Raw genomic sequence first — 115343 nt, forward strand, 5'->3', positions numbered from 1 at the left:
CTCGGATCCCAAGGCATCAGTTCAACAGTGGTGGATCCGCGGTGGGTCCTGCCTGTACGCAAGTCCATCATTGCCCTCGCCGCCCGGCACCGTTTAGTGATCTGCATCGAAGACGGCGTCCGCGCGGGCGGCGTCGGCTCCCGGATCCGCCAGGAGATGCGCGCGGCCGGCGTGGACACGGCCCTCAACGAGGTGGGGCTTCCGGTCGAATTCCTCGACCATGGAACCAGGAGCCAGGTTCTCGAGCGGGTAGGGCTCACCGCCCAACAGATAACGCACGACGTCGTCGCGCAGGTCCTGGGGACAAAGGTGCCATTCGCGCGGCCCCTGCCAGGACAGGAACATCCCAGCACAGGCAGTCTTCCCACACTGTGAGCGGGGACTCATCGCGGTTGCCGGGAGGACTCCAACCAGGCGACCTGGTGGTTGCCCGAAACCGGAAATGGGATGGCACCGCCCACTGGGTTGTCCCGGGGAGCTATCTCGGCGAAGACATCCACGGCTGGTGGATCTTCCAAGGGCAGGGTGAGTTCTGTTCCCGGCCGGGGGCGGCCTTCTACACCGCGTCCGACGCGGTGCTCATCGTGCCGCGTTCAGGCGAATATGTTGCCACCTTCTACGACGACAGCTACCCGGGGGATTTTCGGATCTACGTCGACCTCGCCACGGCACACGAGTGGAAGATCATCGAGCCTGGTGTGTCCGAATTCCACGTGATTGACATGGATCTCGATGTCATCCGCTCCGTGCACAGGGACGTCTTCATTGACGACGAGGACGAATTCGACGAGCACCGCGCCTCCATGGCTTATCCCGACGGCGTGGTCGAATCCATACGGCACGAATGTGACGAGTTGTTCCGGGCAGTATCCAAAAAACAGGCACCCTTCGACGGCACAGGTCCAAACAGCACCTGCGCGGAGTGGTTCAGAAAAGGACGGGCATGAGCGGCATTATCCGCACCTACAAGCGCGACGACGAAGCGGTCCTGCATTTCCGCGAGGCTTGGTATGACGAGGAATTCAAGCAGTTCGTCATCAACCACGGGGTCGTAGGACACCAGAGCAGCACTGACGAAACCGACGTCGAGGACGAGTCCGCCGTCGAAGGCCTCATGACGGCCTTTGCCGCGCAATGCGAAGAGGACGGCTATGCGGAGATTCCCGAGACTGAGCAGTTTTGGGTTGTCGCGCAGATCGCGCTCAAGACGAAGGACGGCACCGACCGCGACCGCTACCTTGAACGCAAGGCCAAGGCCGCGCTGACGAGCGAACTGGCCTGGCGGGGCCTGGGCACCGTGGATCGTTCCGATATCAGCGATTCGAAGCTCAACATCTTTTGCCTGTGCCCGGACGTCAACAAGGCCGTCAACGCCATCAAGGTGTGCATCAGGGGAGAAGACCTGGACTTCACCAAGCTGAGCATCGCGGCGGCGCCCCATGCCGAACCAACCGCATTCAAAGTGAAACACTCGCCGAAAACCGGTGCGGGCTTTACCCTCTAAGGACTACATCACCGCTTCGAAGGGACACGCATGGCGCCCAAGAGCAACTGGCCCGGACACACTCCGCTGCCCAAGGGTTTGTCCGCTCCGGCACGCAGGGCACTCGCCCACGAGGGGCTGGAGACCTTGGAACAGCTCGCCGAGTTCGGCGAGGGGCGGGTGGCGGCCTTGCACGGCATGGGCCCCAAGGTCATGGCCCAGTTGCACGACGCGATGGAAGAGGCAGGAATCGCCTTCGGATCCTGAGCGGCGGATTGGCCACCGCGGGCGTTGTAGGGTGAAACCATGACTGAATATCGCCGTCTTGGAAATTCCGGATTGACCGTCTCAGTAGTCGGTTTGGGGTGCAACAATCTCGGCCGGGCCAATACGGCCACGGAATCGCAAGAAGGTACCAACGCAGTAGTGCATGCTGCTTTGGATGCCGGCGTGACCCTATTCGACGTTGCAGACGTCTATGGCCGGGAGCCCGGCCTGAGCGAGACCATGCTGGGCGTCGCCCTGAAAGGTCGCAGGGACGACGCGATCGTGGCCACGAAATTCGGCATGGACATGCACGGCGCCAACGGCAACGATTTCGGTTCCCGGGGATCGCGCCGCTACATCATCCAGGCCGCCGAGGCATCGCTGCGCCGCCTCGGCACCGACTGGATTGACCTGTACCAGTACCACACCCCGGACCCTCTCACCCCCGTTGACGAGACCCTCGCAGCCCTCGATGACCTCGTGACAAGCGGCAAGGTCCGGTACATCGGCCATTCCAACCGAGCGGGCTGGCAGATCGCCGAAGCCGAATACGTCGCCCGGATGCAGGGCGGTGCGCGGTTCATTTCGACGCAAAACCACTACAACCTGCTGGACCGTCGCGCGGAACTTGAAGTGCTGCCGGCCGCCCGGGCGTTCGGTCTCGGTGTCCTGCCGTATTTCCCCTTGGCGAACGGCCTCCTGACGGGAAAATACGCTCCAGGCAGCGCCCCGCAAGGATCGCGCCTCAGCCATACGCGGACCAACATGGTCAACGACGCCGACTGGGTCCAGTTGGGCAGGTTCAGCCAATTCGCCAAGGAGCGGGACCTGAACGAACTGCAGCTGGCCTTCTCCTGGCTGGCCGCCCAGCCCGCAGTCAGCAGCGTTATTGCGGGAGCCACCCGCCCTGAGCAAATCGCAGAAAACGCGAAGGCGGTGCGTTGGGTGCCCACGGCTGAAGAACGGGACGAATTGGATGACATCTTCCCGCGTACGCCCAAGGTCGCCCTCTTCTAAGGAGCGTTCCATGAACGCGGAGCAGGCAGAGGCTTCAGGCCGGCGCGAGTCCGTGAGCTTGCTGGTGGACTGCGACACGGGAATCGACGACGCCCTCGCCCTTGCTTATCTGTGCAGCCAGGCGCATGTGGAGCTCGTAGCCGTGAGCAGTACTCCGGGCAACGTCGGGGCGGAGCAGGTTGCACGCAACAACCTATCCCTGCTCGAGTTGTGTGGCCGCCCCGATGTCCCCGTTGCGATCGGTGCGCTGGCGCCGCTGCGGATTCCGCTGACCACGACCCCGGAAACCCACGGGCCCCAAGGTGTCGGCTACGCCGAGCTGCCGGAACCGCACGGACAGGTGAACAACGCCGACGCCGTCGAACTCTGGGTCGAAGCGGTCCGGTCACGGCCGGGGGAGCTGACCGCCCTGCTGACGGCGCCCCTCACCAACTTCGCCCTTGCCCTGCGGGCCGAGCCTCGGCTGCCGGAGCTGCTGCGCGGCGTCGTGATCATGGGTGGCAGCTACTACTACCAGGGCAACACGACGCCCACCGCCGAGTGGAACACGCACGTTGATCCGCACGCAGCCGCCGAGGTGTTTGCGGCGTTCTCCGGCCTTCCCGAGGAACGCCTTCCCGTGGTGTGCGCGCTGGAGACCACGGAACGGATCGAACTGACACCCGAACACGTAGCCGCACTGGCTTCCGCGGCGGGCTGCGCGGAGCCGGAACTTGTCCTTCCGGAGCAGCCGGAGGGGCGGCGCAGCACTGCCTCCAATGAACTCGTTCGGCACCTCAGCGACATGCTGCGCTTCTATTTCGAGTTCCATCGCCACTACGACCAGGGCTATGTGGCGCACATCCACGACTACTTCGCGGCGTCCGTTGCCGCGGGAACCGCCAGGTACAGCACCCGTACGGCGACAGTGCACGTTGAGACAACGGCCCCCAGGCTTATCGGAACCACCGTGGCGGACTTCCGCGGACTGTGGGGCGAGCCGCCCAACGCCCGCATCGTCTCGGAAAACCACCCAAGCGAAGCCTTCGCCGAACTGGTGCGCTCATTGGGCGGCCTTGCCCGGAGCCTGTCGGACACCTGACGGCGGAACGCTATCCGGCCACCGGCTTCGAAGCGATCCCGGGTGCCAGGAAGCGTTTGCCGTTGACACGCTCGGAAGCGCCCACCCGGTCCAAATAGGGTGTGATCCCGCCCAGGAACATCGGCCAGCCAGCTCCGAGGATGACACAGAGGTCAATGTCTTCAGGCCCTGCCACTTCGCCTTCGGACAACATGAGTCCGATTTCCTCAGCCAGGGCGTCCTGCGTGCGACGCAGGACTTCCCCGGCTGTGGACGGCGTGGTGCCGAAGGACATGAGCGCCAACGTCTCCGCCGGGATGACCGGCTTTCCGTCAGGACCAGGAGCCCACAGTGACTTCACCCCGTTGTCGATCAGCTTCTGCAGGTTCTGAGATACCGCAAAACGTTCGCCGAAGGCAGTGTGCAGCGATTCCTGGACGTGCTGGGCGACCGGAAGGCCCACCATCGCGCTGAGGGTGAACGGACTCATCGGCAGGGCCATGGGGCGCAGCGCCGAATCGGCGACTTCCGCCGGCGTCCCTTCGTCGAACGCGGCAATGACTTCGCCCATGAGCCGCAGCAGGATCCGGTTGACGACGAAGGCGGCCGCGTCCTTGACCAGCACGGCTGTCTTCTTCAATCCCTTGGCGAGCTCGAAGGCGGTGGCCAGCACGCCGTCGTCGGTCTTCGGGGCACGCACGATCTCAAGGAGCGGCATGACAGCAACCGGGTTGAAGAAGTGGAAACCGACCAGGCGTTCCGGGTGCTGCAGATCCTCAGCCATCGCGGTTACGGAGAGCGAGGACGTGTTGGTTGCGAGGATGCATTCGGGGGAGACAATGGCCTCCACTTCAGCGAAGACCTGCTTCTTGACGTTGAGTTCTTCGAACACGGCTTCAATGACGAAGTCGGCGTCGGCGAATGCCTCTTTGGAGACGGAGCCGCTGACCAAGGCCTTGGTCCTGTTCGCGGCGTCGGAACTGATCCGCTTCTTGCCGAGCAGCTTGTCCACCTCCGCATGGACGTAGGCGACTCCCTTGTCCACGCGCTCCTGGTCGATGTCCGTCAGGACCACGGGCACTTTGAGCTGGCGCGCGAACAGCAGGGCGAGCTGGCTCGCCATCAGGCCGGCACCGACGACGCCGATCTTCGTCACCGGACGCGCGAGCTTGCGGTCGGGCGCACCGGCAGGCCGCTTGGAGCGCTTCTGCACGAGGTCCAGGAAGGCGTAGACGGTGGAACGGAACTCGTCCGTCTGCATCAACTCTGCGAGCGTCTCGCATTCCAAGGCCGCGGATTCCGCCTTGCCCATGGTCCGGTTGGCCTCGAGGATATCCAGCACCTTGGCCGGAGCCGGTGATGCGTTTGAGGTTTTGGCTTCCACGAACGCACGACCTGCTGCCACGGCGCCGGCCCAGCGTTCGGCAACGGCGGGATCCTCCGGGTCCACGGAGTTGCTCCGCTCCGGGACGGTCTCGCCCGCGATCACTTTCGCGGCCCAGGCAATGGACTGCTCCACGAAGTCCGCTGGTTCGAAGATCGCGTCGGCGATGCCGAGCTGGAAAGCCTGGGGACCGGTGAGCGTGCGGTTGTTGCTCAGCGGATTCTCGATCATGACCTTGACGGCGTTTTCCGGGCCGATGAGTCGCGGCAGGATGTAGACGCCGCCCCAACCGGGGACGAGCCCGATGAAGGCTTCCGGCAAGGCGAGGGCGCCGGCGCGCGTGGAGACCGTGCGGTACGTGGACTGGAGGGCGATTTCGAGGCCACCACCGAGCGCGAGGCCGTTGATGAAGGCGAAGCTGGGAACACCCAGATCGGCCAGCGTCGCGTAGACGTCGTGGCCCAGTTGCGCCATCCACAGCCCGTGTTCGCGCTCTTCGAGGCGCTTGACCGCCGAGAGATCCGCTCCGGCCACCAGGAAATACGGCTTGCCAGTGACACCGACACCGACGATCTCGCCGCGCGCGCAGCGAACCTTCAGGCCTTCAAGCGCCGTCCCCAGCTCGACAAGGGTATTGGGTCCAAGGGTGGTGGGCTTGGTGTGGTCCAGTCCGTTGTCCAAGGTGATCAGGGCAAACGTTCCGGCGTTGCCGGGGAGTTCGATGTCCTGGACATAGGAATGGGTCACTGTCTCGTCCGGGAACAGTCCGGCCAGTTTCTGGAATTCGGCGGCGCTCATGCTGCGGCTCCCTTGCTCTCGGTGTCGACGGCGGTCTCGGTCTCGCTGTTGTAGCTGCTGTGGCTGTTGTAGTTGGTGTAGTCCACGTGACGCGGGTTCTCCCAGATCACTGTGGCGCCCATTCCCAAGCCAATGCACATCGTGGTGATGCCGTACCGGACTGACGGGTCTTCTTCGAACTGGCGGGCCAGTTGGTTCATGAGCCGCACGCCGGACGAGGCGAGGGGATGCCCGACGGCGATTGCCCCGCCGTAGCGGTTGACGCGCGGGTCGTCGTCGGCGATTCCGAAGTGGTCCAGGAAACTCAGGACCTGAACGGCGAAGGCCTCGTTGATCTCGAAGAGGCCGATGTCCTCGATGCCGAGTCCGGCGTTCTTGAGGGCCTTCTCGGTGGCCGGGACCGGTCCGATGCCCATGACTTCGGGTTCGACGCCTGCGAAGGCATAGGAGACCAGGCGCATCTTCACGGACAAGCCGAGCTCCTCGGCGGCGTCCGCGGAAGCCAGGACTGCCGCCGTCGCGCCGTCGTTCAAGCCGGCGGCGTTGCCCGCGGTGACGCGGCCGTGGGCCCTGAACGGCGTGCGGAGCTCCGCGAGGTCATCTACCGTGGTGCCGGGGCGTGGCGGCTCGTCGATGGTGTTCACTGTCCAGCCTTGTCCGGGCTTCATGGTGGCGACCGGGACCAAGTCGGGCTGGATCTGGCCCTTGCCGTAGGCGGCAGCAAGCTTTGCCTGCGACGCCGCGGCGTAGGTATCCGTCCGCTCCTTGGTGATCGACGGGAAACGGTCGTGCAGGTTCTCGGCGGTGTTGCCCATGTTCAGGGCGGCCGGATCCACGATCCGCTCGGACATGAACCTCGGGTTGGGATCCGCACCGGCGCCCATGGGGTGGTTGCCCATGTGCTCCACACCGCCGGCAATCACGACGTCGTACGCGCCGAAACCGATGCCGCTCGCCGTCGTCGTGACCGCGGTCATTGCTCCGGCACACATGCGGTCGATCGCGAAGCCCGGTACGGTGCGGGGGAGGCCGGCCAGGAGGGCCGCGGTGCGGCCGATGGTCAAGCCTTGGTCGCCGGTCTGCGTCGTGGCGGCGATGGCAACTTCGTCAACGCGTTCGGCGGGCAGTCTAGGGTTGCGGCGCATCAGTTCGCGGATGCACTTGACCACGAGGTCGTCGGCACGTGTGCCCGCGTAGATCCCCTTTTCGCCCGCTTTGCCGAACGGCGTCCGGACACCGTCCACGAAGACGACGTCGCGGACTGCCCGCGGCTTGGCGCTGTTCCCGGTTTGGCTCATGTGTGGCTCCTCGTTGAGACATGGATGCCGGACAGCCCTCACAGGGGAAGCCGGTGTCATTTACGGCCATGTTACTCGCCGGTAACTTAGCGCGCAAGGAGATCAATACCGATCCTCGCTCACATATATCCGTCTCCCGTCGGACCCTCGCTCACATATGACGGGTTTCCGGCGGACCCTCGCTCACATGTGACGGGTTTCCGGCGGCCCCTCGCTCACATCACTAGGGAATCCACTTGGAAAAGTCCCAGATGTGGGGAGCGAGGATGTGGGGAGCGAGCGTCGGGCCGGGAGGGCTTGTTTGTGAGCGAGGGTCGGGCCGGGAGGGCTTGTTTGTGAGGGAGGGTCGGGCCGGGAGGGCTTGTTTGTGAGCGAGGGTCTCAAGGGGAGGCGGGAACCTCCTGCTAGGGGGTCGGGGCCTGTTCCTTGGAAGCCGGGTTCCTTGGCTCTTTGGGTTCCTTGGGCGGCAGTGGTTGCGGATTCAGTGACGCCTCGGCCAGGATCGGCGCCGTGATGGCGATTTGCCACTCGCGGGCGCCGAGCGCGCGCAGCTCCTCCGATACGGACTCCACGGTGATCTCCGACGGCGGGCGCCACAGCACGCGCCTCATGTAATCCGGAGTGAGGAGGTTCTCCACGGGAAGTTTGAGCCCATCGGCCGCCTCTTGAAGCCGGGGCCGGGCAGTCCCCAGGCGCGCCGCGGCTTCGGGATCGCGGTCTGTCCAGACGCGCGGCGGCGGGGGAGCGTTGGTTGGAAGATGCAGCGGTGGAAGGTCTTCGGTGTTCCGCGCGGCGGCAATGCAGCGAAGCCAGCGTGGTGCTTCGCGCTGCGCGGCCCGACCGTGGAAACCTTTGGTGGCCAGGAGCTGCGGAACGGTGGTGGGCATGGCCTTGGCGGCTGCGACCAAGGCGGAATCGGGAATGAGGCGGCTGGGAGCAACATCGCGTTTCCGCGCGAGCTGATCGCGTTCGTACCAAAGCTCGCGCACAGCGGCCAGCTGCCGGCGGTCACGGATCTGGTGCAGTCCGGAGGTCTTTCGCCACGGGTCCACCCGCGGGGCTGGAAGTCCTGCTCCGAGGATGCCGGCGAATTCCTGTTCGGCAAATTCAAGCTTGCCGTCCGCTTCCAGGAGCTCGATGAGTTCTTCCCGCAGTTCGGCGAGCACCTCGACGTCGAGGGCCGCGTACCGCAGCCAGGGTTCGGGGAGGGGCCGGGTGGACCAGTCGGCGGCCGAGTGTTCCTTGGCGAGGCCGAAGCCCAGGAGTTGCTCGATGACGGCTGCCAGGCCTACGCGGGGCAGCCCGGCAAGGCGTGCGGCCAGCTCGGTGTCGAAGAGCTTGTCGGGCCACATGCCAAGCTCGGCCAGGCAGGGAAGATCTTGCGTCGCGGCGTGCAGGATCCACTCGACGCCGCGCAGCGCCTCATTGATGATTTTCAGGTCATCGAAGGGCTCGGGGTCGATCAGCCAGGTGCCTGCTCCGTCGCGCCTGATCTGCACCAGGAAGGCACGTTGCCCGTAGCGGAAGCCGGAGGCGCGTTCGGCGTCGACCCCGGCGGGGCCGGATCCGGCGGCGATGGCAGCGGCGCAACGCTCCAAGCCGGCCATGGTGTCGATGACAAGGGGCACGCCCTCGCGTGGGGCATCCAGATCGATGATCTCGGGTATCCGGCCCTCAAAGCCGTCTACCGTGATGTGTGGTGTGGGATCAGCAGCCGGAGCGCCGGCTGTGGTGGGTTCCAGATTTTCAGGGGTCATGGTGCCTTCAGTTTACCGACTCTGTGCTCGGCCGGTCCGGCCAGGGGCTCCAGCGGACTACAAACGGCCTTCATGTGAGCCGCCGGTTCGGCAGGGGCGTGACGCCGGGAGGCAGGGGAGGGAGGCCAGCGAACGTGCAGACCATGTCGCACCATGCCTCCAGATGTGCCTGGGCATCGGAGGAGCCAGGTGTCCATGAGGCGCGGAGTTCGATGTCGATGGTTTCCGGTCTTTCGGCCAACGTCCCGAAGCTCTCGGACAGGATGCGTGTGGCCGTTCCGCCGGCCGCGCGGTACTGGGCCGAATGGTTCTCCAGGGCGTCCACGAGCCATGTCCAGGCCACCGAACCGAGCATGGCATCGTTGCCCATGTCGGCGTCCAGCTGGGCCCTGATATAGGTGACGATCCGGAATTCCCCGTCCCATACTGCAGAGCCGTCGGGGTCGTGGAGCAAGATGAACCTGCCTGTTGCGAGTTCATCGTCTTCATCATCGGCCGTACCGGGAGTGTTCTCGCTGGAAAATGCCATGGCCGCGGGGCCATGGACAGGGGTCCGGCCGGGACGGGTGGACCGGCTGAAGACCTCTGCTCCCAGGGCCACGGCGTAGGGGGCCAACCGGGAGGGTGCCGGAATTTCCGCGAGCCGCAGCTCGCTCCGGCACTTTGCTTTTCGTAGCGTTCCCAACGCATGCAAGAAATCCGGGGGAACCTGTGCGAGTGCGTTCACCTTCGCAGATTATGTGTCAGGGGCGGCGAAACCTTGAAGCCACGCCGCCCCGTCCCGTTGCCTATGCGGACGCCAGTTCGCGCTTGATTGCGGCAACGAAGGAATCGATGTCCTCTTCCGTGGTATCGAAGGAACACATCCAACGCACCTCGCGGTTCGCTTCGTTCCAGTCGTAGAACTTGAAGGAGGAGCGGAGGCGATCGGCGACGCCGGCGGGGAGTACCGCGAAGACGCCGTTGGACTCCGTGGCCTGCGTAGGCTCCACGCCCTCGATGGAGTCGACCGCCGCACGCAGCCGCGAGGCCATGGCGTTTGCGTGTTCCGCCGAGCGCAGCCACAGCCCGGACTCAAGAAGCGCGATGAACTGGGCCGAAATGAAGCGCATCTTGGAGGCCAGCTGCATGTTCATCTTGCGCAGGAACTTCAGCCCGTGGGCGGCCTCGGGATTCAGGGCGACGACTACTTCGCCGAACAGCAGCCCGTTCTTGGTGCCGCCGAAGGACAAGATGTCGACGCCGGCGTCGCAGGTGAATGTCCGCAAGGGCACGCCAAGGTGGGCGGCGGCATTGGCGAGCCGGGCGCCGTCCATGTGCAGTTTCATGCCCTTGGCATGGATGTGGTCGGCGATCGCCCGGATTTCTTCCGGCGTGTAGCACGTGCCGAGTTCCGTGGTCTGCGTGATGGAGACGGCGAGGGGCTGCGCACGGTGTTCGTCGCCCCAGCCCCAGGCTTCGCGGTCGATCAATTCCGGAGTCAGCTTGCCGTCCGGCGTCGGGACTTGGAGGAGCTTGATGCCGCCGATCCGCTCCGGCGCGCCGTTCTCGTCCATGTTGATGTGGGCGGTCGAGGCGCAGATGACTGCACCCCAGCGTGGCAGCAGCGACTGCAGGGACAACACATTGGCACCAGTGCCGTTGAAGACGGGGAAGCACTCGATGCCTGCGCCGAAGTGCTGCTCCATGACTTCCTGGAGCCGTTCCGTGTACTGGTCCTCCCCGTAAGAGACCTGGTGGCCGCCATTGGCTGCGGCCAGGGCCGCCAGGATTTCAGGGTGGACGCCGGAGTAGTTGTCCGAGGCGAAACCGCGGACGGAGGGATCGTGGAGGCGCCCAACGGCTTCCGTGTCGAGGGCAGCCGGGAATTCTTCTGTAGTGCTCGTCACTTGTTCATTCACGCTTTCAGTCTATTTGGCCAGGAGGAGGCGCTGTCCGTTCAGTTCCGATGCGGGCTGGTCGAAGAGCCCGACGGCGGCCGCCGCCAAGTCCTCGACGTCCGTGTATCCGGGGAATTTCCGCTCGGGGTGTTCCCTCCGCATCGCCGCGTCCAGGAGCGACTTGACCACAAAGACGACGGCTGCGCTGTGCTGCTCCGTGGGTTCGTCCTTGTTTCCTGATTGATCGCGGCGGAAGCCGTCAGCCACGGCCAGGGTCCAGGTTTCCGCGGCAGCCTTGGCCGCCGCGTAGGTGGCGGCCCCGGCGGTAGGTGCGGCGACCGCCGTCGAACTCACCATGGCGAATCGTCCCTTGGGGGAGGACGCGAGATCCTTGTAGAAGATCCTGGAGACGTTTCTCAGGGTGGTGATGGCGCTTTGCTCAAGGGCGGCCCAGTCTTCGTCCGGCTGGTCTTCGATTCCCTTGGCGCCGCGCCACCCTCCCACCAGGTGGATCACGCCGTCGACCCTTTCCGTGCTCGCGTGGATCTCCGAGGCGAGTTCGCGCACGGACTCCAGGCGGGAAAGATCGCACACCAGGGGAGTGACGTCGCTGCCCGCTTCGGCCGCCGCGGCTCCGATGCGGGCCTCGTTCGAGCCGATCGTGAAGACCCGGTGCCCGGCCTGGGCCAAGGCGCGGGCCACAGCGATGCCGGAGGAGTTGCTGCCACCGGTGACGACGACAGTCAGCGGCTCGCCGGTCATGAGGCTTCGGACTGCCCGGTGATACCGGTGGTTGATTCGATGATCGGACGCATTTTCTTCTCCAGTGCTTCGTAGAACATGGACAGGGGGAATTCGTCGTCGAGGACCTGGTCGGTGAGGCCGCGGGGCGGCCCATCGAGCGGCAGTGCCTCTGGGCCCTTCGCCCAGACCGATGCCGGGTGGGGAGTGACCGTACCGGAAATGAGCTTATACGCTGCGAGCCAGTGGGCGGCTTTGGGGCGGTCGATGGAGCGCCAGTACAGTTCTTCGATCCGGGCACCGAGCTCGATGACGACGTCGGCGGCCTCGTCCCAGTCGATGCTGAGCTTGCTGTCGGTCCAGTGCAGGACGTGGTGCTGGTGCATCCAGGCGAAGAGGAGCTGGCCGCCCAGGCCGTCGTAGTTGCGGACCCGGTTGCCAGTGATCGCGAAGCGGAAGATGCGGTCGAAGATGACGGCGTACTGGACGAGCTTCGCGTGGCGCCGCGCGTCGGGGGAAGCGTCCTCATCCTTCTCGATCCGGACGGATTCGCGGAAAGCTGTCAGGTCGCAGCGGAGTTCTTCGAGCGAATAGAGGAAGAACGGCATCCGCTGCTTGATCATGAACGGATCGAAGGGAAGGTCGCCGCGCATGTGGGTGCGGTCATGGATCAGGTCCCACATGACGAACGTCCGCTGCGTGAGTTCCTGGTCGTCCAGCAGCTCGGCGGCGTCTGCGGGCAGCTCAAGGGACGTCGTTGCAGCGGCTGCTTTGAGGACGCGGCGGAAGCGTGCGGCCTCGCGGTCGGCGAAGATGGCGCCCCACGTGAAGGCAGGCGTTTCCCGCACTGCGACGGTCTCGGGAAAGAGCACGGCCGAATTGGTGTCGTACCCGGGGGTGAAGTCCAGGAAACGGATGGGCACGAACAGCTTGTTGGAGTAGTCGCCGGCTTCCAACGCGCCGATGAACTCGGGCCAGATCACCTCGATCAGGACCGCTTCCACAAGACGGCTCGTGCTTCCGTTCTGGGTGTACATGGGGAACACCACGAGGTGCTGGAGCCCGTCTTCGCGGTGTTCCTGCGGCTGGAAGGCCAGCAGCGAGTCGAGGAAGTCCGGGATCCCGAAGCCGCCGCCGGCCCAACGTCCGAAGTCCTCGACCAGGAGTTCAAGATAGGGAGCGTCGTGCGGGAACGCAGGAGCCAGGCTCTTGATGGCCTCCATGATGGTGGATGTGTATGCCCGGGCAGCCTCGTGGTGGAGGGAATCCTGGATGGAACCGTCCTGGCCTTGGAAGGCCTGGAGGGCAGTGGCCGCAGCCTTCAGGGAGATCCAGTCCTGATTGTCCGACGTGATGCGCGGACGGGTGGTGCTAACGGTGGTGGTCATCGTTGACGGTGCCTTTCCTCAAGAATCATTGTTCTGAGGTGAGCGTAACAAGCGGCCAGAGTCGCTAACTCAAAAGTGGCTCGAGCATAAGAAACTCTTGTGCAAGTGGTTCCGGCAGCCCCCGGAAGATCCAGCCCGGGGAGGGCTGGCCGTGGGGGACTGCCGGTGGCTTGGCGTTACTGCCCGGCCGCGGACTCGACAAGCTTGAGCGAAACGGAGTTTATGCAATAGCGCTGGTCAGTAGGTGTGCCGTAGCCCTCACCCTCGAATACGTGTCCCAAGTGCGAATCGCAATTGGCGCAGCGGACCTCCACCCGTTCCATTCCCAAAGTGCGGTCATGCAGGTAACGGACGGTGCCTTCAGCAAGCGGTGCCCAGAAGGACGGCCAGCCGCAATGCGAATCGAATTTCTCGTTGCTGGTGAAAAGCTCTGCGCCACATGCCCGGCACTGGTACACGCCTGCTGTATGGGTGTCCCAATACTCACCCGTGTACGGGCGTTCCGTTCCGGCCTGGCGAAGGACCCTGAACTCCTCCGGGGTAAGCTCCTCGCGCCACTCCGCGTCCGTTTTCTCCACGCATTGCCCGTCCTTCGGGACATCTTGGTGGGGAACCCCGGCCAGGGGGTCTGCGGCCTGGAAGTACTTCTTGTTGTCTGCAGTGCTCATGCTCTCTCAACGCTCACGAGTCGCCGATAAATCCCGAGCCCGCATAGAGATGCAGCACGGGCAACCCCAACTGGTCCTGGGCCTTGTTCGCCCAGTCTGTATGGAAGGTGTCGGCAATCGCATGCGGGCGGGTGACCACTACGGCCTGTGCCGCATTGAGTTCCTTGACCTTGGACACCAAGCCGGCCACGGCACCGCCGTCGACGATTTCACCTGTGACTCCGCCACCCAGCCCATCCAAGGCCGTGAGGGACGCTGACAGGGCCTCTGCAGCCTGGGCCCGCTCCGACTGGGGATCCGGTGCCTCTGCGATCAGATCCCGGAATGCCTTGGCTACTTCAAGCATCGAGAGGTTCTCAAGGAAGTCCACCAGCAAGTGCCGTTCGGTGTTCGCGGGCACCAGCACCACCAAGGGCGAGTCTCCGCCGTCGAGCAGTTTGGCAATATTGACGCGGTCGTCCGGGCCGAGAGGCTCTTCGGTAAGGATGACGATTGGATCACTCATGGCTACAGCGTAGACCTGAGCCGCGCCGGGTGGCATGGTTTGGCGCGGCAATTCTGTTCTTGCCGTCCCGCGGCCTCGCGGGAGGAAACACCGTGGAGGGCGCTGTTCAGAACACGGCCCCGCAACCGGGAGAATGGTCACATGGCATCCATGACCCGAGCTGCGCCAACCGTTGAGAACGGTGCGAAAATGTCCGCCCGCGCCAAATGGGCCGTTGCGGGGATCGTTGCCGGAAGCAGCATTGCCGGCTTGCTGGGCGCAGGGTCATCTGCGCTCGCAGCCTATTTCGCCCGGCGCGTCATTACCCCCTCAGTGCGCGAGGCCGACCAGGAAGTGTTGGCGGTGGTGCGTGGTGACAATGGTCTTCAGGTCATCCTCGCAGCCACCCCGGACACCACCATCGACGGCGTGTTCAGCCTCTACTTCGCGGGCGGGACAGGGTTCGCACGGATTGGGCGGATCGTGTCCTATTCGCCCGCGGAACGGACGGTGCAGCGCGAGGTCGAGGAAGTCTACAGCGGTGATCTGGCAACGGCCCGGCGCGCATGGTGGAGCGGCGCCGTCTACGACTCCCCGGCGGCGCTTGGCCTGGATTCGGAAGACATACAGATCGACGTCGAGGGTGGCAAGGCGCCTGCGTGGCTCATTCCGTCCGGCACGGGGAAGCCCGCGAAGGTGTGGGCGATCATGGTCCACGGCCGCGGTGCCACCCGCCTCGAAGGCTTGCGGGCAGTTCACACTGCGCGCGAACTCGGACTCGACAGCCTGCTGGTTTCCTACCGGAACGACGGCCTTGCGCCGTCTGCCCCCGACGGGCGTTACGGGCTGGGGTCCACCGAATGGCACGACGTCGACGCGGCCATTGAGTACGCGCTCGCCCATGGCGCCCACGAGGTGGTCCTCTTCGGATGGTCGATGGGCGGGGCGATCTGCCTGCAGACGGCCGATCTTTCGCACCACCGCCATGTGATCAGGGCCATGGTCCTGGACGCCCCGGTGATCAACTGGGTCAACGTCCTGGCACACCATGCCCAGATCAACAGGATTCCCTACGCGGTGGGCCGCTATGGACAGTTGATGTTGGGGCACCCGTTGGGCCGGCGCCTCACCGGCCTGGCCGCTCCCGTCGACTTGAAGGCCATGGACTGGGATACCCGCGCCGTTGAACTGCGGACCCCGACGCTGGTGATCCACAGCGTGGATGATGAGTACGTTCCCTACGAACCCTCCGCCAGCCTCGCCGAAAAGAATCCGGAAATGGTCACCTTTGAGCCTTTCGAAGGCGCGCGCCACACGAAGGAGTGGAACGTGGACCCGCAGAAGTGGGAGCGGCTGGTGCGCTCATGGCTCGCTCCGCGCCTCGCGCCCCGCGGCGGGCCTGCGTCGGCCTGAGAGCCTTCGTGCCTGCGCTGCTCCCGGGGCTTGCTAGGAGCTCCCGATCGGCGCAGTCCGGGCGTTCGTGAGCCGGATGAGGTCCGCGGGGTCCAGTTCAATGTCCAAGCCGCGCCGTCCACCGGAAACAAGGACTGTTCCGAAGGCCAGGGCCGATTCGTCAAGGACGGTAGGCGATGCCTGGCGTTGCCCCAGCGGGGAAATACCGCCCAGGACGTAGCCGGTGCGTCGCTCGGCCGTTTTAGGATCGGCCATGGTGGCCTTCTTCGATCCGAGGGCCGCTGCGATTGCTTTGAGGTCCAGGGTGCCACTCACCGGAACGATGCCCACGGCGAGTTTGCCTTCAATGTCCACCATCAAGGTCTTGAACACCCGGTCGGGATCGATACCCAGGACCTCGGCCGCCTCAAGCCCGTAGCTGGCTGCCGAAGGATCATGCGCGTACGGGTGCAGGGTGAACGGAACGCCGGCCGCAGCCAGTACGGCTGTGGCCGGCGTTCCCTGTGAAGCCTGTTTCTTGGCCATTCCCGGTATCCCGGATCAGGACAACAAGCGGTCCGCTGCGGCGACCTTGCGCTTGATCCGCCCCAGCATGGCCGTCATGCCGCGCATGCGCAACGGCGTGATTGCCCGGGTGAGGCCCAGCAGTTCCGGCATGTCATCCGGAACAGCCAGGATCTCTGCGGCAGTCAGCCCATCCAGGCCTTCGTGCAGAACCCCCGCGAACCCGCGCGTGGTGGGCGCCTCCGGCGGTGCCTTGAAGAACAAACGGTAGGCGACGCCGTCGGGGTTCTTTTCCTGCTCTATGGTCAGGAACAGCGGCGACTGGCACTCCACCACTTGCTCCAGGAGTTCAGGGTGGTCCAGCAGCCGTTCCGGCAAGCCCGGGAGCCCGCGCGAGAACTCAAGCAACAGCTGAAGGCGATCGGGCTCGGTCAACGCCTGGAAGTCATCGACAATTTCCGCCAATGCGGCGGGCAAAGTATTGGTACTCATCACTTCCAGCTTACGCAAGTCCGGGCCGCTCTGGCCCCCGTTGCTTCAATATGGCAAAGCCAATATGGCAAGGCACGGAGATTCCGGACTACTTTCCGGCGAATGCGGGTACGGAGCCCCGCTCAGCGCCCTTGACGATCGGGACGCGCACTGCGTTGCCCCACTCCGTCCAGGAACCGTCGTAGTTGCGGACCGTTTCGAAACCAAGCAGGTACTTCAGGGCGAACCAGGTGTGGCTGGAACGCTCGCCGATGCGGCAGTAAGCCACGACGTCGTCGCCTTCAGTGAGGCCGGCTTCCCCGAGATAGAGGGCCTCAAGTTCGGTCCGGTTGCGGTAGGTGCCATCTTCGGCAGCGGCGCGTGCCCACGGGATGGAGGCTGCGGTGGGAATGTGGCCACCGCGCAGGGCGCCCTCTTCGGGGTAGGCGGGCATGTGGGTGCGCTGGCCGGTGTATTCCTCGGGGGATCGGACGTCGATCAGCGGCTTGCCAAAGTGAGCCAAGACGTCATCCTTGAAGGCGCGGATCGGGGCGTCGTTCCGTTCGATCACGGGGTACTCGCCCGGGGCGGGCTGGGGGACGTCGGTGGTGATCTCGCGGCCTTCTGCGATCCATTTGTCGCGGCCGCCGTCCAGGAGGCGGACGTCTTCGTGCCCGAAGAGCGTGAAAACCCAGAGCGCGTAAGCGGCCCACCAGTTGGACTTGTCGCCGTAGATCACCACGGTGGTGTCCCGCGAGATGCCTTTGGCGGCTGCCAGCGCAGCGAACGCTTCACCGTCGACATAATCCCGGGTGACTTCATCGTTCAGGTCCGTGTGCCAGTCGATCTTGACTGCGCCCGGAATGTGGCCGGTCTCGTACAGGAGGACGTCTTCGTCGGATTCGACAACAACCAGCTTGCCGTCGCCGAGCGCGCCGCCTTCAAGGGCTGCGGCGAGCCACTCGGTGGACACCAGACGTTCTGGGTGGGCGTACGCGGCGAACTTTTCGTTCTGTTCAACGGGGTAGGACATTGGCATGGCCTTTCACTGACACTTGCACTGACACCGGGCGGCGCCGGGCGAGAGGACGTGCCCGGCATTGATCCCACATTATCGAGGGCAGGGGACTAAAGCTCCTCCCCGTTCATATGGTGAAATATGGCCTTCATCACGTGTCCGCCCAGGGCACGCCATAGCCGGTATTCTTGCTGGGGACTTACGACACGAAGAACGGACCGCCTTGGTACAGATCGAACAGCTCGCCGCGCGCACGCCGGCGGTCTCAGTGGATGAGATTCTGAAGGGTTTCTACCCTTCGCCACGGTTCGGAGAGGTGTCCTTCAAAAGCTACCGGCCTGATCCGAACCAGCCCAGCCAAGCGGCGGCGGTCAAGGCCCTGGAAGCGTTCGGATCGACGGTGGGAGCCGGTGACGGAGACGGCCTGTTCAAACGCCTCTTCAGCAAGAAGGTCAACGGCAGGGCCGGGATCTACCTCGACGGCGGATTCGGAGTCGGAAAGACCCACCTGCTGGCGTCCCTGTGGCACTCGGCCCCGGGACCGAAAGCCTTTGGAACATTCGTGGAGTACACCAACCTGGTAGGTGCCCTGTCCTTCCGCAAGACCGTGGAAGCCTTGAGCAGCTACAAGCTCGTCTGCATTGACGAATTCGAGCTCGATGATCCGGGCGACACAGTGCTGATGTCCCGCCTCATGCGTGAACTGGCCGACGCCGGCGTGAAGCTCGCTGCCACGTCCAACACTCTGCCCGGGTCACTGGGCGAGGGCCGCTTTGCCGCCGTCGACTTCCAACGGGAGATCCAGGTCCTCGCGGACCAATTCGATGTTGTCAGGATCGACGGGGAAGACTTCAGGCACCGCGGCCTGCCCGCCGCTCCGGCACCCTTGAAGACCGAAGACCTCAAGCGGCAGATGCACGCCGAGTTCGATGGGCAGACCGTGGCGGTGGACGATTTCCGCGGCCTGATCGACCACCTCGCCGGCGTCCACCCCAGCCGCTATCGCAAGCTGATCGCAGGCATCGATGCGGTTGTCTGGCGGGATGTGGAAACCATCACGGAGCAGGCCGTTGCCCTTCGCTTCGTGGTGCTGGCCGACCGTTTGTACGACAAGGACGTCCCGATCCTTGCCAGCGGCGTGCCCTTCGACAAGCTGTTCACCGAGGATATGATGACCGGCGGGTACATGAAGAAGTACTTCCGCGCCGTGTCCCGGTTGACAGCGCTGGCGCGTGAGGGCCAAAACCACGAGCCCTCGTAGGGACCCGGCTGCCCCACAGATTGGGGCAGGCCCTTTCGTGTCGACTGCAAGCCACGCGGGTGAAGACTGACCCTGCTGCCCCACAGATTGGGGCAGGCCCTTTCGTGTCGACTGCGTCGCCACGTAGGGACCCTGCTACCCCACTCTATTTTTGGGGTTCCCTGTCTTTCAGGACCCAACGCACCAGGATTCCGGCGGCAAGTGCCCAGAATGCGGCGCCGATCCCTGCGAAACTGAGGCCAGAGGCTGCGATCAGGAACGTCACGGAGGCTCCGATGCGTTCCTCGGCGATAGCCAGCGCCGAAGCGATGGCGGAAGCCATCGTGCCCAGCAGGGCCAACCCCGCCACGGCCTCCAGGAGCCCGGGCGGTGCCGCCGCCACGACGGTCACCAACGCAGCGGAGAAGGCTGCCAACGCGAGGTAGGCCAGGCCTGAAGTGAAGGCCGCGATCCAGCGCCGGCTCCGGTCTTCACCCGCTTCTTCTCCGGCGGCCAGCGCAGCGCTTAACGCGGCCAGGTTGATCGCATGTCCACCAAAGGGAGCCCCAAGCGCAGTCCCTGCCCCGGTCACCAGCATCGACTGGCGCCACGGGACGGTGTAGCCGAAGGACCTCAGCACAGCCACTCCCGGAATGTTCTGGGAAGCCATGGTGACAATGAACAAGGGCAAGGCGATGCCGGCCACCGCACTGGGCGTGAAGGCCGGGGTGGTCCAATGCAACTCAGGCAACAGCCGGTTCATGGGAATGCCCACGCCGTTGACCACGATGTAGATTCCGATGACGGCGAGGGCCACCAACAGCGCAGCAGGGACCGACCAGCGGGGCGCCAGCTTCATCGTGACCAGCCAGCAGAGGATTACGGGCGCCACCAACAAAGGGGCAGTGCCCAAGGCCTTGAACGGGGCAAGGCACAGGGACAGAAGCACCCCGGCGAGCATCGCCTGCGCGAGGGCCGTGGGAATCTTCGCCATCAGCTTGCCAAGCGCCGGAATGAGTCCCGTGAGGGCGATCAGTACGCCAGCGATGAGGAAGGCGCCGACGGCGGCCGGCCACCCGCCGTCGGGCACTCCGGCTCCCGCGAGCAACGCCGCGCCGGGAGTCGACCACGCAAGCGTGACGGGCAAGCGGGACCGCCAAGACAACCAGAGCACGCCTAGCCCGAAGGTGAGGGTGAGGGCAAGGAGTCCGCTGGCGGCCTGTTCCTGTGTGGCGCCAACGGCCCGGAGACCTGCGAGCACCACCGCGAAAGATGAGGTGAAACCGACCAGAGCGGTCACAACTCCCGCCACAAGCGGACGGGAGAGCTGCCGGGAAGGGGAAGCCGGACGTGACTGTGCGGTGTGGAGAGGTGACGCTGGCATAGTCCCTCACGTTACCGGAGCAGCGGTCCGTCTGCCGAGGCGGTAGCGGTTAAACGCCAAGGGCACCGGCGGCGCCTCGCGGCGGGACCGGTGCCCCGTTGACGTAACTGTATTCGGGAGCTCTGGCCGGCGGAACCGGCTATGGAGCCTCATTGGCGGAGGGAGCTGTCCAGGCCGTAACCCTTTCAGCAAACCGTCGAGGTTGCCCACGAACTCGGAAGCGGCTCTCTGAACCGCATCTAGTCGTCGATAAATCGGCGGTCTATTCGATGCCGTCCTTGATGGCTTCTTCACTGCCACCAACGAGGTCCTGAACTTTGCCCTTCAGACCGTCAAGTAATCCCACGGGCACCTCCCTTCGATCGCGGAGCCAGTTCGCTCCTCCGTTCTCGATCCTAACCCGAGACCTTGGAGGTGCCAAGGGATAATTTGACGGGGATGTCAAACGAATCGTCGAAAAGGTTACAACCGCTGGTTCCCGGAGCCAGAAAGTTGCTGGTGGCGGGGGCTATCCGGATTCATGAGCGAATGCTTCCGGCCGTAGCTGAAGTAGATGACCAGTCCGATGACCAGCCACACCACAAAACGCAGCCAGGTTTCCCAATGGAGCTGGACCATAAGGAAGCCGGACGCCAGCATGCCGAAGGCCGGAACCACAGGCATGAACGGGAGCCGGAAGGTGCGGGGCGCGTTGGGCTTCTTGTAGCGGAAGATGATGACTGACAAGCACACCACCACAAACGCCGCGAGGATGCCGATATTGGTCAGGTCGGCGACGGCCTTGATGGGGAATACCCCGGCGAGCAAAGCCGAGGCGACGCCTGCGATCCACGTGACGCGTTGCGGGGTGCCGTGCTTGTCGGTTCCCGCAAACCAGCCTGGAAGCAGGCCGTCGCGGCTCATCGAGAACCAGACGCGGGTGACGCCCAGGAGGAAGGTCAGCATCACGGTCAGGATGGACAGCACCGCGAACACGGAAATGATGGTGGCGATAACGGGCAGACCGACGCCGGTGAAGGCCGAGGCGAAACCGGCGGTCGGATTGATGTCCTTGTAGTTCTGCATGCCGGTGAGCACCAGCGTCGCCGCAACGTAGAGGAGCATGGCGATGACAAGCGAGAGGACGATTGCCTTCGGCATGTGCTTCTTTCCGTCAGTCGCTTCCTCCGCGGCGGTACTCATCGCGTCGTAGCCGAACACGGCGAAGAAGACCGTGGCAGAGCCGGCAAGGACCGGGCCGAAGCCACTGGGCATGAACGGGTTGTAGTTGTTGGTGTTGATGTAGAAGATGCCCAGGCCGATGATGAACAGGATCAGGACAACCTTGATGGCCACCGCCACGAGTTCGAAGCGGCCAAACGCCTTGGTTCCGCGGCTCAGGATCCAGGTGACCAGCAAGCAGACCAAGATGGCCGGAAGGTTGATGACCCCGCCCTTTCCCTCGTCCACGGTGGAGGTCATCCAGGCGGGCATGTGGATGCCGATCCCGGAGAGGAACGCGTCAAAGTAGCCGGAGATGCCGATTGCGACGACGGCGACGATCGCGATGTACTCCAGCAGCAGGTCCCAGCCGATGAACCAGCCGATGACCTCGCCCAAGGCAACGTACCCATAGGTGTAGGCGGACCCGGCGCGGGGGATCATGCCGGCGAATTCCGCGTAGGAGAGTGCCGCGGCCGCTGACGCAAGGCCCGCGACCAGGAACGAGATCAGCACGGCGGGGCCGACGCCGGGGGTGTCTTTGCTCCCGTGCGCCACGAGGCCGGCCAGAGAGAAGATCCCGACGCCGATGATGCCGCCGACGCCGATGGCTGTCAGTTGCCAGAGGCCCAGGCTTTTGAAGAGTCCGCTGTGCTTGCTTTCCTCCTCGATGTCGTCAATGGGCTTCTTCCTCATGATCGAACGGACGAGTGCTTGTTGATTCACGGTGTGCTCCTGCCTTGTGGCGTGGACGAATGAGTGCCCGAAGAAAAGTATGCGATCTGAATCACATTGGATAAAGTGATTTTTGCTGAGTGGTATTGATCAGTTCTGCTGATCTTTCCGGTAGGCGTTGGCCAAAACGTGTGTATGGGAGGGGCTTGCTTCCCGGTGCTGGCGGGTGAAGTTCGGGGATGACCAGCGGACGCTGTCGGACTCTGCTGGATCATTCTCTTCGCCGAAGTTGCCGGTCCTGTGATTCCGTGGGCCCGGCATTTGTCCATTCGAATGATTGAGCAGAATCCGACATCCGAGCGACGACAATCCCGGGACGGACATGACCCGCCCGGGGCCGAGCGAGCGCTACAGCAAAAGCTGGGCGACACGCCAAATCCCTGTCGACACCTGTATTCAGGTGTCGACAGGGATCTACCGCATCCCCAGGTAATTTGCGCGTCGCGAAATAGTCCGGTTATAGGACAAAACGTGTGTATGGGAGGGGCTTGCTTCCCAGTGTTGGCGGGCGAATTTCGGGATAGCTAAGCTTTGGAAGCTTAGGGTGGATGGTAGCCAGCGGCCAGGTTACGGCCACCGTTTCGGGGTAGACGGCCCGTGTCGGGCGTCTCTGCGGGCACAAAAAAGCAGCTCACGCGGAGCTGCTTGGATGCTGTCACTGCTATCGGCCAGTGGAACTGGCCCGATATCCAGGAAATGGAGCGGACGACGAGATTCGAACTCGCGACATCCACCTTGGCAAGGTGGTGCTCTACCAGCTGAGCTACGTCCGCACATGATGGTCATCCGGCCGGGCCGGACGTTCATCAACAAGCAAGTTGCCTTGCCTTGGTGGGCGATACTGGGATCGAACCAGTGACCTCTTCCGTGTCAGGGAAGCGCGCTACCGCTGCGCCAATCGCCCAAATGCAATCCGGCCTGGACCGGAAACCAAGGTTTTCACCGAGGTGGGTACGGGATTCGAACCCGTGTATACGGCTTTGCAGGCCGCTGCCTCGCCTCTCGGCCAACCCACCGTGTAAGCACGATTCCTGGGGTTCCAAGAAGTCAATGCCGTGACAGTGTCCTGCGAGCGGACGACGAGATTCGAACTCGCGACATCCACCTTGGCAAGGTGGTGCTCTACCAGCTGAGCTACGTCCGCATTGTCTTCTTCGGCGGCCTGCCCGCAGGGGGCATTCCGTCGCTTTCCGACGAGTAAAAACTCTATAGGAGGTTCCGGGAAACTCCAAATCGATCTGTCCGAGTTGTAGGCAATAGCCGCTAGTTCCTTGAATTGGCGCGGTTTTCGTGAGTTACACCGATGTGATTCGTGGGCATTTTCCTGGTTGTTGCCTGATCCGTTGGGCCGTGACGGGCCTGAGTCCCGACGTCGAATGCGACCCGGCGATCGGTGAGTCGCAGGGGGACTTCTCCTGACGTTTTCCCGATTTTTGAATTCCGGCCGGGGTCGGTTAGTCTTCTTGTGCACGGGCGATTGGCGCAGTGGTAGCGCGCTTCGTTCACACCGAAGAGGTCACTGGTTCGAACCCAGTATCGCCCACCAAGAAGAGGTCCTGTGCGAAACATAGTTCATGTTTCGCACAGGACCTCTTGTCGTTGCTCGTGGGTTCTTCGCCCAATCATGCATGGGGCGAAGCCCTTACCACCCGGTTCCTTCCGAGCGACTTGGCTTCGTAGAGGGCAGCATCGGCGGCCGCAATCATCGCGGTGAGGTCGACGGCGTCGAACTCAGTTGCGGTGACCCCGTAACTCACCGTTGGAATGTGGATGTCGTCGACGTTTTTGGCTGTCGCCAAAGAGCGATTGATATCAGCCGCGATGATTTCAGCCCGCTCCTGACTGGCTCCCGGCAAGAGCAAGATGAACTCTTCGCCCCCATACCTTCCCACCAGGTCCGTGGATCGTACAGACTCGGTGCACGCAACCGCGAACGCCTGTAGCGCGGCGTCCCCGGCGGCATGACCGTACTCGTCATTGATCGCTTTGAAGTGGTCCAAGTCGGCCAGGATCAAGGAAGCGACGGAGTTCGTGGTGCGCAGGCGCTCGAGTTCCTTCGTTGCCAGGTCCATGAAAGTTCCGCGATTGAGAAGCCCGGTCAGGTTGTCACGGGCAGCGCGTTCACTGAGCCGGTTGATCAGTTGGTCGTTGCTCAGGGCGGTCATGCTGAAAGACACGGCAACCAGAAGTATCAGCGTGACCAGGCTGGCAATCGACGGGCCAAAATACATGCGGAAGGTCGGCCCGGTTGGACCTTCGACAAGGTACACGGCCAGGCGGCAGAAATAGTACGCGGCAAGGAATCCCGCGGCCAACGCCATCGACTTGTGCACATGGGAGTAGCTGGAATCCAGCAGCCACAGATCGCGCGACGCCAACGCGATGCCCAACGTCATGAATCCCAGATATACCAAGCCCCCGGACCAGGTGTTGTGACCGGGGCTCTCCAATACGGACGCGAGGGCCGTGATTCCACAGGCCGTAGCAAACTGCCATTTTGGCGGCGGCAACATCCTCAAAGACCGGGCGCCGGTCCACACACTCAGCGCTCCAGCCACCAAGAGGACGTTCCCCGAGGGATTTGCCCAGACTTGGTGTGGCGTCCCGTTGAGAAGGAAGGCCAGGTTTCCAGCAAGGAAAAACAAGAGGGCGATGCACCACCACCCGTTGTAGGACGACCGTGTGCGCCTGAACGATGCATAGAACAAGAGGAGCAGGGTGAGAGCGACCACGCCAAGGGCGACTCGCAGTGTTGTTATATCGAGGACCAAGATTCGCTCCCGTAGCCGAGGACGTGACCAATTATGGCATCGGGAGCGAAAGAATCCGGTACGCCATGCATGAAGGCCCTGGTTGCGGGGCGGAGCGGCGATTGCTTTTGTATTTGATCAAAGCGGATTTGTTGCTTTGGCGATTCTTCTGGGCTCAGGGCGAGATCGGCATTGAGGATTTCGAAACCAAGGATGTGTCCGTCTCTGTCCAAATCAACCACAATCTGGCCGTCCCCGCCCGGAAGGTCAATGGGGCCAAGCTGGCGTACTGATGAACCATCTTCGATCGCTCCGAGCAATGAAACATAGCCGGCCCGTGCTTCACGGTCGTAAGAAATTCGCATATTCAGATCACCCCTTGGTCACCGTGATGATGTTTCCTGTCCGGTCGTCTACGATCACCCGAATTCCGTTTGCGCCCGTTCCCTGTGTGAAGACAGCGGTGCCGCGGTTGCCTGCGGTTCTCACACCGTTTTGGATCCGGTTCATTGGCGTGAGCTACAGCTTTCGGAGATGCTTTCAGCATTTTGAGGTTGATTGCCGGGTAACGGCGAAAATGAGTGCTCTGCTCTGAAAGAAATGAGTGGTAGCGATCCGCCGGCGGCGGTCATGACCGTTGGTGGTCAGGTACGGGGGAGGGACTCACCGATCGACGGAGCGTTCTTCCGTCCGCAGCCACTAAGGCTCCGCATCTTCTTGTCAGCGGTGTGTGAAAGAGTTTTCCTATGACAGATCCACTGCTTGCCCATGCCACCGAATACGGCCGGATGTATGCCCGGTCCACGTCCGAGACCTTCTCGGTCCCTTCCATCACCACGGTGATCGGCCAGCAGGCCCACTCCCTGGACGGCTGGTTCGGCTACATGGGTGCCAGCAGCTTGGCGAAGGACCCCGAGCTACCACAACATCTGTCCAGTCCTGCCAAGATGAGGCAGGCCGTCAACAAGGCAGCCAAGGCTGCGGAGGTGTACCGGGACGACGCTGCACGCCGTGGCGACCGCGTGCATAACTACTGCGAGCAAGTGGCTCTCCGCGCCCTCGGACGCGCCCACCGCGTGAAGGAAACGCGCGACGAGCTCGCTTCGAACGGCGAGGAAGCCTTCGCGGCCCGCTTCGACGAATGGTGGGAGTTGTATCGGGTGGAGCCCATTGCGCCTGAGATCACAGTGTGGAACGCAAGCGTTGGCTACGCCGGAACCCTCGACCTCGTCGCCAAAATCAACGGCAGGATCTGCCTGATCGACTACAAGACCAAAGGCACCACTCGCGACGGAACAGTGAAACCCCTCGACGACAAGGTGGTGATGCAGCTGGTTGCGGGCATGAAGGCTGAGGAAAGCCTCGTGGATCCTGTGGCAGGGGAGTGGGAGCCCTGGAAATACGGTGAAAACCCGGTACTGCTTGCGGTGGCTATCGGCGAGACGGAAGTGCGTCCCCAGCGGGCCAACCCGGACGTCCTCAAGCACCATTGGTGGAAGTTCTGCGCCTTGAAGCGGGTGTGGGAAATGTCTGCCGACGTGGCCGCAGCCGGGACGGCGCTGCTCCCTGTAGCTCCGCCGTCGTACCCTGCCGCCGCGGCGCCCGCAGGCTCAACTAAACTGGCCTAGGCCCCTTTTGCGGGGACCGAAGCTTCGCCGATCGTGAGGAAAGACAGCACATGGCCATTTTGAGTATCCGTATCATCGGCGACCCCGTGCTCCGCACGGTTGCTGATCCAGTCACGGAATTCGGGCCTGAGCTCGCCAAACTCGTGTCGGATATGACCGAGACCATGGAAGACGTGGACGGTGCAGGGCTCGCCGCTCCGCAGATCGGCGTCAGCCAGCGGGTCTTCACTTATCGGATCGGCGGCGTGGAAGGCCACATCATCAACCCCGTACTGGAAAACAGCGATGACTTCCAGCCTGACGAAGTAGAAGGCTGCCTCTCCATTCCCGGCCTCGCGTTCCCGGTTCGCCGCCGCCGGACCACCCGCGCCACCGGCGTGGACATGAACGGCAACCCGGTGTCCGTTGAGGCGGAAGGCATGCTCGCCCGCTGCTTCCAGCACGAGACCGACCACCTGGACGGGATCCTTTTCACCGACCGGCTGGAGGGTGAGGACCGCAAAACCGCCCTCCGGGCCATCCGCGCGGCGAACTACCACTCCGTGACTGAACGGACCACCGCCAAGAGGGCCAACACCGTGGGCTCGAGCTTCGGCAGCTTCGGGGCCGCCGAATGAGGGTGCTTTTCGCCGGCACCCCGGCTGTCGCCGTCCCTTCCCTTGACGCCCTGGTCGGGGCGGGATTCGAGATCGTGGCCGTGCTGACCAGGCCGGACGCCCCGACCGGCCGCAAACGGATCCTGACACCGTCGCCCGTCGCGGCACGTGCGGCTGAACTTGGCATCGACATCATCCACGCCTCCAAGGTGGATGCCGGGACCACCGAGCGGATCGCTTCGTATGAGCCGGACGTCGCCGCGATCGTCGCCTATGGGGGCCTTGTCCCCAAGTCGGCGCTCGGAGTGCCGCGCCATGGCTGGATCAACCTCCATTTCTCCCTCCTTCCGGCCTGGCGCGGCGCCGCGCCGGTCCAGCGTTCAGTCATCGCCGGTGACGACATCACCGGAGCCGCTACCTTCCTCCTGGAAGAAGGACTCGACACCGGACCGGTCTTCGGGACGTTGACGGAAACCGTGCGCCCTGAAGATACCGCGGGCGACTTGCTGGAGCGGCTCTCGCGCAGCGGCGCGGTCCTGCTCAGCCAGACACTATCCGCCGTCGAGTCCGGCAACGCGGCCCCCATGCCCCAGCAAGGAGATGTTTCGCTAGCGCCCAAACTGACCCTCGATGACGGCCGGCTCGACTGGACGCAACCGGCCCTCGCCATCAACCGCAGGTCCCGAGGCGTCACGCCCGAACCGGGAGCGTGGACCATGCTCGACGGGCAGCGCGTCAAGCTCGAACCCGTCGGATTGCGCCCGGACATCCGGGACCTTGCACCCGGCCAGGTCCGGGTTGACGGCAAGAACGTCCTGGTCGGAACCGGATCCCATGCAGTCCAGCTCGGGCGGATCCAGCCTGCGGGCAAAAAGATGATGCCGTCGGCCGATTGGGCCCGTGGTTTGGCAACACCAGAAAGCGTGGAATTCGAATGAATGAGTCCGGCCGACGCGGCCCCAATAGCGGTGGGAACAGGGACGGCGGGGGCCACGGCAACCGCGGTCCCCGCGGCGAAAGCAACCGCAACGCCCAAGGCCGCGAACGCAACAGGGGCCCGCAACGCGGTTTCTCCGCCAACGCACCGTCCCAGCGGACGCGGCGCGCGGATCCGGCACGATTGGTGGCGTTCGAAGTCTTGCGCGCGGTCGCTTCGGAAGACGCGTATGCAAACCTCGTGCTGCCCTCACGGATCCGCCACCACCACCTCGACAAGCGCGACGCCGGATTCGCCACCGAGCTGAGCTACGGGGCACTGCGCGGCCAAGGGATGTACGACGCCGTCCTCGCCAAGTGTGTCGACCGGCCGCTCGCCCAACTCGATCCGGCAGTCCTTGATGCGTTGCGCCTTGGTGCCCACCAATTGCTCGCCATGCGCGTTCCTGCCCACGCCGCACTCGACCAGACTGTCGGGCTGGCACGCGCGGTCATCGGAGCCGGCCCGTCGTCGCTCATCAACGCCGTGCTCCGGAAAGTCACCGCCAGGACCCTCCCGGAGTGGCTCGACCACCTGCTGGAAAACGAGACCGACGAAACCAGGATCGCCTCCGTACGCCATGCGCACCCGGAATGGATTGTCCGGGCACTGCGCCAGTCGCTCGTCATGCATGGACGTCCCGCGAGCGAAATCAACGAACTTCTCGAAGCCGACAACGCGGCCCCCGTGGTGAACCTGGTTGCGCTGCCCGGCATCGGCAATCTCGATGAGGCCCTTGAGAACGGGGCCACTCCCGGTGAACTCGTCATCGACTCGGCGCTCTCCAGCGGTGGGGACCTCGGGCGTATGTCCTCCATCCGCGAAGGCACCACGCGCGTCCAGGACGTCGGATCCCAGTTGGTAGCCCGCGCCGTCGCCGGTGTGGACCTCGGACAAGCGGCCAAGGACGGCGAGAAGTGGCTGGACCTGTGCGCCGGACCCGGTGGCAAGGCCGCGCTGCTGGCCGCCCTCGCCCATCAGGAAGGCGCGACCCTCCTGGCCAATGAACCCGCGGAACACCGGGCAAAGCTGGTCAGCCAAGCACTCACCGCGGTTCCGGCGGACGCCTGGAGCGTGCGGGTAGGCGACGGTCGCGACGTCGGCAAGGAACAACCGGAAACTTTCGACCGCGTGCTGGTCGACGTTCCCTGCAGCGGCCTTGGCGCGCTGCGCCGCCGCCCCGAATCACGCTGGCGCCGGACCCCCAAGGACCTTGCCGACCTCGGTCCGTTGCAGCGGGAATTGCTCAACTCGGCCATCGACGCCGTCAAGCCGGGGGGAGTAGTGGCCTACGTGACGTGCTCCCCGCACCCGGCCGAAACCACCGCCGTCGTCAGCGATGTGCTGCGCAAGCGGGACGACCTGGAGCAGATCGACGCCGGCGCGGCCTTGGACGCAATCAGCCTGAACGGCAACCTGGGCGCCGGCCACGAGTTGACCGCCCAATTGTGGCCGCACGTGCATCAAACCGATGCGATGTTCCTGGCGCTCATCCGGAAGAAGCCGTAACCTTCGGCGCCTTTCCCCGGCTGAAAGTCCCGCGTGCCTAAGCTGGAGAGTTGCCAAAACCACTAGACCGCCACCAACACTGAGGGAACTGCCTTGACTGAGTGCTGTATCAACCCGAGCATCCTGTCCGCGGACTTCGTGAACCTGGAAGCCGAGCTGAAGAGAATCAGCAACGCCGATGCCGTCCACGTCGATGTCATGGACAATCATTTTGTCCCGAACCTGACGCTCGGGCTGCCGGTCGTGGAGCGGATCCAGGCTGTGAGCCCGGTCCCGCTCGACGCCCACCTGATGATCGCCGACGCCGACCGCTGGGCGCCGGCCTACGCCGACGCCGGTGTGGCTTCCGTGACCTTCCATGCCGAAGCGGCGATGGCTCCCATCAAGCTCGCCCGTGAGCTCCGGGCCCGCGGTTCGAAGGCAGGGATGGCCCTTCGTCCGGCCACGCCGGTGGAACCATACCTGGACATGCTCAGCGAGCTGGACATGCTCCTCATCATGACCGTGGAACCGGGCTTCGGCGGGCAATCCTTCCTGGACGTCACGCTGCCCAAGATCCGTCGGGCGCGTGCCGCGATCGACGGATCCGGTATCGGCGTCGCAATCCAGGTTGACGGCGGCGTGACGGAGGAGACCATTGTCCGGGCAGCCGAAGCCGGCGCAAATGTGTTCGTTGCCGGCTCCGCCGTTTACGGCCATGAGGACCCTGCTGCCGCTATTGAGCGGCTGCGCGCTGCCGGCCTCGCGGCAATGTGACAAGAATGACGCAATTGCCTACATATTGCTCCGGGAATACATCGGCCATTGCCCCAGTTGTGTCAGAATAGCAACACACATACGTGCTCCGGGGTCGGTGTAATTCCGAACCGGCGGTTATAGTCCGCGACCCGCGAGCCATCGCGTTTCCTTCACCGGAATCACGACGGCGGACGGTTGAACTGGTGGAATTCCAGTACCGACAGTTAAAGTCTGGATGGGAGAAGCACGTACAGTCATGCTTGGGCGCTCCGTGCGCCCGGCATCGCGCTGTCGTACACCCCCGGAGCCATCGCGGCATTCGAGGGAAGGAACGACATGGACTTTCTGCGATGGCTCTTCGAAGCACAGATTCCCGTAGGTGGATCTGTGCTTGTTCTTCGCGAAGTGCTAGGCAATATTTTCGGGCTCGCCAGCGCCCTGGGCGGCATGCGCCGCAAAGTCTGGGCATGGCCCATCGGGATCGCAGGCAACCTGCTCCTGTTGACGGTCTTCCTTGGCAACGTCTTCGGTGCCGCCTCGCCTGCAACCCTCTGGGGCCAGGCCGGACGCCAGATCATGTTCATCAGCGTCGCCGTCTACGGCTGGTACCGCTGGCGCCAAGGCCTACAAACCGGCACCCACGGCCGCGCCATTGTGCCCGGCTGGGCAAGCCCCAAAGTACGGATCGGAATGGTGGCCGCCATGATTGCGGGAACCGCCGCGCTGACTCCCGTCTTCGATTCCATGGGTTCCTACCCGCCCGTGTGGGCAGACGCATGGACCTTCATGGGCTCACTCCTGGCGACGTATGGGATGGCACGCGGCTGGACAGAATTCTGGTTGATCTGGGTTGCCGTCGACATCGTGGGAGTCCCGCTGCTTTTCAGCGCAGGCTACTTTGCCAGCGCCTTCATGTACCTCTTTTACGGATTCTTCACGCTCGCCGGATTCTTCGTCTGGTGGCGCGCAGACCGACGTGAAAGCCGGCCGCTCAGGCCAACTGCCGAGCCGGAACCTGCAGGAGCCCTCTCATGAGCGACGCCATTAACCCGGATTTCTCGGACGCTGAGTCGGCGGCCATGGAGACTGCCCTGCACGTGGCCCTCCGGGGACACCGTGGCGCCAATCCCTTGGTGGGAGCGGTTGTGCTCGGGCCTAACGGAGAGCAGCTCATCACCGGCTACCACCGCGGCGCCGGCACGCCACACGCAGAGGCGGATGCGATCGCGAAGGCGAAGGCAAAGGGCTTGGACCTCGCAGGGACAACCATGGTGGTGACCCTGGAGCCTTGCAACCACATAGGGCGCACGGGACCGTGCACCAAGGCGATCATCGACGCTGGCATATCCCGCGTGGTTTATGCCGTCGATGATCCCCACGATCCGGCCGCGGGAGGTGCCGGCACACTCCGTGCTGCCGGTGTGGACGTGCGGTCCGGGCTGGCCGCCGCCGAGGCCTTGAAGCTGAACCGCGAGTGGTTCAATGCCGTGGAGGCGAGGCGCCCGTTCGTCACGCTTCATATTGCCCAGACCCTGGACAGCAGGATCGCGGCGACCGACGGGACCAGCCAATGGATCTCCAGTCCGGAATCGCTGGCCGACAACCACGGACTGCGCCGCTTGATAGACGCCATTCTGGTGGGTACCGAAACCGTCCTGGTGGACAACCCGCGGCTGACGGCGCGGGAAGAGAACGGCGATGAATCGCAAAGCCAGCCACTCCGGGCCGTCATGGGGCTGCGGGAGGTCCCAGCGGATGCGGCGGTGCGGGGGACTGACGGCAAGTTCATCCACCTGCCAACCCGCGAGCCTTCCGAGGCTTTGGATTTGTTGTTCGCCGAAGGCGTCCGGCACGTCATGGTGGAAGGCGGCTCCCGCATCCTGAGCGCCTTCCTTGCCGCGGGTCTTGTGGATGAATTGATCGTCTATCTTGCGCCCACCCTGTTGGGTGCCGGTACACCTGCCCTGACGGATCTTGGCATCTCCACGCTCGCCGAGGCCCAGCACTGGAACTGGGACGACGCCGGCGGCGGTGCAGTCCATGCACTGGGCCGCGACCTCCGCCTGCATTTGAGGTCCGGACCATCGGACGGAAACAAACCGGCTTGGACAAAGTCACACACCGAACACCATGAACCATTTCCGGGCAAGGACGCCTCGGATACCACCACAGGAGGACACTGATGTTTACCGGAATCGTTGCCGAACAAGGCACGGTCCTGTCCGTCGAGCACGACGGCGAGGCCAGCGCCACGCTGCGCCTCATGGCCCCCAGCACCACTGAGGGGCTTGGCTTGGGGGGCTCCATCGCCGTCAACGGCGTGTGCCTCACCGCAACGGACATCGACGGCCGGGAATTCAGCGTTGACGTCATGGGCGAAACCCTCGTCCGGACCACCATCGGCGAACTGAGCGCGGGTGACACCGTGAACCTCGAGCGTTGCGTCCAGGCGGGCGGCCGCTTGGACGGCCACGTCGTGCAGGGCCACGTCGACGGCGTCGGGCAGCTTCTGGAGCGCGAGTCGCTGGGCAACTGGGACCGCCTCCGCTTCGGCGTGCCGGCCCCGCTGGCACGGTACATCGCCGAAAAGGGCTCGATCGCCGTCGACGGCGTTTCACTCACCGTCACCGCCGTCAGCCCGGCCGAAGAAGAGAACCCCTGGTTTGAAGTGGGGCTCATTCCCACCACGCTGGACGAAACCGGGCTCGGCGCCAAGGCCACGGGCGGGCGTGTCAACCTTGAGGTGGATGTTCTCGCGAAATATACCGAGCGACTGTTGTCCTTCCGCGCTCCAGCGACTTCCGGCGGGGCTGCCCAGTGAGCGCCGCACATAACGGCAGTACCACGGTGGTACGCCAGGGGCTGGACCCCGTTGAGAACGCTGTGCAGGCCATGGCAGCCGGCCGTCCCGTGATTGTTGTAGACAATGAAGACCGCGAAAACGAAGGCGACATCATCTTCGCCGCCGAACACGCGACGCCTGCCCTCATGGGCTGGACCATCCGCTACAGCTCGGGCGTCATTTGCGTTCCCCTCGAAGGGTCGCGGGCCGATGCCCTGGCGCTCCCGCCCATGGTCCTGGTCAATGAAGATGCCAAAGGCACTGCCTACACGGTGTCCTGTGATGCCGCGTTGGGCGTAAGCACCGGTATTTCCGCCACGGACAGGGCCCTGACGGCCCGGATTCTGGCTGATTCGAGCAGCACGCCGTCCTCGATCACCCGGCCCGGGCATATTTTTCCGCTCCGGGCCGTTAAGGGGGGAGTGCGTGAACGTCCGGGACACACGGAAGCGGCAGTTGATCTCTGCCGGCTTGCGGGGCTCGCCCCGGTGGGCGTGATCGCCGAGTTGGTACATGACGATGGTGAAATGATGCGCCTGGACAGCCTCCGGGAGTTCGCTGCCGAGCATGGATGTCCTCTGATTTCGATCGAGGATCTCGTGGCTTATGTTGCAGCGTCGGAGGCTGGGCACCAGGTTGCAATTCCGGCAGGAAACGAGGAGCAGCGATGACCACAGCGACAACGCACGACGGCGGCACGGCCGCGCGCGCAGTGCATCCCGTGAGCGGCGGCCCGATTGTCCAGCTACCCACCGCCTTCGGTGAGTTCGTGGCACAGGCGTGGACCGACCTTGCGACCGGCGCGGAGCACCTGGCGGTGAGTTCGCCCAAGGCGCCGCTCGCAGGCAAGGCCCCGCTGGTGCGCCTGCACTCGGAGTGCCTCACGGGGGACGTTTTCGGTTCGTACCGCTGCGATTGCGGCGAACAGCTGGCCTACGCCCTTGAGCTGATCCGTGAAGAGGGCGGTACCCTGCTCTACCTGCGCGGACAGGAAGGCCGCGGCATCGGCCTGGCAAACAAGATCAAGGCCTACGCACTGCAAGAGGCCGGATTCGACACGGTCGAGGCCAACGAGCAACTCGGGCTGCCGGTGGATGCCCGCTGCTACAAGGCGGCTGCCCAGATCCTTGCCGAAATGGGCCTTCACGAAATCCGCCTCCTGAGCAACAACCCGGACAAGCAGAACCGGCTCGCCGCGGCTGGCGTGAAGGTTGTCGAGATGGTGCCCACCGAGGTTCCGTCCCGTGAAGAAAACCTTCGGTACCTTCAGACCAAGAAGGACCGCATGGACCACCGGCTGACCCTCGGTGACACCGAACCTGCCGGTACCCATGCCGGCACTTTCGACCTCGAACAAGACTGAACTGCACCATGTCGACTGAACTGCACCAACAAGAACGGATTACCACACACCCATGAGCGGACACGGCGCCCCCACCATCGACCTCACCACCCTCAACACGGAGGAAACCCACCAGCTGAAACTCGCCATCGTGGCTGCCAGCTGGCACACCCAGATCATGGATGGGCTCCTCGACGGAGCGCTCCGTGCCGCAAAGGAAGCCGGAATCGCCGAGCCCACCGTGCTGCGCGTCCCGGGATCCTTTGAGCTTCCCGTCGCGGCGGCCAGGCTCGCGCCCCATTTCGACGCCGTCGTCGCCCTCGGCGTCGTCATCCGCGGAGGCACGCCGCACTTTGAGTACGTGTGCCAGGCGGCGACGTCGGGACTCACTGAAGTCAGCGTCCGCACAGGCGTGCCGGTGGGCTTCGGCGTGCTCACGTGCGACACCGAGCAGCAGGGCCTGGACCGCGCCGGACTGGAAGGCTCTTCCGAGGACAAAGGCCACGAAGCCGTGACCGCCGCGCTCGCCACGGCACTGACTCTCAAGCAGTACACCTAGCAAATCGACGAAAAGGGATGTGGGCGGGCCCGCGCACTTTGTGCGTTCGCTCACATCCCTTCCGTCATGCAATGACCCGACAGGCGGTCACCGGCCCTGAGCAAGTAGGCTGTAGGGCGTGAAGAATTTCGAGACGCTGTTCGCAGAACTGAGCGAAAAGGCAGCGACCCGTCCGGCAGGCTCCCGCACCGTCGCCGAATTGGACTCCGGAATCCACGGCATCGGCAAGAAAGTCGTGGAGGAAGCCGCCGAAGTCTGGATGGCTGCAGAGTATGAATCCGATGAAGCCGCGGCAGAGGAAATCTCCCAGTTGCTCTACCACCTGCAGGTCCTGATGCTCGCCAAGGGTCTGGGCCTGGAAGACGTTTACAAGCATCTCTAGCCACGTCCGCTGCGCCCGGACCTGAAGAGGTCTTGGCGCTGCCCCAGCGTGGCCCCCGCGCTCACTGCACGTTCCCTCCGAGAAAAGTCGCCTCTGGGAACAGCGCCGTGAGCACAATGCCTGAAACAATTACCTTCCACCCCAAGAAAGTCCCAAATGCTGCGAGTAGCCGTCCCCAACAAGGGATCTTTGTCCGAAGCCGCCTCCGCGATGTTGTCCGAGGCGGGATACCGCCAGCGCCGCGATACCCGCGAACTGGTCATGGTCGATCCCGACAACGACATTGAGTTCTTCTTCCTCCGCCCCCGCGACATCGCCGTGTATGTCGGTCAGGGAACGCTCGACGTCGGCATCACCGGCCGCGACCTCCTGCTGGATGCGCAGGTCGAAGCGGAAGAGCTGCTTCCCCTCGGCTTCGCCGCGTCCACCTTCCGTTTCGCCGGCCCCGTCGGCGACTTCTCCGGCGTCGAGCAGCTTGAAGGCAAGCGCCTCGCCACGAGCTACGACGGCCTCCTGCGCGATTACCTCGCCGAGCGCGGCGTCAAAGCCAAGGTGGTCCGTCTCGACGGCGCCGTTGAGTCTTCCGTGCGTCTCGGCGTCGCCGACGCGATCGCCGACGTCGTCGAGACCGGCAACACGCTCAAAGCTGCCGGAATGGAGATATTCGGCGAGCCCATCCTCAAGTCCGAAGCCGTCCTGATCCGCCGCACCGGCGAGGGTGGTGCCGCAAACGGCACCGCGAAGGAGATCGAGGTCCTCATCCGCCGCCTGCAGGGCGTGCTCGTGGCCCGTCAGTACGTCCTCATGGACTACGACATCCGCAAGGACCTCGTGGAAGAAGCCGCCACCCTCACCCCGGGCCTCGAATCGCCCACGGTGTCGCCGCTGCGAGACTCGGACTGGGTTGCCGTCCGCTCCATGGTTCCGAAAAAGGAAACCAACCGGATCATGGACGAGCTGTACGACCTCGGCGCCCGCGCCATCCTGGTCAGCAGCATCCACGCCTGCCGCATCTGACACGAGACAATTCCAGGAGTAGCTATGGCTGTAGCAGTACGGGTCATCCCTTGCCTAGATGTCGACGCCGGCCGTGTGGTGAAGGGCATCAACTTCGAGGGTCTTCGCGACGCCGGAGACCCCGTCGAGCTGGCTCATCGCTACGACAACGCCGGGGCGGACGAACTCACGTTCCTCGACGTCACGGCGTCCTCCGGCAACCGGGAAACCACGTTCGACGTCGTTCGCCGCACCGCCGAGGAAGTCTTCATCCCGTTGACCGTCGGCGGTGGCGTCCGCGGCGTGGCCGAAGTGGACAAGCTCCTGCGTTTCGGCGCGGACAAGGCCTCCATCAACACGGCCGCCGTCGCGCGCCCGGACGTCATCGACGAGATCACCCGGCACTTCGGATCTCAGGTGCTGGTCCTGTCGGTCGACGCGCGGCGGACCAGGCCCGGCTCGGAGCCCACGGCTTCCGGCTTCGAGGTGACCACCCACGGTGGACGCCAGGGCACCGGCATCGACGCCATTGCCTGGGCCAAGGAAGCCGCGGACCGCGGTGTGGGGGAGATCCTCCTGAACTCCATTGACGCCGACGGCACCAAGGACGGCTTCGACCTCGAACTCATCCGCCTGGTCCGCGCGGCCGTCCACATCCCGATCATCGCTTCCGGCGGCGCTGGAAAACCGGCGCATTTCCCGCCAGCAGTGGAGGCAGGTGCCGACGCAGTGTTGGCAGCTTCGGTGTTCCACTTCGGCCCGGACGACATGATCGCCCGGGTCAAAACAGCGATCCGTGAAGCAGGCTTCCTGGTCCGCTAACGGGCCCAACCCCGTCCGACCCAACTAACTTGCAGTTGTTGTCGTTTTGAGCCTTCATAACGACAACAACTGCGTGGGCCCACACCGCCAGGGTTCCCTGGCCGAGGGGCCACACCGGCGAGGGCCCCGGCCTGAGCTTGCGAAGGCTGGGAGCCGGTGGGGACTTGCGAGGCGAGGGCGGCGGTGGGGACTAGTTGGGTTAACGGGAGGCGTTGGGGTTGACGCGGGGGAAGCTTAGAGGCCGACTTCGGCTGACTGGAGAAGCGCGACGGCGTCCGGCTGGCCTTCGAAGGTGACCAGCGCGTGATGCGTGCGGCCGTGGGCGTGCATCAGGAGTTCACCGGGCTCACCCACAATGGCGACGGATACGGGAGCGCGCTTGGCAACATGGCGGGGTCCGGTGGGGCGCACCAACACGATCCCGAGATCCACGCCGCGGTAGAGAATGGCAGCGCGCTTGATCAATTCATCCCACAAGGCGTCCGAGTATTCCTCGTCCAGGGCTCGTGGAGCCCAGCGGTCTCCCGCCCGGCGGATGTCTTCCGTGTGCACGAAATATTCAATGAGGTTGGAGGACTCGTCGAGGGCCTTGATCTTCAGGGGAGACAAGGCGGGCGGCCCTGAACGGAAGGTATTCACCAGCTCGGCGTAATCTTCCGTGGTCTTGAGCTTGGAGGCCAGTTTGGCCGTGGCTTTGTCCGAGGCCCGGGCGAGGCTCTTGACGAGCAAGCCGATACCAACAGCCGCTTTGCGCTCCCGCAAGTACAAGTGCGCCGCGAGGTCCCTAGTCAGCCACCCTTCGCAGAGCGTGGGGGAGTCAGGTCCGGCCGCCAGGAGTGTTTCGGCCAGTACTTCGCGGGAGGGATCGACGAAATGCATCACTTGTGAAACTAGCACGAGACGCGCTCTGTTGCGCAGTGGAACCGCCGCTGAATTTCGGCTCCACGCGAGGCACTAGACTTGATCTGATGTCTGAGCAGTCAACACCCCCAGCCACGCCCGCTGCCGCTTTCGCCGCGGAAGCCGCCGTCGTGCCCGCAAGTCCGCTCCCGCACGAGTTGGCCGCCGCGCTGAAGCGCGATTCCGCCGGCCTGGTGGCAGCGATCATCCAGCAATTCGACACCGACGAAGTACTGATGCTCGGCTGGATGGACGACGAGGCGTTGCACCGCACCCTGACCACCGGACGCGTGACGTTCTTCTCCCGCTCCCGCCAGGAATACTGGCGCAAGGGAGACACTTCCGGGCACGTCCAATTCGTGAAATCGGTCGCCCTGGACTGCGACGGCGATACCCTCCTGGTCCGCGTCGACCAAGTAGGCGCCGCCTGCCACACCGGTACACGCACATGCTTCGATGACCGGAGCCTCGCCGCCGTGACAGGCGCGCGGGACTAGCCCACCCCACCCCATCCACTGAGGCAAGCACACAAGAAGAGGCGGAGAACACAAACCATGCAGGACCTTGGAATCATCAGCCCGGGCCTGGAGGAGTTCCGCGAACTCGCCGCACACAGCCGGGTCATCCCGGTGCGGCTCAGGGTACTGGCCGACGCCGAAACTCCCATCGGGCTCTACCGCAAGCTGGCCCAAGGCCAGCCCGGCACCTTCCTCCTGGAATCGGCAGCCGTCGGCGGAGCATGGTCACGCTATTCCTTCATTGGCTCCCGTTCGCGTGCCACCCTGACCAGCAAGGACGGCCAGGCCCATTGGATCGGCGAGCCTCCCGTTGGCGTGCCGGTAGACGGCAGCCCCGTCGACGCCCTCCGCGACACCATTGCGGCCCTGCAAACCGACCGCTTCCCGGACCTTCCTCCCTTCACCTCCGGCCTTGTAGGCTTCCTCGGATGGGAAACCGTCCGGCACTGGGAGAAGCTGACCAGCCCCCCGGAGGATGATCTCCACCTGCCGGAACTCGCCCTGAACCTCGTGACGGACATGGCTGTCCACGACAACATGGACGGCACCGTCCTATTGATTGCCAACGCCATCAATTTCGACAACAGTTCCGAACGCGTCGACGAAGCCTGGCACGACGCCGTCGCCCGGGTGAAGCGACTGCTGGATCAGATCAGCACGCCCGTGAAGCAGCCCGTATCGGTGTTGCAGTCTGAAGCACTCGACTTCGCGTCCAGTGTCCAGGAGCGCTGGAACGAGCAGGAGTACCTAGACGCGATCGATCGCGGCAAGGAAGCGATCGTCGACGGCGAGGTCTTCCAGGTGGTCATTTCGCGGCGCTTCGAAATGGAGTGTGCGGCGGACCCGCTGGATGTCTACCGCGTGCTGCGCAACACGAACCCGAGCCCGTACATGTACCTCTTCAGCCTCGAAGACCCCGACGGCCGCGAATACACGATTGTCGGTTCCTCTCCCGAGGCCCTCGTGACGGTCACGGGCAATGAGGTCATCACCCACCCGATTGCCGGATCGCGGCCGCGCGGCAAGACCGTTGAAGCCGACAAGGCGCTGGCCACCGAGTTGCTCGCGGACCAGAAGGAACGCGCCGAGCACCTCATGCTCGTGGATTTGTCCCGCAACGACCTCTCCAAGGTCTGCGTGGCAGGAACCGTGGACGTCACGCAGTTCATGGAGGTGGAACGCTTCAGCCACATCATGCACCTCGTGTCCACAGTGGTTGGAGAGTTGGCGCCCGGGGCGAAGGCATACGACGTGCTCAAGGCGACCTTCCCTGCAGGCACGCTGTCCGGTGCCCCCAAGCCGCGCGCGCTGCGCCTCCTGGACGAACTCGAGCCGCACCGGCGTGGCATCTACGGCGGTGTGGTGGGTTACCTGGACTTCGCAGGAGATATGGACATGGCGATCGCCATCCGTTCGGCACTGTTGCGTGAGGGCCGGGCCTACGTCCAGGCCGGCGGCGGCATCGTGGCCGATTCCCATAAACCTTCCGAAGCGCTCGAGACTGTCAACAAGGCGGCCGCCCCCTTGCGTGCCGTGCACACCGCAGGATCGCTTCACAACATTTCCCCGGACGCGGTTTCCGCGGAGACGGTCGACGACGGGACCCCCACCCCGTGAGCGCTGCCCACCCCCAGACGGCCACCAGAAAGCCTCCCGTGTGGGCACGGAAGGGCAACGTTGTGCTAGCCATGGCAATTTTTGCCCTCGCCGTTTTCGGGACCACGACACAGACCTGGATCAACGTCCGGCTCGATCCCGCTGCCGCGGCGAATGCCGATCTCCACGTTCAAGGGAGCAAGGCGGCAACGGCGGTGACCGCACTCGCGCTCGTCGCCCTTGCCGGGGGACTGGCATCATCCATTGCGGGCAAGGTTTCGCGCTGGATCATCGCAACGATCATCGTGCTTGCCTCGGCAGGCATCATCATTGCCGCGGTGACGGTCCTGGCGGACCCCCTCGGTGCGGCGCAAGGAACCATTGCGGCGACCACCGGCATTTCGGGTGGTCAGGCAGCTGCGTCGTCCACCGTGTTTCCGGTACTCGCCGTCGTGGCTGCAGGCTTGCTGGCTTTGTGCGGTGCCCTGCTGCCGCTCGCGGGCCGGCACTGGAAGGCGCGCACCAAGTACGACGTCGCCAGCCGGGCGGCCCTCGCGGGGTCCGGTCCCGTCGATGAGATCGATAGCTGGGACAGCCTCTCGCGCGGAGAAGACCCCACGTAGGACCCGACTGTCCGGACGTCGGACGATGTCCCGGGTGCGGTCAATAAATGGCAGAATGTAAGCAGTATTCATCCTGAGGAGATTTTCACATGAGCAAAACCACAGTGTCCGCGAGCAAGGCCCCTGTGACCGCTGCGAGCCACAGCGACGCCATCGGCCACGGCAACAGCCCGGCCGCGTGGACCTGCGTGATTGTCATGCTGGTAGGGGCCTTGGTGTCCTCCATCGCCTTTGTTATCGCCAGCACCCCCATTTTCATCGCCGGCATCGTCGTCATGTTCGCCGGCCTGATTGCCGGCTGGGCCATGCGCAAGGCGGGCTACGGCGTCGACGGCAGCAAGCTGAAGAACGCCGGCCACTGACTGTGACCGTTCTTGATGACATCATCGTCGGCGTCAGGGAGGACATGGAGGCTCGGCGCCGCCTTGTTGGCCTTGACGAGCTGAAAGAGCGCGCTGCGGCCACAGCGCCAGCGCTGGACGCGTGGGCCGCCTTGGGCGGTCCGTCGGCCAGCCGCGACGAACTGAAGGTCATCGCGGAAATCAAGCGCCGCAGCCCCTCCAAAGGCGATCTCGCGAGCATCGTCGACCCTGCGGCACTTGCGGTGCAGTACGCCGACGGCGGCGCCTCCGTGATCAGCGTCCTCACCGAACAGCGGCGCTTCAACGGGTCCCTGGCGGACCTCGACGCGGTGCGTGCCGCCGTCGACATTCCGTTGCTGCGCAAGGACTTCACGGTTGACGAGTACCAGATCTGGGAAGCCCGTGCCCATGGCGCGGACCTGATCCTGCTGATCGTCGCGGCGCTTTCCGATGCACAGCTGCGGGAATTCAGCGCGTTGAGCCACGAGCTCGGCATGAACGTCCTGGTGGAAACCCACACTCCCGAGGAAATCGAGCGTGCGGCCGCAGCCCAGGCACGGATCATCGGAGTGAACGTCCGCAACCTCAAGACGCTCGACGTCGACCGCTCCTTGTTCGCCTCGCTCGCCGGAAGCATTCCGGCGGGGGCGGTTGTGGTGGCCGAGTCCGGCGTGCGGAACGCCGACGACGTCGCGCATTATGCCGGGAACGGTGCCCACGCAATCCTTGTGGGCGAAGCCCTTGTGAGCGACTCCACCCCGCGTGAGCGGATCAGTGAATTCAAGGCGGCCGGAGCTGCCGCCATCGCCGTCAGGACCTGAGACAGGCCTGAATCCACGGCGTGGACCGGGACAGCAGCAGACAACGCGGCTGCTTGCTGTCCTGTGGCTCCTGGAAAACCCAACTACCAACTGAACAGGACGGTGAGACTGATGGTGGACGCATCAACAGCCAACTCGGAAGAGAATGTGGCCGGCGCATTCCTACAGGGCGGAGCTTCGCTCCGCAACGCCCCGGGGCCGTACTTCGGCTCATACGGCGGACGCTGGATGCCCGAGTCCCTCATTGCCGCCCTGGACGAAGTCGAGGACACGTTCGAGAAGGCCAAAGCCGATCCTGAGTTCCTTGCCCAGTTGAAGGACCTCAACAAGAACTACTCGGGCCGTCCGTCGCTGCTCACAGAAGCCAAGCGTTTCTCCCAGCACGCCGGCGGGGCGCGCATCTTCCTCAAGCGCGAAGACCTGAACCACACCGGATCCCATAAGATCAACAACGTCCTCGGCCAGGCTTTGCTCGCGAAGCGCATGGGCAAGACCCGTGTCATCGCCGAGACCGGCGCCGGCCAGCACGGAGTTGCCAGCGCCACCGCTGCAGCCTTGCTCGGCCTTGAATGCGTTGTCTACATGGGCGCAGAGGATTGCCGCCGCCAAGCACTCAACGTGGCCCGCATGCAACTCCTGGGCGCCACCGTGGTTCCCGTGACCAACGGATCACAGACGCTCAAGGACGCCATCAACGACGCCCTCCGCGACTGGGTTTCCAATGTGGACAACACCCACTACCTGCTGGGCACCGCGGCAGGGGCGCACCCGTTCCCGGCGATGGTGCGTTTCTTCCACGAGGTCATCGGGGAGGAAGCCCGCGCCCAGATCCTGGAGCAGACCGGCAAACTTCCGGACGCCGTCTGTGCCTGCATCGGCGGCGGTTCCAATGCCATCGGCATCTTCCACAGCTTCCTGGATGACCCCTCCGTGAAGATCTACGGCTTTGAAGCCGGCGGCGACGGCGTCGAAACCGGACGCCATGCGGCCGCGATCACCCTCGGACGTCCCGGCGTGCTGCACGGTGCACGGTCATACCTCATGCAAGACGAAGACGGCCAGACCATCGAGTCCCACTCGATTTCCGCAGGCCTGGATTACCCGAGCGTCGGTCCGGAGCACTCCTACCTCGCGGACATCGGCCGCGTCACATACGAGCCCATCACGGACACCGAGGCCATGGACGCGTTCCGCCTGCTCTGCCGGACCGAAGGCATCATCCCCGCCATCGAGTCCTCGCACGCCCTCGCCGGTGCCATCAAGGTGGGCAAACAGCTCACTGAAGGCAAGGAAAACCCGGCCGACACGATCATCATCGTGAACCTTTCCGGGCGCGGCGACAAGGACGTGGAAACGGCCGCGGCATGGTTCGACATGCTGGATGAAAACGGCAACGTCAAGGGCACCACCCTCTCCACGCGCAAGCCCAAGGGACCGTCCGAACGCAGCAACCTTGAGATCAGCACTGAAGAAGCAAGCGAGGACCAGAACTGATGACTGAACAGATGAGCAGTAAGTCCGCAGCAGCGATCGACCGGGCGAAGGCGCAAGGCCGGGCTGCGTTGATCGGCTACCTGCCAGCAGGCTACCCGGACGTTCAGTCAAGCATCGACGCCGGCATTGCCATGGCCCGCAACGGTGCGGACCTCATTGAAATCGGCATCCCGTATTCGGACCCCGTCATGGACGGCGCTGTCATCCAGGCTGCAACCACAGAGGCAATCGCCAACGGGTTCCGCGTCGCCAGCGTCTTCGACGTCGTAGCGGGCATCACTGCAGCCACCGACGCCGCCGTGCTGGTCATGACCTACTGGAACCCCGTCATGCGCATGGGCGTCGACGAGTTCTCACGCAGGCTGGCCGAGGCCGGAGGAGCCGGACTCATCACGCCGGACCTCATTCCGGACGAGGCAGCCGAATGGTTTGCCGCATCCGACAAATACGGACTAGACCGGGTGTTCCTCGTGGCGCCCTCGTCTACGCCGGAACGTTTGGCCATGACCGTGGAGGCGAGCCGCGGCTTCGTCTACGCTGTATCCATCATGGGCGTCACGGGAGCCCGCCAGTCCGTCAGCAGCGCCGCGGAAAAAGTTGTGGCAGACACCCATGCGGCTGGCGCCGAGCGGGTGTGCGTCGGGCTCGGCGTCTCCACCGCGGACCATGTCCGCGAGATTGCGGCATACGCCGACGGCGTGATCGTCGGTACCGCCTTAGTTGCGGCCATCCGCGACGGCGGCGTTGACGCCGTCGCGCAACTCACCAAGAACCTCAGTGCCGGCCTCGGCCGGGACACAGCGCAAGCCCACAACACAGCGCAGGCCTAGAAAAGGAAACGCGTAGACAATGCAGAGTCTCCTCCACGTCGCGGCAATGGCTCCCATGAGCATTCCGAGCCCCTCATGGTCCGGATTTGATATTCCGCTTCCGTGGGGGACTCTCCGCATCCATGCGTACGCCCTGTGCATCCTTCTGGGCATCATCGTGGGCTTGTGGCTCACCGCCGTGCGCTGGAAGCGTCGCGGCACACCCGAAGGCAGCCTGTGGGACATCGCTATCTGGGCTATCCCCTTCGGCATTGTGGGCGGCCGTCTCTACCACGTGATCTCCTCACCGGACGCGTACTTCGGCCCGGGCTTCAACGGCACCGGCGACCTCTCCCTGATCCCGCAGATCTGGCGGGGTGGCCTGGGCATCTGGGGTGCCGTGGTTCTCGGCGTTATCGGTGCGTGGCTCGGCTGCCGCCGCTCCGGCGTCAAGCTCACGGCCTTCCTCGACGCTGCAGCCCCCGGGCTCTTGCTGGCACAAGCGATCGGACGTTGGGGAAACTGGTTCAACCAGGAACTCTTCGGTGGCCCCACCACGTTGCCATGGGGCCTCCAAATAGACCCCAACAGCCCCAATTTTCCGGCCGGCATGCCTAGTGACACGCTGTTCCACCCGACGTTCCTCTACGAATCCCTCTGGAACATCATCGGCGTCGTGGTCCTCCTTGTCCTGGACCGCCGCTTCCATTTCCGCCGAGGCAGACTCTTCTGGCTATACGCCATCTACTACACACTTGGTCGGGTCTGGATCGAAGCGTTGCGTATTGACGATGCCGAACAGATCAACCTCTTCGGCATCACTACACGTCTCAATGTATGGACCAGCATCTTCGTCTTCGTCGCGGCGCTCATCATTTTCATCGCACTGAGCCTGCGCGGCAGGCCCGAGCCGGACACGGCGTACCTTCCCGGCAAGGAACCCGCTGCGGTGACCGCCGAAGCGGATGAGTCCGCCACCGATGTCTCAAGTGCCGGGGACGATGAGACGACTGCTGCCGGTGAGACGAACAGCACAATTGTGACCGGTGCGAAGGGCCATGATACGGACGGATCTGTCTCAGATACCGGTGCTCATGGTAATCTCCGGAATAACCAAAGCGATCTGGGCCATACTGCTGAGCCTACGGAAACGGCCGAGGAGTCACATGCCGGCGTCACGTCGGATTCCGGCTCCGCGTCCACCGAAACCACCGCCAGCAGCGCCCCCGGATCCGGGCCGGAAGCTGGCAGCACCAAGTAGCCAGCGCTACGGCACAGGGGAACCGGGCTACCGCCCAGAGGCCCCCGGCCACAGCGTCGTGGCACCCTTGGCAGTCGCCCGGCAGCACACAGAGGCTCCGCGGTCAAGCTTGGGTCAGGGACATGCGTAACTGTTCGTTGCGTCTTGCCCGCTGACCTACAATTTCAAGTAACTAGCGCTTTGTTATGCCCGTCACACGGCAGGCAAGGTGGGGCCAACGTTGTCCCTTCCATTCGCACGATCTCGAGGAAGGACGTCTTCAATGACCCGTCTTCATAACCCAAGCTGGTCCGAATCAGTCGAACCGCAGGGGGCCATCTCGCCCTTCAAGCGTTTCGCTGCGCTCCCGGAAGCCCAGGGACTCTACAACCCTGAGCAGGAGAAGGACGCTTGTGGCCTGGCCATTATTGCCACGCTGCGTGGTGAACCCGGCTATGACATCGTGGAAGCGGCCCTGACTGCCCTGCGCAATCTTGAGCACCGGGGCGCCGTTGGCGCCGACGAAGGCACGGGCGACGGTGCCGGGCTCCTCATGCAGGTCCCGGACGAGTTCTTCCGGGCCATCACTGAGTTCGAGCTCCCCGCACCCGGCCAGTACGTGGTTGGTACCGCCTTCCTGCCGGCTGAAACCCGCGAGGCAGAGACCGCAAAGGCCGGCATCGAGGCGCTTGCAGCCGATGAGGGCCTGACGGTTCTTGGCTGGCGTGAAGTGCCGGTCGTCGGGGACCTGGTCGGTGCCATGGCCCGAGCCTGCATGCCCTACTTCGCCCAGCCCTTCCTCGCTTCCGCCACGGGCGAAGTGCTCGACAGGAATGAACTCGACTCCCGGGCCTGGCGTGTCCGCAAGCGCGCGCAGAACAAGTTCGGCGTCTACTTCCCGTCGCTGTCCTCGCGCACCATCGTGTACAAGGGCATGTTGACAACCGCCCAGCTGGAGCCGTTCTACCCGGATCTCTCGGACAAGCGCTTCAAGACCAAGCTGGCCATCGTGCACTCGCGCTTCTCGACGAACACCTTCCCGTCGTGGCCGCTTGCCCAGCCCTTCCGCACCATCGCCCACAACGGTGAAATCAACACCGTGAAGGGCAACCGGAACTGGATGCGGGCGCGCCAGTCCCAGCTCGCGAACCCGCTGCTGGGCGATTCCCCGGAGGAGCTGTACCCCATCTGCACCCCGGGTGCATCGGACTCCGCTTCATTCGACGAGGTTGCCGAGCTGCTCTGGCTTTCCGGGCGGCCCATCACGCACTCGATCATGATGATGATCCCCGAGGCGTGGGAAAACCACGCCACGATGGATCCGGCCCGCCGCGCTTTCTACGAGTACCACTCGCTGCTCATGGAACCGTGGGACGGTCCGGCAGCAGTGTCCTTCACCGACGGCAACCTTGTTGGTGCGACCCTTGACCGCAATGGCTTGCGCCCCGGCCGTTACTGGATCACCGAGGATGGCCTGATCGTCTTCGCCTCCGAGGTCGGCGTGATAGATGTCGAGGCCGCCAAGGTGGTCAAGAAGGGCCGTGTTTCGCCGGGCAAGATGTTCCTGGTGGACACCGAAGCCGGTCGCATCATCGACGACGCCGAGGTCAAGGCCGAGGTGGCCGCGGCCAACCCGTGGGCTGAATGGGTCAAGGACAACTTGATCGACCTCAACGACCTTCCGGAGCGCGAACACGTTCTGCACACGGCTGCGTCCGTGAACATCCGCCAGCGGACTTTCGGGTACACCACCGAGGAATTGAAGATCCTCCTTGGGCCGATGGCCCGCACCGGGGCCGAACCTCTCGGCGCCATGGGCTCCGACACTCCGGTTGCCGTGCTGTCCAAGCGTCCGCGTTTGCTGTTCGACTACTTCGTGCAGTCTTTCGCCCAGGTCACCAACCCGCCCCTGGACGCGATCCGCGAAGAGCTTGTCACCTCGCTGAAGTGTGCCATCGGTCCCAACGGCAACCTTCTCGACGTCGGGCAGGTGCGCCAGCCGCAGATCTCCCTGCCGTTCCCGGTGATCAACAACGATCAACTCGCTAAGATCGCCAACATCGAGAACGCCGACGGCGACAAAGTCGCCATGAAGGTCCGCGGACTGTACCGCCCGGAGGGCGGCGAAGCGGCCCTGCGGAGCCGCCTGACCGAAATCTGCGAGCAGGTTTCCGGCGCGATCAACCGTGGTGTGCAGTACATCGTGCTGTCCGACCGCGACTCCAACGCGCAGTGGGCTCCGATCCCGTCCCTGCTGCTTGTCAGCGCGGTACACCACCACTTGCTCCGCAGCGCCAACCGCACCAAGACCGCCCTGGTGGTCGAGGCCGGCGACGTCCGCGAAACGCACCACGTGGCTGTGCTGGTGGGCTTCGGCGCTTCCGCCGTGAACCCGTACCTGGCAATGGAATCCGTGGAGCAGCTCATCAGCACTGGCGAAGTCGTTGGTGTGACTGCCGAAGACGGCGTCTACAACCTCATCAAGGGCCTCGGCAAGGGTGTCCTGAAGATCATGTCCAAGATGGGCATTTCCACGGTGGCCTCCTACACCGGCGCCCAGACTTTCGAAGCCCTGGGCCTGTCCCAGGACCTCGTGGACGAATTCTTCTCCGGCACCCACTCGCAGTTGGGTGGCGTCGGCCTGGACGTCATCGCCGCCGAAGTTTCCGCGCGCCACCAGATGGCGTACCCGGAAGGCGGCATCGAGCTGCCGCACCGTCCGTTGCTCGGTGGCGGCGAATACCAGTGGCGCCGCGATGGCGAACCCCACTTGTTCAATCCGGAGACCGTCTTCCGCCTGCAGCACGCCACGCGCGAACGCCGCTACGACATCTTCAAGTCCTACACCAAGGGAATTGACGACCAGTCCGAGAACCTCATGACCCTGCGCGGGCTCTTGAAGTTCAAGGACACCCTGCGCCCCGCAGTGCCGCTTGAGGAAGTCGAACCGGTTTCCAGCATCGTGAAGCGGTTCTCCACCGGAGCGATGAGCTACGGCTCGATCTCCAAGGAAGCCCACGAAACGCTCGCAATCGCCATGAACCGGCTGGGCGCCAAGTCCAACACCGGCGAAGGCGGCGAAGACGTGGACCGCCTGCTGGACCCGGAGCGCCGCTCCGCGATCAAGCAAATTGCCTCCGGCCGTTTCGGCGTGACCAGCCTGTACCTGACCAACGCCGAAGATATCCAGATCAAGATGGCCCAGGGCGCCAAGCCCGGTGAAGGTGGCCAGCTGATGGCGCAGAAGGTCTACCCCTGGGTAGCCCGGACCCGCCACTCAACCCCCGGCGTCGGGCTCATTTCCCCGCCTCCCCACCACGACATCTACTCGATCGAGGACCTCGCGCAGCTCATCTACGACGCCAAGCGGGCCAACCCCTCGGCGCGAGTGCACGTGAAGCTTGTGTCCGAAGTCGGGATCGGCACGGTGGCGTCCGGCGTCACCAAGGCGAAGGCCGACGTCGTGCTTGTTTCAGGGCACGACGGCGGAACCGGCGCCTCGCCGCTGAACTCGCTCAAGCATGCGGGTGTCCCGTGGGAGCTCGGCCTCGCTGAGACCCAGCAGACGCTCATGCTCAACGGGCTCCGCGACCGCGTCGTGGTCCAGGTGGACGGCCAGCTTAAGACGGGCCGCGACGTCGTCATCGCTGCGCTGCTGGGTGCCGAGGAGTACGGTTTCGCGACCGCGCCCCTCGTGGTTTCCGGCTGCATCATGATGCGCGTCTGCCACCTCGATACCTGCCCGGTCGGCGTCGCAACCCAGAACCCGGAGCTTCGTTCGCGCTTCACAGGCAAGCCCGAATTCGTGGTCAACTTCTTCGAATTCCTTGCCGAGGAAGTCCGCGAGCTGCTTGCCGAACTCGGTTTCCGCAGCCTCGAAGAAGCCATCGGCCACGCCGAGGTCCTTGACACCCGCGAAGCGGTCGACCACTGGAAGGCCGACGGACTGGACCTGGACCCGATCCTGCACGGACTCGAGTTCGACGACGACGTTCCCTTGCGGAACCTCACCGGCCAGAACCACGAGCTCGACAAGCACTTCGACCAGCGCCTCATCGGCATGGCCGCCGAGGCCTTGAGCGACCGCACGCCGGTGAAGATCGCCGTCGACGTCATCAACACGGACCGTTCCGTGGGCACCATGCTGGGGCACGTCGTGACCAAGACGTTCGGCATCGATGTCCTCGCCACCGACACTATCGACATCACGCTGAAGGGCACCGCCGGGCAGTCGCTGGGCGCCTTCCTTCCGGCGGGCATCACCCTGCGCATGTTCGGTGACTCCAACGACTACGTCGGCAAGGGCCTCTCCGGTGGACGGATCATCGTCCGGCCGGACCGCACCAACGTTTTCCAGGCGGAACGCAACGTCATCGCCGGCAACGTGATCGGTTACGGGGCTACGAGCGGCGAAATGTTCCTTCGTGGCCAGGTGGGCGAACGCTTCCTGGTGCGCAACTCGGGGGCCACCGCCGTCGTCGAAGGCATCGGTGACCATGGCTGCGAGTACATGACCGGCGGCCAGACGCTCATCATCGGCCGCACCGGACGCAACTTCGGTGCCGGCATGTCCGGTGGTACCGCGTACGTGCTGGACCTCCAGCCTGCCCGCGTGAACAAGCAGGCCTTGGATTCCGGCGAACTGCAGCTGCGTGAGCTCGACGACGAGGACCGCACCATCGTCCACGGCCTCCTGGTCAAGCATGTGGAAGAAACCGAATCCGTCCTCGCAGGCCGCTTGCTCGAAAACTTCGATGACACAGCCGCCCGCATCACCAAAGTTCTGCCGCGCGACTACGCCGCAGTCCTGCAAACCCGTCTCGACGCCATCGAAGAGGGCCTTGATCCCGATGGCGAAGAAGTATGGTCCCGAATCCTGGAGGTAACCGGTGGCTGATCCACGCGGATTTCTGAAAGTCCGGCAGCGCGAGACGCAGCCACGCCGTCCCGTTCCCGTCCGCATCATGGACTGGAAAGAAGTCTACGAAGCCCAGGACAAGGGTGTGCTCAAGAGCCAGGCCGGCCGCTGCATGGACTGCGGCGTGCCGTTCTGCCACCAAGGCTGCCCGCTGGGGAACCTCATCCCGGAGTGGAACGACCTTACCTGGCGCGGAAAGGGCGAGGAAGCGATTGAGCGCTTGCACGCGACCAACAACTTCCCGGAGTTCACGGGCCGCTTGTGTCCCGCGCCGTGTGAAGCATCCTGCGTCCTGGGCATCAACCAGCCCGCTGTGACCATCAAGCAGGTTGAAGTTTCGATCATCGACGACGCCTTCGAAAACGGCTGGGTACAACCCCTTCCGCCGACGCGTCTCTCCGGGAAGACGGTCGCCGTCGTCGGCTCCGGCCCCGCGGGGCTTGCAGTCGCACAGCAGCTGACGCGCGTCGGACACACCGTGGCCGTCTACGAGCGCGACGACAAGATCGGGGGACTGCTGCGCTATGGCATCCCCGACTTCAAGATGGAGAAGGAACAGGTCGACCGCCGCGTCGAGCAAATGAAGGCCGAGGGCACGCGGTTCCGCACGGGTGTCGCGGTCGGAAGCGACGTGACCTGGGAGCAGTTGCGCCGCCGGTACGACTCCGTGGTGATCGCCACCGGTGCTACCGTTCCGCGCGACCTTCCCATCCCGGGCCGCGAGCTTGAAGGCATCCACTTCGCCATGGACTACCTGGTGCCCGCCAACCGCGTGGTTGCCGGTGAAACCGTGGAGGGCCAGATCGATGCCAAGGGCAAGCACGTGATCATCCTCGGCGGCGGCGACACCGGCGCCGACTGCCTCGGCACGGCACACCGCCACGGCGCCGCCTCGGTCACCACCCTCGCGATCGGCAAGCAGCCGCCGCTCGAGCGCGCCTCGCACCAGCCGTGGCCGACGTTCCCCACGCTCTTCGAGGTTGCCAGCGCACACGAAGAGGGCGGCGAACGCACCTACCTTGCCTCGACCGTTGAATTTGTCGGCGAAAACGGCAAGCTCACTGGCGTCAAGGTCGCCGAGACCGAGTTCGTGGACGGCAAGCGCCTGCCGAAGGCCGGTACAGAGCGCGTGATTCCGGCCGATCTGGTCTTCCTGTCGCTCGGCTTCACGGGCGCGGAACCTGCCGGTATCACCGAACAGGTCAGCGCAGAATTCGACGGCCGCGGCAACGTGGCCCGAGATGGGTACTACATGACCAACACCGAGGGCGTTTTCGTGGCAGGCGATGCAGGCCGCGGGCAGTCCTTGATTGTCTGGGCGATCGCCGAAGGCCGCGCCTGCGCTGCCGCCGTCGACAAGTACCTCATGGGCAGCACCATTCTCCCCGCGCCGGTGGCTCCCACCGACCGGGCTATATCGGTCCTCTAAGGACCGGCGCACGACGCTTTCCCAACTCCAACTGCAGCACACTACTAGGGTAGGTATATGAGACGCGCAAAAATCGTGGCAACGTTCGGACCGGCAATTTCCAGCTTTGACAACACCCTCGCGGTGCTGGAGGCCGGCGTCGACGTCGCCCGCATGAACATGAGCCACGGCGACTACTCAGTACACGACAACACGTACGAGAACGTCCGCAAGGCTTCCGCCCAGCTCCACAAGCCCGTTGCCATCATGGCCGACTTGCAGGGCCCGAAGATCCGCCTGGGTCGATTTGTCGACGGCCCCCACGAGCTCGCCGTCGGTGACACTTTCACCATCACCACCGAGGACGTCCCCGGTACCAAGGACATCTGCTCCACCACGCTCAAGAGCCTGACCGAAGACGTCAACGTCGGCGACGCACTGCTGATCGACGACGGCAAGGTTGCCTTGCGCGCCATCGAGGTTGACGACGTCAAGGTGGTCGCCACGGTGACCGTCGGTGGCTGGGTCTCCAACAACAAGGGCATCAACCTGCCCGGCGTCGCCGTCAACGTCCCCGCACTGAGCGAAAAGGACGAGGACGATCTCCGCTGGGCCATGAAGCGCGGTGTCGACATGGTCGCACTGTCCTTCGTCCGCGATGCCTCCGACATCAAGCGCGTGCACGAAATCATGGACGAAGAAGGCCGTCGCGTGCCGGTCATCGCCAAGATCGAGAAGCCGCAGGCAGTGGACCAGCTCCACGAAATCATCGACGCCTTCGACGCCATCATGGTTGCCCGTGGCGACCTCGGCGTGGAACTCCCGCTCGAGGAAGTGCCGATCGTCCAGAAGCGCGCCATCGAACTGGCACGCCGCTGGGCCAAGCCGGTCATCGTGGCCACCCAGGTTCTCGAATCGATGATCGACAACCCGCGCCCGACCCGCGCCGAGGCTTCGGACTGCGCGAACGCAGTGCTGGACGGCGCCGACGCAGTCATGCTCTCCGGCGAGACCAGCGTGGGCAAGTACCCGATCGAGACGGTCAAGACCATGGCCCGGATCATCGAGTCCACCGAAGAACACGGACTTGAGCGCGTTCCCCCGCTGGGTACCAAGCCCAAGACCCGCGGAGGCGCCATCACGCGTGCCGCCGTCGAAATCGCCGACCAGCTGGACGCAAAGTACATCTGTACGTTCACCCAGTCCGGTGACTCGGCCCGCCGACTGTCCCGCCTGCGTCCCGTCAAGCCGGTATTCGCCTTCACCCCCGTGGAGCACGTCTGGAACCAGCTGGCTCTGACCTGGGGCATCCAGCCCGTCCTGGTCCCCATGGTGGGCCACACCGATGCCATGACGGCCCAGGTGGACCGCAGCCTCCTCGAGATGAAGATCGTCGAGAACGGCGACCTCGTGGTCATCGCTGCCGGTTCCCCTCCCGGACAGGCTGGTTCCACGAACTCGCTCAAGGTGCACAGGGTAGGAGACCTCGCGGACACGTCCCGTGTGGAAGAAGCCGCAGCCCGCAAGGAAAAGCTGGGACCGTGGCCGGAAAAGAAGAAGAAGGCCAAGTCCAAGGCCTGATCTTTCCGCGCTGTTCAGGAGGCTCCGCCGTTTGGCGGGGCCTCCTTTGTCTTGTTTTGCGGCTGGGTGGTTTGCGGGGGCGAGCTGGTTCGGGCGGCGGGCCGCGGGCGCTGTCCCGGGGGCGAGTGGCGGTGTCGGGTTCTGGGGGCACGAAGGACGCCCAGGCGTGTCCGGAGACGACGAAAGGGCGCCGCTTCCCGTGGGAGCGGCGCCCTTCGCGGGTAGTGCTAGTTGACCTGGTTGATGATGGTCTCGGCGACCTCGCGCATGCTGAGGCGACGGTCCATAGAGGTCTTCTGGATCCAGCGGAATGCTTCCGGCTCCGTGAGGCCCATCTTCGTGGTCAGGAGGCTCTTTGCCCGCTCCACAAGCTTCCGCGTGGCGAACTGCTCCTGGAGGTCGGACACCTCGTTCTCGAGGGCCTTGATCTCCTCGTGGCGGGACAGTGCGATCTCGATAGCCGGGATCAAGTCGGCTGGAGTGAAAGGCTTGACGACGTAGGCCATGGCCCCGGCGTCGCGGGCGCGCTCCACGAGTTCCTTCTGGCTGAACGCTGTCAGCAGGACAACGGGGGCGATCCTCGCCTTGACGATCTTCTCCGCGGCGGAGATGCCGTCCATGACCGGCATCTTGACGTCCATGAGGACCAGATCCGGCTTCAGTTCCTCGGCCAGCTGAACGGCCTTCTCACCGTTGTCGGCCTCACCGACAACGTCGTAGCCTTCGCCCTTCAAGATCTCGATGATGTCCAGGCGGATGAGGGTTTCATCTTCTGCGACAACTACTCGGCGTGCCGGCTGGGATGCGGGCTTGGACTCCGTCTGTTCTGACACGGGATCTCCTTCAAGACGTACGGCGGGTTCTCAACCATCTTAGTTGCACCCGGTCGCTGCGTATGATTTATTGCTCGGCCGCGCCGGTTCTGAAAATTAGCCTATCTGCATGTAGAGTAGTTTCGCGCACTGCAACAGGGAGCGTTGAGTTCTGTGAAGAGCTCGACGTCGGTTAGTCTTGTTTCGGTGTTTCCGCGCCCGAGTGGCGGAATTGGCAGACGCGCCGCACTCAAAATGCGGTATCGAAAGGTGTGTGGGTTCGAGTCCCACCTCGGGCACGGCATACCCCCTCGTCAGAGGGGGTATTTGCTTTAACGTGTGTACAAATTAGGTGGTCAGTTCCCTCTGACATTGACCGCGGGGTGTGCCTGGCGCCGCGGTTCGCCTGTTTTGTTGTGGGGGAGCGGGTTCAGGGTCGTGGCTGGTTGGCCCTCCGCGTGCTGTGAGCTGGGGTTATATGTTCCTCTCTTGGTTCGTTCGGTAGGTCGTGGTTGGCCTACACCTCTTCATGGGTAGGGGTACTGAGCGCGACATGACTTCGAGAGCCTGCGTCAAAGTTCTTCAGTTCTGGCTCATTGCCGGAGCGGAGAGCCTTAGCTGGGGACGGCTTTGTCAGGCCAAAGGGGGTGTGTACATTGTCCACACTTAAATCCGCTTTTTCGTAGCTGTTCGCAGCCATTTGCCTAGTCCTCCTTCGGCCCACATTCTGCTCATCGCATGCGCGTGCAATGACGACATGACGCCGGTCTTGAATTTCATTGCGTGCGCGGTTCCGTCGCTGAGCCGACCGAGGGCATTCAGGCCGGATTTATCCGTTTAGTCGATGCGGCACTACGAATGCAAGGGGGGCGGCGCGGGCTCTTAGTCGTTGGCAGGGGCTGTGGAGGTTTGCCGGATCACGCGCTTGACGGCCGAGCGTGCGGAAGCGGCCAGTCTGCCGATAAGTGCCCTGTCGTCAAGCTAAGGAAGAGGGGACCGTCAGGGGCGTTGATTTCTCAGACTCGCCTTGGAACTCGGCCGACAGGGAAACCCCGAGGACGAATGCGGCACCATCGAAGACGTTCGTTTCGACGACCGCGCCCATGTTCGAGTCGGTGATAATGCGGACAAGCAGGATCACGAACACGACGGCGCTGAGGACCGCTACGATGTGGGAGAACTTATGGATGCAGCGGTAGCCGATGATCGCCAAGGTTGCCGACATGAGGGCAACGTCGAAGTACCCACGGGACACAGAGACCGGGAGCATTGACAGCACGCGGCGAGGTTCTTGATGAGGATTGCCGTCGAAAATGCACAAACCCACTAGTAGCAGGTTTGTCTTTTCGGCCGATTTGAACCGGGAGTTAGACTAGGAGCTGGCGGAGAAACAGAACCTGCTTTATCCAGTGGTGTTCCTGCCCTCCTTCATGGTTGTTGAACCTGTACACCTCCATCTCCTTCGTTGGGCCGGGACGGGACGCGTCAGAAGTGCCCGAGCCGTACGCGTTGAAGCTGGCGAAGACAGTAGAGGGCGGGCAGATGTCGTCACTTTGCGCTGCCGAGTAGAGCGCAGGCGCCGTAGCCCATCGTCCGAGGTTGACGCCGTCGAAATAGCGCAGGACGTCAAGTACTTGCTCATACCGGTCCCGATGACGGGCAAGGAAGGCGGCGATTTCCGGGTACGGGCCACGCGGGGCGATGTCGATAGCGCGCGGAAAATCCTGCAGGAACGGGACGTCGGGCAAAGCTGCCACGACGCCGTCGAGCCGACCGGCCACCAGCCCGGAGACAGCTACCACAATGCCGCCGCCCTGACTTCCGCCGGCGAGGACGACTCGTGCCGCATCCACCTCAGGGTGGGATTGTGCTGCCTCCACTGCCCGGAAGGCATCCGTGTACACCCGCCGGTAGTAGTAGTCTTCGCGGCTGCCGACGCCCCGGGTCATGAAGCCGGCATAACCCACGCCGCCAGCCGACGGATGGGGATCAGCAGTCTCACCCACAGCAAAACCGTAACCCTGGCCACGGGTGTCCATGATGAAATGCGCGTACCCCGCCTGCGCCCACCCTGTTTCCTGGTTCGCCAGTCCCCGCCCACCGGAGTAGCCGACGTAGTGGACCACCACAGGCAGCCTGGAACCTGAGTCCCTGGTGGCAGGGAGGTGCAGCCATCCCTTGATGGGTTCCCCACCGTACCCTGCGAAGGTCACGTCAAAGGTGTCGATCACAGAAAGGTAGTTCTCGACGGGCTCAAACCGGGCGTTCAGGGGGTAGGCTCTGGCATCCGCGATCGTGGCATCCCAGAATTCGCGAAGGTCTTCCGGCATCGTCACATCGGAGGTATAGCTGCGGAGCTGGGCCAACGGGAGGTCAAAAAGTGGCATCGCGTCCGATTCTGTTGTTTTCTGGAGGGGCTGGCTGGATCTGGCTTGGCATTTCCGTACCAGGAGCAGCTCCGAGGGCGGCTGCGGCGGAGAAGGCACCATCGATGGACCAGGAGTGGAGGACGGCGGCCACGTCCTGCCGCTTCTCGTCCCGGACAGCCTCTTCATAGGAACGTTCCAGTAGTGCGTCGATCTGCACCCGCCAGCCGGTGGCTGCGCTTTCGATGGCTGCTTCCACCATGGCCAGGCTGAGGATGTTCGCGTGAACCTGACCCATGGGCGGAGTTCCTGTTCGGAGCGCTGAAACGAACTCGTGCAAGGATCCGTGGACGTCCGGGCCCGGCTCCTCCACCACTCTCCGGCCCGGGTGAACGGGGGCATGCACCTGAACAGTATCCTCTACAGCAATGTCAGCAGCGGCGTCTGCGGGGGAGGATGGGGTCACGGTCGGGGGATTATCACCGTCCCACACGACAGTCCCGTTTTCGCCGCCGAGCCGCCAGGCTGCGTTCCAGGAGGTTTCCCGCCCGGGGCTGCACCAGCTTCCGTTGAACACGAACCGCTCGCCGCCGGACATTTCGAAGGACGCTACGGCTGCCGCGTCCCCTCGATACCAGCTCCAAGCAGGGTTGTATTCCTCGCAGAATACGGAGACGGGGTCCGCGTCCAGGAGGAAGCGCGCCATGTCGAACTGGTGGATGGCCATGTCCAGCAGTAGCGGGTGCTCCATCTGGTCGCGGTATCCGCCGAAATGCGGTGCCTTGAAGAAATCGGCGGACAGCGTGCCCAGCCGGCCGAGCCCGCCGGCGAGAGCCTTGCCGGCGAACAGGTCGCGGTTGTAGCGGCGGGACTGGCTGACCATGAACAACTGGCCGGTGAGCTCGGCGGCAGCGACCAGGCTCAGGCCCTGAGCCACGGTGGACGCAACCGGCTTTTCGCCCAGCACGGGAAGCCCGGCGAAGAGCGCCTCGGCGGATACGGGGTGGTGGGCGGCCGGAACCGTGACGTTGATGACCGCCTGGGCGCCGACGTCGGACGCCAGTTGCGCTGTTCCCCTCCCCACTGGAAGGTCAGGTTTGCCGATCGAGGCGGCGCTGGCACGCGCGGCGTCCAGGTTAAGGTCAACGATGCCGCTGAGCTCCACGAGCGGCGAGGCCTCCACCGCCCCCAGCCAGGTGTGGCCCATGGCTCCGGCGCCGACCAGCAGCACTTTTAGCGGACCCCGATCGTCCTCAATTGTCGCGAACGGGCGGCTCATGCCGTGGTTTCCTCGTAGATCGCGGTGGCGCCCTTGTAGTCGGCGCCCTTGTAGAACTCATCGGTGTCATATTGCAGCAGTTCCGGAAGTTCCCGGCGCGACCGGTCGGTGAATGCCCACTGGACGGCGTTGGAGATGACCCGGCGGATGTCCTTGTGGTGATACACCGGGAAGTCCTGATCGCCGGGGCTGAAGTAGAAGATCTTGCCGTGGCCGCGTCGGAAAGTGCAGCCGGAGCGGAAGACTTCGCCGCCGCTGAACGAACTGATGAAGACCAGTTCCTCCGGCCCAGGGATGTCGAAGAATTCGCCGTACATTTCCTGCTCATCAATGATGATGGGGTGCGGAACGCCCTTGGCGATGGGGTGGGTGGGGTCCACGGTCCACACCAGCTCGCGGTCCTGCTCGCTCCGCCAGCGCAGGGTGCACGTGGTGCCCATGAGCTTGGTGAAGATCTTGGACCAGTGGCCTGAGTGGAGCACGATCAGCCCCATTCCCGAGAGCACGTGGCGGTGCACCCGCTCCACGATCTCGTCATCGACATCGGCGTGGGACATGTGCCCCCACCAGGTCAGGACGTCCGTGGTGGCCAGGACCTCTTCGGTAAGGCCGTGCTCCGGCTCGTCCAGGGTGGCGGTGCGGACGACGACGGCGGCACCCAGGTTCTCCTCGATACCCTCCTTCACTGCGCCGTGAATGCCGCGGGGGTAGAGTTTTGCCACCTGCTCGTGTTCCTGCTCATGCCGGTTTTCGTTCCAAACTGTGACCCGGATCGGGGTGCTTTTACTCATTGAAGCTCCTTGTACTTCTGTCATCGCCGGACTCCACGGGAAAGTAGACGGTGTAGTCGCCTTCAGTTAGGTCGGAAAGGGGTACGAATTGTATGTCAGGGGTGCGGATGGTGCGGTACGTGCCTGCATTCCACCAGTGATGCGTCCTGGTCTCATCCGGCGCGAGAATAGTGGTGGCGTCCCCGCCATGTGCGCGTTCGACTGGCACGCGCCGTGAGGTCAATCCAGCGAGAACATAGGGTCCGTCTTCGAAGGACAGTACGCCAGGGTTCTCGGGAGCCGGGATGGCGCGAACCCGGGTCGGGAATTCGACGCGTAGGAGATCTCCCGCCGACCAGTCGCGATCGACGAGAACCCACCCTTCTTCCTCGACGTAAGCAAGCTCATTCCCGTTGCAATACACGCGAAGTGGGGCACGGACCCAATCTGGTATTCGTAGTCGCAAGGTGAATCGCGTCGTTTGGTCTGGACGCACCTTGATATCGAAGACCATTCGGTCGGGGCGTTCGGTCGGCAGATCCGGCTCCAGACGTTGGATAGCGTTTAGACCGTCCAGGGTTTCAGTTTGTCCGAACACCACACCGTCGAGAGGATCCTGCTGAATCCGAATGGCGACGCTTGTGTCGGCGACATCGTCCCAACGTGTGTCCGAGGGTATGTATTGGCTGATGCGGAGACCATCCTCGTCCCGCTGCACGGCAGCCGTCGCGTGGTGAGAGTGCGCTTGCAGGAGGGTGCCGTGGCAGCACCAGAAGTCGTTGGTGCGCGAACCCCATTGTTTCTCACTGCCAGGCGCGAGGGGAAGAAAGTAGGTCACCATGCCTGTCCTCTGATTTTGCTGCGCAAAAATTCCGTTTACGAGGTTCCGTTCCCAGTAGTCCGCATAGCTCTTTTCGCCCGTCCAGCTATACAAGGTTTGCGCCAAACGCATCATGTTGTAAACAGTGCAATGCTCCTGCACGCGGTGCAAACGCGAAAGTACAATTTTCGAAGGTTGCCAGACCTCTCCCGATGTAGACCCACCCGTACAGTAAGTGCCACGGGAAGTAACGGCCTGAAACCAAAACGCTTCGACGATGTCACGCCAGCGCCGGTCTCCCGTAACCTCCCACGCTCGGGCAGCGCCCAGTATTTCAGGGATTTGCGTATTGGCGTGCCTGTTGGTCAACACGTCCTCACCGCTGAGCAGACGATCGAAGAAGCGTGGGCGGTCGTAGCGGCTCATCAACACTGAGTATTTATTCTCGCCCGTTTCGCCGTAGAGATTCGCCCAAATCTCCAGCATCCCCCCGGTCTCCACATCCAGAACATCGTCAAGCTGCCCGCGGCTCAAATGATCCGTCCACTGCACGAACCAATCAGCGAAGTTCGTGAGCAGCTTCAGCGCTGCGGCGCTGCCTCCGATCGCGTACATGTCCCACAGCCCCATGAGGATCTTGTGAACCGTATATTGGGGTGCCCACACCTCCTGACCCTGCACAACCCGGTCCATATATCCGCGCGGAATCCCAGCCACCCACTGACCGCCATTCGCCTCCTGGCATCTGACCAGCTCTTTGACAATGTGGTTGGCTCGCGCTCGTACTTCCTCGTCGTGTGTTGACAGGTAGGCTGCGGCCGACAACCAGTGACCGAGGATATGTCCGCGAAGGTCACTCGTGGGCGATTCCCATCCCCAGTGCCAGTTTTCGGGGCCGTCGGCTGCAGTTTCTCCGACAGTTGTCCCTACAGAGCCGGAGTATCGCCACAACCCCGCCTCCATGCGATAGGGGCGAAGTAAGTTCTCAGCGGTGAGACTCATCAAATATTCGCGATTCACCTGTGCTCTGGACAGCGCGGGACCCTCAAGTAGTTCAGCATCACGAGGTCCTACGAAGCCAACGGAAATTCTCTGATTCACAAGATCTCCCGATCAGTTCAAAAAAGGACACTAAGGAAAGGTCGCCCGGCTAAGCCACTGAGGCGATTGTTTTGTTTAGTTGGAATAGTCGTCATTTGGAGCTGGGACCCGGTAGATCCCGTTGGTTTCGGCCACGCATCGGATCGTAAGCCTCTCAAAGGTCAGTTCATTGGGCTGGTGAAACACCAGAAAGCGGCTATTTCGTGTTGTGAGCAGCATTGCGTGTCCGCCATCAGATCCAACGAGGGGTTGCGATTCGTGCACCCAAGGTCCGGTGATGAGTCCGGTGGAGCTGCGGGCCACTCCGACTGAATAGCCTCCTTCGCCGCCGCTGGACCAGAGGAGTGCAAGCCCCGCGTCATCGTGGATCACGAAGGGACCATCAGTGATGAACGCGATGTCGTCGTAACCCGTTTCCTCATTGCGAAAGGGTCGTGTCCAGGGCGCCTCGGAGGCCGTGAACAGGAGAATCGGATCCCCTCTCGAGGTTCGCAAGTCGTCACTGAGACGCTGCGCATAAATTGCGCCATCCCCTGCCTGAAGCCATTCATGACAGAAGACCAGCCATGGCGCACCGGAGCGATCCTGGTACAGGGTGCCATCAAGACACATCCATCCACTCGGTGTGACAGGTCCGTCACTCCATGGTTGGAACAGCCCATCTGGGGCTGCTGCTGCCAGCACCTGGGTGCCGCGGCGGCCCGCGCGGTCGGCGAAGGTCGCAAACATCCACCATGTGCCGTTGTAGTAATGCACTTCTGGCGCCCAAAATTGGGTCTCGCCCCAGAATCCAGGACCCGGACGAAAGGCAGGGAAGGGTCCACTCCACTGCTCGAGGTCATCGCTCTCGTAACGGTCGAACCCGGCCCCCGGCCCGTGCCAGGGGCTCGGATCCGTCGTCCCGAAGAGCAGGTAGCGGTCCTCGTACTCCACGATGTACGGGTCTCGGATGCGCAATTCGGACCGTTCGATCGTGGCGTGGCGTGGGTTCGTTGTTTGGAGAGCGGTTGCCTGTTGTAAGTTGTTGTTCGCCATTGTCAGGACTTCACGGCACCCATCGTGAGTCCGCTTACGATTTGCCGTTGCAAGAAGGCAAACACGATGAGTAGGGGCGCGACGCCGAGCAACGCGGCGGGGAAGAGCAAACTCGGGTCCAGGGTGTAGCTGCCAACAAGGGAGTAGGCATTCACCATCACCGTTTTCAACGATGGATCCTGCACGAAGACCAGCGGAATGAGCAGGTCATTCCAGACACTGAGAGTCAGGAACGTGGCAAGGGTCGCAGTGACGGGTCGGAGGAGAGGGAACAGCACAACGAAGAACGTGCGCACCGGTCCCGATCCATCGATCGCGGCCGCTTCCTCCAGCTCGATCGGAATCTGTCGGAAGAACGACGTGTAGAAGAAGATCGCGACCGGAAGGTTGATGGCGGTGTAGGCGAGAATGATTCCCGCGTAGCTGTTCAGAAGGCCAACGTCTCGAAGCAAGAGGTATAGCGGTGCGATTAGTACAAAGATCGGGACCGTCGAGCCCGCAAGGAAGAGGCGGTACACCCACGTCGTCCACGAACGGGTGATACGTGCAAGCGGGTACGCGGCAAGCGCTCCGACGATGATGGTCAAGATCAACGCGCCCGCCAAGACAATGGTCGAACTGAGCACCCCCTGGGTGTAGTTCATCTTCGAATAGGCGTTCGTGATGTTATCGATCGTCAGGCTCGTCGGCCAGCCCAGCGGATCGTTGATCACGTCGGAAGGCGGGCGCAAGGATGTCACGACTGTGTAGGCGAACGGGACGAAGATCAGGATGACGGACATGGCCAGGATCACGTCGCCGACCAGCGATAGGGGCCCGCGCCGACGTCGTGCCCCGGCTCGACGTTCCGCTCGACGTTCCCCTCGGAATGCTGTCGGGGGTGTTGGAGCTGCGGTGATCGTTGTGTTCTCCATGTTAGATTCGCTCCTCGCGACGTCGAAGAAGGGATTGGGTGGCTCCGGCAAACAGCACGACGACAACCAGAAGCAGGACGGCAATGGTCGTGCCATAGGCGAAACTTCCCTGTCCTCCGAAGATCTTTTGGAAGATCAGCATGGTCAGGGTCGTGGTTGAACCGGCTGGCCCACCGTTCGTCATCACGAAGGGGAGTTCGAAAACTTTGAGCGACCCCAGAAGGGAAAGGGTGACGCTTACGGTCGTGGCCGGGGCGAGAAGCGGCCACTCGACCGAGACAAATCTGCGCCAGCCTGTCGCTCCATCCACGCTCGATGCGTCGAGGAGTTCGGCCGGGAGGTTCATGTACCCGGCTAAAAAGATGGCAGCTGAATAGCCCGAAAACATCCAAATGTTGACCAGCGCGATCGCCCAGAGTGCCGTTGACGGATCGCCGAGCCACACATGTGTGAGCGTGTTCAAACCCAGCGATTTAAGGAGGGAGTTGACAGCTCCGTCTGGTGCCAGAAGCGAGTTCCAGACGAACGCGGCCATCACGGCTGACATGAGAGTGGGAACGAGAATGATTGTGCTGCCCAGCTGGCGGACGCGCGGGCGCATGAACAGAGCCCTGGCCAGGACCAGACCGATCGCATTCTGTGCGATGACCACCACGACCGCATACGCCACCGTGACGCCCAGTGCTCGTATGACGTCGCCGTCCTTTGCCATGGCGGCGTAATTCGCCGCTCCGACGAAGTCGCCGGCATTGCCAATCTTGCTGTCCGTGACGCTCAACACGAGCCCCTGCACCAGCGGGTACACAATAATGGCGAAGTACAACGCCAGGGCGGGGGCCATGAAAGCGACGGCTACGAGCGGTCTGCGGTGGATCATCGAAATTCCTTCAATTGAACTGAACGGCAGGGGCCGAGCTGGATGCCACACGGCCCCTGCCGCCGTTGCCTACTTCTTGGGCTTGAGCTTCTCGTCGAGGTTCTTGACCGTCTGATCGATGCTCTGCTGACCAAGCCAGAGGGCCTGGATCTGCTCCTGCAATGTCTTCTCGCCCGCGGCATCCGCCCACGTGTTGGAAGGAAGGATGCGGTACCTTCCCTCGTTCACCGCCGCAACGAAGGCCTTTGTCGCGGCTCCGGACGGGTTCTCGCCGTTGGTGAACGGCGACACTGCATTCTCGGCCTCCAGATAAGGAGAGGCGTTCTTGCTCTCAGACCAGAACTCGACATACTTCTCTGCCGCCGACTTGACCTTCGACTTGGCATTGACGCTGAACATCGTCCCGACAAACAGGTTCGCGTTCGAATCGGCCTTGCTGGTCGCCGGCCACGGGATCAACGAGTCATCCAGCCCGGCCTTCGTGAACGCTGACTGGTTCCACGCGCCCTGCACATAGAATGCGCTCTTGCCCGCCTGGAAGTCAGAGATCCCAGTGCTCCACTCATCAACGCCAAGCTCGCTCTTGAAATCAACAAACCCCTTCGACTGCAGATCCATCAGTTGCTGCAGCGACGACTTCCACGTAGAGAAAGACGCCTTTCCTTGCACGAAGTCCGCGTCGAACGTCGGGTTGTCTTTGTACACGAGCGTGGCAGCAATGGCGTTGATCGCCGCGTCTCCCGTCCACCCGCCCTTGTTGGGCAAAGAAATTGGAGTGATGCCGGCGTCCTTCGCCTTCTGAAGGGCCGCCTCGAACTCGGGCCACGTCGCGGGCGTCGACGTGATTCCTGCCTTCTGCAGCAGGGCGTTGTTGGCGAACAGCGAAATGCCAATAACCTCCATCGGCATCGCATAGGTCTTACCCTCGTTCTCAACGAACGGCTTGATCTCCTTGCGCACCCCGCCCACCCAGGGCTGCGACGACAGATCCTCGAGGTATCCCGAGGATCCCCAGTCCTGAACCTTGGCCGAGTCGGTCATGATGACGTCGGCGGTGTTTCCGGCGAGAAGTTCGGACTGCACACGCTGGGGATATGCAGCTGACGGGATGAATTCGTACTTGAGCGAAATATCAGGATTCGCCTTCTCGAAGGCGGCGTTGATTTCTTTCACGTTCGCCGGCTCGGCGTCGCCGCCTTTCCAGCCATACACCTTCAGGACAGTCTTGTCGCCGGTTCCGCTTGCGCCAGTCGACGAGCAACCCGTCATCAGGAGCGCGGACAGGGCGAGAACAGCTCCCACGACCAGGCGTCCGCGACGGCCTCTAGTGCTGTCTGAAGGAGCAACATCCCTGCGAACAGGTCGGGTGCTGTGATTCATGGTGTCCTCTCCATTGAGAATTTGTAACGCTCCAAATGGGCGCATCTACAGAATGATCTCGCACCATGGATTTGTCAAGTCAGCGCTTTCGACTTCTCAGAGATGCCCGGGAGCGGTGTTCGAGGAATCCTCTGTGAATGTCCCGTAGCGGCGGGCGCCGTCTGGCGCGCGCCGCTACGGCACGCTCCACCGGGGAGCTTTCAAAAAGCGAACGCAGTGACGTCACGAAGGCGATATCGACCCGCTACGCCCGCTTCAATCTGGCAGCGAGAAGCAGGTTCCGGAGGAGTTTGTGTGCGAGGACCGGCTGCATCGGGACCATGGACGGAAGGCCGTGCGGATAGCACCGGAGGCTGAGGGCCGTGCACCCGCGGGCGCCGCAGCGTCCGCCCTTCGGGGAGCCGGTGATGGAGGCTCTGCGGTTCTGCTGGGCAGGGCAGGGGGCAGTCGCTGCGCAGGTGCCGGCGACAACTGATGTGGTTTCCCCGGGGTCAGCGGGCTAAGCGGTTGATTCGCGCGCGACGAGGTGGAACGGAACGCTGAGTTGTTCGGGGACCGAGTCCGGGTCGGTGAGTTGCTTGGCTAGCAGCCGGATCGCCTCACGCGCCATCCACTCTTTGTCGATGAACATCGTGGAAAGCGTCGGTGAAGCAAACCGGCCGTCTTCGATGTCGTCGATTCCGATCACCGCGACGTCCTCCGGGACCTTCAGGCCGCGTCGCCGAAGCGCCGACATCGCGCCCAGTGCGAGCAGGTCGTTCGCGCAGAAAACCCCGTCAAACTCGACGCCGGCGTCGACGAGCTCTTCGATTGAGCGGGCTCCGTCGTCGCGAGTCCAATCCCGAACGGCCGTGACGGGCCCGGCTTCGCGCAGACCGGCCTCCTCCAGCGCCAGGTGAAAACCGGCTTCACGCTCCGACACCACGAATGGGTCACCGAACGTCTTGTCCCCGATCATCACCAGTCGCGACCGGCCCTGATCCAACAGGTGCTTGGTGGCAGTGTGTGAAATCGCCACCGAGTCAATGCCGACGCGATCAACGGACGACAACTTCGATCGCTCACCCAACAGCACGAGCGGTGCCCGGCCACGCCTCAGTTCGATCTCTTCGTCCTCGATCACCGATGGGCTGAAGATGAGACCATCCGCGGAGCCCAGATTCCACGAGTCCGCAGCTTCTCGTTCACGCTCCAGGAGATTATCGGTCTGCTGAACGATCAGGCGCATCCCGGCATCGTCGGCTGCGGCAACCGCGGCCCGCGCCAACTCGGCGAAGTAGGGCTGCGCAAAATTGGGGATCGCAAGACTCACGAGACCCGTCCGCCCTGAGACGAGATTCTGGCCAATGGCCTGGGGGCGGTAGCCGAGTTTTTCGATGGCCGCGTTGACGCGCTGGCGCATCGATTCCCTAACATTCGGATGGTTTCGGATCACGTTCGAAACGCTGCTCTTCGAGACGTGCGCCTCGGCGGCGACGTCTTCCAGTGTTACTTGCCGGCCCATTCCCGTCCTTCGATAATTAACTCGCCGCGCCTGAAGATCCATCGGCTGGCGGCCGATTTGGAGCGTAACAAAGACAGTAGCGTACGAAAGACAGTAGCGCGATGTGGCTGTGTCGGCGATTTGCCGACACAGCCACAGATTGAGTTGGTGACTAGCCCACCTCTTTCAGCGCGAGGTCATCGCATGCCCCGGCCGCCGATCCCGCGTTCTTGTAGCAATAGACGGTTGCTTGCGTGCTGGCAGTGCCCGTGGTGAACACCACTGCCGCGGGAGCGTATGTCGCCCCGGCCACCGCGTGGAATGACTCGGCAGCGCCGAATGACTTGACGCCGAGAGCAATCTCCTCGCCCGCCACCGCATGCAGCCACCCCGTGAGAACGTACGTCGTGCCGGGCCGGAGCCCGTTGATCGTTTGCTGAACCCCACTGTTCGCCGGTCCCGTCGCGAGCCCGAACGACCCGCTGTGGGCGGCACCAGCGTTGAGGCTGACGGGGACTGACGACGACGGCGTCCAGGGTGATGGAGAGCCGGTCTCGAACCCTCCGTTAGACACCAGGCTTCCTGGGTTGGTGAGCTTGACGATGCTGAAGTCGTCACAGAAGCCCGGGCCGGTCCCGGCGTTCTTGTAGCAGTAGATCGTCGCGGTCGTGTTGGTGGATCCGGTCGTGAATGCCACCGTATTGAGCGCCCAGGCCGTGTCGGTCGATTTGCTGAAGGTCTCCGTTCCGCCGTAGTTCTTGACTCCTATCGCGAGCTGCTCGCCGACGACACCCACCTTGACCCATGCCGAGAGGAGGTACGTGGTCGAGGGAGTGAGCCCGCTGACAGTGTTTTCGGCTCCGCTGTTCGCATTGCCGGTCTGCAGGGCAGAGGGGCCGTTCGACCACGTACTTGTCGTCACTGACGATCCTGACCCACTCAGCGTCCAGGGCGTGAGGGCTCCCGAATCAAAGCTGCCATTTGGAACAAGATTCGTGCTGGCTGTCTCATAGGCACCGATACTGGGTACAGCCGCAACCGGGTTGCCGACGAAATCCCGGCCGCCGTTCGAGGCGATGGGGACGCCAGCGCCCAAGGCGGGCGAGGACTCGCGCGGCTGATAGGCCGCCGCGCCGCCCGATGCCTGCGTCGCGGATTGCAGCGGACCGACCAACTGTGGCGACAGATAGATGGTCCCCGTCGTCGGCTCATTGTTATTGCGCGGCCCATACAGCAGGTTGTTGGCGAAGACGGAACCCGTCGTCTGCAGGTAGCCCTTGGATCCGAAGTTCAGCACCAGGTTGTTTCGGAGCTTGTAGGAACCTGACTGCGTATTGCCGGTTCGCGTTCCGATCACCGATGTCGCCCGTCCGGATGAGATATAGATCGTGTTGTTGTAGATGTCCGGAAGGGGCGCGGCTGAGCCGCTCTGGTTGGGGATGGCCCCGGGAAAGTCAAACACGTTGTGAGCTCGGTTGAAGTTGCTGGTAATCGGGCAACCGGCCGTGTTCGTATCGTCTTCGCTCACGTTGTAGCGGACGACCGTTCCGTCGCTTGGGGGTTCGCTCCCGATCTGCTGCATCATCAAGAGAAAGCCACCGGAGTTATTGCGCGAGTAGTTGTACTGGATCGTCGTATTGTGGTTGCCCCAGTCGACGTCGAACGCCATGCCGTCCTGCTGGTTGATCGTGCACGCCACTGTGTTGTTCTGGATCGTCGTGTCGCTGCTGCCGGCCACCCAGATTGAAGCTGCGGCCGTATTGCAGATGTTCCCGGAGGGCGGGCAGCCGGTCGTCGCTTTGACCCCGCCGTATGCCGCATCATTCCCGTCAATCAGCGCTCCAGCGCCGTTGACGACCAGGATGTCGTCGCCGCCGGAGTACCGGATGTTGTTGTTCAGGATGCGAACGTTCGTCGTCTGGCCCGTACCACGAGCGTTGCCGTCTGGTGTGACAGCAATGGCGATGCGGTCGACGTGGTCGAAGGTGTTGTTGGCGATCGTGATGTCGTTCCAGGTGGAGACGGACGCCGTCTGGTCGGTCTGGACGCCGATTCCCGCGTTCGACGAGTACCAGCCGCCTGACCATCCGGAGATATTGCGAACCGTCATGTTGGTAATGGAAATGCCCGAGAGCGTCGTCCCCGACGAGTTCTCGACCAGCACTCCGCTCCTGAACGCGGGGGACGCCGCGGCGTTACGGACCTCGAGACCCGAGAGTTGCCACTGCTGGACGTTGAGGAGCTTGATCACCGCACCCACCACGCCGTTGCCATCGATGGTCGGGCTGGCACCAGATCCATAGCTTGTGATGACGGCGGGGCTGCCTGCCGCTCCCGACCCGGACGGTGTCAGCTGACCAACGCAGGTCGTTCCCGCCTTGAACAGGACTCGTTCGCCAGGGCCGAACTGCAGGGAGTTCACCGGTGCCAGCGAATTCCACGGACTCGCCTGAGTCCCCAGGCCATTCGTGCTGGCCGAGCAATCAACGAAGTGGTCTGATCCTGCAGCGTTTGCCACCCCGGCGTTGCTTTGTGCCGCCACCGTGAGGAGTACGGCGGCGAGGAGGGAAAGCATGGCTCGGGGACGTTTCGGACTTTTCAGCATGGGATTTCCATTCCATTCTCCTTTGAACAGTCATATCCTTGGAGCGCTCCAAGTTGAGGTACACTGTCCTGCAGAACGCCCAATGCTGTCAACCTTCCAACAGGTCGGCTTGGCCCAAAAACCTCGATTCGATGACGCTCGTGAGAAGGATCCACAATGACGTTGCCCTTGATCAACCCTGACGACCTCCCCGTTCCGGTCGATGTTTCTGATAACACCGCGGCGTTGGCGGGCGTGAAGCAGGTCATCGATGCCGGGCCCTACGACTCGACCTGGGAGTCGCTACAGAGGTACCGGGCACCGCTGTGGTATCGCGACGGCAAGTTTGGGATCTTCCTCCATTGGGGAGTGTTCTCCGTCCCTGCGTTTGAGGACGAGTGGTACTCCCGCTCCATGTACCTGCAGGGTACGAAGTCATTCGAGCATCACATCGCCACATACGGAGCGCAGCGCACATTCGGGTACAAGGACTTCATCCCAAGTTTCACCATGGACAAGTTCCAGCCCGACGACTGGACCGCGCTGTTCAAGGAGGCCGGGGCGCAGTTCGTGGTGCCGGTGGCCGAGCACCACGACGGTTTCGCCCTGTACGACACCGGCCGTTCGCGGTGGAGCGTGACGCAGATGGGCCCGCGCCAGGACGTGTTCCGGCAGCTCGGCGACGCAGTGGATCGTGCCTGGATGGTTCTCGGCGCGTCGAGTCATCGCGCAGAGCATTGGTTCTTCATGAACGGAGGTGCCCGGTTCGACTCCGACGTTCGCGATCCCGCTTACGCGGACTTCTATGGACCGGCCCAGCGTGAGGAGATCGCTCCGAATGAGCGCTTTCTCGAGGACTGGCTTCTGAGGTGTGTCGAGATCGTCGACAAATACCGGCCGCAGATCTTCTACTTCGATTGGTGGATCGAGTCGGCTGCGTTCGAGCCGTATCTGCGTCGCTTCGCTGCGTACTACTACAACCGCGCCGCCGAGTGGGGCCGTGAGGTCGTCATCAACTTCAAGTGGAATTCATTCGCGCCCGGGAGCGCTGTCTACGACATCGAACGCGGGACGATGGGCGGCATTCGCGACGACATTTGGCAGAATGACACGTCGGTGTCGCGAACATCGTGGAGCTGGGTCGAAGGACACGTGTACAAAGGCGCCGACGAGCTAATTGCCGAACTGGTTGACACCGTCTCAAAAAACGGCGTTCTCCTCCTGAACGTCGGACCGAAGCCCGACGGCACCATCCCGGAAAGGGAACGACAGCTCCTCAAAGCCATCGGGGAGTGGCTGACCCGAAACGGGGAAGCGATCTACGGCAGTCGACCGTGGATCATTCCCGGGGAAGGTCCAACGGTGGTCACGGCCGGCTCGTTCGTCGACACTTCCTCGCCTGATTACACCGGCGCCGATGTTCGTTTCACGACTCGGAACGATGTCACCGGCGACTACGTTTATGCGACATTGCTTGCACATCCGCAGGATGGAAAGGCCAGAATCCGATCGTTTGGAAGCGGCGCCGGGCTCCTTACCCGAGGAATCCGGGAGGTTCGAGTCCTCGGTTCTGCCGACGACGTTGCTTGGCAGCGTTCCGCTGAGTCGCTTGATGTGACGTTGCCGCCCCAATCGTCGACGGCGGCGGGTCCGGTCGTGCGGCTCTATCTCGAAGACGAGGCTCGCCCACCCCGTCAAGACTTCTTGCACGGATGAGGAGGATATCCGTGCTGGGAGACTGCAGGACAGTTAGGGCAGGCGGGGGAGCGCGGCCTTCGATGGGCACCTAAGCGTCGGGGTGCAAGCTGTCGTCCGGGGCTGTCGTTCGCCAGGACGTGAAGAGCACGGTGAGGTTAGGGCGCGAAGGGGCGCAGCAGTAGGGCCCTGCGGTGACGACAGCTTCCGGGTCAAGAGGCGCTACCCTTACCAGCTGCCATAGGTCGTCATCAACTCGGGCCCGGACGGTCAGGGCGTTGCCGGACCTACTGGCCCGGACAGTGACGTACCGGCCATCCCAGCCGGGAACCGGGGACAAAGACCAATCAGATACACCACGCGTCACCACCGCTCCGAGGCTTCCCTCGCCGTCGCTCCACTCGATGCCCGTCTTGATCCATGTCGTGTCATCGACACGGACGAAGATCCCGGCCTGGTCGAACTGGGCCGAGAAATCGAGATGGAAAGACACCTCCATGGCAGTGTCCTGCCCGAAAGGGGCGAGGAGGGCGTGTTCGGTGTCGTGAATGAATCCGTACGAAGTGACGCGCCAGGCGTCACTCTTCTCGACGGCGGTCACCAGCATGCCGTCTTCGGCAAACTCCACGTTCGCAGGTTCGGTCGTCCAAGTTCCCTCGGTCCAAGCAATTTCAGTCATTGTGTCAATTCCTTTTCGCCGCAGTCGGCGTCGGCGTGGCTGTCTTGCTGGCAGGCTTGGACACGGCGTCGCTCGACGTGCCGCTGCCTCCGCAAGCCGTCAAAGCGATGACGATCAGTGCCGAGCCCCAAATCCATGCAGAGCGTTCTCATTCATAGATTTCCCCAGGAAAGTCGAGTGGTACGACGGCAACGGCAGATGAGATAACACTACTGCCTGCCAGAGCGAGGAACGGTACTCGGCAGCCTGACGCGCATGCACGGGTATTCATGACCCGGGAATTGCCGGCACAACCGGCCTAGTCAAAGCCGCAATCAAACGCTGCCCAGACAAATTTGGCGAAACTTCAAATACGATCAAGAACCTGTAGGTTTTCCTATACGATATGAGATAGCATGATTTACATCACAGCAACGTGGATCGAATGAGCCGCGTCCCCACAAGGAAGGACTTGAGATGGCCATCAGCGACAAGACCGAGAACGACACGCAGGAAGCCCAGGCAACCAAGGCCACTGAGCACCCCGGACGCCGCGGGCTCATTGCCGGCGCAGCCGCTGGTGCTGCCGTATTTGGCCTGACCCGCCTCATTCCGGGCGCCGACGGCGGTGCGAGCTCTGGGGGTGCCGGCGCGCCGGACAAAGAACCTTTGGTGGACAAGTGGCGTCGTACAAAGGAAGCCAACCTGGGCTGGGAGTTCTCCACCCCCTTGATGCAGTTCCGCAACTCCGCAGGGGAGCCGGACGGGTTCAGCGTTGAAATGATCAAGATGATGATGGCGGACCTGGACAAGGACATTAAGATCAACTTCACCGAGATGCCCTTCGCTCAGCTGGTCCCTGCGCTGGTGTCGGGCAAAGTCGAAATGCTCGAACCGGTGACGAACCTGCCGACTCGGGCAAACGAGGGCATGTTCGCGGATATCCCGGCGAACTATGCAGCCATCTACGCTCTTCGTAGGCCTGGCAGCACTCTTGAAAAGGACGCCCAACTGAACGATCCAGCCGTGAAGATCGCTGTGATCCAGGGATCCTCGCAGGCCATTATCGGCGCCCAACGATACCCCAGGGCAACGTTCGTTGCTTTGGCCGATGCAACTGTGGCTATCGCAGAGGTTGCTTCGGGCCGTGCGGACATCACGTTGGCATCGATCTTCAATGTCATGAACGGGCTCCGCAACAACCCGGGCCTGACGGTGTTGCCCGGCGATCCGCTGTACGTAGACGTCAACACCTTCCTTCTGCCCCAGGGCGACTTCAAGTCGCAGGTCTGGGTTTCAAACTGGCTTCGCCACCACGCTGGCCGTGGCACGATCGCGACACTGTGGAACAAATGGGTCGGAGATGCGCTCCGGACCGAATTCAAGCTCCCGGTCGTCACCGTCGGACCCGGCGGCGCCCTCATTGAGGTCTAACCGGGATAGCCTCCCCACAGCCACTTAGGAAATAATGCCTGATATGAATTGGGGCGAAGTCCTCAGCCGGTATGATCTCTTCCTTGCCGGGGCAGCAGTGGACATTTACATTGCCCTTGCAAGCTTTGTGCTAACAGTCGTCGTCGGCCTCTGCTTAGCCTCGATGTCCCGCGGAAACGGTTTTTTCAGAACGATTTCCTACATCCTCGTCCAGTTCGTGCGCGGGGCCCCGTTGTACGTTCTCCTTCTCTGGGTCTATTTCGGCGTATCGCAGGTCATCGGCTTCAACATCCCGCCGGTGGCTGCCGTGATCGTCGCGCTAGGCATTGCAACGTCCGGAGTCACGGCCGAGGTCTTTCGATCCTCATTCCTTGCCCTCGACAAGGGACAGGCGTTGGCGGCCAAATCCTTCGGAATGACACGCTGGCAGGCTTACAGTTCCGTGCTGTTTCCCCAAGCAATCCGGATTGCCTTACCCCAGCTGGGGAACGTCTTCGTCATGCAACTCAAAGGGGCCACCTACGCTGCCGTCATCGGAGTCGCTGAAGCCGTTTTCGTAGCCCAGGACATGTCGACAAGCCTGTTCCTGCCGTTCGAGGCCTACGCAGGATTGGCAATAATCCTGATCCTGATGGCCTTCGCGGCGTCCTTTGCCTTCAACCTCGCCGAAAGGGGGCTACGGATCAAATGAGCGACTGGTTCGAAAAGCTTTGGGCCACGTGGGGTCCTGTTCTGGGTTCCACCGGTGCGATCTCCGAGGGCATCTACGTGACACTCGCGGTGACCTTCGCATCCTTCGGCCTTGCCTGCATCGGTGGGCTCATCCTGACCCTGATGCGTCTGAGCGGCCTCAAGTGGCTGGAAAAGACCGCATTTGCATTGACGCAGATCTTCCGGTCGCTCTCGGCTTTTGTTTACATCCTCTTTATCTACTTCGCACTCCCTGCCGTCACCGGCATTCCGATCCCACCCATCGTGGCTGGAATTATCGGTCTTACCATTCTCAACAGCGCCTATATCGCAGAGATCCTGCGCTCGGCCTTGTCCAGCGTTGGAAGCGGCCAGCGGGAAGCGGCGGCCGTTTTGGGCATGTCGGCCACCCGCACCTACACCGACATCATCCTGCCGCAAGGCATCCGGGTGGCCATCCCTTCGTTGGTCAGTCAGTGGACGATCATCCTCAAGGATTCGTCGATCATCGGTGTTATTGGCGTTGCCGACATCATGTACAGGGCAAGCCACACAGCTGCCAAGACCTTCCAATACTTCGAGTACTACACCCTTGTGGGACTCATGTATGTGGTGGTCGTTTTCATCATGACTATCTTCAGTTCATGGGTCGAGCGAAAGCTGCGGATTCCGTGATCTGGTCCCCCACTCATGCTCCCCGGCGGCCTTCCACGGCCGTCGGGCAACAGATCTTCAAGCCAGCACCCCTTATACGCCAGGCATATGGTGCACATCAAACCGGAAGGCTCCCATGCGTTTTCAATCAAAGGTAGTCCTCATCACTGGAGCTGCCGGCGGCTTGGGGGAGGCCTGCACCCGACGCTTTGCAGCTGAAGGCGCCTCGCTGGTCCTGATCGATCTGGACCAGGACAAAGTCGAGACTCTGGCGGCCAAGTGCCGTGCCGGGTTCGGGACGGAGGTCGTGACTGTGGCCGGCGACGTCTCGGAAGAAGAGGTCGTGAACCGGGTGGTGGCGACCGGCCTGGAGGCGTTCGGGAGCATCGATGTGCTGTTCAATAACGCCGGAATCAATCCAACTGGCAACGTCGTGAACACCCCGCTGGACGTTTGGGATCTGACCATGAAAGTCAATGTCCGCTCAGCGTTCATGATGACTTCACGCGTCATCCCGTCGATGATCGAAGCCGGAGGCGGCGTCATCGTCAACACAGCCTCCATCGCCGCGTTCAAGGCCTCCACCAACGAAGCCGCGTACAGCGTCTCCAAGGCAGCGTTGCTCCAGCTGACCAAAGTGACGGCCCGAGACTTCGCCGATGCCAACATCAGGGCCAACGCAGTTTGCCCAGGAATTCTGGAAAATTTCATGGCAGACCGCAAGGTCATTTCCTCCGACGAAATGATGGAAAAGCGGCGGGCCAGAGTGCGGGAAATTGTTCCCTTTAAGAGGGAGGGGCGCTATGAGGAGATCGCTAACCTCGTTGCTTTCCTTGCCTGCGATGATTCGTCGTATGTCACCGGCGCTGCCTTCACGGCTGATGGCGGCCTCACAGTATGAAAGGGCCACAAGCCATGAACGATCCGCTAGTCGAAAACGGCGAAGAACTCATGACGCACGAGGATATAGCCGTTGGAGACATTGAAGATCTCCCTGACGCGGACCCCCAGCGCGACGAAACTGAACAGCGCGTACCGATTCTTGCACTTCGCAAAGTGTCCAAGACCTACAACGCCGGCACCGCCAAAGAGGTCAATGTACTCAAAGGCATTAATCTGGACGTCTACGCCGGCGAAGTAGTGGTCCTTGTCGGCCCCAGCGGCTGCGGCAAGAGCACACTGCTGCGGTCCATGAACCTCATTGCGCCCCCAGACACGGGATCCATCACCTTCAAGGGCAAGACCTGGACCAACAGTGAGATCGACTTCTTCGATTTCAGGGGTCGCCGGGCAGAAATGCAGGCGATGGCACAGTGGCGGATGTCCATGGGTATGGTTTTCCAGAGTTTCAATCTCTTTCCCCACAAGACAGTGCTTGAGAACGCCATGATAGGTCCGCTCAGGGCTAAGAACATTGATCGTGTCGAAGCTGAGAAACTTGCCCTTGCCGGGCTGCGCAAAGTCGGCATGGAACAGAAGAGAGACTTCTTCCCCAGTTCCCTCTCCGGAGGTCAGAAGCAACGCGTTGCCATTGCCCGTGCGCTTGCTATGCAGCCTGACGTCATGCTCTTTGACGAAGCAACCTCCGCTCTGGACCCTGAGTTGCGGGTCGACATACTTGAGGAAATGAAGCAGCTCGCATCCGAGGGAATGACCATGGTGGTCGTCACCCACGAACTTGCCTTCGCGCGGGAGGTCGGCAGCCGCGTCATTTTCATGGAAAGCGGTCAAATTGCCGAGGATGGGCCAGCCAAAGAAACCATCGACAACCCCACGCACCCACGGTTCATCGAGTTCCTCCGTGCACTTCACCACTGACACGCCGGCCGGCTTCGCCCCAAGTCGAGCCCACAGCAGTTACGCAAGCAAAGGACGCATCACATGATCACTGTTCAGGGCGTCTCCAAATCCTACGGGGCTGTGGAGGTTCTCAAAGATTGTTCCCTGCAGGTGGAGAAGGGGGAAGTCGTCATTATTTGCGGCCCATCCGGCTCCGGCAAGAGCACTTTCATCAAGACCCTCAACGGACTCGAACCGATCAACGCGGGACGAATTGACATCGCCGGGTTCAAGCTGGAGCCGGGCAAAAAGGTGCCACGCAAACTCCACTTCAATGTCGGCATGGTCTTTCAACACTTCGAACTCTTCCCGCATCTCACGGCCCTGCAGAATGTTGCATTGCCCCAGGTCAAGGTTCTTCGCCGAAGCAAGGCCAAAGCCATGGAACGGTCGAAACAACTACTGGCCCGTGTCGGGTTGGAAGCGCACGGGGACAAATACCCGCAAAACCTCTCTGGTGGGCAACAACAGCGGGTGGCCATCGCGCGCACCCTGGCCATGGACCCTGAGATCATGCTCTTCGACGAGCCGACATCCGCGCTGGACCCGGAAATGGTCAACGAAGTGCTCTCAGTCATGACTGGTCTGGCAAAGGAGGGCATGACAATGCTGTGTGTCACCCACGAAATGGGCTTCGCCAAAAGGGCCGCGGACCGGGTGGTTTTCATGGACCAGGGCAGGATCCTTGAAGACCTGCCCGTTGAAGAGTTTTTTCAGAACTCCACAACGCAACGTGCCAGGGATTTCCTCTCGAAGATTCTGGTGCTGTAGGGCCGACGGGTCCTTTGGGCATGAGGTCCACGACTCGGCTGAGTCCACCAGCGTACGGTTCACATCAAATCCTGGGACCCCGCCGTCCAGAAAATCTTCCCAAAAGCAATTTCACTATTAAAGGATCTCCTATAGGATTTCCAATAGCATCATTCGCGTCGCAGTAGGTGCCGCAGAGAACAATCCGTTTGCCCTAAGCAGCCCGGGAGGGAAGAACCACCGCCGATGAAACCCGCAACAAGCACCGACAGCAGACAATCCAGCGAAGCAACAAAAGTGGGGCAACACAGGCGATGAGCAGATTCTTTTGCGACGTGGCCGTGGTCGGTTCGGGCGGCGCTGCGCTCGTTGCCGCATGCGCCGCGGCCGACCACGGTTTGTCCGTCGCCGTCCTGGAGTCGACGAGTCTGCTTGGCGGGACAACAGCGCTCTCTGGTGGTCAGATGTGGATTCCAGGGTCTCCGGCCATGACTCGTGCCGGCGTCGAAGACTCCGCTGACGATGCCCTGCAGTACTTGCGGCGCACCACCCTCCGAACCACCTCGGAGGCATCCCTGCAGTCTTTCGTTGCCAACGCGCCACGCTTCATTGACTACCTTGAGAACGAACTGGACATGCCGGTGGTCAGTACTGACCGTCCGGACTACCACCCAGACTGGACGGGCGCCGCCTCCGGTCGTTCCCTCGAGCCGTTGCCGGTCTCCACGGAGGAACTTGGCCCCTGGCGTGATCGCACCCGGACATCGCCGATAAGGGGACCCATTACCGGCCCTGAAGGACGTACCGGGGTCCAGGAGTCTGTCCTTCGTGAGCGCTCCGCTGCCGACGTGCGTACACAAGGTTCCGGGCTTGTTGCGGGTCTGGTGAAGGCGGCCCTGCGGCGCGGCGTCGATCTGCAGATTAATGCGCGGGTCACGGCCATCACAAGGGCATCCGAACAGTTTGTTCTGGACACTGCCAAGGGCAAGATCAGTGCAGGAACCGTAGTATTGGCCGCCGGCGGTTTCGCCAGGAATGCGACCCTTCGCTCCGCCTTCCTGCCCCGTGTTGACATCGTCCCCACCGCGGCACCTGGATCCTTGGGGGATGGTCTGAAGCTGGGCACCTCCCTTGGCGGGTCTCTGAGGGGGATGAGCGAAGCGTGGTGGACCGCTGCGATATCCATCGGCGGCGAGTCCATAGACAATGCGCCCCTGCATCGCAACGTCGTCCGGGAACTCGCCTACCCGGGATCCATCCTCGTCAACGCGTCAGGGGAGAGGTTCGTCAATGAAGCAAGTTCTTACAACGACCTCGGCAAAGCGTTCTTTGCGTTTGATCCAGCCAGCCACCGGTTCCCTAACCAACCTGCTTGGCTGATCTTCGACGCCGACTTCCGCAGCACCCGAACGGTTGCCGGAGTGGCCCCCACGGCGAGCCTTCCAAACGAATTTATCCAGGAAGAGGACCTTGAGTCCCTGGCCGACCGCGCCGGTATCGACGCAACGTCGTTGATTCAAACCGTCACCCAAACCAACCAGATGGCTGCAACCGGCACTGATATCCAGTTCGGCCGGGGGAACAGCCCCCACGACCGGTTCAACGGCGACGAAACACACAAGCCCAACCCCTGCCTGGGTCCTATCGCGCAGCCGCCATTCTTCGCTGTCCCAGTCGTCCTTGGTGCCAACGGAACCAAAGGCGGCCTTGCTACGGACCACCTCTCACGAGTCCTGGATCACGACGGCGTACCGGTCGAAGGACTCTTCGCCGTCGGTGAGAGCGCAGCGGCATTAATGGGCCCCGGATACGCAGGATCAGGAGCTTCCCTTGGCCCGGCCCTCACAGCGGCCTTCACACTGGCAGAACACCTGGGCCGACCCCGAACCGCCTCCCAGGCAAGTGACCACACACACGCAACAGCCCCGCAGGTCACACGCTCCTGACCCCGGGTTGCACCACAGAAAGGAGGCCACACGTGGCCACCCAAACCAACAACCTACCCCGACCCAAACCGCGGATCGTTCTCGCCGCATGCTTCGGTCACGCCGTTGAATGGTTCGAATTCGGCGTTTACGGATACCTGGCGACGGTGCTGGGCAAACTGTTCTTCCCCAGCGCAGATCCGGCAACCTCGATCCTGTCGGCATTGGCGGTATTTGGCGTAGCCTTCCTGGCCCGCCCCGTCGGTGCTGTGATCTTTGGCAATCTCGGAGACAAACTCGGCCGCCGGGCCATCCTTTCCACCACGATCTTGCTTATGGGCGCCGCCACAACAGCCATCGGCCTGCTGCCCACCTACGAGGTCATTGGCGTCCTCGCGCCCATTCTGCTGATCTCCCTTCGCCTTCTTCAAGGACTCTCCGCCGGAGGTGAGACATCCGGTGCAGCAGCGTTCCTTGCCGAATCAGCTCCCGAAGGCCGGCGTGCGCTGTGGACTTCCAGCATCCAGGCAGTGGGAATCGTTGCGTTTGTCTGTGCGGCGTCCCTTGTAGCGGCCCTGACGGCCGTCCTTGGTGAAGAGGCATTGATCGCCTGGGGTTGGCGGATTCCCTTCCTGCTGTCGCTCCCGCTTGCCGGCATCGGACTCTATCTCCGATTCAAAGTCGAAGAAACCCCTGCGTTCCAGGCAGCCGTGGCCAAGGAGGAGTCCGAACACCGGCCCGTGCCGATCAGGCAGCTGCTCGGTCACCACAAAAAAGCCCTGCTGCTCCTGATCTGTATCGTCATGGTCGAAGCTGTCGCCTCCTACGTGGCCAAGACGTATGCCTCCACTTACCTCATCTCAACGATCGGTCTGAGTTCCAGCGCGGCTCTGCTGTCCACATCGGTGACTTTGTTGCTGGCGGCGGCGTTGATTCCCTTCTACGCCATGCTCAGCGACAGGATCGGTCGTAAGCCACTCCTCATCGGCGGCACCTTTGGACTTATGGTTCTGGCCGTCCCGGCCTTTTTGCTCATCGGATCCGGCAGCCTCGTCGGGGCCATCGTCGGACAGATCATGGCCATCGTCCCGGGAACAGCCATTTCCGTAGCCGTGGTCGTGGCCCAAACCGAGCTCTTCCCGACCGAGGTCCGGTACTCCGGAGCGTCCCTGGGCTACAACGTCGCCTACGCCCTGTTCGGCGGCACCGCCCCATATGTCGCGGCGTTCCTTGTAGCTTCCACAGGACTGAAACTCATGCCGGCGTTCTACCTGATCGTGATCGGGGCTATCGGGATGATCGCGATCTTGAAGCTGCCGGAGACCTATAAGAGGAACCTCACCGACGCATCTGTGAGCCCCGCGCGCGTTCCCGTGCTTTCAAAGTGATCCCTCGAAGGAAGCGGCACGCATGAGCGAATCAAAGGACCCGGGGCTGACGCCGCAGGTCAACGAAGTTGTTGTGCTCGGCTCAGCGGGCGGTCCAACCCCTAAATCCGGTCGGCGTCCCGTTTCCCATGCACTGGTGATCGACGAGGACGTCACCCTCGTGGACTGCGGTAACGGCACAGTCAGTCAGTTCGTCAGCGCCGGTTTGGATCTTGGGCGGCTCCGCAGGATCCTGATTTCGCATCACCACATTGACCACGTCGCGGACGTGGCCATGCTGTTGCATCTGGCATGGTCCCAGCTGAAGGCCCCTGTCCACGTCATCGGTCCACCGCCGCTGGCGCGTCTGTTCGCGCTGCATTACGAGGCTTTCGACTTCGATATCCGGTCACGAATGAATGATGAAGGCCGCCCCCACCTGCGCGAATTTGTCCGTGTGCAGGAAATAACCGGCCCTGAAACCATCGATGACGGCTCCACCACAATCACCGCAGTGTTGGTGGATCACCCGCCGGTTGAACACGCCTTCGGCTACCGGATCGACCAGGGCGGCCTGAGTGTGTGCTTCTCCGGGGATACCCGTCCCAGCGAAGCGATCACCTCTCTGGCGCGGGGCGCGGACCTTTTGATCCATGAGACGACCTACCTGACCAACGCCACTGATTATCTAAGCGCTGAACGGGCTGCTCGCGTGCTTCCCCGCATGCGCAGCGTCCACAGCGACCCCCGGGGAGCCGCCCATGTTGCAGCCGAGGCTGGGTCCAGGGAGCTTCTGCTAAGCCCGGTAGGCACGTTCGGCCCGGCGTCCGACGACGAAATCCTCGCCGAGGCGGCCGGCGAATTCACCGGCAGGACCCGGGTCGGCAGCGACTTCCTACGCATACCACTTTCATAACCAGGAGAGAACTAATTCCATGACCACTTACAACACCGGCGGCGAAGCCGTCGTCAACAGTCTCAAGGCCAACGGTCTGACCACTGTCTTCGGACTGCCAGGCGTCCAGAACGACTGGTTGTACAACGCGTTCTACGACGCCGGGGATGACATCCGCATCATCCACACCAGGCACGAGCAAGGCGCCGCCTACATGGCACTGGGTCACACTATGGCTACCGGAAAGCCCAGTGTGTGCAACGTCGTTCCGGGCCCCGGCGCATTGAATGCAGGAGCCGCCCTGGCCACCGCCTACGGATTGAACGCCAAAATGCTGTTCCTCACCGGCCAGATTCCCCAGAAGCTGATCGGCCGTGAACTGGGAACCCTTCACGAAGTCCCGGACCAGCCTGGACTGCTGCGCTCACTTACCAAGCATTACGACCGTGTGACCCACCCTGCCGAAGCCGGTACCAAAATCGCCGACGCTATCCGCGCCCTCAACACAGGACGGCCCCGCCCCGCTGCCTTGGAAGTCCCCATGGACGTTCTGGAACAACGCGCTCCTGTCCCGGACCACGTCCCGGTGGCCGACACGGCCGAAGACATCATCGACGAAGAGGGCATCGAAAAGGCCCTGAGCATCCTGGCCAGCGCAAAGAACCCCATGATCTTCGTCGCCAACGGCGCCCAGGATGTTTCCGCCGAAGTCACCAGGCTCGCCGAAATCCTTCAGGCGCCCGTGGTCGGTTACCGCACCGGACGAGGCATTGTTGACAGCCGCCATCCGCTGAGCTGCTTCCTGCCCGAAGCCAAGCCGCTGTGGGCCGAAACCGACGTCGTCATCGCTCTGGGAGGCAGTGCCAGGTCTGCTCTGCAGGGCTGGGGACGTGGCAACCGTAAACTCATCCGCATCGACGTCGACCAGACGGTCCACGGCCGCTACGGCCAACCCGATGCCGCCATCACCGGACGCCTCGAATCGCACCTGCCTGCCCTGATCGAGGGACTGGAAAAACGCGGTGTCCAGAACGCCGACATCACCGAACAAATGACACTGGTGCACAAGGAATGGAAGGAACGCAGCGCGGTCCTGGACCAGCAGACAGCTTACCTCGCAGTGATCCGCGAAGCCCTGGGCGTGGACGGTATCTTCGTTGACGAACTGACCCAAATTGGTTTCGCAAGCCGCATCCTGCTCCCTGTCTACAAACCCCGCACCTTCATCTCCACCGGGTACATGGGCACACTTGGATACGGGTTCCCGACAGCGCTTGGTGCGAAAGTCGCAAAGCCGGACACGCGGGTGCTTTCCGTTACCGGAGACGGCGGATTCATGTTCGCTGCTACGGAACTGGCGACAGCAGTCCAGCACAACATTGGCCTCGTAACGGTCCTGTTCAACAACTCCCAATACGGCAACGTCCAACAAATGCAGCGCGATCTCTACGGCGGCAAGGTTATCGCCACGGACCTCGTCAACCCGAACTTTGAACAGTTCGTCACCTCGTTTGGTGCCTCCTATGGCCGGGCGGCATCCCCGCAGGAACTGGGGCCGGTACTTGAAGACGCCTTCCGGTCCTGCAAGCCCACGGTAGTTGAAGTTGTGGTTGGAAACATGATCAGTGTGGATCAGTTCCGGTGAGCCAGACGCTGAAAAGGCCGCCGGCGCCGTACCTGGAAGAACTTTGGGGCAAGCTGGACGAGCTGCGCTGCGTCGTCATCGTCGGGCTGCCCGGGACCGGGAAAAGCCTGCTGGTGCGTGAACTCGCAGCAGCTGTGGAATCGACCGGGCGAATCAGTACCGTCCTGCAATGGGATGTCTCACGGGAGTCCTGGGATTCCCATTCCACGGCGTCGGCGCTCTATCCCGAAGTTGACGGGATCACCCATGCGGGGATCAGGCTCGCCATGGGCACCTGGGTCCGTTCGGCGGTGGGAAAGTGGTTCGCAGAACACCCCGGCGGCGAAGAAATGCTGATCGTGGAAGCTCCTCATATCGGGGGCAGGTTCTCTGAGCTGTCCCACATCACCGGCGATGAGGCAGAACGACCCCTGGCCGGGCCAGAGACACTTTTTGTCGTGGTAGCTCCTACCAAGGAGCTGCAGCTCACGCTCAAACGCCAGCGGGCTGAGGACATGGAATCCAGCGAAGGCTCCTACGAGAGCAACAACGCTTCCCCTGACCTTCTGGATGAACTGACCAACTCGCTTCGGGCTCCTGCCGGAGAGTTAGGGATCTCCGGATCTACCTCCACCGGGTACGACCCGGAACTGTACGCCGGTCTCATGCAGCATGTCCTGCGCCACCGGCATGTCCTGCTGGTCCGTCCTGACGCGTTGATGAAGGTCACTGGTTCGGTCTACTCACTGGGTGTCAGCTCGAACCGGATATGGGCCACCGAGCAGGAAGTCAGTGAATCACTGCACTCGGTGGCATCGCTGTCCTCGACCGAACTCATGCAGCGCACTGCAACTTGGTTCAGGACGTAAAGATGGCAACAGAAAGAGAGGTGGTACTGGCTCTGCGGCCGTTACCACCTCTCTTTTTTCTTTGATTTACCGGGCATGCCTCCGGCACTTAGGCTGCGGGCCGGGAACTCAATTTCTCCTGCACGCGGCGGACCAGAACCAGGGTGTGCTCGCGGCTGATCTCTTCAAGGTTGGAGTTGGCCTCTCCGTTCTCGATGGCATCAAGAATCCGGGTGTGGAAGCCAATGGTTTCCTTGCCCGCAGAAAGCCCAAGGGTCTGAATGATGATGCCCCGTTCGCGCGCGAACACAAGGCTGCTGACCGTGTCTGTCCACTGGGACAGTCGCTGCAGTTCCTGGATCAGCAGGGCATTGGGGCAACGGTTATGGATCATCTCGTGGAAGCGCCGGTTCAGGCTGGTCCAGGATTCAAAATCGAACTCATCCAGTGCGCCCATGAGGAGGCCGTTGGTTTCCCGCAGGGCCGCAATCTCTTCGGCGGTGAGCAGCGGCGCCGCCGCCCGGGTCGCGTAGGCCTCCATGACGGCCTTCATCTCCATCAGGTTGAACCAGTGCGTCTTGTCCAGCTGCACGATGGAAGGACCCGAGTTCGCCCCGTACTCGACCAAACCTTCAGCCTCGAGCCGGCGCAACGCCTCGCGGATCGGAGCCTGGCTGACTCCGATGTCCTTGACAAGATTGTCAATGATCAGACGCTGGCCCGCAGCGTACTGTGAGCCAACTATGCGATTGCGAAGGATTTCATGGGCAAAATCAACCTTGGACTGGGTAGCAGCGGCTGGTGTTGTAACTGTCATGTCTCCCCCTCGGAGCGGTAACGACGAAAACTCAGGCATTGGCAATGCCCTTTCCCGCGACGGTCAGGGGCAGCTCACGACAACCCAAAAGGGTCGTATAGCCAATCCTATGCGATCGTGTCCGGCTGCGACGGGATCCACTCGCAAAATCTCCGCTCTTATGTGCTGTGCTGTGCCCTGCTGAGGATGACGCGGCCCATGGCGGCGATGGTTGCCTTCACCTGTTCCGGTGTTCCAACGGTGATCCTGACACTCTCGGGATCCCCCATGGCGTTACCGGGGCGAACAATGATTCCCTCGCCTTCCAGGGCCTTGGTGAATGCCTTGGCGTCGCCGACTTTGACGTAGACGAAGTTCCCATGTGACTCCAGGGGCTCAAATTCGAGCTCGCGCAGGCCGGTGGTGAGGGCGTCACGGCCGTCCTTGTTCAGCCCGACGCGGCGGGTGAGTTCGGCTTCCTCGTGCAGGCTCGCCAGGGCTGCAGCCTGGGCGACGTTGGAAACTTCGTAGTTGCTTTGCACCTTCTGGACAGCGGCGATGAGTTCGCGGGACCCCACCAGGTAGGCCACGCGCAGCCCGGCCAAACCGTAGGCCTTGGAGAACGTCCGGAGAGTGACGAGGTTGCGGCGGTTGAATGCGGGTTCAGCAATCGTGTCGGTGTATTCAGGGGACTGGGCGTATTCGAAGTAGGCTTCGTCCACAACAATGGTGACGTACTCGGGGACAGTATCGATGAAGCGGAGCAGCTCTTCGCGGCCTACGATGCCGCCGGTGGGGTTGTTGGGGTTGCAGACGTAGACGATGCGGGTGTCTTCAGTGATCAGGCCCAGCATCGCCTCGAGGTCGTAGCTGCCATCTTCGCGCACGGGCGTGCTCAGCGTGGTTGCTCCCTGCTTCCGTGCGTCGAGGGCGTAGGCGTGGAAGGTGGGGGTTGAAACCACAATGTTAGTCCCCTCATCGAGGAGGGCAACGGACAAGTGGTGGATCAGTCCGATGCCGCCGGCGCCAACGGCGACCTCAGCGACGTCGACGTTTAGCATCCGGGCCAATTCTCCGCGCAGGGTGCGGAAACCGGACTCTGGGTACAGGTTGGCCTTTCCTACCTGCTCCAGTGCGGCCTTCGCGGCGGACGGGAACGGGCCGTAGGGGCCTTCATTGGCGGCCAACCCGAGGAGCTCCAGTACGGCGCCTTCCCCAGCGGCATCACGAACGCTCCTTCCCGCACTGTAGGGGGGAAGCCCATCGATCGCTGCCCGGATCCTGGGGCCGGCTCCGTTTTCATTTGCGGTGGTCTGCATATTTACCAATCCTAAGTTCTCCTATAGACTTTCCTATATGATTCTATACACGGTAGGGGAAAAGGACAATGGCTGAAACCGCAGTGTTGAAGGGGATCTTCGTCGGCAACCACTGGCGGCCGGCTACTGGCTCGAATGTTCTGGGTGTGTACAACCCGGCCAATGGACAGCTCATCGGAGAGGTGGCCGCGGCCAGCCAGACGGACGTCGACCTTGCCAGCCTGGCCGCTCTTGAGGCCTTTCCATCGTGGAGCACCACGTCAGTAGGGGATCGGGCCGCAATCATCGCCCGGATTGCTGACGGCCTTGAGGCAAGTGCGGAGGAATTGGCCGATGGCATTACCGCTGAAGTGGGCACGCCGCGGCACAAATGTGTGCGCATGCAGGTGGTTCCAGCCCTGCACAGCTTCCGCAGCGCGGCCCGGCTCGGTCCCGGAGTCCTGGTTCCCGAACAGTTGGACTCGACCCAAATCCACAAAGTTCCAGTCGGGGTGGTAGCGTGCATCACCCCGTGGAATTACCCGCTGTACCAGATTGCATCCAAGGTCGCAGCGGCCCTCGTGGCCGGTTGCACGATCGTGCTCAAGCCCAGCGAGGTGGCGCCGAGCAACGCAGCGATTTTGGCAGATGTCGCCGCCGATGCGGGACTACCCCCGGGGGTCTTCAATGTCGTGTTCGGCGAAGGCCCGACCACCGGTGAGGCACTGATCAGCCACGCCGCAATCGACTTCGTGTCCTTCACCGGATCGACCCGGGCTGGTGGGCGGATCGCCAGCGTCGCCGGCGGCCTCATCAAGCAGGTCTCGCTGGAACTCGGAGGAAAATCGGCAAGCCTCATTCTCCCCGGTACCGACCTCCCGCACGCGGTGGGCAAAACACTCGAGAAGAGTTTCCAGAACTCCGGGCAAACGTGCGCAGCCCTCACGCGGCTTCTGGTCCCGTCCGAGACGCTGGAACAGGTCTCCTCGGCACTGAAATCACAGGTGTCTGCTTTTGCCGTCGGCAGCCCTCAGGATACGGCCACTGTCCTGGGACCGGTCGCCACGGCCGCGCAGCGCGACAAGGTCCTCAACCTCACCACCGCAGCCCGTGCATCCGGAGCTGAAGTTCTGGCCTCCGGCCCTGTTTCAGGGGATCCGGAAGGCTATTACGTCCCGGCTCAAGCTTTTCTCACCGGCGCCAATGACGAACTGGCCCAAGAGGAAGTCTTCGGTCCAGTGCTGGCCGTCGTCCCATACGCCGACGTCGAGGAAGCGATCTTCATCGCCAACAACTCACCGTATGGCCTAAGTGGAGCTGTGTGGGGGCCAAGTCCGGAAGAAGCTGGCTTGGTGGCCACAAAGATCAGGACCGGAAGCGTTTCAGTGAATGGGGCGGCCACCCATCCGGATGCCCCATTTGGAGGTTTCCGGATGTCAGGGTTTGGCCGGGAACGAGGAGCCCACGGCATTGAAGAATTCCTCACTACTCAGTCAGTACATTTCCAAGAACCTCACCAAGCGGAACGCGCAACATGAAGAACCCCGATGAGAACTGGCCAAACCACAGCCGACCGCCTCCTACGGCCGGAGAGCAATGGCGGCGACGACGACTGCCATTCCTGCACCGGACCGGAAATTGACCGGCTTCGAGCGCTGCGATAGCTATTTCCGCATGGCTGCCCATGCGGAACAGGTCGGTGACTCAGTCAGGGAGTGGGTCGGCTGGTCCAATACGTGTTCGAAAACTGGCCGTGGGGGCTTTGCCTGTCGTACTCGATCGAATCGTCAGCCCCGGTTCGAGGAGCAGATGGAGCGCTTGGTCAGGGGGGTCGATGATCATCTTCACGAGTTCCTGGGCGATGCGGGTCGAAGGCTGACGTACTGACGTGATGCCGATGGCGCCCAATGACGTCAAGGATGTGTCATCGAACCCGGTCACGGCCACGTCAACGCCTGGAACGAGACCGTGTGCACGCACCGCGAAGATCGCTCCAACTGCAAGGTAATCAGACGCGCAGATGATGGCGTCTGGAGGCGACTCCGACTGGAGGAGCTGCATGGCTATTTCTTCCCCTGCGGCGATCTCATCGGTCGCGAGGGAAACGCGGTCCGCGACGACGGAGCGCTGAAGCCCGTGCTTCCGGCACGCCGCGACGTATCCCTCGAGACGCGCCGCGCTCCACACGGCATCGACCCCGAGGCCGATGAAGGCGAGCTGCCGGTGACCGCGTTCAACGACGTGCTCGACTGCCAGCTCAATTCCGCGTGCTTCGTCGATCTCCACCCAACTCCAAGGCGCCGATTTTCCTTCCAAGGTCTGGCCGTACCCGGCGAAGGGAATGGAACGCGATACCAGCTGCGCAGGGCGGGGATCATGGGGGGCGATACTGCCCATGATGATGCCTGCGGCTGAGCCTCCGAAGTAGAGCGCATCGCATGCACTGAGCCAATCCTCAGGGTCTGCTGCGGCGATGAGGGTCAGATGCATGCCCTTTGCCTGGCACGCGGCCGCGAGCGAGTATAGGAAGTCATCCATATACCCGTCACCGCTGCGCTGGGTGGAGGGAAGCGCGTATCCGATCTGAGTCGGCTTGGACAGGCGCAGGCTCGTGGCGGCAGTGCTTTTCCGGTAACGGAGCTCTCTCATCGACGCGAGGACCTTTGCTTTGGTCTTCTCGGAGACGATATCCGGGCGATTGATGACATTCGAGACCGTCATCACCGAAACGCCCGCGTGTGAGGCTACATCGTTCATGTTGGTATGACGCGGGGCGCCCCCCGGTTCGTTGTAGTCGGCTGCCATTTTGCCCTCCCTGCCTGCCAGCTCGTAGTGGAACGCGATTGGCCCCAACCCTGCTTATAGAGACGCATTTAACCCCGGCTCGGATTCGAGTTCGCGAGCATTCAGCCTCAAGCCGGGCTCAATCAGCGAACCGGTTGAGCCCGACCTGACTCACGCGGTGTCCCCAGGGTGCTGGCTCGGCGACGAGCGGCAGTATGGATGGGGAAAACGCAGCGAGGGGTGTCGTGGCCACTACGCACCCACGGTGGGTGCTGGATTTATTGTAACGTCAAAAATTTTCTCAAAAAAGAATTGTAACGTCATTAAATTGTGGGTACGATCTCTCCTAAGTCCTCCCTATCCCGGTCGACCCTCCGTACCCGGTTATCCCCTCCTTATCCTGGTCATTCTCCGTGCCCGGTCACACTCCGTATCCCGGTCGACGATGCCTGGCTGTATTCGCGGCAGGCTCAGAACGACGCGTTCAGCAGCTGTAATGGCGCACCTGATCGAGCCCAAACGTTGTACCGGACCCGCATCACATGAAAGAGGAACTACCAATGAAGCTAAAACCCTTCACCAGACGGCTTGCTGCCGTGTTCAGCATCGCCGCCCTCGCCGCAACGGCACTCGCGGGCTGCAGCTCGGGCGGGTCATCATCCGGCGACGGCAAGACTCTCAGCGTCTGGACATGGACGACGGCGGGTGCGCTTCTCAAACCGGCCGCGGACGCTTTTGAGAAAGCCAACCCGGGAACCAAAGTCGACATTGTCGATGTAGGAAACCCTGCCATCTGGGACAAAATCACTACCGGCCTCGCTGCTGGCGGCCAAGGACTCCCGGACATCATGAACACCGCCATCGACCAGCTGCCCGGCTACACCGACAAGTTCCCGAACGGCTTCGCGGACATGGGCCCCCTGGGGGCCAAGGATCTCGCTGGCGATTTCGTACCTAGCGCCTGGGGTGGAGGACTGGGCAAGGACGGGCAGGTATGGGGTATCCCGTTTGAGGTGAACACGGCCGGATTTGCTTACCGCAAGGACCTCTTGGATGCCGCAGGCATCGACATGGCATCCATCAAAACTTGGGACGAGCTCATCGACGCCGGTGTTACGCTGAAAGCCAAAACCGGAGCGAGTCTCTTCGAACTCAACAAGGCTGCAGCGAATACGAACGCAGCCGACTTTTGGCAGACACTTACGCAGCAGCAGAACGCGTTCTACTTCAACAAAGACGGCGACATCACGCTGAATGGCCCGGAAGGGGTCAAGTCGCTGACACTGCTCAAGAAGATGAATGACAAGGGAGTCCTCGCGGACTCTGCATCCTTTACAAGTAGCAATGGGCTTAGGTTCGCAGACGGGTCGGTGGCGATAAGCCCGAGTGCGTCATGGTGGCCCGGTTACATCGAGGCCAAGCAACCTCAGCTCAAAGGAAAAATGGCCACCGCACTGCGCCCGGTGGTAGACGCAGGAGGCTCAACTGCTGCCCTGGCGGGATCCACCTACCTTTCCATCGCAGGCAATAGCGCCAACAAGGACCTGGCGTGGAAATTTGTTCACTTTGCCCTGGGCACACTGGATGGTCAGCGGGTGATGCAGACCGCACAGCCCTTCACCCCCGGCTTCGTACCGATGTATAAGACTCCAGGCTTCACTGACAATAGCGGCTACTGGGTCGGCGACTCTCCAAGCAAGGTCTTCGTCGACTCGATCACTCAGCCCGACCTCGCCGTGTCGAACTACACAAGCGACTACGCTCGCGCAATCAGAATCTACACAGATGCCCAGACAAAAGTGATGCTCTCCGGAGCAGACCCGAAGGCCGCGCTCGACGAGGCTGCCAAGCTCCTCGCCGCTCAAACTGGCCGAAAGATCGCCAGCTGAAACACCGGCTGAAGCCGCTTTTCACCAAATCCGATAGAGCGTCTGGCCCCGCCCCACCAGGTAGGCGTGGCGGAGCCAGGCGCCACCGAGGGAGCACCACGGTCATGACCGATACGCACGTCCAATCGCCACAAGTTGAATCGCCGCCGGTGGCACGACGAGTACCCCCTTCCAGGCGGCCCTGGCTTACTCCGGGCAAGGTGCCATATGTCCTGCTCTCTCCGGTGATCATCCTTTTCGCCGCGTTCAAGGTCTACCCCGTCGGCTATGCTGCGTGGCTAAGTTTCACGACCAACCGTGGGGGAGTGCAGGGCTTCGCTGGGTTCGCGAACTACGAGCGCATTTTTAGCGACCCCCTGTTCTACAACGCTCTGGGCAATACCTTAATCATCTTGGTGATCCAAGTACCGGTGATGCTCATTTTGGCGCTCCTGCTGGCTGTGGCTCTCCATTCGACCCTCCTGAAGTTCCGTGCGGTCTTCCGTCTCGGTTACTTCGTTCCGGTCGTCATGGGTCTCGTCTCTTATGGTGTTGTCTTCAGCATGATGCTTGCCACGGACAACGGCATCGTGAACGTCGCGCTTCAGTCGGTTGGTCTACCGGCGATCCCTTGGCTTCAGGACGCGTTCTGGGCGAAAATTTCGCTCGGAATCGCGATGACGTGGCACTACACGGGGATCAACGCTGTCATTTATCTTGCCCAGCGGCAGAGCATCTCCGGGGACCTCTACGAAGCGGCCTCCATGGACGGCGCAGATACAGTCAAACAGTTCTTCAACGTAACCATCCCGGGGTTACGCCCGGCAATCCTCTTGACGGTCGTCACCTCAACCATCGGCACACTTCAGCTGTTCGATGAACCGTACATCCTGACCAACGGCGGTCCCGACAACGCAACCATGACGATCGGCATGTATCTCTACCAGAACGCCTTCAAGTTCTTTGATTTCGGCTATGCCTCAGCTATCGGCTTCGTCCTTGTCGGAATGGTTGTCATCGTCAGCCTGGTCCAGTTCCGGTTCATTCAGGAGAAGAAAAGTTGAGCACTTCAGTAGAGAAAATGCGTACTTCCGCGCGCATCCGGCACACCAAAGCTTCGAGCGCACTGCTCACGGCAGTCATCTTCCTAGGGTTCATCTTGATGGTGGCACCCTTCTATTGGCTGGTCATCGGCTCAACGCACAGCTCAGATGAAATCTTCGCCAACCCTCCAAATCTATTGCCGGGAGATCAGCTGTGGACAAACATTCAGGTCCTGTTCGGTGACCTCGGATTCGGGCGTGCAATCGCGAACTCCGCTGCTGTCTCGGTCATCTTCGTGATTCTTGGTGCGTTGATCTGCCTCTGTGGCGGATACGCCTTCGCGAAGTTTCAGTTCCGAGGCCGAACGCTACTTTTCGGCGTGGTTATTGCGACCCTCGCCATCCCGAGCCAGGTAACCCTGGTTCCCCTGTTCCAGACGATGGTGACACTCGGATGGCTCAACTCATATCAAGGCCTCATCCTCCCGGGACTGGCCTACCCGTTTGGACTATTCCTAATGCGGCAGGCCATGGAATCAGTACCTGACGAATTGATCCAGGCCGGCCGCATCGATGGCGCGGGCGAGTTCCGCATCCTGTTCCAGATCGTGCTCCCAACGATCCTCCCGGCAATGGCCGCTCTGGCGATTTTCCTCTTCCTGGCGATCTGGAACGAATTCGTCTGGCCCTTGGTGATCCTGCGCGCAGAATCTGCTTACACGGTGCCGGTGGCCCTGGCATCCTTCCGTGATGTCAATCTGACCGACTACGGCACCCTCATCACGGCAACAACCTTCTCCATCATCCCCGTATGTCTTGTATTCATCTTCCTGCAGCGCTATTTCGTTGCCGGTCTTCTGTCTGGAGCTGTCAAACAGTGACCATCGATTCAAATGTTAAATCCGCCTCCGTCGTGTCGTGGTCGATCATCGCCTCTGGGCCATCTCACACCGAAACCAGCCCGCTCTGGGAGCTGACCAACAACAGCACTCAGATGCGCCTCATTATCGCTGCGCCGGTCTTTGAAATCGATGGACGAGCTGTAACGTGCACAGTTCGCGAATTTAATCGCGAAGTCAAACGCCGTATCTTGACCAGCCGCGCTGAGGAATTCCTATTCGAGGGCGAGGTCGACGGCGAGCCCGGGCTCCAGCTCGCGATGCGGCTGCGTGTGACACCGGAAAGCCCAGTGGTGCGCTTCCGCTACGAATTGCGCAGTTCGACGCCTCGGCGGCTCACCAAAAGTGCTGGCAAGGAAGGGATTTCATACGTCGAGTTGCTCCGTCCCACCAGTGCCATCACTGAAGTGAGGATCTCCGATTTCGTCGAGCTTGGCCACTCTTTCATGCCCAACGAGGTCCCCATCGATTCTGCGGCTGCCAAGGCATTGTCGCCTTTGATCGGCCCCATTCTGGTAGGCGTTGAGGACGGGGCTTCTTGGCTGCTGGCCTACGAGCATGGAACCTCTGGCGGGGATCTGTTCTGCGGGTTCTGGGTCGATGGCGCCCGCGGCGTTCGAATTGGCTCAGTCAAGGGTGCCTACCTTAACGGTCAGCGGCTGGACACGGCCCAGGGATTCCGGACTCCCTGGCTTCTAGCGGCCGCTGTCGAAGGCAATCTGGACGACGTGGCGGCAGCGTTCCGTACGTTTCTGTTGAAGTACCAGTCCGAAAACGCGGAGTCCCGTCGACCGCAGATCTTCTACAACACATGGAACTTCCAGGAGCGTGAGCGCTACTGGCACGACAGGACCTACATCGATGGTCTGACTGAGGAGCGCGTGCTCGCCGAGATGGAAGTGGCAGCTCGGATGGGAATCGATACTTACGTGATCGACACCGGCTGGTACACCGCAACCGGAGACTGGGAGGTGAACCCGGAACGTTTCCCTGGCGCCCTGCTGAATGTCAGGCAACGAGCAGGCGAACTTGGCCTCCGCCTCGGGATCTGGTTCGATCCGACGTTGGCGGCATTCTCGAGCCGCGCTCTGGCCGCGCATCCCCGTGACATGAAGACGTGGCAAGGAGAACCCCTTCGGCCACGAGAAGTGTGGGAGACCGAGCCCAGCGCCCCCATGTGTTTAGTTAGTGACTGGTTCGAGACATTCGTGGGTCACCTCATCCGGATCAATCGCGAACTCGGCATTACATACTTCAAACTTGATGCGGTGAGCCAGTACGGCTGCGACAGCCCGGAACACCATCACGGAGACGACACCAACACCCCGAGCGAACGAGCGGACCGTTTCGCTTTCATGATGAGTGAGAGGATGACGGAGATCGCAGAGCGGTTGATGACCGCGGTGCCCGGTTCAATTGTCGATTTCGACGTGACCGAGAATCACCGATCTTTCGGCTTGAGCTTCCTTTCGGCTGGCAAGTACTTCCTCGTCAACAACGGACCGTACTACTCGGACTACGAGCTGCCCGCGGACTTGAACGGGGTGAACACCAATATGTTCTTCCACCCGGGTCGTTCACGCGGTTGGATATGCCGGGAACCATATGCCTTCGACCGATGGATCCCGTCCGTGCTGACCCTGGTCCATTATTTCCCGGACGACCCGCACGGCCACCAGCAGGAAAGCCTCGCAGCGATCATGCTCGGACACCACGGAATCTGGGGGGACCTGCTCACCATCTCTGAGGACGGCGTGGAGGGAATCCGCTCAACGCTTGACCGGTACCGGGCAGTCGCCATGGACTCGGCCCGGGCCAGCATGGTTACCATCGGGCTGGGTGCGGGAGCCGCAGAGATACGGGAGAAGATTCTCCCGCAAACTGGTCGTGGCATCGTGTCGTTGTTCCCTGCCCGCGGGCAATCGATCCAACACGTGACGGCAGTTCCGGTGGATTCAGGCTATTGGAGCGGCGACGGCGTTGAGGTTTCCTTAAACCCGGACGGCCGTGCTGTCATCCGCGCGACTCAGTCCGGGTCAGCGATTTTCGGGACCATCGGAGTCTGACCCATGTCCAGTCAGTGCTCTTCCACCCCCTCAACCGACCTTGCAATTGAGTACTCTGTGAATCCCTTTGACCTCGAACACCTCCCGTTCGCCACGGCTGGCTCGTACTTCGCCGTGACATCAGCCGTGAACACTGAAGACGCCGGGAAATGGGTGGAGCTGCGGACGGTCCGGGGCAGGGCGGCAACGCGTGCACTTCTGCGCATCGCGCCTCGCGACGGACTTCACGGCAAAGCAGCGTTCGATATCGACCACCTTGTGCTTCCCGCAGCGGCAGGTCACGTCAGCGTCGACTTCAACACACACCGCGTTCTCAGTGTTTCCGGCGCAGGCGTTGGCTTCGAGCTCATCATGGAGGCGGCAAGCAACTACGACACGCTGGTCCGTGTGGCCGAAGATGAATGGCGCTACCTCAGATTCTCCTCACAGGTAACGATTGCCATCCGCGTTCTCAGGGGCAGAGGCATAGAGGAATCGACGTGGGCTGGAGAACGTCACACCATGGCTACACTCCAGTTCGCGCCCGGCAGCGTCGTGCTCATTGAGGAGACGAATGATGCGACGCCGACCGCTCGGAAACCCTGGTCGCCACCGTCATTCGATGTATTCGCCGCCGCTATGCCCGAGGTAAAACCCGAGCATCAGGCGGCGAAACAGCTCGCCAGCTACATCATGTGGTCCTCGATAGTAGAGCCCTCCGGAGCAGTGCAACGGCCGGCGATGTACATGTCGAAGGGAACGATGACCAACGTTTGGAGCTGGGACAACTGCTTCAACGCAATCGCATTAGCACAGCTTCCCGAGCTCGCTGAAGACCAGTTCTTCGTGCCGTTTGACGCCCAAGCGACAAGCGGTCGGCTGCCGGACTCCGTCAACGACAAGGTCATCGATTACACCTTCACCAAGCCTCCAATTCACGGATGGGCTCTGATGGCGCTATTTAGGGCGGGCGCGGTCAACGACGAGTGGCTGCTTCGTGCCTATGATCCTCTCCAACGGTGGACGCAATGGTGGCTGACGGAACGAGTCGCCTCCGGACGCATTCTGCCGCACTACTTCCACGGGAATGACTCCGGGTGGGACAACAGCACGATCTTCGCCACAACGGTGCCTGTAGAGTCTCCTGATCTCGCGGCCTTCCTGGTCCTGCAGACAGAAGCGCTCAGTGAGATTGCCTCGCGACTGTCGCGTCCGGACGAAGCCAAGAAATGGGCAACCGTTTCATCCTCTCTCCTCAATTCGCTGCTCAAGGAAATGTGGGACGGTAGCCGATTCATCGCCCGCAAGCTCGACTCAACAGTCATCGAGTCCGCATCGCTCCTTCACCTCCTACCGGTAGTGCTCGGATCCCGTTTACCATCAGAGGTCTTCAACACACTTGTCAGTGACCTGGGGCGGTTCCGGACGGAATATGGTCTGGCAACCGAAGCCACGGATAGCCCGGCCTATATCGCCGATGGCTACTGGCGAGGTCCGATCTGGGCGCCGTGTACCGCTTTGATCATTGACGGTCTCATCGATGGCGGGGAAGAACAACTGGCCCTGGATCTCGCCGAAAGTTTGTGCGCAATGGCCTCTGCCTCGGGAATGGCCGAAAACTTTGACGCGGTCACCGGCGCCGGTCTGCGCGATCGAGCATACACGTGGACCTCCAGCGTCTTCCTGACTCTGGCAGGACTGCTAGCTGCTGAAGAGCGAACGAACGACCCCTGCGCAGGGGTCTAACGAAGACGGAGTCGGCTGCGTCCCACTCAAACGCCGACAACGGACGTTCCCTCAACCTCCGTCAGGTGACTGCACTGTGTCCTCTACATCAATCATCCGCTGCACCACTCTGCCGTCCATCCAGAGGTTAGTGCTGTTGGCGGACCAGCCCGAACGGGACGGCCGGATGTGCCCGCACCATGTATATGCCAGCGTCGATGCGCGATATAAGAATCCCTGTTTTGTGTTCCATTGCGGCGATCTTGACGACGCCGATTGCTTTCGTAAGGGCCTCGTCTACTTCGGAAGCATGTTTGGCATGTACTTCCAGCATGCCCGGCGTTTCTGTTTGCTGACGGTTAATGTCCATGATCTTCCTCACTATCCGTTGATGTTTTTGTTTAGACACTCCGCAGGCCTGGGCGGGGGTGATCTTTTTTCACGGGCGGAGGGGTGTGCATACCGGGCAGGGCTCATCCGCCCGCGGGTAGTGATCCTGGGCTGGTGGCCTAGGCGGTCGACCGCTCGATGATGTCGATGTGAAGCTCGGGAAGGGGTTGGTCCGACTGCTGCTCATCCAAACGGTTAAGCAGCGACTGCATCGAGAGCTGACTGACCTGAGTGGGGTCGTATCCCATCGTGGTCAGCGGGGGGATGGTCAGCTGCGACAATGGGGTGTTGTCCATTCCGATCAGAGCGATGTCTTCGGGGATGTTCCAGCTTTTCTCGTGGGCAGCGTGCAAAAGTGCGGTGGCGACGTCGTCGTTGTAGCAGGCCACGGCAAATCCTCGGTGTCCCAATTCTTCCAGCGCCTTTCGGGCGTCCACGGGTGTGATATCAAGATGCAGAACGTGGGGTTCGTCAAGGCCCTGCCTAAGACACTCTTCCCTGAAGGTGCGTTCGCGGGGGCCGCCGAACGGGTCGCTGCGCGCGTCCCGCAGGTGCGCGTACGCAAGCTGTTGATAGCCGCGTTCGATGAGGTATCGCGCCTGCAGTCTTCCGATTTGCGCGTTGATGCCGTGACTGCCGGATTCGTCGGTCTCCAGCAGCTTGACGCCCCGGCGTTCAAGCAGCGCGCGCTGTCCCTCGGAAAGGGCAGCCAGCGTCAGGACTGCACGTGGCTTCAGCCCGACGATGAGCCTGTCGAAATCAGCGTCAGTACGGCTCGATAGACGCAGGACAAGTGTCAGGCCTCGTGCAGCGAGTTCATCCGTGAGCAGACCGTAGATGTCTTGAAGGTTGCGTCCGAAGGTTGTGTCAGGAATCAGCGCGATCACGATATCGCTGGCGCCGCGGGCCAGCGTACGTCCTGCTGACGATGGCTCGTAGCCTAGCTCAGCCACAGCTTTGGCAACACGGTCCCGCGTCTCCTGCGAAAAGGCTTTTTTCCCGTTAAGGATCATGCTGACCGTGGAACGAGCCACCCCGGCACGGTTGGCGACATCCTGGCTGGTGGGTATCACGACCGCCCGCCTTCCGTTGTTCGAGGTCTAATTATCATAGCTTCGGCTTCAGGGCGGGCTGCCCATGGCGGCGTTCCCCCGGGCCTGTCAGGACCCGCTGAGCCTCGCGCCGCCGGAGCGGGCGATGTTTCCGAGCCATCCGAGGCTTTCTTTGGGTTTACGTTCAAAGGTGGTCCGGTCTACGGCGACGAGGCCGAATTTCGGTTCCCAATGGCCCCATTCGTAGTTATCCAACAGTGACCAGTGCAGGTAACCGCGGACGTCGACACCATCTTCCATGGCCGCGGCCAGGTGCTGCAGGGCCTCGCGGGTATAGGCGATGCGCCGTGTGTCATCCGGGGTGGCGATACCGTTCTCGGTGACAAGGATGGGCACGTTTGCCACTTGGGCGGCGTGCCTTACCGCCATAGCAAGCGCGTCCGGCCGGTATGCGGTACCGATCATGGTGTTGTCCGGATGGGCCGGATGCGGCACCAGACCATTGGCGTCTACCTGCTGGGAGGTGTAGGACTGAACACCGACGAAGTCATCACCCTTCGCGGCCTCAAGGTAAAGGTCTTCAAAGTTCCACCGGATCTGCAGGAGGCGTTCTTCTCCTCCCGGTGCTGCAGTGAAGGACTGGTTTGCCACGCTCCAGCCAACTTGGGCGTCCGTGCGCTGGCGCAGTGCCTCGCGCGCCAGATGGTGGGCTTCGACGACGTACTTCCCGTCGTCTGGCACCGGAACCGGCAGCGGAGGCTGCCTATATTCGGTCTCACCCTGGTTTTCGACAGTGGGGCTCTGCCACGAGTCCAGTTCACCACGGCTGGCTGCTGCTTCCAGATTGAGCATCATGGCGAGCATGTTGGGTTCGTTGATGGTGATGACGTGTCCGACGTCGCCCAGAATGGACGAAGCGGCCTCCACGTAGCGTGAGAAGCGTTCGGGTGCAGCGGGGGCACTCCATCCGCCTTCGTCTGCGAACCATCGCGGGGAGCTGAAGTGGTGGAGGGTGATGACCGGTTTGATGCCCAGCTCCAGGGCGGTGTCAATCATGTGACGGTAATGAGCCAGCAGTGCAGGGGAGAACACTCCGGGCCGGGGTTCGATGCGCGCCCACTCGATTCCGAACCGGTAGGAGTTCAAGCCAGCCTCGGCGAGGAGGGTCATGTCCTCCCGGTAACGGTGATAGCTGTCGTTCGCGTCACCGCTGAGCTCCATACCAGGGAAGAGCCCTTCCCGGGCCCACCAGTCACTGTTGATGTTGTTTCCCTCGATCTGGTGCGGCGCCGTCGAAGCACCCCAGAGGAAATCCGGGCCAAACGTTGTCATTGGTGTCCTTTCGATGGGGCGTGGTGTCATGTGCGGGGTGGGAATCTCAGTCATGGGTGTGTTTTCCGTGGGTTTCAGGCCGGTGGGCTAGGCGGGGGAGGAAGTAGCCTCAGCGGGCTGCTCAAGCAGGGAGACAAGCCAATCGCCGTCAATGGCACCGCCGAGGATGCTCAGGATCTGGTTCATGGGCATGGAGAGCACCATGCGGGTGCCGTCGCTGTCGTCGTCCAGCTGTTGGCCGGATGCCGCCATGATGGGGTTGAGTTCGTTCGCCAGTGCCGGCCCCGCCGTGGGGTGTGCGAGCCACTCCGCAACGTCGGATTGCAGCGACAGGAGGCGTGGCAGTTCGTCACCGTCAAGTGCCACGTCCTGCTCCAGCAGGACGTGTGAGGCATTGTCGGATACTTGCACGGTGTAGCAGCCCGGGGCGACAACCCAGCGGTCAAGGATAACGTCCCAGTACCGAAGGTTCCTGCGGTCCAGGAGGAAATGGACCTCCCGGGTTTCGCCCGGTTGAAGGAGGACTTTGGTGAAGGCGGCGAGGATCCGTTCCGGGCGCAGGACCGGCCCGGCGTCGGTTGAAAGGTAGATCTGTATGACGTGTTTTGCCGGGATCTTTCCGGTGTTGGTGATATTCGCCGTAACAGCGATTTCGTCATGGCCGCGCGCTTCGGCCCGGAGGTCCGTTGTTTCGAAGGTGGAGTAACTTAGCCCGTGCCCGAAAGGGTACCGGACGGGCCGCTGCACCGTTTCGTAGTAGCGGTAGCCGACCATGACGCCTTCGGTGTAACGGACGTGGCCCTGCTCGCCGGGGAAGGACAGGTAAGTGGGCGTGTCCTGCAGCCGGAAAGGAATGGATTCGGCCAAGCGTCCGGAGGGACTCGTCACACCGAACAGCAGGTCAGCGATCGCTCTACCGCCGCCCTGGCCGAGGAGGAAACCTTCCAGGATGCCGTCCACCTGGTCATGCCATTCTTCAAGGGAGACAACACCCCCGTTCGCCAGGACAACGACGGTACGGGGGGCGGCGGCCGCGACCGCCCGGATGAGCTCGACCTGCACAGCGGCGAGTTCCAGCCTCGTCCGGTCGAACCCTTCGGATTCCTCCTCTTCGGGGTTGCCCGCGAATATGACAGCGACGTCCACGGTGCGGGCCGCCTCCACGGCGTGGGCACGGAGTTCAGCATCGTTCTCGCCGGGTTGGAGAGAGAAGCCCTGCGAGTAGTGGACGCTGCCATCAGAGACAGCGGCCCCCGCCTTGAGTTCCTCCAGGGGTATGTCGATGAGTGTGGCGTTGACGTGTGAGCTGCCCCCGCCCTGGTACCTGGGGTTGGTGGCGAATTCTCCGACAACCAGAAGGGATGTTCCTGGTTTCAGGGGCAGTACGCCGTCCTGGTTTTTGAGCAGGACAGCGCACTCGGTGGCGAGCTCACGTGCCAGTTCATGGTGCGCTGCGGAATCGAACTCAGTTGGGGCGGTCCCGGTGATGCGGGGTTCGCTGTAGGCGGCAAGGTCCAGAACCCGTTCCACTGCCAGATCGATCGCCGACTCGTTCACGCTCCCGTTTTGGACGGCCTTGATGAGCGCTTCGGTGGCGTACTGCCCTGGTCCGGGCATTGCCAGATCCAAGCCGGCGTTCAGTGCTGCCGGCCGTGTGCGGACCGCGCCCCAGTCGGACACCACAACGCCGTTGAATCCCCATTCGCCGCGCAGTACATCAGTGAGAAGCCAGCGGTTTTCTGAGGCGTGGACGCCGTTGATCTTGTTGTATGAGCACATGACCGTCGCCGGTTGCGCTTCGGTGACGACTCGTTCGAAGGCTGACAGGTGCACTTCGCGGAGTGTGCGTTCGTCGACGTCGGAGCTGATGACCATGCGCTCGGTCTCCTGGTCATTGGCCGCCAAATGCTTCACGGATGCTCCCACACCGTGCTCCTGCAAAGCCTTGACGTAGGCGCTCCCAAGTACGCCGGACAACAGCGGGTCCTCGGAGTAGTACTCGAAGTTCCTGCCTCCCAGAGGTGAGCGTTTGATATTCACGCCCGGGCCGAGGAGGATGTCCACGCCATGGGCCTGTGATTCTTTGGCCAAGGCGGCGCCGACGCGTGCGGCGACGTCCTCGCTCCAGCTGCATCCGATTCCTACCGCAGGCGGAAAACACGTTGCGGGCTGACTGCGGTATAGCCCGAGGTGGTCAGTCCCATGCTTCTGCATGCGGACGCCGTGGGGTCCGTCCGCCATGGTCACGGCACCAATGTGATGGTCCTTGATGGCAGTGGTTGACCAAAAGGTATCTCCGATCAACAGGGACGCTTTTTGCTGCAGCGTCAGCTGGCTGACGTCGATGTTCTGCATGGAATTCCTCTGTAGTAGGGGTGGCCCGGTTGCACGCTTGTCTGCTGCATTCCGTGTCGGACCGCGGGATCAGCGGACGGCTTTGACCTTCAGGACGACGACGCCGCCGAGGATCGTGAAGGCTCCGGCCAGCAGGTAAAGCAGGGAGTAGTTTTTGTCTCCTCCAGCGGCTACACCAATGCCCAGGAAAAGCGGTGCGATCAGCGGGGCGGCTGACTGTGCCAGGGAGTTAGCGAGTCCATTGATGCCTATGAACCGTCCGGCGTCGGTGTCCCGCTCGGGCAGTACGTCCAGGACCAGAGCCTGGTCAACGGCGGAAAAGATGCCAAGGCCCAGGTTTGAGATGGCTGAACCGATGAGAAGCATGGGCAGGTTGTCACCGAAAGCCATGACTACTGCGCCGGCGGAGAACATGAAACCGGCGCTGAGCACGAAGGGCTTGCGCTTGCGCAGCTTGTCGGAAAGGAAGCCGCCTCCGATGGAGCCGATGATCACCGTGACGATACCGAGCATCCCGCCGATTGCCACGAGGGTGCCTATTTCGGTGATCTGAACCCCGAGCCGCTGTGCGAAGTAGAACGCAGTGAAGGTTGAGCTCATGGTGAGGCCGAAGTAGAAAAGGAATCGTCCGAGCCAGTTCCACGAAAAGTCGGGGTGCGTGCGGGGGTTGTACACGAATTTGGACAGGACCAGGCGAAGGTTCAGCCTGTCCTCGAAGTTGCGGGTGCGGCTGTCGTCCTCACGGATGACGAATGTGAACAGAACGGTAAGGACCAGGCCGAGCACCGCGGGGATCATAAAGAGCAGCAAGGCGTCTTTGGCGAGGCTGCCGGCGAGGATGGCGCCTGTCACCGGTGCTGCCATGGTGACGAAGCCGACCAGGCCGCCGACTTTTCCGCGCTGGGACTCCGGCAGGCGATCTGCCTGGGAGTTGGTCAAGTTTCCAATGACGGTGTTCCAGCCCAGCGTCGTGACAACCCACCCCACGGTAACCATGGGCACGTCCGGTGCGAGGGCGATAATGAGCAGGCCCAGGGTTCCGAGAAGGGAGCCGGCTACGAGCCAGGGGCGGCGGCGCCCGAAGCGGCTTCGGGTGCGGTCACTGAGCACCCCGATGATGGGACCGGAGACCAGCGAGACTACGGCGGCGGCGCCGATGACGAACCCCAGGTACTCCTCGTGATCCGGTGCAATTGCTTTGATCTTGATGGCCAGGGACAGGGCAATGGGTGTCACGAGGGCGATGTAGGTTCCGAACATGCCCAGCAGCAGGAGCCAAATGTACTTGGCGCTGACCTTGGGCAGGTCCACCTGCCCGGTGACAGGAGGAGCAAGAAGTATTTGCTCCTCCGCCACCTCGGCTGGTGTGCCCCCGATGGTGGCGGTGGCCGGAGGAAGGTTGTTGTTGTTTTTCACGGCAGGACTCCGTCGTCTTGATGTACGGGTGTTGGGGGATTGAGGTGAAGTAAACACAGTTGGAGCGGTGGTGCTTGTGCTAGGAGACGAGCTGACGTTCTCCCGTTGCTTCGGTTGCGTTGGCACCGATGGTGACGGTGGCCGGTTGGCATCCGGAGGCTGTCACGGTGACGGTGACAGGGCCTTGCCCGGTTGGGCGGATGATGGCCAGGGCGCGGCCGTCAAAGGTTGTATGTGAGCCTGCTGTGAAGGGCTCGTCTGTAGCGGGATTGGCGCTTCCGAGGCCTTGGAGGACCGCGGGTCCGTCCACCGTTACGGCGACCTCGCGGTCCCGGCCGTTGTGAAGAACGCCGCTTCCGTCCGTGAGTGCTATTCGCAGGAAGGCGAGGTCCCCGGTGCCGGCTGTGAGTAGGTCGACGTCGGAGCTCACGTCAAGGTGCAATCGGTCGCGTGCCGTGGATAGCTGCACACGGGAATGCTCCTGGCCGTCCTTATACGCGACAGCGGTCAAGTCACCGGGGGTGTAGATGATGTCGAAATCGGTACGGAAGGCCAGGTTTTCTCCTACCTTGGATCGTCCGACAGGCACCCCGTTGAGGAGCAGTTCGACGTCGTCGGCGTCCGAGTACACCTCCACCTGGATCGGCTGTCCCTCGAATCCCTCCCAGGTCCAGCTGCTGATCGCATCACTCCAGGACCAAGGCGTCATGAGCGGTGTGCGCCCATGAAACTGCGGGCGCTGGACCGCGATGTATGGCGTTGACCGGAGCCCGAAGACAATCTCCCGGTAGTAGGAGGCGGGGCGGCGCTCACCTGTGATGTCGATGTCGCCTGTCCACGCGGTAAGCCACGGGTAGGGACGTGCCACGCTTGCTGCTGCACCATGGCCGCCGTCGGCGTATCCCACCGAGCCCAAGCCGGCTTCTCCCAGGTAGTCCCACCCGGTCCAGGCGAAGTCGCCAATAACATGATCGTTGGCTTTGACGAGGTCCCAGTTTTTGGCGATCTGCCCCGGAAAAGTCTCAGTGCCGGCAATGACGCGGTTCGGAAAGAGCGTCTTATCCAGCAGGTAGCGTCCGTCACCGTAGTTCATTCCTGCCACGTCAAGCACCGAAAAGGATTCGGCGGTCCGTTCGCTGACCATTTCGGAGGCCGAGATATGGTTCATCATGTCTCCGACCTGGGTCATCATCCCGTTCACGCCCGCTCCGGTGTCGCCAGCTGCGCCCTGGTGCTGTTTCATGCCGGCCAGGACAATGTCCAGACTCGATACAAAACCGTTGATACCGTTGGTGATGGGCCGGGTCCCGTCCAGCGACCGCAGTTTTTCGGCAAGCCGGCGGCTCCACACCCCGCCATCAGCAGTTCCGGTTTCCGGAATCTCATTGCCGATGGAGTACATGATCACACTGGGGTGATTGATGTCCTTGGCCACAAGGGCCTCAAGATCACGTTCCCACCACTGCGCGAAATCAGTGGCGTAGTCGTAATCGGATTTACCCGAGGTCCAAACGTCGAACGCTTCATCGATGACGAGCATCCCGAGCCGGTCACAGGCATCCAGGAGTGCCGAGCTCGCGGGGTTGTGCGAACTCCTGATGGCGTTGAAACCGGCTTCCTTCAGGACCCGGACCCGGCGCTCCTCGGCCGCGGCAATAGTCGCCGCACCCAAAGGTCCATTGTCGTGATGAACGCAGGCACCGCGCAGTTTCACCGTCTCACCATTGAGCCTCAACCCTCTCTTGGCGTCGACCTGGATCCGACGGATCCCGAACGTGACGGATTCCCTGTCGATGACCGCGCCTGCGTCTCGCAGCAGCAGGACGCACGTGTACAAGGACGGCGAATCGAATCCCCACAAGGCAGGATTCTCGACCATCAGCCGATGGCGCACCACAGCCGAGGTGCCTGGAAGCAGTGTGACAGGGGACTCGTCGCTGGCGACCTCGGCGATGCCTTCTTCATTGACCGACGCTGCTAAGTTGACCGTGGTGGTCACGGCGGTGGTGTTGGTGATCCTTGCAGTCACCTCCACCATCGCGCGATTGCTGTCGATGTCAGCAGTGGTGACACGGACACCATCTACCCCGATGTGGATAGGCTCCTTAACAATCAGGTGCACGTCCCGGTAGATCCCGGCACCGGTGTACCAGCGACTGTCCTTATGCGCCCGGCAGACCACCCGGACCTCGTTCGCGGCACCGAACCGAAGGAACGGGTCAATGCGCACGGTAAAGCGCGAGTAGCCATAAGCGTCTTGGCCGGCCAGGGCACCGTTGACGTACACCATCGCGTCCCGGTAAACGCCGTCGAACTCGAGAGCGAACACCTTGCCGCGATCTGCCTCATCAACATCGAGCATCCTGCGGTATTCGAAAGCACCACTGGGAAAATATCCGCCAGCCGCGCCGGCAGGAGCATCACCGCTTCTGGTCTTCGAGATCAGCGCATCATGCGGAAGCATTACATCAACCCACTGTTCACTTGCTCCGCCCAGTTCAGCGAAAGCACTGACCCTCGTCCGGACGGCCCATCCTTCGTTGAATGGTTTCCTGGCCATTAGCACTCCTAGAAAAATCAATAGCGATTGTCAGTGACTCGTCACGGCTTAACCACGCGCTGGTGCACGTCAACGGATGGTTGATTCCCGCGGTTGAGCGTCGTCGTCTCTCATGAAGCTCATGCTGCTGCCCAGGAGGCTTCAAGGAATCGGCGCGCCTGCTCGATCTGTTCTCGATCCTCCGGAGCCTCTCCCATGAACATGCCGTGCGGGGCACCTTCCCAGACATGAAGTTCGGCGCGGACGCCGGCCTGAAGGAGTTTGCGGTGCAACCGCACGGTATCCGAGAGGAGGAAGTCGCGCGTCCCGGAGGTCAGCATGACAGGCGGGAAGTCTGCGGTATATGTGCCGAACAGAGGTGAGATGTAGGGGTGCTCGAGTGACTGATCACCGCGGTATAGCTCGAGCATGTTCTTCGGGTGCCATTCGCTGAGGCCAAACCCGAGGGTGGTGTACGTGTCGCCGGCAAGCGTGAAATCGACACAAGGAGAAATGAGGCAGGCGGCGGCTGGCATTGGCAGACCCTCGTCTCGGGCCCTAAGGAGAAGGGCTGCTGAGAGATTGCCGCCTCCGGATTGCCCGGCGATGGCGATCGTCTCCGGCCTATGGCTCTTCAGCAGTTCGCGGTATACCGTCATGCAGTCATCCAGGCCAGCCGGGAACGGGTTGTCCGGGAGTTGCCGGTAGTCCATTCCCCAGGTGCGCACGCCGATGTTGCCGGCGATGAGCTCGGTGGAGCGGCGCGCAGTGGGCCCGCCGCCCCAAAGGAAACCTCCGCCGTGGATGTACAGAAGGACCCGCTCGTCGTCAGCTGCGATGTCCGACGGCTCAGCCATAAAGAATTTCGCCCCATGAACCTTGCCGGCTTCTACTGCTACTGCAACGTCTGATGTCACGGCGCCAGTTGTCGCTCGCGCCATGGTTTCGACGAAGACAGGGTCTGAGGATTCGGCGGCCGCCGCCAGGGCACGCCAGACCTCGACATCCTCAGGGGCGGGATCAGGCTGCGGCGGCCTTCCGGCGGCCATGGCCAATACATTCTGTGCCTCGAGGCTGATGGTGGTTGGAACAGGGTATTCGGTCATCGTGGAACGTTCTCCTCTGCGGGGATCGATCGTGAACTATTCGTGAAGTCAGGCGCTCTCGCGGTTAGTCGCGACATCGTGGGTGACGCGCGTCACCGATCTAATCACGCGTGGGTGACACGCGTCAATAGGGGCTGAAATTTCCCGTTGGGAATGCAGTGCATTGAGCGGCCGCGGCGCACAGATGGGTGTCGGCTGCAGCAAAGCCCTTGAAGAGCCACTCCAGTGGATCGCACCAGCTCAAGCATCGAAATGCGAAGCAGTTGATCCTCCGGGCCAAACTTTGACCCTGGAGCGTACGTCATCCGTCCAAGATGGGGGCGAAGACCTGGTTAGCCCAGCTGGAGGACGGCAAGCGCCCGCCGAAGGTAGGGGGCAGGGTCAGTGTCATCATTAGCCGCCCATTGCAGCCAGGCTTCGAATAATGCGCCAGCAAGAGCGGCGCACAGGTACCGGGCAGTGTCTTCAGGAATGCCACGGGCGGTGAGGTAGGAGCGGGTCTGGTCGTTGCGAGTCCCTAAGAATTCCTGGCTGCGGCTCAGCAGCTCCGGGTGTTCGGCGATCAATCGGAGTCTCCCGCGGGTCACGGCGAGGTCCGGGAGGGCGGCAATACCCGTAAGCACGGCTTCCCGAAGTCCGTCCAGAATCGCCTGTCGGGACAGGGGATGTGCAGGGGCCGACTCCAAGGCGGCGGCGGAGGCTTCTATTACAGGTCCCATCCCGCCCCATACCAACTCTGCTTTATTGGCGAAATGGCGGTACAAAGTCTTCCGCCCAACGCGGGCCTCCCGCGCAATATCCTCCATCGAGGTCTGCTCATACCCCCGCTCGGCGAACATTTTGAGGGCAAGGGCGGCAACCGCTTCAGGGTCGATGCTCACCGGCCGCCCCGGCGACCGGTGGATAGTGATTGAATCGTTCGAAAGCATCTCACCAGTATTCACCCTTCCATTATGACACTGAGTGTCGTAATCTTGGCTGCGACATCATCAGCGTCTGGAAGGACATCATGGGCAGCGAAGCCTCGTGGCAGGAAACCATCACTAATGGCCGCTTTGCGGGACAAACCGTCGTCGTAACGGGTGCAGCGTCCGGCATAGGGCAGGCGACTGCCATGCGCATCGCCAAGGAGGGCGGCAAGGTTATCGCCGCGGACATCAGCAAGCAGCGCCTCGACGCTCTCGTTGAAGAGAATAAGAACCTGGACCTGGTGCCAGTGGCCGGTGACATCTCTACTGAGGAAACTATTGCCGCTGTGGTTTCTGCCGCCGGCGGGCGCATCGACGCCTTGGCGAACATTGCCGGAATCATGGATAACTTCGCACCAATCCATGAGGTGGACGATGACCTTTGGGAGCGCGTTTTCCGGATCAACGTCACCGCCCTCATGCGTCTTACCCGCGCCGTTGTACCGCTGATGCTGGAAGCCGGGGCGGGGTCGGTAGTCAACGTTTCCTCAGAGGCCGGCATCCGCGGTTCGGCTGCCGGGGCTGCATACACTGCCTCCAAACATGCCGTTGTTGGCCTGACCAAGAACTCCGCCGTGATGTACGGCCCGAAGGGTCTTCGCTTCAATACCGTGGCTCCCGGGCCCACACTCACTGGCATCGAGGCAAACTTCGGCTCCCAACTGGCCACCGAACGGCTCATCCCACTCATGCAGGCCAATATCCCCACGCCCGCTAACGCCGCACAGTTGGCAGCCTCAATCACTTTCCTGCTCAGCGACGACGGCACCAACCTAAACGGCGCGGTTCTGGCCTCCGACGGCGGCTGGTCGGCGATTTAGCCGCCAAACAAAAAACCCTTCAAACAGGAGTTTCTTCTAATGTCAGAAAAGTTCTTTGAGGCAGTCTCCCAGATCCTTGGTCAAGATGCCGTTGACGTTTCGGATGCTGGCCGCGCCTCATACAGCAGCAACCGGCTCCCTGGCGGAGACCGTCAAACCGATGGGATTGTTTTTCCTTCTTCCACTGAAGACGTTTCCACCATTGTTCGCCTGGCCGCCGAGCATGGAGTGTCTTTGTGGCCGACCAGCACGGGCCATAACTGGGGCATGGGAGAGTTTTCCCCAGTCCGGGAAGGCCAGGTGGTTATGCACCTGGGCAAACGGATGAACCGCATCCTGGAAGTTGATGAACGACTCGGCTACGCCGTCATCGAACCGGGAGTAACCTTCCGACAGCTTCGGGCAAAAATGGCCGAACTCGGCGACAAGTTCATGATCAGCGGAACCTCCGGTCCGCCCGATGGCAGCATCATCGGCAATGCCCTCGACCGCGGTGCCGGCTACACCCCTCACTTCGATCACTTCGGCACGCTCTGCGGGATGGAAGTAGTTCTGCCCAACGGGGAAATCTTCAACACCGGAGACGGGTCCCTTCCCAATTCCAATAGCCGCTTTACTAATAAGTCGGGGTTCGGACCGCTCCTGGACGGCATCTTCACTCAATCCAACTTCGGCATTGTCACGCAGACTGCTGTCTGGCTGATGCCACGCCCGCCGGTCATTGTGGGATTTGCTTTCTCCTTCGCGGAGGACGAGGACCTTTCCGAGATCTTTGAAATGGTGCGCCCGCTGAAGCTCAACTCGGTGGTTCCTACCCTCATCAAGGTGACCTCCGGCGGTTACGGCTTCGCTACGGAGGATACCTACCCTTATAACCGCACCGACGGTCAGGTGCCACTGCCGGATGCCATCCGCCGGGAACTGCAGGAAAAGCATGGCACCGGAGCGTGGCTCGTGTCCGGCGCCCTGTATGGGCCTTCCGAGGAGGCGCTGCAGCCCACGCTCGGTAGGATCCGCGCCGTTTTCGAGGCATCAGGTAAGGCCACCTACATTTCCCACAAGGAAATGCTGGATAACCCCATCTACAAGATCCATCTCGACACCTACAGTGGTGAACCCACAGACAGTGAAGTCGACATGCTCAACTGGCGCCCTGGCGGTGGCGCGACCTGGTTCCTGCCCGCCACACCTATGATCGGCGAAGCTGCTGAGCTTCAGCACGAAACCTCACGCCGCGTCCTTGCCGAGCACGGGTTTGAGTACTTCGTCGAGTTCGTTTGCAGCACCAGGGCAGCACGCGGCCTGCACCTCATCATCTTCAACCGTCAGGACGCTGATGAGGTAGCCCGCATGAACGCCGCCTATGCTGCCTTGGTCGAAGCATACGACGAGATCGGCTACCCCATCGGACGAACCCCGACTGACTGGCAGGAACGGGCCATGGCCCGTCTGCCGGTACTGCAGCAGGTCACGCATCAAATTAAGGCGGCACTGGATCCCAAGGGAACCATCGCGCCGGGCAAGTACGGCATCTCATGAGTGCTGCAGCCATCAGCCTCGGTGGCCGTGTTCTTGAGCTGACAGCACCCTATGAGATGGATACTGTCGTACGCCCTGACCTAGGTCAGCCCGGCCCCGGTCAAGTCGTTGTCCGCATGGTCGCTCTGGGCCTGTGCGGCACAGACCTTCACATCTACTCCGGTCGGGGATCCATGTATCCATGGGTAACGGGGCATGACGGAGCCGGAATCATCCAATCGGTAGGGCCTGGAGTCGATCTCCAAGAGGGCCAACGCGTTGCCGTTGACCCCGTCGTCCGATGCGGGAAATGCGCGATGTGCCGGCAAGGCAAGGTGCAGCTCTGCGCGGACGGCGGATACCTCGGCATGCTCGGCCCAGGTTTGGCCGCTGAATATGTACAGCTTCCGGCGGCACAACTCATTCCGCTGCCGGACGCGGTATCAGACCTGGCGGCCACCGTCTTGGAGCCCGTCGCCGTGGCCCTTCACACACTTCGCCGGGTGGCGCCCTTAATGCCCGGCCAGGGGGCCGCCGCCATCATTGGTGGAGGCCCGTTGGGCATCCTGCAGGCACAGGTATCCCAGCACTTTGGATGGGATTGCGTTGTCTTCGAGCCCCAGAAGCGACGCCGGGACCTGGGCAGCTCCCTTGGCGTGAAGATGTTCGATCCGGCGGAAGCTGAGGACATCGAGACACTTAAAGGCGGCCCGATACTGGTGATCGAGACATCCGCGGCTGGCGCGGGCGTCGACCTCGCCGAACGGATAGCAGCCCCGGGTTCCGTTGTTGCCATCGTGGGCCGTGGGCCGCATTCCCCGTCGCCAGCGAGCATCTTGCTCAAAGAGCTGTCGGTGCTGGGAATCAAGGGAGGCCCAGGCATGTACTCCGAGGCGGTGCGCTTGGTCCAGGAGGGCGTGGTTGATCCGGCATCAGTTATCACTGACCAGTTCCCTTGGTCGCAAGGTGCCAAGGCGTTTGCGCACACCGTTCAGAACCCCGAAACCGTGGTTCGCAGCGTCCTCCATGGGGCGTGGCAATGACAAAGCAAGTCATTAACTACGGAAAGCATCCTTCTCAGTTTGTCGAAGCCTGGTTTCCCGAGAACTGGTCACAGGACAGTGCTGTCGTGCTGCTCCATGGTGGCTGGTGGCGTGCTAAACACGACCTGCATCTGATGGATGAGCTGGCTGCTGATCTGCATCAGAGGGGGTATTTGGTTTGGAACGTAGAGTATCGAAGGATCGATGGCGACGACGGCGGTTGGCCTGGGACATTGGACGACGTCCTGGCAGCCATTCACCACCTGACCTCAGAGCCGCTGCGGGTAAACCCGTCATCCATTGCGGTCATTGGACATTCCGCCGGCGGACACCTGGCCCTGCTCGCGGCCAAGACAGCGCGACTGGCTGCTGTCGTTGCGCTCGCCCCGATCACGGATGTCGCCCGCTGCGCGGCTGAAGGACTGGGAGAGGGAGCGACGCCGGTCTTCCTCGAAAAGGCTGGTCTTACCAAGAAAGTCTTTGAAGAAGCTTCGCCTTTGGAGCAGGCACCGATCCGTGTTCCCCAATTGGTCGTCCACGGCTCGGATGATGTCCGGGTCCCCTTGAGCCACAGCAAGGCATACGTCTCCAGAGCCGCCGGGGTGGGGGACAATGTTGAACTTCGGGAAGTTCAGGGGGGCGACCACATGTTCGTCCTGCAGCCCGATCATTCGTATTGGCCCAAAGCGCTGGAGTGGCTGAACGACGTAACCGCCGACTCAGCGCCCGTACCTTCCGCCGGAGAAGACAAGCTCTCATTATGACGGGGAGCACAAAGATCCTCGGACCCGGAGAGGGCGAAACGCATACCAACCATGCGATTCGGGCTGCGCATTCTCCGGGTGATTCCGATCCGGGCGGCGATGGCATCGGCAGCGAAACGCGCATCCGCCTCCAACTCACTAGTTATCGTCTCGTCGATGCAGTCAGGGACTCCTGACATTCTGTCTCTGACGTGATTCGTCCTGGAAGAAAAGTGGGAAATTCTAGGGAAGGGATCCGAAATCTCACTCCAGTTTTTGGTGGCGCTCCCGGGAAATGTCTCTAGAGCTACCGTTTGATTGCTGAGCCGCGGCGGGGACTTGGCCCGCCAGAGGTTGCGGTTCGAGTTCGGATCCGGTGCCCTCGTGGCTGAGGCGAACGACGGCAACGTGACGCGGGCGAGTGCGCAGCACCACGCCCGACCGGTTCCTTACCTGATCCAAAGAGTCGTCAGATAGCAGCCCACTACTTTTAGGCCAGGTCTCGATCAACCACTTTCGAGCGGTGAGCATTCTGGTTCGGTGCCGCAAAGAAATACGAGGCCACGGCGTGGCCGATCTGCTGTTACTCCTGGTAGTAGTGCTGTTCGAGACCCTTGATGAGCAGTTCGGGCTCTCCGCTCATTGCGGCGTCGACCAGCAGCAGATGCCTGTCCGCCTGGCTGTCGGCGGTTCCCACGCCGCGCCGCATTATCGGCACCATCATGACGGCGAGAAGCGACTCCAGGCTCTGCCATGCCTCCACCAGTTTGGCCTTTGGCTGCTGATTCATCAGCGTTCCGTGGAACTCGCGGTCCAACCTCATGAGATCGTCTACGTCCTCTGGCAGACGAAGCCCCCGCATGCGTTCGGCGATGCGCCTCAGTTCTTTCTCAACGCTTTCGGACGGCGGAAGCACGGCGTGCATGGCAGCTCGTCCTTCGAGGGCTGCGAAGACTTCCCCGATCTCGGCGATGTCGCCGTCGCTGAAGTATCGAACCCGGTTACCTGAACCCGGCGAGAATTCGACGAGCCCGGTTGCGGCAAGGCGCGTCAGGGCCTCGCGGACTGTGCCGCGGCTCACAGACAGATCTTCAGCGAGCCTCTTTTCTACGAGATGCCGACCCGGATCGAGGGTTCCCAGGATGATTTCCCTCCTGATTCGGTGCGCCACTTGATCCACGAGCGTTGTTCGCTCCGCAACCCGAGGCGCAAGCGTTCTCGCGAGAGACGTCCTTGCTGGCTCAGAGGTAGGTTGACTCTCCATTGCGCTCACACCCCTATCGGCTAATGGCAGCCACCCGCGCTTTGGAGTGGGCCTTGACACTAGATCACCAAACGATAGTATCAAACAATCATGTCGGACACGATTGTCGGACACTATGGTCGGATAGGACATCAAAATGCATGATGGCTTCAGAAGCCAAGAGGCCGTGGTTCGCGGCCACTTCCACATCGCTGCTCTCCCTGGCGGCGGTTTGGATCTGCCGTACATCCAGATCCATGGCGGGGAGCCCGGGCCGCGGCTGACGATGCTCGCGGGCGTCCATGGCTGTGAGTATGCGGCCATGGCTGCTCTGCGGGAGTTTGTTGCAGAGGTCAATCCTGCGGAACTGAGGGGGATCATCACCGCGGTTCCCGTGGTAAACCTCCCGGCTTACCTGAGCCGGACGCCCTTCATCGTTCCAATGGACGGCAAGAATCTGAACAGGTGCTTTCCTGGCGACCCGAACGGCAGCTTTTCGGACGTACTGGCACACCATGTGTTCGAACGCTTCATCCGGGAAGCCGACTTCGTCGTCGACCTTCATTCCGGAGACGTACCGGAAGCTATCGAGCCGGTAGTTATCTACGACGAGTCACCGGTGGGTGAGGCTGCACGGCGGATCGCGGTGGCGTACGGAACACAGCACGTGATCAGGCAGCCTGCCGCCTCACGGGTTACCACCGGCACCACGAGTTCTGCGGCCGCGGATGCCGGTGTCCCGGCGATCACCGCTGAGGCAGGAGGCGGCGGCATCATCGATCGCAAGGCTGTCGCCATTCATGTCAGGGGCCTGCGGAATGTGGCGGCGACCCTGGGAATGCTCCCCTATGACGTTGAGCAGACCCCTGGCCAGGCGGAGCACGACCAAGGCTGGAGCTGGATTCATTCGCCGGTGGGCGGTTGGTGGCAACCGAGCGTCGAACTTGGCAAGCCTGTTTCCAAGGGGGAGCTTCTCGGACAGGTCAGTGACCTCTTCGGCGACGTCATCCACAAAGTCAAGGCAACGCACGCCGGAATACCCATGATCATCACCACGAGTCCCGCGATCGCCGCAGACGGACTCCTTATGGTTCTAACCCAGGAGGTTTCAGAGTGAGCACCACCAAGAAGCGAGTGGCCGTCATCGGTCTCGGAACGGCAGGCAGCATGTCTGCCTGGCGCCTGGCTTCACGGGGCATGGAGGTAGTCGGTTACGAGCAGTTCGGAATCGCCCACGACCGCAGCGCCCACGCGGGCGAGTCCCGTATCTTCCGCACCGCCTACTTCGAAGACCCCGAATACGTGCCATTGCTTCGCACCGCCAAGGCACTGTGGCAACAGCTCGAGGGCGAGACAGGCACCAATCTCCTTACCCTTGCCGGCAATCTCATGCTGGGGGAGGCATCATCGCAGATGGCCAACGTCAGTGACTCCATCGACAAGTTCGGGGTGGACGCCTCCATCATTCCGCTCGACGAGGCGCGCACCCGCTGGCCGCATCATCCGTTCCACGAGGGCGACGCCGTTGTCCTGGACCGTGAGGCTGGCTATCTTCGCCCTGAGCTCGCGGTGCTGAAGGCCGCCTACCGAGCCATGTCGCTGGGCGCCCAACTCCGCACCTACAGCCCAGTTGAAGGGGTCGAAGTCAAGGAGGGCGGGGTCTGGGTCAGCGCCCATGGCCGGAGCGAGCGATACGACCACGTTGTGGTCACCACCGGCCCCTGGGCTGCGAAGCTGCTTCCGGAACTCGCGCCACTCGTGCAGGTTCGCAAGGCGGTATCAGCGTGGTTCGTCACGAAGGAACGCGGAGCATTTGATCCGGCCAACTTCCCATGCTTCATACGCACGACGCCTGAAGAGTTTTATGGACTGCCGGCGATGGACGGGAACGGGCTGAAACTAGGCCTGTCCGGCACCGTCAACCGTCTGGTCGATGACCCCGACGCCCTCGACCGCACGGTCCCCATCGACGAAATGAAGGCATTCAGGCAACTCGTGGCCGATTCCTTCCCGGCACTCTATCCGGATCCTGTCCGTGTGGCCGCCTACATGGAGGGCTACACCCAGGACGGGCACGGGATCGTTGGGCGGCTTGGCGGCGAGGACCGCATCACTGTCCTCACGGGCCTGTCCGGTCATGGGTTCAAGCTTGCGCCGGCGCTCGGCGAAATCGCCGCGGACTACGCCCTTCACGGTGCCAGTGACAGCACGATCCCGCTCCTGAGCCCCGAGCGGTTCCTTACCGTCCAGACCTCGACGGCGAACCCGTGAGGTGACGTAAGGCCCCGTCCCGGTCATTAACTGCATCCATCTGGCACCACTGCACGGCTTACCTGTAACCGCACCATCCCAACCAAAAAAGATTCCAAGGAAAACACCATGAAGACACAAAATAAGGTCCACGCCGCTGTGGCCTCACTGGCCCTCCTGATTGGCTTAACCGCGTGTGGCAGCGCCGCCGGTAGCGAACCTTCGGCCAGCCCCACCGAGCTGGGCCTGAGGGACATCTCGGAGGGTGTCCAGCCCGATCCGAAGGCTGTAAGCCTCCTGCCGAAGTCGTACAAGGACAAGGGCGAGCTCACGGTGGCCGCGGACCTGCACTACCCGCCGACCGTCTTCCTCGCCGAAGACAACAAAACCCCGATCGGCCTCAACCCGGACATCACCCGGCTCATTGCCAAGAAGCTTGGCGTAAAGGTGAAGTTCGAGGACACGAAGTTCGACACCATCATTCCGGGACTTGACGGTGGCCGCTTCGACTTCACAGTCTCGACCATGGCCAAGACCGAGGACCGGCTCAAGGTCGTAGACATGATCGACTACTTCAAGGCTGGCAGCTCCATTGGGGTGACCGCCGGAAACCCGCAGAAACTCACCAACGAGACTCTGTGCGGGAAGAGCATCGCCGTCACCCAGGGATCCACCGGTCAGCTGTTGCGCCTTCCGGCCCTGAACGAGA

100 protein-coding genes, 6 tRNA genes and 1 riboswitch (2 of these 107 cut by a window edge) are annotated in these 115343 nt (G+C 62.4%); of the genes, 60 read left to right on the forward strand and 46 right to left on the reverse strand.

Annotated elements, in window-relative coordinates; genetic code table 11:
* The 6 genes in view from dxs to AC1DJW_RS05340 are tightly spaced (at most 39 nt apart) and all read left to right on the forward strand, a layout consistent with a single transcriptional unit that may run on beyond the window.
* Positions 1-375 carry the end of a 1-deoxy-D-xylulose-5-phosphate synthase gene (gene dxs, locus AC1DJW_RS05315; RefSeq protein WP_284752031.1) on the forward strand. 1599 nt of this gene lie to the left of the window's left edge, so the window shows 375 of its 1974 coding nt (coding positions 1600-1974); the start codon falls outside the window, past its left edge; it ends in the stop codon at positions 373-375.
* Positions 372-947 carry a DUF402 domain-containing protein gene (locus AC1DJW_RS05320; RefSeq protein WP_476900878.1) on the forward strand — a complete coding sequence of 192 codons (576 nt, stop codon included), beginning with the start codon at positions 372-374 and terminating at the stop codon, positions 945-947. The genes dxs and AC1DJW_RS05320 overlap by 4 nt, the downstream gene beginning before the upstream one ends.
* Positions 944-1504 (forward strand): hypothetical protein, encoded by a 561-nt coding sequence (locus AC1DJW_RS05325; RefSeq protein ID WP_476900879.1) that lies wholly within the window; start codon positions 944-946, stop codon positions 1502-1504. Before AC1DJW_RS05320 ends, AC1DJW_RS05325 begins: the two co-directional genes overlap by 4 nt.
* 30 nt (positions 1505-1534) lie before the next feature.
* Positions 1535-1750 (forward strand): helix-hairpin-helix domain-containing protein, encoded by a 216-nt coding sequence (locus AC1DJW_RS05330; protein ID WP_028266791.1) that lies wholly within the window; start codon positions 1535-1537, stop codon positions 1748-1750.
* Between the two features lie 39 nt (positions 1751-1789).
* On the forward strand, positions 1790-2767 hold the full coding sequence (locus tag AC1DJW_RS05335) for an aldo/keto reductase (protein ID WP_390282422.1): 978 nt from the start codon (positions 1790-1792) through the stop codon (positions 2765-2767).
* Positions 2768-2777: 10 nt separating this feature from the next.
* Entirely contained in the window at positions 2778-3848 is a 1071-nt protein-coding gene (locus AC1DJW_RS05340; protein ID WP_476900880.1) for a nucleoside hydrolase, read from the forward strand.
* Between the two features lie 10 nt (positions 3849-3858).
* Here the strand turns inward: AC1DJW_RS05340 and AC1DJW_RS05345 are convergent, their stop codons facing one another.
* From AC1DJW_RS05345 to AC1DJW_RS05385, 9 genes are all read right to left on the reverse strand, one after another.
* On the reverse strand, positions 3859-6009 hold the full coding sequence (locus AC1DJW_RS05345) for a 3-hydroxyacyl-CoA dehydrogenase NAD-binding domain-containing protein (RefSeq protein WP_476900881.1): 2151 nt from the start codon (positions 6007-6009) through the stop codon (positions 3859-3861).
* Positions 6006-7307, reverse strand: coding sequence for a thiolase family protein (locus AC1DJW_RS05350; RefSeq protein WP_476900882.1), 1302 nt, complete (start codon positions 7305-7307; stop codon positions 6006-6008). The genes AC1DJW_RS05345 and AC1DJW_RS05350 overlap by 4 nt, the downstream gene beginning before the upstream one ends.
* 404 nt (positions 7308-7711) lie before the next feature.
* Positions 7712-9064 carry an HRDC domain-containing protein gene (locus AC1DJW_RS05355; RefSeq protein WP_476900883.1) on the reverse strand — a complete coding sequence of 451 codons (1353 nt, stop codon included), beginning with the start codon at positions 9062-9064 and terminating at the stop codon, positions 7712-7714.
* Positions 9065-9134: 70 nt separating this feature from the next.
* A complete protein-coding gene (locus tag AC1DJW_RS05360) occupies positions 9135-9791 on the reverse strand; it encodes a DUF3000 domain-containing protein (protein WP_390282427.1) in 657 nt (218 codons plus the stop codon).
* A 61-nt stretch (positions 9792-9852) separates the two neighbouring features.
* Complete coding sequence (locus AC1DJW_RS05365) at positions 9853-10965, reverse strand: threonine aldolase family protein (RefSeq protein ID WP_476900884.1); 1113 nt, start codon at positions 10963-10965, stop codon at positions 9853-9855.
* A gap of 9 nt (positions 10966-10974) precedes the next feature.
* A complete protein-coding gene (locus tag AC1DJW_RS05370) occupies positions 10975-11706 on the reverse strand; it encodes an SDR family oxidoreductase (protein ID WP_390282429.1) in 732 nt (243 codons plus the stop codon).
* Complete coding sequence (locus AC1DJW_RS05375) at positions 11703-13073, reverse strand: DUF6421 family protein (RefSeq protein ID WP_459341048.1); 1371 nt, start codon at positions 13071-13073, stop codon at positions 11703-11705. Before AC1DJW_RS05375 ends, AC1DJW_RS05370 begins: the two co-directional genes overlap by 4 nt.
* A 176-nt stretch (positions 13074-13249) precedes the next feature.
* A complete protein-coding gene (gene msrB / locus AC1DJW_RS05380; protein ID WP_284752042.1) occupies positions 13250-13741 on the reverse strand; it encodes a peptide-methionine (R)-S-oxide reductase MsrB in 492 nt (163 codons plus the stop codon).
* A gap of 13 nt (positions 13742-13754) precedes the next feature.
* Entirely contained in the window at positions 13755-14246 is a 492-nt protein-coding gene (locus AC1DJW_RS05385; protein ID WP_284752043.1) for a hypothetical protein, read from the reverse strand.
* Positions 14247-14396: 150 nt separating this feature from the next.
* Between AC1DJW_RS05385 and AC1DJW_RS05390 the strand changes: the two genes are divergently transcribed.
* Positions 14397-15638 carry an alpha/beta hydrolase family protein gene (locus tag AC1DJW_RS05390; RefSeq protein ID WP_459341070.1) on the forward strand — a complete coding sequence of 414 codons (1242 nt, stop codon included), beginning with the start codon at positions 14397-14399 and terminating at the stop codon, positions 15636-15638.
* 33 nt (positions 15639-15671) lie between these two features.
* Here the strand turns inward: AC1DJW_RS05390 and ybaK are convergent, their stop codons facing one another.
* The 3 genes from ybaK to AC1DJW_RS05405 form a co-directional block, all read right to left on the reverse strand.
* Positions 15672-16163: a Cys-tRNA(Pro) deacylase gene (ybaK, locus tag AC1DJW_RS05395; RefSeq protein ID WP_390282431.1), complete on the reverse strand. Its 492-nt coding sequence runs from the start codon at positions 16161-16163 to the stop codon at positions 15672-15674.
* 15 nt (positions 16164-16178) lie between these two features.
* The gene (locus AC1DJW_RS05400) at positions 16179-16634 is read right to left on the reverse strand and encodes a SufE family protein (RefSeq protein ID WP_284752046.1); all 456 of its coding nucleotides are present in this window, start codon (positions 16632-16634) and stop codon (positions 16179-16181) included.
* An 88-nt stretch (positions 16635-16722) separates the two neighbouring features.
* Positions 16723-17646, reverse strand: a complete 924-nt coding sequence (locus tag AC1DJW_RS05405; RefSeq protein ID WP_284752047.1) for a sulfurtransferase — start codon at positions 17644-17646, stop codon at positions 16723-16725.
* Between the two features lie 208 nt (positions 17647-17854).
* Here AC1DJW_RS05405 and zapE point away from each other — a divergent pair, with 208 nt between their 5' ends.
* Positions 17855-18892, forward strand: coding sequence for a cell division protein ZapE (zapE, locus tag AC1DJW_RS05410; RefSeq protein ID WP_284752048.1), 1038 nt, complete (start codon positions 17855-17857; stop codon positions 18890-18892).
* 145 nt (positions 18893-19037) lie between these two features.
* On the opposite strand, the gene AC1DJW_RS05415 is transcribed toward zapE, so the two are convergent.
* The 6 genes from AC1DJW_RS05415 to AC1DJW_RS05440 all read right to left on the reverse strand — a co-directional run bounded on the left by AC1DJW_RS05415 (position 19038) and on the right by AC1DJW_RS05440 (position 23334).
* The gene (locus AC1DJW_RS05415; protein WP_476900885.1) at positions 19038-20255 is read right to left on the reverse strand and encodes a benzoate/H(+) symporter BenE family transporter; all 1218 of its coding nucleotides are present in this window, start codon (positions 20253-20255) and stop codon (positions 19038-19040) included.
* Between the two features lie 462 nt (positions 20256-20717).
* Complete coding sequence (locus AC1DJW_RS05420) at positions 20718-22151, reverse strand: amino acid permease (protein ID WP_390282477.1); 1434 nt, start codon at positions 22149-22151, stop codon at positions 20718-20720.
* Positions 22152-22887: 736 nt separating this feature from the next.
* Positions 22888-22963 (reverse strand) — tRNA-Gly (locus tag AC1DJW_RS05425).
* 56 nt (positions 22964-23019) lie between these two features.
* Positions 23020-23094, reverse strand: a tRNA-Val gene (locus tag AC1DJW_RS05430).
* Positions 23095-23135: 41 nt separating this feature from the next.
* Positions 23136-23206: transfer RNA gene (locus tag AC1DJW_RS05435), tRNA-Cys, on the reverse strand.
* A 55-nt stretch (positions 23207-23261) separates the two neighbouring features.
* Positions 23262-23334 (reverse strand) — tRNA-Gly (locus AC1DJW_RS05440).
* A 327-nt stretch (positions 23335-23661) separates the two neighbouring features.
* Here AC1DJW_RS05440 and AC1DJW_RS05445 point away from each other — a divergent pair.
* Positions 23662-23736 (forward strand) — tRNA-Val (locus tag AC1DJW_RS05445).
* A 76-nt stretch (positions 23737-23812) separates the two neighbouring features.
* Here AC1DJW_RS05445 and AC1DJW_RS05450 read toward each other — a convergent pair.
* Positions 23813-24586: a GGDEF domain-containing protein gene (locus tag AC1DJW_RS05450; RefSeq protein ID WP_350225130.1), complete on the reverse strand. Its 774-nt coding sequence runs from the start codon at positions 24584-24586 to the stop codon at positions 23813-23815.
* Positions 24587-24945: 359 nt separating this feature from the next.
* The gene (locus AC1DJW_RS05455) at positions 24946-25305 is read right to left on the reverse strand and encodes a DUF2283 domain-containing protein (protein ID WP_459341046.1); all 360 of its coding nucleotides are present in this window, start codon (positions 25303-25305) and stop codon (positions 24946-24948) included.
* 381 nt (positions 25306-25686) lie between these two features.
* Here AC1DJW_RS05455 and AC1DJW_RS05460 point away from each other — a divergent pair, with 381 nt between their 5' ends.
* The 14 genes from AC1DJW_RS05460 to hisF all read left to right on the forward strand — a co-directional run bounded on the left by AC1DJW_RS05460 (position 25687) and on the right by hisF (position 37330).
* Positions 25687-26568 carry a cytochrome gene (locus AC1DJW_RS05460; protein WP_390282434.1) on the forward strand — a complete coding sequence of 294 codons (882 nt, stop codon included), beginning with the start codon at positions 25687-25689 and terminating at the stop codon, positions 26566-26568.
* Positions 26569-26618: 50 nt separating this feature from the next.
* A complete protein-coding gene (def, locus tag AC1DJW_RS05465) occupies positions 26619-27185 on the forward strand; it encodes a peptide deformylase (protein WP_284752053.1) in 567 nt (188 codons plus the stop codon).
* On the forward strand, positions 27182-28102 hold the full coding sequence (fmt, locus tag AC1DJW_RS05470; RefSeq protein ID WP_459341045.1) for a methionyl-tRNA formyltransferase: 921 nt from the start codon (positions 27182-27184) through the stop codon (positions 28100-28102). Before def ends, fmt begins: the two co-directional genes overlap by 4 nt.
* Positions 28099-29649, forward strand: coding sequence for an RsmB/NOP family class I SAM-dependent RNA methyltransferase (locus AC1DJW_RS05475; RefSeq protein ID WP_459341044.1), 1551 nt, complete (start codon positions 28099-28101; stop codon positions 29647-29649). Before fmt ends, AC1DJW_RS05475 begins: the two co-directional genes overlap by 4 nt.
* A gap of 93 nt (positions 29650-29742) precedes the next feature.
* Positions 29743-30405: a ribulose-phosphate 3-epimerase gene (gene rpe / locus AC1DJW_RS05480; protein ID WP_284752056.1), complete on the forward strand. Its 663-nt coding sequence runs from the start codon at positions 29743-29745 to the stop codon at positions 30403-30405.
* A gap of 79 nt (positions 30406-30484) precedes the next feature.
* Positions 30485-30639: riboswitch (FMN riboswitch) on the forward strand.
* Positions 30640-30723: 84 nt separating this feature from the next.
* A complete protein-coding gene (gene pnuC, locus AC1DJW_RS05485; RefSeq protein ID WP_476900886.1) occupies positions 30724-31422 on the forward strand; it encodes a nicotinamide riboside transporter PnuC in 699 nt (232 codons plus the stop codon).
* Positions 31419-32570 (forward strand): bifunctional diaminohydroxyphosphoribosylaminopyrimidine deaminase/5-amino-6-(5-phosphoribosylamino)uracil reductase RibD, encoded by a 1152-nt coding sequence (gene ribD, locus AC1DJW_RS05490; protein ID WP_476900887.1) that lies wholly within the window; start codon positions 31419-31421, stop codon positions 32568-32570. Before pnuC ends, ribD begins: the two co-directional genes overlap by 4 nt.
* Positions 32570-33208 (forward strand): riboflavin synthase, encoded by a 639-nt coding sequence (locus AC1DJW_RS05495; RefSeq protein ID WP_284752059.1) that lies wholly within the window; start codon positions 32570-32572, stop codon positions 33206-33208. Before ribD ends, AC1DJW_RS05495 begins: the two co-directional genes overlap by 1 nt.
* 71 nt (positions 33209-33279) lie before the next feature.
* Positions 33280-33900, forward strand: a complete 621-nt coding sequence (gene ribB / locus AC1DJW_RS05500) for a 3,4-dihydroxy-2-butanone-4-phosphate synthase (protein ID WP_390282478.1) — start codon at positions 33280-33282, stop codon at positions 33898-33900.
* Positions 33897-34592, forward strand: coding sequence for a GTP cyclohydrolase II (gene ribA / locus AC1DJW_RS05505; RefSeq protein WP_284752061.1), 696 nt, complete (start codon positions 33897-33899; stop codon positions 34590-34592). Before ribB ends, ribA begins: the two co-directional genes overlap by 4 nt.
* Positions 34593-34644: 52 nt before the next feature.
* Positions 34645-35130, forward strand: coding sequence for a 6,7-dimethyl-8-ribityllumazine synthase (ribH, locus tag AC1DJW_RS05510; protein ID WP_390282439.1), 486 nt, complete (start codon positions 34645-34647; stop codon positions 35128-35130).
* Between the two features lie 118 nt (positions 35131-35248).
* Entirely contained in the window at positions 35249-35512 is a 264-nt protein-coding gene (locus AC1DJW_RS05515; RefSeq protein ID WP_078105460.1) for a phosphoribosyl-ATP diphosphatase, read from the forward strand.
* Between the two features lie 156 nt (positions 35513-35668).
* The gene (gene hisG / locus AC1DJW_RS05520; protein WP_284752063.1) at positions 35669-36529 is read left to right on the forward strand and encodes an ATP phosphoribosyltransferase; all 861 of its coding nucleotides are present in this window, start codon (positions 35669-35671) and stop codon (positions 36527-36529) included.
* Positions 36530-36553: 24 nt separating this feature from the next.
* Positions 36554-37330, forward strand: coding sequence for an imidazole glycerol phosphate synthase subunit HisF (gene hisF, locus AC1DJW_RS05525; protein WP_390282440.1), 777 nt, complete (start codon positions 36554-36556; stop codon positions 37328-37330).
* Between the two features lie 234 nt (positions 37331-37564).
* On the opposite strand, the gene AC1DJW_RS05530 is transcribed toward hisF, so the two are convergent.
* On the reverse strand, positions 37565-38209 hold the full coding sequence (locus AC1DJW_RS05530; protein ID WP_269993474.1) for a TIGR03085 family metal-binding protein: 645 nt from the start codon (positions 38207-38209) through the stop codon (positions 37565-37567).
* 89 nt (positions 38210-38298) lie between these two features.
* Between AC1DJW_RS05530 and hisI the strand changes: the two genes are divergently transcribed.
* The 11 genes from hisI (at position 38299) to pyk (ending at position 53600) form a co-directional block, all read left to right on the forward strand.
* A complete protein-coding gene (gene hisI / locus AC1DJW_RS05535; protein ID WP_390282441.1) occupies positions 38299-38727 on the forward strand; it encodes a phosphoribosyl-AMP cyclohydrolase in 429 nt (142 codons plus the stop codon).
* A 57-nt stretch (positions 38728-38784) separates the two neighbouring features.
* A complete protein-coding gene (locus AC1DJW_RS05540) occupies positions 38785-40365 on the forward strand; it encodes an anthranilate synthase component I (protein WP_476900888.1) in 1581 nt (526 codons plus the stop codon).
* Positions 40362-40967 (forward strand): Trp biosynthesis-associated membrane protein, encoded by a 606-nt coding sequence (locus tag AC1DJW_RS05545; protein ID WP_284752066.1) that lies wholly within the window; start codon positions 40362-40364, stop codon positions 40965-40967. The genes AC1DJW_RS05540 and AC1DJW_RS05545 overlap by 4 nt, the downstream gene beginning before the upstream one ends.
* Before the next feature lie 89 nt (positions 40968-41056).
* Entirely contained in the window at positions 41057-41329 is a 273-nt protein-coding gene (locus tag AC1DJW_RS05550) for an HGxxPAAW family protein (protein WP_284752067.1), read from the forward strand.
* Between the two features lie 2 nt (positions 41330-41331).
* Positions 41332-42150, forward strand: a complete 819-nt coding sequence (gene trpC, locus AC1DJW_RS05555; RefSeq protein WP_269993479.1) for an indole-3-glycerol phosphate synthase TrpC — start codon at positions 41332-41334, stop codon at positions 42148-42150.
* 111 nt (positions 42151-42261) lie between these two features.
* A complete protein-coding gene (trpB, locus tag AC1DJW_RS05560) occupies positions 42262-43644 on the forward strand; it encodes a tryptophan synthase subunit beta (RefSeq protein WP_476900889.1) in 1383 nt (460 codons plus the stop codon).
* On the forward strand, positions 43644-44474 hold the full coding sequence (trpA, locus tag AC1DJW_RS05565; protein WP_284752069.1) for a tryptophan synthase subunit alpha: 831 nt from the start codon (positions 43644-43646) through the stop codon (positions 44472-44474). Before trpB ends, trpA begins: the two co-directional genes overlap by 1 nt.
* Positions 44475-44493: 19 nt before the next feature.
* On the forward strand, positions 44494-45714 hold the full coding sequence (gene lgt / locus AC1DJW_RS05570; protein WP_476900890.1) for a prolipoprotein diacylglyceryl transferase: 1221 nt from the start codon (positions 44494-44496) through the stop codon (positions 45712-45714).
* Positions 45715-45976: 262 nt separating this feature from the next.
* The gene (gene gltB, locus AC1DJW_RS05575) at positions 45977-50590 is read left to right on the forward strand and encodes a glutamate synthase large subunit (protein WP_476900891.1); all 4614 of its coding nucleotides are present in this window, start codon (positions 45977-45979) and stop codon (positions 50588-50590) included.
* Positions 50583-52040 (forward strand): glutamate synthase subunit beta, encoded by a 1458-nt coding sequence (locus AC1DJW_RS05580; RefSeq protein WP_284752072.1) that lies wholly within the window; start codon positions 50583-50585, stop codon positions 52038-52040. The genes gltB and AC1DJW_RS05580 overlap by 8 nt, the downstream gene beginning before the upstream one ends.
* A 57-nt stretch (positions 52041-52097) precedes the next feature.
* Complete coding sequence (pyk, locus tag AC1DJW_RS05585) at positions 52098-53600, forward strand: pyruvate kinase (protein ID WP_284752073.1); 1503 nt, start codon at positions 52098-52100, stop codon at positions 53598-53600.
* A 227-nt stretch (positions 53601-53827) separates the two neighbouring features.
* Here the strand turns inward: pyk and AC1DJW_RS05590 are convergent, their stop codons facing one another.
* The gene (locus AC1DJW_RS05590) at positions 53828-54433 is read right to left on the reverse strand and encodes an ANTAR domain-containing response regulator (protein ID WP_028266834.1); all 606 of its coding nucleotides are present in this window, start codon (positions 54431-54433) and stop codon (positions 53828-53830) included.
* 196 nt (positions 54434-54629) lie between these two features.
* On the opposite strand from AC1DJW_RS05590, the gene AC1DJW_RS05595 reads away from it, so the two are divergent.
* A tRNA-Leu gene (locus tag AC1DJW_RS05595) sits at positions 54630-54711 on the forward strand.
* A 677-nt stretch (positions 54712-55388) separates the two neighbouring features.
* Here the strand turns inward: AC1DJW_RS05595 and AC1DJW_RS05600 are convergent.
* The 11 genes from AC1DJW_RS05600 to AC1DJW_RS05650 all read right to left on the reverse strand — a co-directional run bounded on the left by AC1DJW_RS05600 (position 55389) and on the right by AC1DJW_RS05650 (position 69042).
* On the reverse strand, positions 55389-55691 hold the full coding sequence (locus AC1DJW_RS05600) for a hypothetical protein (protein WP_476900892.1): 303 nt from the start codon (positions 55689-55691) through the stop codon (positions 55389-55391).
* Positions 55692-55779: 88 nt separating this feature from the next.
* Positions 55780-56799, reverse strand: coding sequence for an acetylxylan esterase (locus tag AC1DJW_RS05605; protein ID WP_441437371.1), 1020 nt, complete (start codon positions 56797-56799; stop codon positions 55780-55782).
* Entirely contained in the window at positions 56786-58057 is a 1272-nt protein-coding gene (locus AC1DJW_RS05610) for a Gfo/Idh/MocA family protein (RefSeq protein WP_476900893.1), read from the reverse strand. Before AC1DJW_RS05610 ends, AC1DJW_RS05605 begins: the two co-directional genes overlap by 14 nt.
* The gene (locus AC1DJW_RS05615; RefSeq protein WP_441437369.1) at positions 58054-58848 is read right to left on the reverse strand and encodes a ThuA domain-containing protein; all 795 of its coding nucleotides are present in this window, start codon (positions 58846-58848) and stop codon (positions 58054-58056) included. The genes AC1DJW_RS05610 and AC1DJW_RS05615 overlap by 4 nt, the downstream gene beginning before the upstream one ends.
* Complete coding sequence (locus tag AC1DJW_RS05620) at positions 58841-60748, reverse strand: beta-L-arabinofuranosidase domain-containing protein (protein ID WP_441437368.1); 1908 nt, start codon at positions 60746-60748, stop codon at positions 58841-58843. The genes AC1DJW_RS05615 and AC1DJW_RS05620 overlap by 8 nt, the downstream gene beginning before the upstream one ends.
* A 75-nt stretch (positions 60749-60823) precedes the next feature.
* The gene (locus AC1DJW_RS05625) at positions 60824-61783 is read right to left on the reverse strand and encodes a glycoside hydrolase family 43 protein (RefSeq protein ID WP_441437367.1); all 960 of its coding nucleotides are present in this window, start codon (positions 61781-61783) and stop codon (positions 60824-60826) included.
* 2 nt (positions 61784-61785) lie between these two features.
* On the reverse strand, positions 61786-62697 hold the full coding sequence (locus tag AC1DJW_RS05630) for a carbohydrate ABC transporter permease (protein WP_441437366.1): 912 nt from the start codon (positions 62695-62697) through the stop codon (positions 61786-61788).
* A 1-nt stretch (position 62698) separates the two neighbouring features.
* Entirely contained in the window at positions 62699-63574 is an 876-nt protein-coding gene (locus AC1DJW_RS05635; protein ID WP_441437365.1) for a carbohydrate ABC transporter permease, read from the reverse strand.
* Between the two features lie 69 nt (positions 63575-63643).
* A complete protein-coding gene (locus tag AC1DJW_RS05640) occupies positions 63644-64954 on the reverse strand; it encodes an ABC transporter substrate-binding protein (protein WP_441437364.1) in 1311 nt (436 codons plus the stop codon).
* A 499-nt stretch (positions 64955-65453) separates the two neighbouring features.
* Entirely contained in the window at positions 65454-66500 is a 1047-nt protein-coding gene (locus AC1DJW_RS05645) for a LacI family DNA-binding transcriptional regulator (protein ID WP_476900894.1), read from the reverse strand.
* A gap of 109 nt (positions 66501-66609) precedes the next feature.
* On the reverse strand, positions 66610-69042 hold the full coding sequence (locus AC1DJW_RS05650) for a carbohydrate binding domain-containing protein (protein WP_441437362.1): 2433 nt from the start codon (positions 69040-69042) through the stop codon (positions 66610-66612).
* A 156-nt stretch (positions 69043-69198) separates the two neighbouring features.
* Between AC1DJW_RS05650 and AC1DJW_RS05655 the strand changes: the two genes are divergently transcribed.
* Positions 69199-70737, forward strand: coding sequence for an alpha-L-fucosidase (locus AC1DJW_RS05655; protein WP_441437361.1), 1539 nt, complete (start codon positions 69199-69201; stop codon positions 70735-70737).
* Positions 70738-70807: 70 nt separating this feature from the next.
* On the opposite strand, the gene AC1DJW_RS05660 is transcribed toward AC1DJW_RS05655, so the two are convergent.
* The gene (locus tag AC1DJW_RS05660) at positions 70808-71395 is read right to left on the reverse strand and encodes a DUF1349 domain-containing protein (protein ID WP_441437360.1); all 588 of its coding nucleotides are present in this window, start codon (positions 71393-71395) and stop codon (positions 70808-70810) included.
* Positions 71396-71851: 456 nt separating this feature from the next.
* On the opposite strand from AC1DJW_RS05660, the gene AC1DJW_RS05665 reads away from it, so the two are divergent.
* The 11 genes from AC1DJW_RS05665 (at position 71852) to AC1DJW_RS05715 (ending at position 83421) form a co-directional block, all read left to right on the forward strand.
* Positions 71852-72808: a transporter substrate-binding domain-containing protein gene (locus tag AC1DJW_RS05665; protein ID WP_441437359.1), complete on the forward strand. Its 957-nt coding sequence runs from the start codon at positions 71852-71854 to the stop codon at positions 72806-72808.
* Between the two features lie 34 nt (positions 72809-72842).
* A complete protein-coding gene (locus tag AC1DJW_RS05670; protein WP_441437358.1) occupies positions 72843-73499 on the forward strand; it encodes an amino acid ABC transporter permease in 657 nt (218 codons plus the stop codon).
* Positions 73496-74173 (forward strand): amino acid ABC transporter permease, encoded by a 678-nt coding sequence (locus AC1DJW_RS05675; RefSeq protein WP_441437357.1) that lies wholly within the window; start codon positions 73496-73498, stop codon positions 74171-74173. Before AC1DJW_RS05670 ends, AC1DJW_RS05675 begins: the two co-directional genes overlap by 4 nt.
* Before the next feature lie 115 nt (positions 74174-74288).
* A complete protein-coding gene (locus tag AC1DJW_RS05680; RefSeq protein ID WP_441437356.1) occupies positions 74289-75053 on the forward strand; it encodes an SDR family NAD(P)-dependent oxidoreductase in 765 nt (254 codons plus the stop codon).
* 14 nt (positions 75054-75067) lie between these two features.
* Complete coding sequence (locus AC1DJW_RS05685) at positions 75068-75970, forward strand: amino acid ABC transporter ATP-binding protein (protein ID WP_441437355.1); 903 nt, start codon at positions 75068-75070, stop codon at positions 75968-75970.
* A gap of 63 nt (positions 75971-76033) precedes the next feature.
* On the forward strand, positions 76034-76762 hold the full coding sequence (locus tag AC1DJW_RS05690) for an amino acid ABC transporter ATP-binding protein (protein WP_441437354.1): 729 nt from the start codon (positions 76034-76036) through the stop codon (positions 76760-76762).
* 293 nt (positions 76763-77055) lie between these two features.
* Positions 77056-78687, forward strand: coding sequence for an FAD-dependent oxidoreductase (locus tag AC1DJW_RS05695; RefSeq protein WP_476900895.1), 1632 nt, complete (start codon positions 77056-77058; stop codon positions 78685-78687).
* A 32-nt stretch (positions 78688-78719) separates the two neighbouring features.
* Positions 78720-80054: an MFS transporter gene (locus AC1DJW_RS05700; protein WP_441437352.1), complete on the forward strand. Its 1335-nt coding sequence runs from the start codon at positions 78720-78722 to the stop codon at positions 80052-80054.
* Between the two features lie 22 nt (positions 80055-80076).
* Positions 80077-80949, forward strand: a complete 873-nt coding sequence (locus AC1DJW_RS05705; RefSeq protein ID WP_441437351.1) for an MBL fold metallo-hydrolase — start codon at positions 80077-80079, stop codon at positions 80947-80949.
* A 19-nt stretch (positions 80950-80968) separates the two neighbouring features.
* Entirely contained in the window at positions 80969-82573 is a 1605-nt protein-coding gene (locus AC1DJW_RS05710) for a thiamine pyrophosphate-dependent enzyme (protein WP_441437350.1), read from the forward strand.
* The gene (locus AC1DJW_RS05715; RefSeq protein WP_441437349.1) at positions 82570-83421 is read left to right on the forward strand and encodes a P-loop NTPase family protein; all 852 of its coding nucleotides are present in this window, start codon (positions 82570-82572) and stop codon (positions 83419-83421) included. The genes AC1DJW_RS05710 and AC1DJW_RS05715 overlap by 4 nt, the downstream gene beginning before the upstream one ends.
* A gap of 88 nt (positions 83422-83509) precedes the next feature.
* On the opposite strand, the gene AC1DJW_RS05720 is transcribed toward AC1DJW_RS05715, so the two are convergent.
* Together AC1DJW_RS05720 and hisC are read right to left on the reverse strand one after the other, a co-directional pair.
* Positions 83510-84217, reverse strand: a complete 708-nt coding sequence (locus AC1DJW_RS05720; protein WP_441437348.1) for a GntR family transcriptional regulator — start codon at positions 84215-84217, stop codon at positions 83510-83512.
* 158 nt (positions 84218-84375) lie between these two features.
* Complete coding sequence (gene hisC / locus AC1DJW_RS05725; protein ID WP_476900896.1) at positions 84376-85515, reverse strand: histidinol-phosphate transaminase; 1140 nt, start codon at positions 85513-85515, stop codon at positions 84376-84378.
* Positions 85516-85583: 68 nt separating this feature from the next.
* On the opposite strand from hisC, the gene AC1DJW_RS05730 reads away from it, so the two are divergent.
* Positions 85584-87032, forward strand: coding sequence for an aldehyde dehydrogenase family protein (locus AC1DJW_RS05730; protein WP_441437346.1), 1449 nt, complete (start codon positions 85584-85586; stop codon positions 87030-87032).
* A gap of 166 nt (positions 87033-87198) precedes the next feature.
* Here the strand turns inward: AC1DJW_RS05730 and AC1DJW_RS05735 are convergent, their stop codons facing one another.
* Entirely contained in the window at positions 87199-88299 is a 1101-nt protein-coding gene (locus tag AC1DJW_RS05735; RefSeq protein ID WP_441437345.1) for a LacI family DNA-binding transcriptional regulator, read from the reverse strand.
* A 539-nt stretch (positions 88300-88838) separates the two neighbouring features.
* Here AC1DJW_RS05735 and AC1DJW_RS05740 point away from each other — a divergent pair.
* From AC1DJW_RS05740 to AC1DJW_RS05760, 5 genes are all read left to right on the forward strand, one after another.
* Entirely contained in the window at positions 88839-90167 is a 1329-nt protein-coding gene (locus AC1DJW_RS05740) for an ABC transporter substrate-binding protein (RefSeq protein WP_441437344.1), read from the forward strand.
* Positions 90168-90271: 104 nt separating this feature from the next.
* The gene (locus AC1DJW_RS05745; RefSeq protein ID WP_441437343.1) at positions 90272-91210 is read left to right on the forward strand and encodes a carbohydrate ABC transporter permease; all 939 of its coding nucleotides are present in this window, start codon (positions 90272-90274) and stop codon (positions 91208-91210) included.
* Positions 91207-92070, forward strand: a complete 864-nt coding sequence (locus tag AC1DJW_RS05750) for a carbohydrate ABC transporter permease (RefSeq protein WP_441437342.1) — start codon at positions 91207-91209, stop codon at positions 92068-92070. Before AC1DJW_RS05745 ends, AC1DJW_RS05750 begins: the two co-directional genes overlap by 4 nt.
* A gap of 209 nt (positions 92071-92279) precedes the next feature.
* On the forward strand, positions 92280-94154 hold the full coding sequence (locus AC1DJW_RS05755; protein WP_441437341.1) for an alpha-galactosidase: 1875 nt from the start codon (positions 92280-92282) through the stop codon (positions 94152-94154).
* A 57-nt stretch (positions 94155-94211) separates the two neighbouring features.
* Positions 94212-95879 carry an amylo-alpha-1,6-glucosidase gene (locus AC1DJW_RS05760; RefSeq protein ID WP_442003126.1) on the forward strand — a complete coding sequence of 556 codons (1668 nt, stop codon included), beginning with the start codon at positions 94212-94214 and terminating at the stop codon, positions 95877-95879.
* A gap of 127 nt (positions 95880-96006) precedes the next feature.
* Here the strand turns inward: AC1DJW_RS05760 and AC1DJW_RS05765 are convergent, their stop codons facing one another.
* The 8 genes from AC1DJW_RS05765 to AC1DJW_RS05800 form a co-directional block, all read right to left on the reverse strand.
* Positions 96007-96228: a hypothetical protein gene (locus AC1DJW_RS05765; protein WP_441437339.1), complete on the reverse strand. Its 222-nt coding sequence runs from the start codon at positions 96226-96228 to the stop codon at positions 96007-96009.
* Between the two features lie 139 nt (positions 96229-96367).
* Complete coding sequence (locus tag AC1DJW_RS05770) at positions 96368-97321, reverse strand: LacI family DNA-binding transcriptional regulator (RefSeq protein WP_441437338.1); 954 nt, start codon at positions 97319-97321, stop codon at positions 96368-96370.
* An 87-nt stretch (positions 97322-97408) separates the two neighbouring features.
* Positions 97409-98632, reverse strand: a complete 1224-nt coding sequence (locus AC1DJW_RS05775; RefSeq protein WP_476900897.1) for a glycoside hydrolase family 1 protein — start codon at positions 98630-98632, stop codon at positions 97409-97411.
* A gap of 87 nt (positions 98633-98719) precedes the next feature.
* Positions 98720-100987: a glycoside hydrolase family 3 C-terminal domain-containing protein gene (locus AC1DJW_RS05780; RefSeq protein WP_476900898.1), complete on the reverse strand. Its 2268-nt coding sequence runs from the start codon at positions 100985-100987 to the stop codon at positions 98720-98722.
* Between the two features lie 69 nt (positions 100988-101056).
* Positions 101057-102403: an MFS transporter gene (locus AC1DJW_RS05785; RefSeq protein ID WP_441437335.1), complete on the reverse strand. Its 1347-nt coding sequence runs from the start codon at positions 102401-102403 to the stop codon at positions 101057-101059.
* A 79-nt stretch (positions 102404-102482) separates the two neighbouring features.
* Positions 102483-104963 carry a glycoside hydrolase family 2 TIM barrel-domain containing protein gene (locus AC1DJW_RS05790; RefSeq protein ID WP_441437334.1) on the reverse strand — a complete coding sequence of 827 codons (2481 nt, stop codon included), beginning with the start codon at positions 104961-104963 and terminating at the stop codon, positions 102483-102485.
* Between the two features lie 119 nt (positions 104964-105082).
* On the reverse strand, positions 105083-106048 hold the full coding sequence (locus AC1DJW_RS05795; protein ID WP_476900899.1) for an alpha/beta hydrolase: 966 nt from the start codon (positions 106046-106048) through the stop codon (positions 105083-105085).
* Between the two features lie 332 nt (positions 106049-106380).
* Positions 106381-106977 carry a TetR/AcrR family transcriptional regulator gene (locus AC1DJW_RS05800; RefSeq protein WP_442003129.1) on the reverse strand — a complete coding sequence of 199 codons (597 nt, stop codon included), beginning with the start codon at positions 106975-106977 and terminating at the stop codon, positions 106381-106383.
* Positions 106978-107057: 80 nt separating this feature from the next.
* Here AC1DJW_RS05800 and AC1DJW_RS05805 point away from each other — a divergent pair, with 80 nt between their 5' ends.
* The 4 genes from AC1DJW_RS05805 to AC1DJW_RS05820 are packed head-to-tail and all read left to right on the forward strand — an operon-like array spanning position 107058 to position 111162.
* Positions 107058-107837, forward strand: a complete 780-nt coding sequence (locus AC1DJW_RS05805; protein ID WP_476900900.1) for an SDR family NAD(P)-dependent oxidoreductase — start codon at positions 107058-107060, stop codon at positions 107835-107837.
* A 39-nt stretch (positions 107838-107876) separates the two neighbouring features.
* Positions 107877-109376, forward strand: coding sequence for an FAD-binding oxidoreductase (locus AC1DJW_RS05810; RefSeq protein ID WP_441437330.1), 1500 nt, complete (start codon positions 107877-107879; stop codon positions 109374-109376).
* Complete coding sequence (locus AC1DJW_RS05815) at positions 109373-110398, forward strand: zinc-dependent alcohol dehydrogenase (RefSeq protein ID WP_441437329.1); 1026 nt, start codon at positions 109373-109375, stop codon at positions 110396-110398. Before AC1DJW_RS05810 ends, AC1DJW_RS05815 begins: the two co-directional genes overlap by 4 nt.
* Positions 110395-111162, forward strand: coding sequence for an alpha/beta hydrolase family protein (locus AC1DJW_RS05820; RefSeq protein WP_441437328.1), 768 nt, complete (start codon positions 110395-110397; stop codon positions 111160-111162). The genes AC1DJW_RS05815 and AC1DJW_RS05820 overlap by 4 nt, the downstream gene beginning before the upstream one ends.
* A gap of 562 nt (positions 111163-111724) precedes the next feature.
* Here the strand turns inward: AC1DJW_RS05820 and AC1DJW_RS05825 are convergent.
* Complete coding sequence (locus AC1DJW_RS05825) at positions 111725-112633, reverse strand: GntR family transcriptional regulator (RefSeq protein WP_442003131.1); 909 nt, start codon at positions 112631-112633, stop codon at positions 111725-111727.
* Here AC1DJW_RS05825 and AC1DJW_RS05830 point away from each other — a divergent pair.
* From AC1DJW_RS05830 to AC1DJW_RS05840, 3 genes are all read left to right on the forward strand, one after another.
* Positions 112542-113501: a succinylglutamate desuccinylase/aspartoacylase family protein gene (locus tag AC1DJW_RS05830; RefSeq protein ID WP_476900901.1), complete on the forward strand. Its 960-nt coding sequence runs from the start codon at positions 112542-112544 to the stop codon at positions 113499-113501. The two genes, AC1DJW_RS05825 and AC1DJW_RS05830, sit on opposite strands and share 92 nt — an antisense overlap.
* The gene (gene solA, locus AC1DJW_RS05835; RefSeq protein ID WP_476900902.1) at positions 113498-114655 is read left to right on the forward strand and encodes an N-methyl-L-tryptophan oxidase; all 1158 of its coding nucleotides are present in this window, start codon (positions 113498-113500) and stop codon (positions 114653-114655) included. Before AC1DJW_RS05830 ends, solA begins: the two co-directional genes overlap by 4 nt.
* 108 nt (positions 114656-114763) lie before the next feature.
* Positions 114764-115343: the 5' portion of an ABC transporter substrate-binding protein gene (locus tag AC1DJW_RS05840; protein ID WP_476900903.1), read on the forward strand. Its footprint extends 344 nt past the window's final position; 580 of the gene's 924 nt are visible here — the first part of the coding sequence; its start codon is at positions 114764-114766; its stop codon lies beyond the right edge, outside the window.

It is taken from the genome of Arthrobacter sp. 05L417, assembly GCF_056397865.1.

Bases quoted from the DNA above. Each gene is read 5' to 3' on its own strand.
- AC1DJW_RS05325 (WP_476900879.1), top strand. From the start codon at position 944: ATGAGCGGCATTATCCGCACCTACAAGCGCGACGACGAAGCGGTCCTG.
- AC1DJW_RS05330 (WP_028266791.1), top strand. From the start codon at position 1,535: ATGGCGCCCAAGAGCAACTGGCCCGGACACACTCCGCTGCCCAAGGGT.
- AC1DJW_RS05335 (WP_390282422.1), top strand. From the start codon at position 1,790: ATGACTGAATATCGCCGTCTTGGAAATTCCGGATTGACCGTCTCAGTA.
- AC1DJW_RS05340 (WP_476900880.1), top strand. From the start codon at position 2,778: ATGAACGCGGAGCAGGCAGAGGCTTCAGGCCGGCGCGAGTCCGTGAGC.
- AC1DJW_RS05345 (WP_476900881.1), bottom strand. From the start codon at position 6,009: ATGAGCGCCGCCGAATTCCAGAAACTGGCCGGACTGTTCCCGGACGAG.
- AC1DJW_RS05350 (WP_476900882.1), bottom strand. From the start codon at position 7,307: ATGAGCCAAACCGGGAACAGCGCCAAGCCGCGGGCAGTCCGCGACGTC.
- AC1DJW_RS05355 (WP_476900883.1), bottom strand. From the start codon at position 9,064: ATGACCCCTGAAAATCTGGAACCCACCACAGCCGGCGCTCCGGCTGCT.
- AC1DJW_RS05370 (WP_390282429.1), bottom strand. From the start codon at position 11,706: ATGACCGGCGAGCCGCTGACTGTCGTCGTCACCGGTGGCAGCAACTCC.
- AC1DJW_RS05375 (WP_459341048.1), bottom strand. From the start codon at position 13,073: ATGACCACCACCGTTAGCACCACCCGTCCGCGCATCACGTCGGACAAT.
- msrB (WP_284752042.1), bottom strand. From the start codon at position 13,741: ATGAGCACTGCAGACAACAAGAAGTACTTCCAGGCCGCAGACCCCCTG.
- AC1DJW_RS05385 (WP_284752043.1), bottom strand. From the start codon at position 14,246: ATGAGTGATCCAATCGTCATCCTTACCGAAGAGCCTCTCGGCCCGGAC.
- AC1DJW_RS05390 (WP_459341070.1), top strand. From the start codon at position 14,397: ATGACCCGAGCTGCGCCAACCGTTGAGAACGGTGCGAAAATGTCCGCC.
- ybaK (WP_390282431.1), bottom strand. From the start codon at position 16,163: ATGGCCAAGAAACAGGCTTCACAGGGAACGCCGGCCACAGCCGTACTG.
- AC1DJW_RS05400 (WP_284752046.1), bottom strand. From the start codon at position 16,634: ATGAGTACCAATACTTTGCCCGCCGCATTGGCGGAAATTGTCGATGAC.
- AC1DJW_RS05405 (WP_284752047.1), bottom strand. From the start codon at position 17,646: ATGTCCTACCCCGTTGAACAGAACGAAAAGTTCGCCGCGTACGCCCAC.
- AC1DJW_RS05415 (WP_476900885.1), bottom strand. From the start codon at position 20,255: ATGCCAGCGTCACCTCTCCACACCGCACAGTCACGTCCGGCTTCCCCT.
- AC1DJW_RS05420 (WP_390282477.1), bottom strand. From the start codon at position 22,151: ATGAGGAAGAAGCCCATTGACGACATCGAGGAGGAAAGCAAGCACAGC.
- AC1DJW_RS05450 (WP_350225130.1), bottom strand. From the start codon at position 24,586: ATGACGTTGGGCATCGCGTTGGCGTCGCGCGATCTGTGGCTGCTGGAT.
- AC1DJW_RS05455 (WP_459341046.1), bottom strand. From the start codon at position 25,305: ATGCGAATTTCTTACGACCGTGAAGCACGGGCCGGCTATGTTTCATTG.
- AC1DJW_RS05460 (WP_390282434.1), top strand. From the start codon at position 25,687: ATGACAGATCCACTGCTTGCCCATGCCACCGAATACGGCCGGATGTAT.
- def (WP_284752053.1), top strand. From the start codon at position 26,619: ATGGCCATTTTGAGTATCCGTATCATCGGCGACCCCGTGCTCCGCACG.
- fmt (WP_459341045.1), top strand. From the start codon at position 27,182: ATGAGGGTGCTTTTCGCCGGCACCCCGGCTGTCGCCGTCCCTTCCCTT.
- AC1DJW_RS05475 (WP_459341044.1), top strand. From the start codon at position 28,099: ATGAATGAGTCCGGCCGACGCGGCCCCAATAGCGGTGGGAACAGGGAC.
- pnuC (WP_476900886.1), top strand. From the start codon at position 30,724: ATGGACTTTCTGCGATGGCTCTTCGAAGCACAGATTCCCGTAGGTGGA.
- ribD (WP_476900887.1), top strand. From the start codon at position 31,419: ATGAGCGACGCCATTAACCCGGATTTCTCGGACGCTGAGTCGGCGGCC.
- AC1DJW_RS05495 (WP_284752059.1), top strand. From the start codon at position 32,570: ATGTTTACCGGAATCGTTGCCGAACAAGGCACGGTCCTGTCCGTCGAG.
- ribB (WP_390282478.1), top strand. From the start codon at position 33,280: ATGGCAGCCGGCCGTCCCGTGATTGTTGTAGACAATGAAGACCGCGAA.
- ribA (WP_284752061.1), top strand. From the start codon at position 33,897: ATGACCACAGCGACAACGCACGACGGCGGCACGGCCGCGCGCGCAGTG.
- ribH (WP_390282439.1), top strand. From the start codon at position 34,645: ATGAGCGGACACGGCGCCCCCACCATCGACCTCACCACCCTCAACACG.
- hisG (WP_284752063.1), top strand. From the start codon at position 35,669: ATGCTGCGAGTAGCCGTCCCCAACAAGGGATCTTTGTCCGAAGCCGCC.
- hisF (WP_390282440.1), top strand. From the start codon at position 36,554: ATGGCTGTAGCAGTACGGGTCATCCCTTGCCTAGATGTCGACGCCGGC.
- AC1DJW_RS05530 (WP_269993474.1), bottom strand. From the start codon at position 38,209: ATGCATTTCGTCGATCCCTCCCGCGAAGTACTGGCCGAAACACTCCTG.
- hisI (WP_390282441.1), top strand. From the start codon at position 38,299: ATGTCTGAGCAGTCAACACCCCCAGCCACGCCCGCTGCCGCTTTCGCC.
- AC1DJW_RS05540 (WP_476900888.1), top strand. From the start codon at position 38,785: ATGCAGGACCTTGGAATCATCAGCCCGGGCCTGGAGGAGTTCCGCGAA.
- AC1DJW_RS05550 (WP_284752067.1), top strand. From the start codon at position 41,057: ATGAGCAAAACCACAGTGTCCGCGAGCAAGGCCCCTGTGACCGCTGCG.
- trpB (WP_476900889.1), top strand. From the start codon at position 42,262: ATGGTGGACGCATCAACAGCCAACTCGGAAGAGAATGTGGCCGGCGCA.
- trpA (WP_284752069.1), top strand. From the start codon at position 43,644: ATGACTGAACAGATGAGCAGTAAGTCCGCAGCAGCGATCGACCGGGCG.
- lgt (WP_476900890.1), top strand. From the start codon at position 44,494: ATGCAGAGTCTCCTCCACGTCGCGGCAATGGCTCCCATGAGCATTCCG.
- gltB (WP_476900891.1), top strand. From the start codon at position 45,977: ATGACCCGTCTTCATAACCCAAGCTGGTCCGAATCAGTCGAACCGCAG.
- pyk (WP_284752073.1), top strand. From the start codon at position 52,098: ATGAGACGCGCAAAAATCGTGGCAACGTTCGGACCGGCAATTTCCAGC.
- AC1DJW_RS05605 (WP_441437371.1), bottom strand. From the start codon at position 56,799: ATGCCACTTTTTGACCTCCCGTTGGCCCAGCTCCGCAGCTATACCTCC.
- AC1DJW_RS05610 (WP_476900893.1), bottom strand. From the start codon at position 58,057: ATGAGCCGCCCGTTCGCGACAATTGAGGACGATCGGGGTCCGCTAAAA.
- AC1DJW_RS05615 (WP_441437369.1), bottom strand. From the start codon at position 58,848: ATGAGTAAAAGCACCCCGATCCGGGTCACAGTTTGGAACGAAAACCGG.
- AC1DJW_RS05625 (WP_441437367.1), bottom strand. From the start codon at position 61,783: ATGGCGAACAACAACTTACAACAGGCAACCGCTCTCCAAACAACGAAC.
- AC1DJW_RS05630 (WP_441437366.1), bottom strand. From the start codon at position 62,697: ATGGAGAACACAACGATCACCGCAGCTCCAACACCCCCGACAGCATTC.
- AC1DJW_RS05635 (WP_441437365.1), bottom strand. From the start codon at position 63,574: ATGATCCACCGCAGACCGCTCGTAGCCGTCGCTTTCATGGCCCCCGCC.
- AC1DJW_RS05640 (WP_441437364.1), bottom strand. From the start codon at position 64,954: ATGAATCACAGCACCCGACCTGTTCGCAGGGATGTTGCTCCTTCAGAC.
- AC1DJW_RS05645 (WP_476900894.1), bottom strand. From the start codon at position 66,500: ATGGATCTTCAGGCGCGGCGAGTTAATTATCGAAGGACGGGAATGGGC.
- AC1DJW_RS05650 (WP_441437362.1), bottom strand. From the start codon at position 69,042: ATGCTGAAAAGTCCGAAACGTCCCCGAGCCATGCTTTCCCTCCTCGCC.
- AC1DJW_RS05655 (WP_441437361.1), top strand. From the start codon at position 69,199: ATGACGTTGCCCTTGATCAACCCTGACGACCTCCCCGTTCCGGTCGAT.
- AC1DJW_RS05660 (WP_441437360.1), bottom strand. From the start codon at position 71,395: ATGACTGAAATTGCTTGGACCGAGGGAACTTGGACGACCGAACCTGCG.
- AC1DJW_RS05665 (WP_441437359.1), top strand. From the start codon at position 71,852: ATGGCCATCAGCGACAAGACCGAGAACGACACGCAGGAAGCCCAGGCA.
- AC1DJW_RS05670 (WP_441437358.1), top strand. From the start codon at position 72,843: ATGCCTGATATGAATTGGGGCGAAGTCCTCAGCCGGTATGATCTCTTC.
- AC1DJW_RS05675 (WP_441437357.1), top strand. From the start codon at position 73,496: ATGAGCGACTGGTTCGAAAAGCTTTGGGCCACGTGGGGTCCTGTTCTG.
- AC1DJW_RS05680 (WP_441437356.1), top strand. From the start codon at position 74,289: ATGCGTTTTCAATCAAAGGTAGTCCTCATCACTGGAGCTGCCGGCGGC.
- AC1DJW_RS05685 (WP_441437355.1), top strand. From the start codon at position 75,068: ATGAACGATCCGCTAGTCGAAAACGGCGAAGAACTCATGACGCACGAG.
- AC1DJW_RS05690 (WP_441437354.1), top strand. From the start codon at position 76,034: ATGATCACTGTTCAGGGCGTCTCCAAATCCTACGGGGCTGTGGAGGTT.
- AC1DJW_RS05695 (WP_476900895.1), top strand. From the start codon at position 77,056: ATGAGCAGATTCTTTTGCGACGTGGCCGTGGTCGGTTCGGGCGGCGCT.
- AC1DJW_RS05705 (WP_441437351.1), top strand. From the start codon at position 80,077: ATGAGCGAATCAAAGGACCCGGGGCTGACGCCGCAGGTCAACGAAGTT.
- AC1DJW_RS05710 (WP_441437350.1), top strand. From the start codon at position 80,969: ATGACCACTTACAACACCGGCGGCGAAGCCGTCGTCAACAGTCTCAAG.
- AC1DJW_RS05720 (WP_441437348.1), bottom strand. From the start codon at position 84,217: ATGACAGTTACAACACCAGCCGCTGCTACCCAGTCCAAGGTTGATTTT.
- hisC (WP_476900896.1), bottom strand. From the start codon at position 85,515: ATGCAGACCACCGCAAATGAAAACGGAGCCGGCCCCAGGATCCGGGCA.
- AC1DJW_RS05730 (WP_441437346.1), top strand. From the start codon at position 85,584: ATGGCTGAAACCGCAGTGTTGAAGGGGATCTTCGTCGGCAACCACTGG.
- AC1DJW_RS05735 (WP_441437345.1), bottom strand. From the start codon at position 88,299: ATGGCAGCCGACTACAACGAACCGGGGGGCGCCCCGCGTCATACCAAC.
- AC1DJW_RS05740 (WP_441437344.1), top strand. From the start codon at position 88,839: ATGAAGCTAAAACCCTTCACCAGACGGCTTGCTGCCGTGTTCAGCATC.
- AC1DJW_RS05745 (WP_441437343.1), top strand. From the start codon at position 90,272: ATGACCGATACGCACGTCCAATCGCCACAAGTTGAATCGCCGCCGGTG.
- AC1DJW_RS05765 (WP_441437339.1), bottom strand. From the start codon at position 96,228: ATGGACATTAACCGTCAGCAAACAGAAACGCCGGGCATGCTGGAAGTA.
- AC1DJW_RS05775 (WP_476900897.1), bottom strand. From the start codon at position 98,632: ATGACAACGTTTGGCCCGGATTTCCTCTGGGGTGCTTCGACGGCGCCG.
- AC1DJW_RS05780 (WP_476900898.1), bottom strand. From the start codon at position 100,987: ATGCAGAACATCGACGTCAGCCAGCTGACGCTGCAGCAAAAAGCGTCC.
- AC1DJW_RS05790 (WP_441437334.1), bottom strand. From the start codon at position 104,963: ATGGCCAGGAAACCATTCAACGAAGGATGGGCCGTCCGGACGAGGGTC.
- AC1DJW_RS05795 (WP_476900899.1), bottom strand. From the start codon at position 106,048: ATGACCGAATACCCTGTTCCAACCACCATCAGCCTCGAGGCACAGAAT.
- AC1DJW_RS05800 (WP_442003129.1), bottom strand. From the start codon at position 106,977: ATGCTTTCGAACGATTCAATCACTATCCACCGGTCGCCGGGGCGGCCG.
- AC1DJW_RS05805 (WP_476900900.1), top strand. From the start codon at position 107,058: ATGGGCAGCGAAGCCTCGTGGCAGGAAACCATCACTAATGGCCGCTTT.
- AC1DJW_RS05810 (WP_441437330.1), top strand. From the start codon at position 107,877: ATGTCAGAAAAGTTCTTTGAGGCAGTCTCCCAGATCCTTGGTCAAGAT.
- AC1DJW_RS05815 (WP_441437329.1), top strand. From the start codon at position 109,373: ATGAGTGCTGCAGCCATCAGCCTCGGTGGCCGTGTTCTTGAGCTGACA.
- AC1DJW_RS05820 (WP_441437328.1), top strand. From the start codon at position 110,395: ATGACAAAGCAAGTCATTAACTACGGAAAGCATCCTTCTCAGTTTGTC.
- AC1DJW_RS05830 (WP_476900901.1), top strand. From the start codon at position 112,542: ATGCATGATGGCTTCAGAAGCCAAGAGGCCGTGGTTCGCGGCCACTTC.
- AC1DJW_RS05825 (WP_442003131.1), bottom strand. From the start codon at position 112,633: ATGTACGGCAGATCCAAACCGCCGCCAGGGAGAGCAGCGATGTGGAAG.